Source organism: Emticicia sp. CRIBPO, assembly GCF_009905725.1.
Taxonomy (GTDB): Bacteria; Bacteroidota; Bacteroidia; order Cytophagales; family Spirosomataceae; genus Leadbetterella.
In genome coordinates, this window is record NZ_JAAAKV010000005.1 from 288,358 (window position 1) to 401,212 (window position 112,855).

General features: G+C 42.4%; 121 protein-coding genes and 4 tRNA genes (2 of these 125 running past the window's edge). 100 read left to right on the forward strand and 25 right to left on the reverse strand.

Annotation, left to right across the window (positions count from 1 at the left end):
• The 5 genes from GVN16_RS12420 to miaA all read right to left on the reverse strand — a co-directional run.
• Positions 1-2,222 carry the 5' end (the start) of an SdrD B-like domain-containing protein gene (locus GVN16_RS12420; protein WP_166564216.1) on the reverse strand. 6,385 nt of this gene lie to the left of the window's left edge, so 2,222 of the gene's 8,607 nt are visible here — the first part of the coding sequence; its start codon is at positions 2,220-2,222; the stop codon falls past the left edge of the window.
• 638 nt (positions 2,223-2,860) lie between these two features.
• Complete coding sequence (locus GVN16_RS12425) at positions 2,861-5,158, reverse strand: hypothetical protein (protein ID WP_166564217.1); 2,298 nt, start codon at positions 5,156-5,158, stop codon at positions 2,861-2,863.
• A gap of 30 nt (positions 5,159-5,188) precedes the next feature.
• A complete protein-coding gene (locus tag GVN16_RS12430) occupies positions 5,189-6,244 on the reverse strand; it encodes an FAD-binding oxidoreductase (RefSeq protein WP_166564218.1) in 1,056 nt (351 codons plus the stop codon).
• The gene (gene cmk / locus GVN16_RS12435) at positions 6,241-6,927 is read right to left on the reverse strand and encodes a (d)CMP kinase (protein ID WP_166564371.1); all 687 of its coding nucleotides are present in this window, start codon (positions 6,925-6,927) and stop codon (positions 6,241-6,243) included. Before cmk ends, GVN16_RS12430 begins: the two co-directional genes overlap by 4 nt.
• Positions 6,928-6,986: 59 nt before the next feature.
• On the reverse strand, positions 6,987-7,892 hold the full coding sequence (miaA, locus tag GVN16_RS12440; RefSeq protein ID WP_166564219.1) for a tRNA (adenosine(37)-N6)-dimethylallyltransferase MiaA: 906 nt from the start codon (positions 7,890-7,892) through the stop codon (positions 6,987-6,989).
• A gap of 102 nt (positions 7,893-7,994) precedes the next feature.
• Here miaA and GVN16_RS12445 point away from each other — a divergent pair, with 102 nt between their 5' ends.
• From GVN16_RS12445 to GVN16_RS12455, 3 genes are all read left to right on the forward strand, one after another.
• Entirely contained in the window at positions 7,995-8,639 is a 645-nt protein-coding gene (locus GVN16_RS12445) for a DUF4230 domain-containing protein (RefSeq protein WP_166564220.1), read from the forward strand.
• Positions 8,640-8,721: 82 nt separating this feature from the next.
• Positions 8,722-9,468 carry an isoprenylcysteine carboxylmethyltransferase family protein gene (locus GVN16_RS12450; protein WP_166564221.1) on the forward strand — a complete coding sequence of 249 codons (747 nt, stop codon included), beginning with the start codon at positions 8,722-8,724 and terminating at the stop codon, positions 9,466-9,468.
• A 106-nt stretch (positions 9,469-9,574) separates the two neighbouring features.
• Positions 9,575-10,750, forward strand: coding sequence for a PQQ-binding-like beta-propeller repeat protein (locus GVN16_RS12455; protein WP_166564222.1), 1,176 nt, complete (start codon positions 9,575-9,577; stop codon positions 10,748-10,750).
• Between the two features lie 103 nt (positions 10,751-10,853).
• On the opposite strand, the gene GVN16_RS12460 is transcribed toward GVN16_RS12455, so the two are convergent.
• The 3 genes from GVN16_RS12460 to GVN16_RS12470 all read right to left on the reverse strand — a co-directional run bounded on the left by GVN16_RS12460 (position 10,854) and on the right by GVN16_RS12470 (position 13,493).
• Positions 10,854-12,110 (reverse strand): ectonucleotide pyrophosphatase/phosphodiesterase, encoded by a 1,257-nt coding sequence (locus GVN16_RS12460; protein ID WP_166564223.1) that lies wholly within the window; start codon positions 12,108-12,110, stop codon positions 10,854-10,856.
• A 184-nt stretch (positions 12,111-12,294) separates the two neighbouring features.
• Positions 12,295-12,726, reverse strand: coding sequence for a secondary thiamine-phosphate synthase enzyme YjbQ (locus GVN16_RS12465; protein WP_166564224.1), 432 nt, complete (start codon positions 12,724-12,726; stop codon positions 12,295-12,297).
• Entirely contained in the window at positions 12,723-13,493 is a 771-nt protein-coding gene (locus GVN16_RS12470; RefSeq protein WP_166564225.1) for an alpha/beta fold hydrolase, read from the reverse strand. The genes GVN16_RS12465 and GVN16_RS12470 overlap by 4 nt, the downstream gene beginning before the upstream one ends.
• Before the next feature lie 298 nt (positions 13,494-13,791).
• On the opposite strand from GVN16_RS12470, the gene GVN16_RS12475 reads away from it, so the two are divergent.
• Genes GVN16_RS12475 through argB form a run of 3 tightly spaced genes read left to right on the forward strand, consistent with a single transcriptional unit; the run spans position 13,792 to position 17,094 of the window.
• Positions 13,792-14,871 (forward strand): hypothetical protein, encoded by a 1,080-nt coding sequence (locus GVN16_RS12475; protein WP_166564226.1) that lies wholly within the window; start codon positions 13,792-13,794, stop codon positions 14,869-14,871.
• Positions 14,872-14,890: 19 nt separating this feature from the next.
• Positions 14,891-16,261: a hypothetical protein gene (locus GVN16_RS12480; protein ID WP_166564227.1), complete on the forward strand. Its 1,371-nt coding sequence runs from the start codon at positions 14,891-14,893 to the stop codon at positions 16,259-16,261.
• 50 nt (positions 16,262-16,311) lie between these two features.
• Positions 16,312-17,094, forward strand: coding sequence for an acetylglutamate kinase (argB, locus tag GVN16_RS12485; RefSeq protein WP_166564228.1), 783 nt, complete (start codon positions 16,312-16,314; stop codon positions 17,092-17,094).
• On the opposite strand, the gene GVN16_RS12490 is transcribed toward argB, so the two are convergent.
• Genes GVN16_RS12490 through GVN16_RS12500 form a run of 3 tightly spaced genes read right to left on the reverse strand, consistent with a single transcriptional unit; the run spans position 17,087 to position 18,346 of the window.
• Positions 17,087-17,482, reverse strand: a complete 396-nt coding sequence (locus tag GVN16_RS12490) for a hypothetical protein (RefSeq protein ID WP_166564229.1) — start codon at positions 17,480-17,482, stop codon at positions 17,087-17,089. The genes argB and GVN16_RS12490 overlap by 8 nt on opposite strands.
• 30 nt (positions 17,483-17,512) lie before the next feature.
• Complete coding sequence (locus GVN16_RS12495; protein WP_166564230.1) at positions 17,513-17,914, reverse strand: hypothetical protein; 402 nt, start codon at positions 17,912-17,914, stop codon at positions 17,513-17,515.
• Positions 17,915-17,947: 33 nt separating this feature from the next.
• Positions 17,948-18,346, reverse strand: coding sequence for a hypothetical protein (locus GVN16_RS12500; RefSeq protein WP_166564231.1), 399 nt, complete (start codon positions 18,344-18,346; stop codon positions 17,948-17,950).
• Between the two features lie 200 nt (positions 18,347-18,546).
• Here GVN16_RS12500 and GVN16_RS12505 point away from each other — a divergent pair, with 200 nt between their 5' ends.
• From GVN16_RS12505 to GVN16_RS12545, 9 genes are all read left to right on the forward strand, one after another.
• The gene (locus GVN16_RS12505; RefSeq protein ID WP_166564232.1) at positions 18,547-19,620 is read left to right on the forward strand and encodes a M20 family metallo-hydrolase; all 1,074 of its coding nucleotides are present in this window, start codon (positions 18,547-18,549) and stop codon (positions 19,618-19,620) included.
• A gap of 37 nt (positions 19,621-19,657) precedes the next feature.
• Positions 19,658-20,104 carry a DMT family transporter gene (locus tag GVN16_RS12510; protein WP_166564233.1) on the forward strand — a complete coding sequence of 149 codons (447 nt, stop codon included), beginning with the start codon at positions 19,658-19,660 and terminating at the stop codon, positions 20,102-20,104.
• Positions 20,105-20,201: 97 nt separating this feature from the next.
• Complete coding sequence (locus GVN16_RS12515; RefSeq protein WP_166564234.1) at positions 20,202-21,446, forward strand: DUF937 domain-containing protein; 1,245 nt, start codon at positions 20,202-20,204, stop codon at positions 21,444-21,446.
• Positions 21,447-21,530: 84 nt separating this feature from the next.
• Positions 21,531-22,673, forward strand: coding sequence for a PLP-dependent aspartate aminotransferase family protein (locus tag GVN16_RS12520; protein WP_166564235.1), 1,143 nt, complete (start codon positions 21,531-21,533; stop codon positions 22,671-22,673).
• 59 nt (positions 22,674-22,732) lie between these two features.
• The gene (locus GVN16_RS12525; RefSeq protein ID WP_166564236.1) at positions 22,733-24,322 is read left to right on the forward strand and encodes a S8 family peptidase; all 1,590 of its coding nucleotides are present in this window, start codon (positions 22,733-22,735) and stop codon (positions 24,320-24,322) included.
• A 71-nt stretch (positions 24,323-24,393) separates the two neighbouring features.
• Positions 24,394-25,572, forward strand: a complete 1,179-nt coding sequence (locus GVN16_RS12530; protein ID WP_166564237.1) for a putative sugar nucleotidyl transferase — start codon at positions 24,394-24,396, stop codon at positions 25,570-25,572.
• Positions 25,572-26,672: a DNA polymerase III subunit delta' gene (holB, locus tag GVN16_RS12535; protein WP_166564238.1), complete on the forward strand. Its 1,101-nt coding sequence runs from the start codon at positions 25,572-25,574 to the stop codon at positions 26,670-26,672. The genes GVN16_RS12530 and holB overlap by 1 nt, the downstream gene beginning before the upstream one ends.
• Before the next feature lie 79 nt (positions 26,673-26,751).
• Positions 26,752-28,494, forward strand: coding sequence for a GMC family oxidoreductase (locus tag GVN16_RS12540; protein WP_166564239.1), 1,743 nt, complete (start codon positions 26,752-26,754; stop codon positions 28,492-28,494).
• A 4-nt stretch (positions 28,495-28,498) separates the two neighbouring features.
• Positions 28,499-29,146 carry a gluconate 2-dehydrogenase subunit 3 family protein gene (locus GVN16_RS12545; RefSeq protein ID WP_166564240.1) on the forward strand — a complete coding sequence of 216 codons (648 nt, stop codon included), beginning with the start codon at positions 28,499-28,501 and terminating at the stop codon, positions 29,144-29,146.
• 67 nt (positions 29,147-29,213) lie between these two features.
• Here the strand turns inward: GVN16_RS12545 and GVN16_RS12550 are convergent, their stop codons facing one another.
• Positions 29,214-29,807: a Crp/Fnr family transcriptional regulator gene (locus GVN16_RS12550; RefSeq protein WP_166564241.1), complete on the reverse strand. Its 594-nt coding sequence runs from the start codon at positions 29,805-29,807 to the stop codon at positions 29,214-29,216.
• 84 nt (positions 29,808-29,891) lie between these two features.
• Here GVN16_RS12550 and GVN16_RS12555 point away from each other — a divergent pair, with 84 nt between their 5' ends.
• The 15 genes from GVN16_RS12555 (at position 29,892) to rplL (ending at position 39,250) form a co-directional block, all read left to right on the forward strand.
• On the forward strand, positions 29,892-30,452 hold the full coding sequence (locus GVN16_RS12555; RefSeq protein WP_166564242.1) for an RNA polymerase sigma factor: 561 nt from the start codon (positions 29,892-29,894) through the stop codon (positions 30,450-30,452).
• 11 nt (positions 30,453-30,463) lie between these two features.
• Entirely contained in the window at positions 30,464-31,357 is an 894-nt protein-coding gene (locus GVN16_RS12560) for a hypothetical protein (RefSeq protein ID WP_166564243.1), read from the forward strand.
• An 82-nt stretch (positions 31,358-31,439) separates the two neighbouring features.
• Positions 31,440-32,492, forward strand: a complete 1,053-nt coding sequence (locus tag GVN16_RS12565; RefSeq protein ID WP_166564244.1) for an outer membrane beta-barrel protein — start codon at positions 31,440-31,442, stop codon at positions 32,490-32,492.
• A gap of 323 nt (positions 32,493-32,815) precedes the next feature.
• Positions 32,816-32,898 (forward strand) — tRNA-Tyr (locus GVN16_RS12570).
• A 15-nt stretch (positions 32,899-32,913) separates the two neighbouring features.
• Positions 32,914-32,986: transfer RNA gene (locus GVN16_RS12575), tRNA-Gly, on the forward strand.
• Between the two features lie 13 nt (positions 32,987-32,999).
• Positions 33,000-33,071: transfer RNA gene (locus GVN16_RS12580), tRNA-Thr, on the forward strand.
• A 107-nt stretch (positions 33,072-33,178) separates the two neighbouring features.
• Positions 33,179-34,366: an elongation factor Tu gene (gene tuf, locus GVN16_RS12585; protein ID WP_166564245.1), complete on the forward strand. Its 1,188-nt coding sequence runs from the start codon at positions 33,179-33,181 to the stop codon at positions 34,364-34,366.
• 81 nt (positions 34,367-34,447) lie between these two features.
• Positions 34,448-35,668 (forward strand): TCR/Tet family MFS transporter, encoded by a 1,221-nt coding sequence (locus GVN16_RS12590; protein WP_166564246.1) that lies wholly within the window; start codon positions 34,448-34,450, stop codon positions 35,666-35,668.
• Between the two features lie 66 nt (positions 35,669-35,734).
• A tRNA-Trp gene (locus tag GVN16_RS12595) sits at positions 35,735-35,805 on the forward strand.
• Positions 35,806-35,852: 47 nt separating this feature from the next.
• A complete protein-coding gene (gene secE, locus GVN16_RS12600; protein ID WP_166564247.1) occupies positions 35,853-36,044 on the forward strand; it encodes a preprotein translocase subunit SecE in 192 nt (63 codons plus the stop codon).
• A gap of 29 nt (positions 36,045-36,073) precedes the next feature.
• Positions 36,074-36,625, forward strand: coding sequence for a transcription termination/antitermination protein NusG (gene nusG / locus GVN16_RS12605; protein ID WP_166564248.1), 552 nt, complete (start codon positions 36,074-36,076; stop codon positions 36,623-36,625).
• Positions 36,626-37,054: 429 nt separating this feature from the next.
• Positions 37,055-37,492, forward strand: a complete 438-nt coding sequence (rplK, locus tag GVN16_RS12610; RefSeq protein ID WP_166564249.1) for a 50S ribosomal protein L11 — start codon at positions 37,055-37,057, stop codon at positions 37,490-37,492.
• Between the two features lie 64 nt (positions 37,493-37,556).
• The gene (gene rplA, locus GVN16_RS12615) at positions 37,557-38,255 is read left to right on the forward strand and encodes a 50S ribosomal protein L1 (protein ID WP_166564250.1); all 699 of its coding nucleotides are present in this window, start codon (positions 37,557-37,559) and stop codon (positions 38,253-38,255) included.
• 2 nt (positions 38,256-38,257) lie between these two features.
• Complete coding sequence (gene rplJ, locus GVN16_RS12620; protein WP_166564251.1) at positions 38,258-38,791, forward strand: 50S ribosomal protein L10; 534 nt, start codon at positions 38,258-38,260, stop codon at positions 38,789-38,791.
• A 78-nt stretch (positions 38,792-38,869) separates the two neighbouring features.
• On the forward strand, positions 38,870-39,250 hold the full coding sequence (gene rplL / locus GVN16_RS12625) for a 50S ribosomal protein L7/L12 (RefSeq protein ID WP_166564252.1): 381 nt from the start codon (positions 38,870-38,872) through the stop codon (positions 39,248-39,250).
• 45 nt (positions 39,251-39,295) lie between these two features.
• Here rplL and GVN16_RS12630 read toward each other — a convergent pair whose 3' ends face one another.
• A complete protein-coding gene (locus GVN16_RS12630; RefSeq protein ID WP_166564253.1) occupies positions 39,296-39,676 on the reverse strand; it encodes a helix-turn-helix domain-containing protein in 381 nt (126 codons plus the stop codon).
• A 196-nt stretch (positions 39,677-39,872) separates the two neighbouring features.
• Between GVN16_RS12630 and GVN16_RS12635 the strand changes: the two genes are divergently transcribed.
• The 8 genes from GVN16_RS12635 to rpoC all read left to right on the forward strand — a co-directional run bounded on the left by GVN16_RS12635 (position 39,873) and on the right by rpoC (position 55,364).
• The gene (locus GVN16_RS12635; RefSeq protein ID WP_166564254.1) at positions 39,873-40,028 is read left to right on the forward strand and encodes a hypothetical protein; all 156 of its coding nucleotides are present in this window, start codon (positions 39,873-39,875) and stop codon (positions 40,026-40,028) included.
• A gap of 228 nt (positions 40,029-40,256) precedes the next feature.
• Positions 40,257-40,988: a type II CAAX prenyl endopeptidase Rce1 family protein gene (locus GVN16_RS12640; RefSeq protein ID WP_166564255.1), complete on the forward strand. Its 732-nt coding sequence runs from the start codon at positions 40,257-40,259 to the stop codon at positions 40,986-40,988.
• A 407-nt stretch (positions 40,989-41,395) separates the two neighbouring features.
• Positions 41,396-42,217, forward strand: a complete 822-nt coding sequence (locus tag GVN16_RS12645; protein WP_166564256.1) for a M48 family metallopeptidase — start codon at positions 41,396-41,398, stop codon at positions 42,215-42,217.
• Complete coding sequence (locus tag GVN16_RS12650; RefSeq protein ID WP_166564257.1) at positions 42,217-43,356, forward strand: hypothetical protein; 1,140 nt, start codon at positions 42,217-42,219, stop codon at positions 43,354-43,356. Before GVN16_RS12645 ends, GVN16_RS12650 begins: the two co-directional genes overlap by 1 nt.
• Positions 43,357-43,390: 34 nt before the next feature.
• On the forward strand, positions 43,391-45,595 hold the full coding sequence (locus tag GVN16_RS12655; protein WP_166564258.1) for a peptidase domain-containing ABC transporter: 2,205 nt from the start codon (positions 43,391-43,393) through the stop codon (positions 45,593-45,595).
• Positions 45,595-46,893 carry an HlyD family secretion protein gene (locus GVN16_RS12660; protein ID WP_166564259.1) on the forward strand — a complete coding sequence of 433 codons (1,299 nt, stop codon included), beginning with the start codon at positions 45,595-45,597 and terminating at the stop codon, positions 46,891-46,893. The genes GVN16_RS12655 and GVN16_RS12660 overlap by 1 nt, the downstream gene beginning before the upstream one ends.
• A 274-nt stretch (positions 46,894-47,167) precedes the next feature.
• The gene (gene rpoB / locus GVN16_RS12665; RefSeq protein ID WP_166564260.1) at positions 47,168-51,025 is read left to right on the forward strand and encodes a DNA-directed RNA polymerase subunit beta; all 3,858 of its coding nucleotides are present in this window, start codon (positions 47,168-47,170) and stop codon (positions 51,023-51,025) included.
• A gap of 37 nt (positions 51,026-51,062) precedes the next feature.
• Positions 51,063-55,364 (forward strand): DNA-directed RNA polymerase subunit beta', encoded by a 4,302-nt coding sequence (rpoC, locus tag GVN16_RS12670; protein ID WP_166564261.1) that lies wholly within the window; start codon positions 51,063-51,065, stop codon positions 55,362-55,364.
• A gap of 596 nt (positions 55,365-55,960) precedes the next feature.
• On the opposite strand, the gene GVN16_RS12675 is transcribed toward rpoC, so the two are convergent.
• Both GVN16_RS12675 and GVN16_RS12680 read right to left on the reverse strand, forming a co-directional pair.
• Complete coding sequence (locus GVN16_RS12675; RefSeq protein WP_166564262.1) at positions 55,961-56,638, reverse strand: response regulator transcription factor; 678 nt, start codon at positions 56,636-56,638, stop codon at positions 55,961-55,963.
• Positions 56,639-56,645: 7 nt separating this feature from the next.
• The gene (locus GVN16_RS12680) at positions 56,646-58,529 is read right to left on the reverse strand and encodes a sensor histidine kinase KdpD (RefSeq protein ID WP_166564263.1); all 1,884 of its coding nucleotides are present in this window, start codon (positions 58,527-58,529) and stop codon (positions 56,646-56,648) included.
• Positions 58,530-58,683: 154 nt separating this feature from the next.
• Between GVN16_RS12680 and GVN16_RS12685 the strand changes: the two genes are divergently transcribed.
• The 3 genes from GVN16_RS12685 to ruvX are packed head-to-tail and all read left to right on the forward strand — an operon-like array spanning position 58,684 to position 61,208.
• Positions 58,684-59,520, forward strand: coding sequence for an SGNH/GDSL hydrolase family protein (locus GVN16_RS12685; RefSeq protein ID WP_166564264.1), 837 nt, complete (start codon positions 58,684-58,686; stop codon positions 59,518-59,520).
• Positions 59,513-60,793, forward strand: coding sequence for an NAD(P)/FAD-dependent oxidoreductase (locus GVN16_RS12690; protein ID WP_166564265.1), 1,281 nt, complete (start codon positions 59,513-59,515; stop codon positions 60,791-60,793). Before GVN16_RS12685 ends, GVN16_RS12690 begins: the two co-directional genes overlap by 8 nt.
• Before the next feature lies 1 nt (position 60,794).
• Positions 60,795-61,208 carry a Holliday junction resolvase RuvX gene (gene ruvX, locus GVN16_RS12695; RefSeq protein ID WP_166564266.1) on the forward strand — a complete coding sequence of 138 codons (414 nt, stop codon included), beginning with the start codon at positions 60,795-60,797 and terminating at the stop codon, positions 61,206-61,208.
• Positions 61,209-61,229: 21 nt separating this feature from the next.
• Here the strand turns inward: ruvX and moeB are convergent, their stop codons facing one another.
• Genes moeB through lipB form a run of 3 tightly spaced genes read right to left on the reverse strand, consistent with a single transcriptional unit; the run spans position 61,230 to position 64,079 of the window.
• The gene (gene moeB, locus GVN16_RS12700; protein WP_166564267.1) at positions 61,230-62,294 is read right to left on the reverse strand and encodes a molybdopterin-synthase adenylyltransferase MoeB; all 1,065 of its coding nucleotides are present in this window, start codon (positions 62,292-62,294) and stop codon (positions 61,230-61,232) included.
• Between the two features lie 34 nt (positions 62,295-62,328).
• Positions 62,329-63,354, reverse strand: a complete 1,026-nt coding sequence (locus GVN16_RS12705; protein WP_166564268.1) for a dipeptide epimerase — start codon at positions 63,352-63,354, stop codon at positions 62,329-62,331.
• Positions 63,355-63,374: 20 nt separating this feature from the next.
• Complete coding sequence (gene lipB, locus GVN16_RS12710) at positions 63,375-64,079, reverse strand: lipoyl(octanoyl) transferase LipB (RefSeq protein ID WP_166564269.1); 705 nt, start codon at positions 64,077-64,079, stop codon at positions 63,375-63,377.
• A 74-nt stretch (positions 64,080-64,153) separates the two neighbouring features.
• Between lipB and GVN16_RS12715 the strand changes: the two genes are divergently transcribed.
• The 21 genes from GVN16_RS12715 (at position 64,154) to GVN16_RS12815 (ending at position 81,981) form a co-directional block, all read left to right on the forward strand.
• The gene (locus tag GVN16_RS12715) at positions 64,154-64,504 is read left to right on the forward strand and encodes a YraN family protein (RefSeq protein ID WP_166564270.1); all 351 of its coding nucleotides are present in this window, start codon (positions 64,154-64,156) and stop codon (positions 64,502-64,504) included.
• 104 nt (positions 64,505-64,608) lie between these two features.
• On the forward strand, positions 64,609-65,373 hold the full coding sequence (locus GVN16_RS12720; protein WP_166564271.1) for a hypothetical protein: 765 nt from the start codon (positions 64,609-64,611) through the stop codon (positions 65,371-65,373).
• A 58-nt stretch (positions 65,374-65,431) separates the two neighbouring features.
• A complete protein-coding gene (gene mraY, locus GVN16_RS12725; protein ID WP_166564272.1) occupies positions 65,432-66,628 on the forward strand; it encodes a phospho-N-acetylmuramoyl-pentapeptide-transferase in 1,197 nt (398 codons plus the stop codon).
• 99 nt (positions 66,629-66,727) lie between these two features.
• A complete protein-coding gene (locus GVN16_RS12730) occupies positions 66,728-69,532 on the forward strand; it encodes a prolyl oligopeptidase family serine peptidase (protein WP_166564273.1) in 2,805 nt (934 codons plus the stop codon).
• 221 nt (positions 69,533-69,753) lie between these two features.
• Positions 69,754-70,206 carry a DinB family protein gene (locus tag GVN16_RS12735; RefSeq protein WP_166564274.1) on the forward strand — a complete coding sequence of 151 codons (453 nt, stop codon included), beginning with the start codon at positions 69,754-69,756 and terminating at the stop codon, positions 70,204-70,206.
• A 51-nt stretch (positions 70,207-70,257) separates the two neighbouring features.
• Positions 70,258-70,998 (forward strand): trypsin-like serine protease, encoded by a 741-nt coding sequence (locus GVN16_RS12740; RefSeq protein ID WP_166564275.1) that lies wholly within the window; start codon positions 70,258-70,260, stop codon positions 70,996-70,998.
• A 96-nt stretch (positions 70,999-71,094) separates the two neighbouring features.
• Entirely contained in the window at positions 71,095-72,108 is a 1,014-nt protein-coding gene (locus GVN16_RS12745; RefSeq protein ID WP_166564276.1) for an SDR family NAD(P)-dependent oxidoreductase, read from the forward strand.
• A gap of 122 nt (positions 72,109-72,230) precedes the next feature.
• The gene (locus tag GVN16_RS12750; protein ID WP_166564277.1) at positions 72,231-72,989 is read left to right on the forward strand and encodes an AraC family transcriptional regulator; all 759 of its coding nucleotides are present in this window, start codon (positions 72,231-72,233) and stop codon (positions 72,987-72,989) included.
• A 28-nt stretch (positions 72,990-73,017) separates the two neighbouring features.
• The gene (locus GVN16_RS12755) at positions 73,018-74,283 is read left to right on the forward strand and encodes an NAD(P)/FAD-dependent oxidoreductase (protein WP_166564278.1); all 1,266 of its coding nucleotides are present in this window, start codon (positions 73,018-73,020) and stop codon (positions 74,281-74,283) included.
• Positions 74,284-74,473: 190 nt separating this feature from the next.
• Positions 74,474-74,920, forward strand: coding sequence for an EVE domain-containing protein (locus GVN16_RS12760; RefSeq protein WP_166564279.1), 447 nt, complete (start codon positions 74,474-74,476; stop codon positions 74,918-74,920).
• Entirely contained in the window at positions 74,913-75,374 is a 462-nt protein-coding gene (locus GVN16_RS12765) for a MarR family winged helix-turn-helix transcriptional regulator (protein WP_166564280.1), read from the forward strand. The genes GVN16_RS12760 and GVN16_RS12765 overlap by 8 nt, the downstream gene beginning before the upstream one ends.
• A gap of 127 nt (positions 75,375-75,501) precedes the next feature.
• A complete protein-coding gene (locus tag GVN16_RS12770; protein ID WP_166564281.1) occupies positions 75,502-76,113 on the forward strand; it encodes a YdeI family protein in 612 nt (203 codons plus the stop codon).
• A gap of 58 nt (positions 76,114-76,171) precedes the next feature.
• On the forward strand, positions 76,172-76,744 hold the full coding sequence (locus GVN16_RS12775; protein WP_166564282.1) for a hypothetical protein: 573 nt from the start codon (positions 76,172-76,174) through the stop codon (positions 76,742-76,744).
• A gap of 121 nt (positions 76,745-76,865) precedes the next feature.
• A complete protein-coding gene (locus GVN16_RS12780; protein WP_166564283.1) occupies positions 76,866-77,285 on the forward strand; it encodes a hypothetical protein in 420 nt (139 codons plus the stop codon).
• 183 nt (positions 77,286-77,468) lie between these two features.
• Positions 77,469-78,668: an AraC family transcriptional regulator gene (locus GVN16_RS12785; RefSeq protein WP_166564284.1), complete on the forward strand. Its 1,200-nt coding sequence runs from the start codon at positions 77,469-77,471 to the stop codon at positions 78,666-78,668.
• 176 nt (positions 78,669-78,844) lie between these two features.
• Positions 78,845-79,429, forward strand: coding sequence for a hypothetical protein (locus GVN16_RS12790; RefSeq protein WP_166564285.1), 585 nt, complete (start codon positions 78,845-78,847; stop codon positions 79,427-79,429).
• 172 nt (positions 79,430-79,601) lie between these two features.
• Positions 79,602-80,060: a VOC family protein gene (locus tag GVN16_RS12795; protein WP_166564286.1), complete on the forward strand. Its 459-nt coding sequence runs from the start codon at positions 79,602-79,604 to the stop codon at positions 80,058-80,060.
• Between the two features lie 15 nt (positions 80,061-80,075).
• Positions 80,076-80,645, forward strand: a complete 570-nt coding sequence (locus GVN16_RS12800) for a Crp/Fnr family transcriptional regulator (protein WP_166564287.1) — start codon at positions 80,076-80,078, stop codon at positions 80,643-80,645.
• Positions 80,646-80,715: 70 nt separating this feature from the next.
• Entirely contained in the window at positions 80,716-81,072 is a 357-nt protein-coding gene (locus tag GVN16_RS12805; protein WP_166564288.1) for a VOC family protein, read from the forward strand.
• A gap of 141 nt (positions 81,073-81,213) precedes the next feature.
• Positions 81,214-81,771, forward strand: coding sequence for a hypothetical protein (locus GVN16_RS12810; protein WP_166564289.1), 558 nt, complete (start codon positions 81,214-81,216; stop codon positions 81,769-81,771).
• A 3-nt stretch (positions 81,772-81,774) separates the two neighbouring features.
• A complete protein-coding gene (locus tag GVN16_RS12815; RefSeq protein ID WP_166564290.1) occupies positions 81,775-81,981 on the forward strand; it encodes a helix-turn-helix transcriptional regulator in 207 nt (68 codons plus the stop codon).
• Between the two features lie 185 nt (positions 81,982-82,166).
• Here GVN16_RS12815 and GVN16_RS12820 read toward each other — a convergent pair whose 3' ends face one another.
• Complete coding sequence (locus tag GVN16_RS12820; RefSeq protein ID WP_166564291.1) at positions 82,167-82,664, reverse strand: hypothetical protein; 498 nt, start codon at positions 82,662-82,664, stop codon at positions 82,167-82,169.
• A gap of 187 nt (positions 82,665-82,851) precedes the next feature.
• On the opposite strand from GVN16_RS12820, the gene GVN16_RS12825 reads away from it, so the two are divergent.
• Positions 82,852-83,412 carry a dihydrofolate reductase family protein gene (locus GVN16_RS12825; RefSeq protein ID WP_229244144.1) on the forward strand — a complete coding sequence of 187 codons (561 nt, stop codon included), beginning with the start codon at positions 82,852-82,854 and terminating at the stop codon, positions 83,410-83,412.
• A complete protein-coding gene (locus GVN16_RS12830; protein ID WP_166564292.1) occupies positions 83,409-84,308 on the forward strand; it encodes a phosphotransferase in 900 nt (299 codons plus the stop codon). The genes GVN16_RS12825 and GVN16_RS12830 overlap by 4 nt, the downstream gene beginning before the upstream one ends.
• Before the next feature lie 17 nt (positions 84,309-84,325).
• Here GVN16_RS12830 and GVN16_RS12835 read toward each other — a convergent pair whose 3' ends face one another.
• Complete coding sequence (locus GVN16_RS12835) at positions 84,326-84,535, reverse strand: hypothetical protein (RefSeq protein ID WP_166564293.1); 210 nt, start codon at positions 84,533-84,535, stop codon at positions 84,326-84,328.
• Between the two features lie 277 nt (positions 84,536-84,812).
• Here GVN16_RS12835 and GVN16_RS12840 point away from each other — a divergent pair, with 277 nt between their 5' ends.
• From GVN16_RS12840 to GVN16_RS12860, 5 genes are all read left to right on the forward strand, one after another.
• Positions 84,813-85,529: a DUF3667 domain-containing protein gene (locus tag GVN16_RS12840; protein ID WP_166564294.1), complete on the forward strand. Its 717-nt coding sequence runs from the start codon at positions 84,813-84,815 to the stop codon at positions 85,527-85,529.
• Between the two features lie 159 nt (positions 85,530-85,688).
• Positions 85,689-86,609 (forward strand): alpha/beta fold hydrolase, encoded by a 921-nt coding sequence (locus tag GVN16_RS12845; protein WP_166564295.1) that lies wholly within the window; start codon positions 85,689-85,691, stop codon positions 86,607-86,609.
• A 61-nt stretch (positions 86,610-86,670) separates the two neighbouring features.
• Positions 86,671-87,174, forward strand: coding sequence for a hypothetical protein (locus GVN16_RS12850; RefSeq protein ID WP_166564296.1), 504 nt, complete (start codon positions 86,671-86,673; stop codon positions 87,172-87,174).
• A 15-nt stretch (positions 87,175-87,189) separates the two neighbouring features.
• Positions 87,190-87,633: a DinB family protein gene (locus GVN16_RS12855; protein ID WP_166564297.1), complete on the forward strand. Its 444-nt coding sequence runs from the start codon at positions 87,190-87,192 to the stop codon at positions 87,631-87,633.
• Between the two features lie 183 nt (positions 87,634-87,816).
• A complete protein-coding gene (locus tag GVN16_RS12860; protein WP_166564298.1) occupies positions 87,817-88,083 on the forward strand; it encodes a YciI family protein in 267 nt (88 codons plus the stop codon).
• Between the two features lie 47 nt (positions 88,084-88,130).
• Here the strand turns inward: GVN16_RS12860 and GVN16_RS12865 are convergent, their stop codons facing one another.
• On the reverse strand, positions 88,131-88,520 hold the full coding sequence (locus GVN16_RS12865) for a helix-turn-helix domain-containing protein (protein WP_205748850.1): 390 nt from the start codon (positions 88,518-88,520) through the stop codon (positions 88,131-88,133).
• 111 nt (positions 88,521-88,631) lie between these two features.
• On the opposite strand from GVN16_RS12865, the gene GVN16_RS12870 reads away from it, so the two are divergent.
• A complete protein-coding gene (locus GVN16_RS12870; protein ID WP_166564299.1) occupies positions 88,632-89,261 on the forward strand; it encodes an NAD(P)H-dependent oxidoreductase in 630 nt (209 codons plus the stop codon).
• A gap of 58 nt (positions 89,262-89,319) precedes the next feature.
• On the opposite strand, the gene GVN16_RS12875 is transcribed toward GVN16_RS12870, so the two are convergent.
• Complete coding sequence (locus GVN16_RS12875; protein WP_166564300.1) at positions 89,320-89,631, reverse strand: helix-turn-helix domain-containing protein; 312 nt, start codon at positions 89,629-89,631, stop codon at positions 89,320-89,322.
• A gap of 156 nt (positions 89,632-89,787) precedes the next feature.
• Between GVN16_RS12875 and GVN16_RS12880 the strand changes: the two genes are divergently transcribed.
• Positions 89,788-90,702: a ClpXP adapter SpxH family protein gene (locus GVN16_RS12880; protein WP_166564301.1), complete on the forward strand. Its 915-nt coding sequence runs from the start codon at positions 89,788-89,790 to the stop codon at positions 90,700-90,702.
• A gap of 122 nt (positions 90,703-90,824) precedes the next feature.
• Here the strand turns inward: GVN16_RS12880 and GVN16_RS12885 are convergent, their stop codons facing one another.
• Positions 90,825-91,163, reverse strand: coding sequence for a helix-turn-helix domain-containing protein (locus tag GVN16_RS12885; protein ID WP_166564302.1), 339 nt, complete (start codon positions 91,161-91,163; stop codon positions 90,825-90,827).
• A gap of 90 nt (positions 91,164-91,253) precedes the next feature.
• Here GVN16_RS12885 and GVN16_RS12890 point away from each other — a divergent pair, with 90 nt between their 5' ends.
• The 23 genes from GVN16_RS12890 (at position 91,254) to GVN16_RS13000 (ending at position 107,063) form a co-directional block, all read left to right on the forward strand.
• Positions 91,254-91,457, forward strand: a complete 204-nt coding sequence (locus tag GVN16_RS12890; RefSeq protein WP_166564303.1) for a hypothetical protein — start codon at positions 91,254-91,256, stop codon at positions 91,455-91,457.
• A 4-nt stretch (positions 91,458-91,461) separates the two neighbouring features.
• On the forward strand, positions 91,462-92,340 hold the full coding sequence (locus tag GVN16_RS12895) for a pirin family protein (protein WP_166564304.1): 879 nt from the start codon (positions 91,462-91,464) through the stop codon (positions 92,338-92,340).
• Between the two features lie 205 nt (positions 92,341-92,545).
• Positions 92,546-93,076, forward strand: a complete 531-nt coding sequence (locus tag GVN16_RS12900; RefSeq protein ID WP_166564305.1) for a DUF4199 domain-containing protein — start codon at positions 92,546-92,548, stop codon at positions 93,074-93,076.
• Positions 93,077-93,279: 203 nt separating this feature from the next.
• A complete protein-coding gene (locus tag GVN16_RS12905; protein WP_166564306.1) occupies positions 93,280-93,600 on the forward strand; it encodes a helix-turn-helix transcriptional regulator in 321 nt (106 codons plus the stop codon).
• Positions 93,597-94,100 (forward strand): SRPBCC domain-containing protein, encoded by a 504-nt coding sequence (locus tag GVN16_RS12910; protein WP_166564307.1) that lies wholly within the window; start codon positions 93,597-93,599, stop codon positions 94,098-94,100. The genes GVN16_RS12905 and GVN16_RS12910 overlap by 4 nt, the downstream gene beginning before the upstream one ends.
• A 135-nt stretch (positions 94,101-94,235) precedes the next feature.
• A complete protein-coding gene (locus GVN16_RS12915) occupies positions 94,236-94,997 on the forward strand; it encodes a hypothetical protein (RefSeq protein WP_166564308.1) in 762 nt (253 codons plus the stop codon).
• Positions 94,998-95,022: 25 nt separating this feature from the next.
• Complete coding sequence (locus GVN16_RS12920; protein WP_166564309.1) at positions 95,023-95,493, forward strand: DinB family protein; 471 nt, start codon at positions 95,023-95,025, stop codon at positions 95,491-95,493.
• 18 nt (positions 95,494-95,511) lie between these two features.
• Positions 95,512-95,862 carry a hypothetical protein gene (locus GVN16_RS12925; RefSeq protein ID WP_166564310.1) on the forward strand — a complete coding sequence of 117 codons (351 nt, stop codon included), beginning with the start codon at positions 95,512-95,514 and terminating at the stop codon, positions 95,860-95,862.
• Positions 95,863-95,991: 129 nt separating this feature from the next.
• Positions 95,992-96,678, forward strand: a complete 687-nt coding sequence (locus tag GVN16_RS12930) for a siderophore-interacting protein (protein ID WP_229244145.1) — start codon at positions 95,992-95,994, stop codon at positions 96,676-96,678.
• Positions 96,679-96,688: 10 nt separating this feature from the next.
• A complete protein-coding gene (locus tag GVN16_RS12935; RefSeq protein ID WP_166564312.1) occupies positions 96,689-97,552 on the forward strand; it encodes an AraC family transcriptional regulator in 864 nt (287 codons plus the stop codon).
• Positions 97,553-97,605: 53 nt separating this feature from the next.
• Positions 97,606-97,836, forward strand: a complete 231-nt coding sequence (locus GVN16_RS12940; protein ID WP_166564313.1) for an alpha/beta hydrolase — start codon at positions 97,606-97,608, stop codon at positions 97,834-97,836.
• A 130-nt stretch (positions 97,837-97,966) separates the two neighbouring features.
• On the forward strand, positions 97,967-98,809 hold the full coding sequence (locus GVN16_RS12945) for an acyl-CoA thioester hydrolase/BAAT C-terminal domain-containing protein (protein ID WP_166564314.1): 843 nt from the start codon (positions 97,967-97,969) through the stop codon (positions 98,807-98,809).
• Positions 98,810-98,905: 96 nt separating this feature from the next.
• Complete coding sequence (locus GVN16_RS12950) at positions 98,906-99,289, forward strand: VOC family protein (protein WP_166564315.1); 384 nt, start codon at positions 98,906-98,908, stop codon at positions 99,287-99,289.
• Positions 99,286-99,720 (forward strand): DUF1801 domain-containing protein, encoded by a 435-nt coding sequence (locus GVN16_RS12955; protein ID WP_166564316.1) that lies wholly within the window; start codon positions 99,286-99,288, stop codon positions 99,718-99,720. The genes GVN16_RS12950 and GVN16_RS12955 overlap by 4 nt, the downstream gene beginning before the upstream one ends.
• An 83-nt stretch (positions 99,721-99,803) precedes the next feature.
• Entirely contained in the window at positions 99,804-100,142 is a 339-nt protein-coding gene (locus GVN16_RS12960; RefSeq protein ID WP_166564317.1) for a PadR family transcriptional regulator, read from the forward strand.
• Positions 100,139-100,735: an HAAS signaling domain-containing protein gene (locus GVN16_RS12965; protein WP_166564318.1), complete on the forward strand. Its 597-nt coding sequence runs from the start codon at positions 100,139-100,141 to the stop codon at positions 100,733-100,735. Before GVN16_RS12960 ends, GVN16_RS12965 begins: the two co-directional genes overlap by 4 nt.
• A 34-nt stretch (positions 100,736-100,769) precedes the next feature.
• Positions 100,770-102,167 (forward strand): S9 family peptidase, encoded by a 1,398-nt coding sequence (locus tag GVN16_RS12970; RefSeq protein WP_166564319.1) that lies wholly within the window; start codon positions 100,770-100,772, stop codon positions 102,165-102,167.
• A 111-nt stretch (positions 102,168-102,278) separates the two neighbouring features.
• Positions 102,279-103,022 (forward strand): SDR family oxidoreductase, encoded by a 744-nt coding sequence (locus GVN16_RS12975; protein ID WP_166564320.1) that lies wholly within the window; start codon positions 102,279-102,281, stop codon positions 103,020-103,022.
• 85 nt (positions 103,023-103,107) lie between these two features.
• Positions 103,108-104,025 carry an AraC family transcriptional regulator gene (locus tag GVN16_RS12980; protein ID WP_166564321.1) on the forward strand — a complete coding sequence of 306 codons (918 nt, stop codon included), beginning with the start codon at positions 103,108-103,110 and terminating at the stop codon, positions 104,023-104,025.
• A gap of 5 nt (positions 104,026-104,030) precedes the next feature.
• The gene (locus tag GVN16_RS12985; protein WP_166564322.1) at positions 104,031-104,582 is read left to right on the forward strand and encodes a DNA-3-methyladenine glycosylase I; all 552 of its coding nucleotides are present in this window, start codon (positions 104,031-104,033) and stop codon (positions 104,580-104,582) included.
• A gap of 92 nt (positions 104,583-104,674) precedes the next feature.
• Positions 104,675-105,169 carry a hypothetical protein gene (locus tag GVN16_RS12990; protein WP_166564323.1) on the forward strand — a complete coding sequence of 165 codons (495 nt, stop codon included), beginning with the start codon at positions 104,675-104,677 and terminating at the stop codon, positions 105,167-105,169.
• 53 nt (positions 105,170-105,222) lie between these two features.
• Complete coding sequence (locus GVN16_RS12995; protein ID WP_166564324.1) at positions 105,223-105,444, forward strand: DUF4287 domain-containing protein; 222 nt, start codon at positions 105,223-105,225, stop codon at positions 105,442-105,444.
• Positions 105,445-105,572: 128 nt separating this feature from the next.
• Positions 105,573-107,063 (forward strand): agmatine deiminase family protein, encoded by a 1,491-nt coding sequence (locus tag GVN16_RS13000; RefSeq protein ID WP_166564325.1) that lies wholly within the window; start codon positions 105,573-105,575, stop codon positions 107,061-107,063.
• Between the two features lie 43 nt (positions 107,064-107,106).
• Here the strand turns inward: GVN16_RS13000 and GVN16_RS13005 are convergent, their stop codons facing one another.
• Entirely contained in the window at positions 107,107-108,063 is a 957-nt protein-coding gene (locus tag GVN16_RS13005; protein WP_166564326.1) for an NAD(P)-dependent alcohol dehydrogenase, read from the reverse strand.
• Positions 108,064-108,291: 228 nt separating this feature from the next.
• Between GVN16_RS13005 and GVN16_RS13010 the strand changes: the two genes are divergently transcribed.
• The 5 genes from GVN16_RS13010 to GVN16_RS13030 are packed head-to-tail and all read left to right on the forward strand — an operon-like array spanning position 108,292 to position 111,123.
• Positions 108,292-109,188 carry a hypothetical protein gene (locus GVN16_RS13010; protein ID WP_166564327.1) on the forward strand — a complete coding sequence of 299 codons (897 nt, stop codon included), beginning with the start codon at positions 108,292-108,294 and terminating at the stop codon, positions 109,186-109,188.
• 59 nt (positions 109,189-109,247) lie between these two features.
• Positions 109,248-109,640: a hypothetical protein gene (locus GVN16_RS13015; RefSeq protein WP_166564328.1), complete on the forward strand. Its 393-nt coding sequence runs from the start codon at positions 109,248-109,250 to the stop codon at positions 109,638-109,640.
• Between the two features lie 31 nt (positions 109,641-109,671).
• Positions 109,672-110,181: a DinB family protein gene (locus GVN16_RS13020; RefSeq protein WP_166564329.1), complete on the forward strand. Its 510-nt coding sequence runs from the start codon at positions 109,672-109,674 to the stop codon at positions 110,179-110,181.
• Between the two features lie 12 nt (positions 110,182-110,193).
• Positions 110,194-110,583: a DoxX family protein gene (locus tag GVN16_RS13025; protein ID WP_205748851.1), complete on the forward strand. Its 390-nt coding sequence runs from the start codon at positions 110,194-110,196 to the stop codon at positions 110,581-110,583.
• A 45-nt stretch (positions 110,584-110,628) separates the two neighbouring features.
• The gene (locus GVN16_RS13030) at positions 110,629-111,123 is read left to right on the forward strand and encodes a hypothetical protein (RefSeq protein ID WP_166564330.1); all 495 of its coding nucleotides are present in this window, start codon (positions 110,629-110,631) and stop codon (positions 111,121-111,123) included.
• A gap of 36 nt (positions 111,124-111,159) precedes the next feature.
• Here the strand turns inward: GVN16_RS13030 and GVN16_RS13035 are convergent, their stop codons facing one another.
• A complete protein-coding gene (locus GVN16_RS13035; protein ID WP_229244146.1) occupies positions 111,160-111,930 on the reverse strand; it encodes a ThuA domain-containing protein in 771 nt (256 codons plus the stop codon).
• A 178-nt stretch (positions 111,931-112,108) separates the two neighbouring features.
• Here GVN16_RS13035 and GVN16_RS13040 point away from each other — a divergent pair, with 178 nt between their 5' ends.
• Positions 112,109-112,855: the 5' end (the start) of a sensor histidine kinase gene (locus GVN16_RS13040; protein ID WP_166564331.1), read on the forward strand. 840 nt of this gene lie beyond the right edge of the window; only the first 747 of its 1,587 coding nucleotides appear in the window; the start codon lies at positions 112,109-112,111; its stop codon lies beyond the right edge, outside the window.

Below are 112,855 nucleotides of genomic sequence, written 5' to 3' on the forward strand. Positions count from 1 at the left end.
TTAATTGAGCTTGGATTGGAAGGCCGGGCGTTTACCGTTACTGCCAAAGGAACCCGGGCATTGGTACATCCGAAATTCACGCTGTCAGATACTGCGTAATATACTGTTGAGGTAGTCGGGAAAACAAGTTTATTTTCGCCGCTGGCTCCTGTAAAGACGGGGCTGCCTCCGTTAGGAACAAGGTAATAGCTGATTCTTCCACCCAGGGAGCTTACGGCCTTGATGTAAGTGGAGTCACCCACACATAATTGATTGTTGAGAGCAGTTACAGAAGTAATTTCGTCACATGGAAGAAGATAAATACCTGCGTCTATGTTGAGATTACTTACACCTGAAACCAGGGCAATAGAGCCGGATTTTCCGGTTACAGGGTCTACGTCACTGTCTTTAGCCGGATCGCCGACACTTTTAGGACTGCCTAAATAACCGGCAGGTTTCTGGAATGCGACTATGTAATTACCAGTCATAAGGCTATCGAAATGATAGATACCACTGGCATTGGTAACTGTTGTAAGCAAGGTATCGCCGCTTATGGCTTCCAGGCGTACGGTTACGCCAGGGATACCCGGTTCAAGCGGGTCCTGAATACCATTATAATTTTTGTCGTTCCAGACAAGGTCTCCGATCCTCGTATATTGATTAACAAAGATCGTGGTAAAGTCTGCGTCGTCTTCATCCCCGCCGGATTTGCCGTTCTGAAGAACTTCATCGTCAATAGCAACGAGGTCGTTGTTAGGATCAGAGTCCGGAGATGAATCGATGTCAATCACGTCTTCTCCCAGCGGGCCTTTGGCTTGACTGATTTCCCCTTTATTGATAATCTGCGAGCCGGTAAACGCCGGGTCTATTCTGAAGGTAATTTTAGGACAGGTAATCCGGCCGGCAACTATGTGTAACGAAGGATTGTTCAGAGTAACCAAATTGCCTGACTGGGTCCAGCTTGTATCTTCAAGGATCAGACCTGCAGGAATATAATCGACCAGTTTTATCGAAGTGGCATTCAGCGTGCCCTGGTTGATCACATAGAATTCAAAAGTTACTTTTGATCCCGGGAACAGAGGACCTTCTGTCAACAGAATTTTTCTCATGGCCAGGTCAAATACCGGGGCAGGGCTGACGGTTACGTTACAGAAATCAGAATCATCTTCATCGTCTGAAGGGTTTCTCTTGCGATTTTCTGTGATAACATCGTTTTTGGCTACACCGTCATTAGAAGGGTTGCTGTCCGGGGTGGAATCTATATCTTCCACGATGTTTCCCTGACCATCCCTGGCCGAGCTGATCTCAGCTACGTTCATCAAAGTTCCGGTGGCTGAAGGGCTTGCTTTGAATGTAATTCTTTTCTGAATGGTATGGCCCGCTTTAAGGGTGTCTACAGGTACTTTAAGGGTAGCAATGCCCGGTGTTAACTCTTCCCAGTTGCTATCGTTTAATATTAAGCCGGCAGGAATATAGTCAGCGATCTGAATGGAAGTAGCTGTTATTTCTCCCTGGTTATAGACATTAATATCAAACCTGACACTTGAGTCTGGCATGACATAAGTGGCGTAGGAGGTTTTTTGTAAGGCCAGGTCAAACGCCTGTCCCTGCGTCACAATCACCGGACAACAGCCAGTGGGGCCGCAGGTAGTTTGAGAGGTCGTAAATGTAAAACTTCCCGGAGCTTTGATGGTAAGAGACTGGTTCGGATTTACAGTGGCCTGTGTTGTCAATGCGGTAATTTCCACGCCATTGTAATACCAGGTTACGTCCAGGCTGTCGCCGTAAATGGCCGGAACAGCCACAGTGTACTGGTCTCCTGCAAACCACAATAACGGCACTGAAAAACAGGCCGTTGTCATATCATCTTCAGTCACAGAATGGTTTCCCGGACTCGAGTCGGGGTCTGTGTCCGGACTGCTTTTTACTTCCGCAACATTAAAGAAGACACCCCGCTGGGTCACGGTCCCTGATATTTCCAGGCGGAGAGAATCCCCGCTGGCAAGCGAGGGAATGGTCCAGGTGCCCGTCCCTGAGGGAGCGTCGTAAGCCCATGTTCCGCCGTTGATAGAAGAACTTATCGTATTAATACCGTTAATAGGCACTTTGTCTTCCACAACAATATTAGTAGCGGTAGCGGGACCGTTATTTTTGATATATACCGTGAACTTTATGTTTTCATTTAACTGCGGTGCAGCCTTATCCACATGTTGTTTTAAGGAAAGATCAACCTGTGCTGCCATTGATTGAAATGAAAGAAAAACTACCGAAACAGCTGTAATAAAAGCCATTTTGAGATACGGAAGATGATAAGCAGCGTGGTTGGAGATACTTTTCCGCGTGTGGAAAGCATCTTTTAAAAGCCGTTGTTTTTTTAAATAAATGGAAAGCAGGTTCATAGACTTAGGAATTAAAATTTCTTTGAAAAGCACTCGTTTATTTCAAGACATAATTAGAATTTACTTTAGTGTAACTGGCCGACACATTTTAAGTTTGTTGAAACCTAAATAAAACAAAAAAGGCTTTTCTTTCGGGAGAGTCTGCTTCCTCAACGGGTCACAGAATTTCTCTTTTTGTTTATCCTTTAATGTTAATAAAACAGATTACCCAAAAACATCGCTAAAACTATGCCAATTCTTGTTTCTGTTTTTTCACCGGATATTTTGACGTTGACATACGATTAACTTATCTGTAAATGCACTATTAAATCAATCCGGTAAAGTGAACAGCTCAGTTATTAACATGGCATACCTGAAACAACCTTGAGAACTGTATACCTCTAAAACTGTGCCAGTTTTGATAAAATGAAGGGGGCATAAAAAAACAAAGCCTCTGAGGATGTCTCAGAAGCTTCTGTAAATGAGGTAAATAAATGTGCAGATCAGAAGTCGTTTCCTACCGAAACGTAAAGTTTAGGCTTGCCGACTTCCTTGTTTTCAAGGCCATAGGCATAGTCTACTTTAACCAGGAATCCGAGAATGGTGGTTCTGGCACCAACGCCGTAACCGATCAGGAACGGGTTTTTAAAGTTGGTAACTTCAACGTAAAACGGATTGCCTGCTCCGCCGATAATTTCTGTATTCAGGCTGTTTTGCCTGCTCAGCGGCCCCTGATTTCCGTTCCAGGCCGTCCCGATATCATTGAATGCCACCAGCTGAAGGTTTCTCAGGAATGAAGAGGAGATTGAACTTCTCGGGAAATAACTGGACAGCGAGAACCTGAGTTCAAGATTTACCAGCAAATGATTGGTGCCGTATAGTTTGGCAAAATCAAAGCCCCTGAGATTACCCGCAAAATTGTAAAAATTGATCTCACTGATATTCGTAGGCACGCCGGTATTGCTTCCGTTTATTTTATGGATCCGGCGGTCTATCAACCAGTTTTCCACGCCGCCGAGGAAAGTGTATTTGGGAGAATTGCCCAAAGACCTGCCATAATTAAACCTTCCGGCAAAGTAAATACCATTTACCAGTTTCTGATATTGTCTCAGATCCAGGTTGATTCTGTTAAAATTCTGGTTTTTGTCAGTGAAAGAGATGTTTTTTTCAAGACTCAGCTTTCCCCTCGTTCCTTTTTCTATATTTCTTGAAACAGTGACGGCATTGTCAAATATAATGTTGGCCTGCAATCCGCCGTAAAAAGCATTCAGATTGGATCTTGGCAAATCGATGTAGTCGATGTCAGAAGTCATAAAAGCAGAAGGTACGCCTTCCAGTTTCAGAAACTTGCTAAACGGATAAACGATCGTTCCCGATATTCTCTGATAGAGGGTCCTCCTTGAAATGGCCAGATTATTCTGATCCGGAATTAATATTTTTAAAGGTCTGAAAAGATAGCTGTTCTGGTCATCAACCCTCTCGAAATTGGTAGATCTCCTTTCGAATTTAACTTTCCAATCCACCTTTTTTTCATAATTGCCATATTCTACATAAAGATCATGGTTTTTAAAGAAAGGGGTACTTGGTGTAACAAAACCATAGAAAGTAATGATATGGTTTTCAAGTAAATCATTCAGCACCAGTTTGGAAGACACACCGAACCGCCTGACGGGGTCATTATGAATATCAAACTTGTTGTCGTTTGAGATCAATAAATTCTGGTAAGCTTTCGGAGCACTCAGTTTAAATTCTTCAGAAGGGCGTTTTAACTTGGTGTTCAGGCTATTCTGCAAATTACTGGAAGAGTTGATGAGGTCTTTGTTTTCTTTAACCAGTACCACGTTTTTCGGATCAAACTCATAAAAATCAGTATCGATCTCACCCGGCTTCAGGTTACTGAGCTTGCTGACTTCCTGTTCCGCCACCGGTTTTGTTTTAGGCAATTCCGTCTTAGCGGGCTCTTCGTTGGTAACTTCCGTCTGGTTTTCCAGGTAAAAAGCTTTCCACTCCCGGATAAATCTATTGTAGGAAATACCAAGAGTACTGGTAATGCTCGATTGTTCGTTTCTGATGATCCTAGTCAGATTCAGGATATTCGAAATATTGTCACGGCCATATTTAACGGCAATGTAATTCCAGATAGACTGGCCGACGATGGCCGCTTCCTCGCCCTGAAGGTGCGAGAGCTTTTTATTGGAAGCTTTTTGAATGGTCGTTTTGAAAGTGTCAAACATCTGGGAATTACTGCCTTCTGCGATGTAAGACGAAATACCTGACATATACCACTCTGGCACCGTAAGCAACAGGGAGCTTTGAAGAACTTCTTTTAAACTGCCCCCGTACAACATGTCGTAGACAAACAGGCTGGTGATTTCCTTGATCAGTTGTTTTTTGAAAAGGCTGTCATTTCCTGCAAACGCAATCTGTATCCTCGCCTTGGCCAGGTTGACGGTTCCGCCATCCAGTTCACTTGGAGAGGTAAGTCCTATATTACTTTGTTCAATGTCTTTCGGAGAATTGTAGATGAAGATTTTCATCGTTGTGAAGGGCGTATAACCGAGTGTTTCAGTTATTTTTTCATATTCAGTCTCAGAAGTTTTAGCGGCCATTTGTGAAAGTAGTTCGCCGCCTCTGTAATAATTGAATTCAAAATTATTACTCTTTATGGTTTTCCATTCGAAACGCTTCAGTTGTATGCGGTTTTTTCCGAACTCCTCCTGCGTAGCCCCAAAGTACTTCTGGCCGTAAACAGAGGCAGAAATCACCAGAATATTACATAAAAAAAGCAAACTTCTTTTCATAGTCAGAAGACATAAATATGATTTGTCGTTCTAATATAACGCATAAAACCGTTCTATGGTTGTTTCGGGATGTATTTCTTTTTTAACGGTCAGGAAATCCGTCATGTTTTTTGCGAAATAAGGAGCAAGCGAAACCCCCTTCGTACCTAAGCCGTTAAAAATGTGGACGTTCGGAAAACGGGGATGCGGACCCATGATCGGCCTGCGGTCTGTGGTGGCCGGCCGCACTCCGGCCTGCTGATCTATGATCTCAAACTCACTTTTCAGAAACTTACCGACCTGGCTGAGGAGGTATTCCCGGCCGTCTTCCGTCGGTTCAAAATTCAGGTGGTGCCAGTTGTAAGTAGCCCCGATCCTGAACAGGGAATCTTTTACCGGAAGTATCCATTTGCCCTGATTGACGATCTCGGGAATATGATAGTCCGGAATTCTGGCCAGAAGGGTTTCTCCCTTGACAGGATTAAAAGGTAACCAGTTGAAAAGCGGGTTGTTTTTGACATGAAAACCTTCACAGAAAATGATGTTCCGGGCCTGAATACCTTCATAAGTAATTAATTCGTCGGAAATTTCAAGAAGATTGTGATCAAAAGGGAAGTCCCTGATGAGCTGCTGTTCTTCAAAATGCTGACGGAGCACCCGTATAAGTTCGGGTACATCAATCCAGCCGGAATTGTGAGTGATTAATCCGCCGAAAGGGTTTCGGATACTTTTTTCATACTCAGGATTTTGTTCCTGGTGAGTAACGTAGTCGTGTAAGCCGAATTTTTCAATGGCATTCAGGAAATTGGTTTTATGCTGCTCATTGGAGTAAGGCCTGAAAATCTGAGTGGCGTGAATAAGCTCACATGAAAAACGCTTTTCAATGTCACTGTAAAATTCCATCATGACCGGGAATATTTCTTCTGCAAGCCAGGTTTTAGCCAGGTATTTGCCCGTAACCGGGTTATACATCCCGCCTGCCACCATCGAAGAGGAGGGCGTATGGATATCATTGATGATCAGAACAGACTGCTGGTTTTCGGTCAGCTCGTAGGCGAGTAGTGACCCTGCAAGGCCTTGTCCGATGATCAGATAGTCATAAATCATCTTGCTTTTGAAGAAATGGCCACGTCAGCCAACAGGCAAAGCTGATCGACCTGTTCGTCCAGTGTCATATAGGAAGTGTCTATCAGAATAGCATCCTGGGCTCTTCTCAAAGGGCTTTCTGCCCTGGTCGTATCAATATGGTCGCGTTTCTGAATATTAAGGAGGATATCTTCAATGTCCATCATGTCGCCTTTTTCCATCAGTTCTATCTGGCGTCGCTGAGCCCTGATCAAAGGCTCGGCTGTCATAAACACTTTAAGTTCGGCATCAGGAAAAACGACGGTTCCGATGTCACGGCCATCCATCACCAGACCTCTTTTTTTACCCATTTTTCTTTGCTGATCCACCATGGCGTGTCTGACTTCGGCAATGGCACTGACCTCACTTACCCTGTCCGCAACATATAATTTCCTGATTTCATCTTCTACACAAAGGCCGTTAAGAAAGGTTTCATTGCGGCCTTCTTCACTTTTCCTGAATTCTATAGAGAGCTGTCCTAATGCGGTATGAACCTCTTTGGGATTTGTTACTGAAACGTGATTCTGAATAAAAAACAAAGTGACAGCACGGTACATCGCACCGGTATCAATGTATGCATATCCGAGCTTGGACGCCACGTTTTTGGCCGTAGTACTTTTTCCACAAGAGGAATATCCGTCTATGGCAATGATAATTTTTGACATCATGAATAAGTTTTCACAAAGAAAGGCTTAAAAATTTAACAAGACAAAACGGGTCTGAACTATTTCATTTTTTCAGATAGAAAAATCTCAATTTCCTTCAAATTTCCGGGGTTGAACCACTCAAAAACATCCTGATTTTTAAACCAGGTCATTTGTCTTTTGGCATATCTCCTGGAATTTCGTTTCAAAAGCTCCACCATTTCTTCATAAGAATACTCCCCGTCAAAAAAGCAGAAGACTTCCTTATAACCTACCGTTTGAAGGGCATTGTGACTTTTAAAATCCTCCAGCGATTTTACTTCTTCCAGCAGTCCGTCCTCCAGCATTTTATCCATTCGGGCATTGATCCGGGCATATAATTCTTCACGAGGCCGCTCCAGGGCTATTTTGATGATCTCGTAATCTCTTTCCGTTTTGCTGTTTTTCAGGAAACCGGAGAATGGTTTCCCGGTGTGCAAACATACTTCCAGAGCCCTGACCACCCTTTGGGAGTTCATGGTATCCATAGCACTGTAATATTCAGGGTCCAGTTCAGACAATTGTTTCTGAAGGGGCTCAAGGCCCTCTTTTTTGAGAGCCTCCATCAGCCGGTTCCTGATTTCAAGCGGAGCCTCCGGCATCTGGTCCAGTCCGTGGGTGATGGCTTTGACAAATAGGCCGGAGCCTCCGGTCATGATAACGGCGGCGTTTTCTTTGAAATATCCTTCCAGGAAAACATTAACATCCCTTTCAAAATCACCGGCACTGTAATATTCAGTAATATGATGTGAATCAATAAAATGATGCCTGACCCCGCCCATCTCTGAGGCGGAAGGTTTGGCGGTACCGATGCTGAGTTCCTTGTAAAACTGTCTCGAATCACAGGAAATGATCTCCGTTCTGAGTTTTCTCGCGAGATTTACACAAAGATCTGTCTTTCCCACAGCCGTTGGCCCTACAATCAGAATCAGATATTTTTTGTGCATCAATATAAAAACCGGTATGGTTTGATTTGGTAATTTGAGGTCAAAATTACTAAAAATAACATTTTGTTACTTACTTTTGAAAAGCACAAAACACTATTTGATATGGAATTCCTACTTTTCTTTCTGGCACTGGTTTTAGGAGGCATTGCCGCCTGGCAGGTTTTTAACTGGATGTATGGTAAAAAACTGAAAGACAACAAGGAAGAACTGAGGGTTGAGTCCAATATCCTGCTGGAGCGGATCGAGAAAGTATTTAAGGTGGTTCTGGCCGAAGGCTATTTTACAGAAATTTATGATCATAACAGCAAAAAGGATTTCTTCGGGCTGTTTAAATCCAACAAAAAAGCCCTGGTAATAGCCAAAGCCAAAGTAGCCGTAGGTTTTGATTTCGGGGCGATGAAATTCAGAAAGGAAGAAGGAACCAGGAAGCTGATCATCGAAGAGTTTCCTCCGGCACAAATCATAGCCATTGACACGGACTATAAATTTTACGACATCAACCAGGGGTTTCTGCATAAGTTTAACAATGAAGATTATACCTCTATCCTGAATGAAGCAAAAAAACTCATGCAGGAAAAAGCTTTTGAAAGTGACCTGCCCAACATAGCCAACAAGCAGATCGGGCTCATGATGAATCAGCTGGCAGCTTCCATGAACTGGGAAATCGACATGAAAAATACCCTCAGGTTATTACCCGAACCTCCCGCCTTGCCGGAGCCTCCGGAGATAAAACAGGCTGAGGATTAGCAGATATGTTGCCTCTTTAGAGCCAAAGATTTTTTATTTCACAGACCTTACTTAACTTTGCAGTTCATATAAAAATAAATTAATGGCTCTTATTGAAGAATTAGAAGATCAGGGGAATCTCCTGTTTAAACTCAGAAGTTACCTCCCTTTGGTATTCTTGTTTGGCGGACTGGCAGTTTTTTACTGGCGTATCGTACACGGAGATTATGCTAACGTCGGTTTTGAGTACTGGCTGATTTGCCTGGCCGTTGGACTGGCAGGTCTTTTTGTAAGGATATTTACGGTAGGCTTTACTCCTAAAAACACTTCCGGAAGAAACACCTCGGAAGGTCAGCTGGCTGATGAACTGAACCAGACCGGGATCTATTCAGTCGTAAGACATCCCTTATATGTAGGTAATTTCCTGATGTGGCTCGGAGTGGCCATGTTGTCTGCTGATTTCTGGTTTCTTGTGGCTTTTACCTTGTTATACTGGGTTTACTACGAAAGGATCATGTTTGCTGAGGAGGCTTTTTTACGCAGGAAATTCGGTAATCTGTACTTAGACTGGGCCGCTAAAACACCCGCTTTTGTCCCGGCGTTAAAAGTGCCGACCAAACCCAAATACCCGTTTTCGATAAAAAAGGTCCTTAAAAAGGAAAAAAACGGAGTTGCCGCTTTATTTATCCTGTTTTATATCTTTGAGTTGGTTGCCCAGTTTGCCGTGACAGGTACTGTTAAATTCGAAACCACTTTCTGGTTTTGGGGTGCAGCCATCAGTTCGGGTATTTACCTGGTGCTGAAAGTAATCAAAAAATACACGAGACTTTTCGACGAAGAAGGAAGATAAGATCAGCTTATACATATATAGATTAAAGGAGAGATTCGTCTCTCCTTTTTTTATGAAGTTTAAATCCATAATTTTGAAATCTTTACCTTTTAACAATTCAACTCTTATGAAAAAAGCTCAATTACTTTTAATTACCTTGTTCATTTTTAACCTGTCCTTTGCCCGGGAATTAAGCTGGAAATTTAAAACAGAGGGCATGATTCACACCACTCCTTTAGTATCAGGACAGTCTGCTTTTGTCAGCGGAGAAGATGGTCTTTTGTATCATCTGAACGCAGAGACCGGGGCATCGGTATGGAAATTTAAAGCGGGAGGGGCTTTGGGTAGTGACCCTGTTTTGGATCAGAATACCGTGTTTGCCAACAGCAGGGATGGTTTTTTGTATGCGGTTGATGCAAAATCAAGGCAACTGAAGTGGAAGTTTAAAACGCTCGGTGAAAAAATCTACGACGCCTGGGATTATTATCTTTCCTCACCCGCTATCGGTGGTCAGACCTTATATTTCGGAAGTGGTGACGGGTTTCTGTATGCTCTCGAAAAGAACACCGGGAAACTGCTGTGGAAATTTAAAACAGGGGATGTAGTTCATGCCTCCCCGGTACTTTTTGACGAGAAAGTTTACATCGGGAGTTATGATGGGTTTCTGTATGTCATCAACGAAAAAACGGGTAAACTGGCCTGGAAATTCGACACGATAGGGGATGCCTATTTCCCGAAAGGAGAAATTCAGAAAGCGGTCGTTGTGGCGGACAGTATCGTGTATTTCGGCAGCCGTGATTATAACATTTATGCGTTTGATCCCAGAAAAGGGACCGGCAAATGGAACATGAAAGAAAGAGGCAGCTGGGTGATAGCCACTCCGGAAGTCAAAGACAAACAGATCTACTTCGGTACTTCCGACACGCATGCTTTTTATGCTTTGGATGCCTATAACGGTGAAATAAAGTGGAGAATACCATTGAATATGCGGGTTTACGGTTCTTCTGCCATTTTAAACGGGAAAGTGTATTTCGGCTGTTTCAACGGGAAGTTGTACACAGCAGATCAGAAAACAGGAGAAGTATTAAGCACTTTTCAGACGGAGGGCAGCAGGAAAAACTATCACCTTGTTTATGACGCCAATGACAAGTTCCGTCCGGATTTTGAGATGTACGGTAATGACTATCTGAAGGCAGAGAAAAAGATCATGGACATGGGAGCCATCTTATCTTCGGTCGTCATCAATAAGAATATGATCTATTTCAGCAGTACCGACGGGTATGTATATGGATTGAGGCTGTAATGGGGGAAAGGAGAAACGGAGGATGGAAAAAGGATAATGGGAGGGCTTTGTTGGCGATTTACCCTGAAACCGGACTAAAATAGCCCGGTTTCAGGGTAATGTATTATTTCAGGATCTCGTTTAAGACCTTTGGATTTCCGTCAATTTTGTGATGGTATTCAAGGCCGAGTATTTTGGTGATCAGGGGGTAAATATTCACGTTTTCAAATCCTGCGATCTTGTAATTTTCTTTGATGGCCGGCCCCCAGGCGGCAAAACTGGCGTGCATTTCCTTGTTTACAGGGTCGTATCCATGTTTTCCCGGTGTTCCTCCGCGTCCGTTCAGACCGAATGTTTTAGGGTAATGGGCTACGAGCAGAATATCGCCTACACGGTTAAACTTGTCATCCTTTTTGCCGTAGTGCCACTGTTTGGGGATGTTCTTTTTCAGATAAACATCATAAAACTTCGCTTCTTTCTTTAAAGCTTTATAGGTCGGTTTGATGTCCTGTTTGTTTTTAGCATACAAATGAAGCTGCGAACTGCCGTAAGGAACGATAAATTTGGCGGTATCAACAGCTTCCGGTAATAAAATCGGATATTTATTATCAGACAAAACCATTCCATGATCAGACACAAAAACAAAGTTGACAGGGAGGCCTAACGAATCCACGGTGGCTACAAGTTTCGCGATGCTCTCATCTACCAGTTTGACAGATTCTCCTGTTTTCTTAGAGTCCGGTCCTGAATAGTGGGCTTCGTGATCTACTTCCGGGAAATAGAAGGTGATCAGGTGAGGACGCTTTTCTTCCGGCAGTTGCAACCATTCTTTGACCGTCTGAATACGGGTATCCATCCCGATTTTTTCATTGTAATTATAAAAATAAGTAGGTTTTATGCCCTGGATGTCACTTTCAGACGCGACCCAGTAAAAACTCGCACTGATCATTTTCTGTTGTTCGGCCAGTACCCAAAGTGGCGTTCCGCCATACCAGGTGCCATCCGCCACGGCTTTTTTATTTCCCATTCCGTACCCTTCTGCTCTAGATTTATCATGAAATGAATTGTCGACCAGACCGTGATGTCCGGGGTACATTCCTGTTACGATAGAGTAATGGTTTGGAAAAGTAAGGGAAGGATAAGAAGGCAACATATATGGAGCAGACGCCCCTTTCTGTTTAAAGCCCTGAAGGTTTTTAGCTTCATATTTATCAGCAAAGTCGTATCTGAAACCATCCGCAGAAATCAAAATGACATAAGGTTTCTTTTGCTGTTCCGGGCTGTTGACACGGCCGGGCGTAATCTGCTGGGTGAGATCCTGGGCTGAAATCCTGAAAAATCCAAGCACAAGAATAAGGAATAATAAGGTCCTTTTAGTCATTTTTTTAGTTTGTTAAAGTAAGGAAGAAGTCAGAAGGTGCGACTTTTCACATTTTTGAGGCCGTAATTTACTTTTCGATCATCATAATTACAAAAGGACCAACCCAAATAGTAGATAAAATAACAATCTCTTAAGATAAAATGCAGAAGTAAGTTATAAAACCACGGAAGATGCTGGAATTCAGTCAGATCGTTTCTCCCCAGGCTGTCAGCACCAGACTTCTGCCGCTGTCATGATTGCGGTGTTCGCAGAGATAAATGCCCTGCCAGGTGCCGAGGTTAAGCCGGCCGTTGGTAACCGGGATTTGAACTGAAGCACCCAATAGCGAGGCTTTGATATGGGCTGGCATGTCATCCGGGCCTTCGTCGTTATGCTGATAATACCGGGCGTTTTCTGGGACCATCACATTAAAATGCCTTTCAAAGTCACCTCTTACCGTCGGGTCGAAGTTTTCGTTGATAGTCAAGCCGGCAGAAGTATGTTTGATAAACACCTGCAGGATTCCGGCCTTTATTTTCTGGATTTCAGGTAAAGCTTCTTTCACCTGGTTTGTGATCAGGTGAAAACCCCTCGGATAGGGCCGCAACGTGATTTCTCTCTGAAAAACGCTGGTCATGATTGTTCAAGTCCGAATTCAACAACCGCACTCACAAATTCTGCCGGTTTGGTGGCGTGAACCCAATGGTTGGCCCCTTCGATGGTGAGTACGCGGGCGTTCACAAAAGTGCTTTTTATTTCGGCAATGTCTTCGTCTGTAATATAGCTGGAGTCACCACCCCTGATAAACAATACCGGCTTGGTGATTTTCCTTTCCAGATCAATCTCCGCCCCAACCTGGTAAATTTCTTTGGAAATGACAGGAATGTTGATCCGCCAGTCAAATTTATTCTGGTCGTTGCGGTAAAGGTTCTTGAGAATAAACTGCTTTTCCCCAAAATCAGAGACATACTCGGAAAAAATATCTTCGGCTTCTTTCCTGTTACTCAGGGTATCGGTATTGATGGCGGCCAGGCCATTCAAAATGTGATTGTGGTGAGTCGGGTAAAATCTGGGAGCAATATCCACAACGATCAGTTTCTCAAAATTATCGTACTTCATGGCATATTGCATAACGGTTTTGCCTCCCATCGAGTGTCCCAGGATAATGGGATTGACAATGTGGTTGGTCTCAAGAAAGTTGTGAAGGTCTTCAGCCATCACATCATAATTAAAGGCTTCGTCTCTGGGCGACTGACCGTGATTGCGGGCGTCAAGGGTATAAACTTCAAAACCTTTTTCTGCGATGTTTTTACTTACCGTAAACAAATTGTCTGAAGAGCCGAAAACCCCGTGTAATATAACCAAAGGTTTGCCCTCCCCTGTTTTTCTGAAAAAAAGATCCATGCCGAAATGGTTTTGTGAACCCAAATTTACGAAGCTAAATCCTGGAAGTGTGATTTTGACCTTATTTTTTAACCGGGGAACACGATTTTGAACAGATCAGTGATGAAATGTCTCAATATATAATGACAGAATGCCTTGACGGATTCAGTTCCGGCCTTACCGTCTGTCACATTTATTTTGGGAGTAACATACTATTTTACAGATTTTTGTGTTAAAACTCGTAAGACGAATAAATGAGCATCAAACCAGGCCCTTTGGCGGTGCTTAAAAATCACTGAACTTAAAAATTCTTTTCATAATGAACATTTTTCAAAGAGTCCGGTCTTTTTTTTCCTCAAAAGATAAGAACGAAGAGACCCTTCCACCCGTGGAGGTTGCCCAGGCCGTAGAAAGCAAAGCCGAAGAAATGATTGAAACAGCGGTTGAAAATTTCAAATTCGGAAGCCAGATAAGCGACGAGCAGGAAGAATCATTACCTTACTGGTTGTCAAACGAAGACGCACTCAAAGACGAAGGCGTTATTTTTGGTTTGTCCAACGCCAATCCTGATGAGAAAATCAATATTATCAATTCGTTTTTTATCCACCAGACCGCCGAGCTCGAAAAAAACAAAGAACAGCTTTATGAGAGAATCAGCGAGCTGAATCTGTCGATTGAGCAGAATCAGACCAAGATCGAAGAATTCAAGGGAAAAATGGACCAGCTGGAAAACAAAGCCATGGTTGACCACAACCTGGCCAGAACGGTTGCCGGTCTGGTACTTTCACTGGGTATGTGTATCGGAAATTACTTCCTGATATCGCGTAATATCCAGGTCGGATTCCCGGAAAATTATCAATGGATATCCGTGGGCGTTTTTCTTGCCGGGATGTTCAACTTATATAATCCTACCTCTGTATTCCATTCCAAAGATTCAGGCATGACCTGGAAAAGTGCCCTGGAAGAATTCGGAATTCCGCTGGCAGCCTCATTCTTTGTATTTGTCCAGGTTTATGAAAGCCAGCCTTTGCTTAAATCCCTGGCACTTTTCGGTTTTATATTCTTCCTTTTCCTTTTTTCAGGAAAGATCCTTCTGGGCAATATCACCGTACTGAAAGCCGACATTTCAAAATGGCTTTCCAACAGGAATACCAAAAACGATCAGAATTCAAAAGTGGAATACTGGGATTCACAAATCAAATCACTTCATGACCAGATAGATCAGCTCAGGGTTGAAAAATGGAAGATCATACCTGATCTGAACAAAACCGAAGCCAGGTTGGAAAAGTATAAAGCAAAAAGAGATTCGCTGATTCACGTTTTCCAAAGTGAATTCCTGCTGGCAAGAGGCTACAAGGCCAACCTTAACCCGGCACAGATTAAAAAGATATTAGAATAATTCAGAAAATATTAAGCAGATGAATAAGGAAAAAATAAACGAGGATTTTGACAGGGGCTTTAACAATGGCCTCGACAATGTTGAAAAAAGCATTTATGAAGGATACCTTTCCAGCGAAGTGAGCCTGGAGTGGTGGCAGGAACGCTACCAGCAGAAATCAAAAGAGCTTATTGATATCAACGCTCAGATCGCAAAGGTAACCGAAGACCAGATCGAAAACCTGAAGCAAAAACAGGAGAAAAGCCGTGTTTTTGAAGAACAGGACTACCTGGTGGAAGCAGCTGCGACAGAAATCGAAAACAACAGGAAGAAAATAGAAGACCTGCAGGAAGAAAAAAAGAAAAAGAACACGCCGTACCCTTTTCTGGCCGGACTTCTTTATTTCCTGGCAGCCGGAGCTTTTGTGGCCGGTGACCTGATCATTTCTCACGAGATTGTGGCCTATGCCCTTAACATCCGGAATAATTTTGAAGCCTGGGCTTTTGCCGTTGGTCTTGCCAGTTTGTCTATTTTGCTGAAACCAGCCTACGAACGTCTGGTGGAGATGCCTTATCTCCACAATTTTAATGAGAAGACCAAAAAGATTTACGGTTATTTCCAGACCCTTTTGCTGGTCATATCGGTAGTTACGCTGACTGTTTTGGGATGGTTCCGTTACGAAGCTTACAAAACAGATAAATTAAAGGAAAGTATCAACCGTCAGATCAAGACCATGCAGCTGGACGCTACTCCGCTGAATGCTACCGGCCAGCAGGTTGAAAACCCTGTCCTGACCCAGAAAATTGAACAGAAACTGAAAGAATACGATCAGCTTAACCTCGAACTGGTCAATAGCCCGTGGGCTTTGTTTTCTTTTGTTTTGAGTGGCGTTTTATTTGCCATTGCTGGGGCCATCTGTCTGGGTATTGCCTTCCCGATCCTCCAGAGTTATTGGGTCCGGTGGTTCCAGCTCAACCCTTCCATCCGGCGGGCTAACCGGAAAATCCGGAAGAAGACGCCTGTACTGGACGAAAATAAAAAAGTATGGTTTGAGGCGAAAACCGCTCTTGAGTTCCTGGATCAGTCTTCAGCATTGATGCCGAAACTGGATGAATTGAAGGAAGATAAAAACCAGATCACCGGTGAGCTGAACGAGATCAGGGAAAAGATAAAGCTCTCAGTAGAGTCGGCCCGTGTGAGTTCTTACAGCGAAGGTTATTTCTCAGGAAAGTCCAACAGGGGCGATATGACCGACGAGGAATTTGAGGAATACCGCAAACGCAATGCTGAAAAGATGAAGAACCAGGGAGAGTCGAACGCCGACCGTCCTCAGAAGCTATACCGAAACAACGGTTTGAGGCCTCATCAGGCATTGAGAAAAGCCATCACAGATGGATTTAATGAGAATTAATTTGATAGTGAAGGCTTAATTTTCAATTTTTGCGGCATAAAAACTATGAGATGCTGGTAAATGTAATTAAGATAGGAGGAAATGTCATTGATAACCCTCAGAAAATAGAAGAGTTTCTTTCGAAGTTTTCGGCTTTAAGCGGATACAAAATCCTCATTCACGGAGGAGGAAAAATTGCGACCAAAGTTGCAGAGCAATTAGGTGTAAAAACGGTGATGGTAGAAGGCCGCAGAATCACCGACGAACCGATGCGTGATGTGGTGACGATGGTTTACGGTGGATTAGTCAATAAGCAGATTGTAGCAAAGCTGCAATCCAAAAATTGTAATGCCATCGGGCTGACCGGAGCAGACGGTAATTCGATACTGGCTGAAAAAAGGAAGGTCGGTGCCATTGATTACGGTTATGTGGGCGATGTCAGAAAAGTCAATGCGGAGTTTATCAAAACATTGCTTGAAGCAGGGGTGACCCCGGTTTTTGCTCCGTTGACTTACGATAAAGAAGGTAACATTCTGAATACCAATGCCGATACACAGGCCTCTTCTGTAGCAGTGGCGATTTCAAAAGATTTTAAAGTAAATTTAATCTACTGTTTCGAAAAGAAAGGCGTGCTGTCAGATGCCTCGGACGATAACTCCGTCATCAGCCGCTTAAACCCGGAATTGTATGAAAAATATAAACAGGAAGGCGTAATCTATGAAGGGATGATCCCTAAACTGGATAACGCCTTTTCTGCTATTCAGAATGGTGTAAATCAGGTGATCATCTGTCATGCAGACGAGCTTTTTGATGCCGTAGAACTTGGTACGGCCGGTACGAGTATCGTTATCTGATTTTCAGGTAAATGTGCCTGTACCCATCGTAAACTTCATCGACCAGGAAAAGAGAATCTCCCTTGATATGATAGGATTGCTGCCAGTAATCGGACCGGTAGTAGATCAGAGGTACTTTGTCTGCAGAAGTGATAGAGCTGCCCTCTCTTATGACGTAACTGGTTTTTATCTTCGACTCACCGTTTTCTATCATTTCGAAGTCTCCATTGTGCGTAAATATCAGTTGACGGTTGTTGACCGCTGAAGCTTTGACCGTCATTCCTGTTTTGCCTCCCTGGCTTTCCACCCACTCCCATTTGCCTGAGAGTGTTGTCTTACTGGGGACACTTTCCTGGTTTTTACAGGCTGCAAAAGCAAAAAATAAGATTAGTATAGAGAGGGTTTTCATGAATCAGGCAGTGGTTTTAAGGACACAAATTTATTTAGTCCTTACATAAGTGTGTCCGAATCCATCATAAACCTCGTCAAAGAGAAAAAGGGAATCTCCTTTGAGCTGATAAGACTGGTGCCAGTAGGTTGAGTCCGGCAAAAAGTAAATCATAGGAACCAGCTCGGTCGAGGTAATAGACTTACCGTCCTTTATCTGGTACTTGGTTTTTATCTTTGATTTGCCGTTTTCAAACATTTCAAAATCACCGTCAGTAGTAAACAGGAGTTGTTTCCTGTTGTTTTCAGAAGCTTTGATCGTCATTCCGGCTATCCCTCCGGTGCTTAACACCCATTCCCATTTACCCACAAGGGTCTTTTCCTGTGGAGCGGCGTTTTCGCTCTCACAAGCCATTAAAGCAAAAAACAAAACAATAACTGAAAGCATTTTCATATCCTGAGAAATTAATATTAATCAACAAAAGTATTATTTAATCCTTACATAAGAGCTCTGAAACCCATCATTATGCTCATCAGACAAATATAAAGTATTCGATTCAACTTGAAAAGACAGCGGCGATGCGGTGGAATCCGGCACGAAGAAAATCATCGTGACCGGCTCTGTTGAAGAAATGGAACGTCCTTTTCTTACTTCGTATTTCCTTTTTGTGACAGATTGACCATTGATAAAAAACTCAAAGTCTCCTTTTTTGGTAAACACCATTTGCCGCTTATCATTTTCAGAAGCTTTGTAGGTCATTCCGGCTATTCCTCCTACACTTTTTACCCATTCCCACCGGCCCACTATGGCTTTTTCCGGTGCCAGGTTCCTGCCCTCGCAAGCAATAAGGGCAATAAATAGAGCAATAGCTGAAAATATTTTCATTGTTAGCTGAATCTTTCTTTCAGAGATTCTGATTTCTGCTGATTGGTTGCAATTTGCCTGTTTTAATTTGACTTTTTACAAGAAAACGATCCGGGAGTCTTTTATAAGATATGACATTGCAGATAAAAATCTCAAAATCCGGTTAGCCTATAGCTGACACCTTGCCGCTAATTCCTACCTTTGTTCAAAATTATTCAGGTATGTCATACTCTTCGCTTGAAACCATCAATACGGAAGTTGTTGAATTATTGAAAAAACTCATTGCCACGCCTTCTTTCAGCCGTGAAGAAGATAAAACGGCAGATATACTTCAGCTTTTTTTAGAAAGTAAGGATATTTCAGTCAACAGGCTTTTGAATAATATCTGGGCCAAAAACCTGCATTTTGATGAAAACCTGCCGACAATACTGCTCAATTCTCATCATGACACTGTAAAACCCAATATTTCCTGGACATACGATCCTTTTCTGCCCGTTCTTGAAGGCGATAAGCTTACGGGATTAGGAAGTAATGACGCAGGTGGCCCACTCGTATCTTTACTCGGTGTTTTTTTGTTTTTCTATGACAGGTCTGATTTAAAATACAACCTGATTTTTGCGGCTTCGGCCGAAGAGGAAATTTCCGGCAAAAACGGCATCGAATTGCTTTTGTCTGAACTGCCGGTTATTGATTTCGGAATAGTGGGGGAGCCGACACAAATGAACCTGGCTGTGGCCGAAAAAGGCCTCATGGTGTTGGATTGTGTGGCAGAAGGAAAGTCGGGGCATGCCGCCAGAAATGAAGGAGAAAATGCGATCTACAAGGCTTTACAGGATATAGAATGGTTCAGGACTTTTGAGTTTCCGGTGGTTTCGGAAAGCCTCGGACCTGTTAAAATGAGCGTGACCCAGATCAATGCAGGAACCCAGCATAATGTAGTGCCTGATGAATGCAAGTTTGTGGTAGATATCCGGGCAACGGATGCGTATAGCCTGGAACAGACACTTGAAATGATCTCATCCCACATCAGAAGTAAGGTAACACCACGTTCGGTGAGACTGAAACCTTCAGGTATTCCGCCGGACCATCCGATCGTAAAAGCGGGGGTAAATCTGGGCCGGACGACCTATGGTTCACCGACCTTATCAGATCAGGCTCTGATGGATTTTCCGACCTTGAAAATAGGCCCAGGCGACTCTGCAAGATCACATACAGCCAATGAATTTATCTATATTTCAGAGATTGAAAAAGGCATAGAAATATATAAGAGAATGCTGGAACAGGTCATTCTTTAAGCGTCAGAAAATCATTTAAATCTTTTCAAAATTTACGATGAATATTTTTTATTATATCCTAGCTATCCTTTGCGGTGTGGGCACAAGTATCCAGTCCGGTGTCAATTCTGAATTAAGAAAATCGCTGCATAACCCGGTTCTGGCCGCTATTATTTCATTTTCTTCGGGCCTGCTGGTGCTTTTGATCGTCTATCCTTTTTTTCCTAAAAGTCAGCTTCCCGCTTTCGCCACGCTGAAAAGTATTTCTATCTGGCAATATACCGGAGGGCTTCTGGGAGCGTTTTATGTTACCTCGGTCATTATGAGCATCCAGAAAATAGGCTCTGCCAATATGATCACTTTGATAGTCGGCAGTCAGTTGCTGATGGCCATGGTCCTCGATCATTTCGGATGGCTTGGTTTTCAGACGCAACCCCTCAATATCTGGAGAATTCTGGGAGCTGTATTCATTGTTTGCGGAGCGTTATTAATCTTGAGAAATTGAATCTATTTCCTGATTTTAAAAATTATTGGGCATAGTTTTTGTGTTGAGAGAGAATAATACCACAAGAAGGTTCGTAATTCTAAAATCAAAAATTTAAATGGACTTAATTTCAGAATTGAAAGGAATAATATCTCCTCAGGTTGCAGAAAACATAGGTGATTTTTTGGGAGAAGATAAAGACATGGTTTCAAACGCTATGAGTCTGGCTATTCCTTCATTTTTGGGTGGGCTGTTAAAATACTCTAAATCAGAGGCCGAGGGAAACAAAATCATGAAGGTGCTGCAGGACGGCGGGCATTCCGGCGATATCCTGGAGAATGTAAACGGGCTTCTTTCGAATTTTGATAAAACACAACTGATCATTACCATCGGTAATAATATTGTATCACATTTTTTCGGATCAAACTCCAACCTGATCATTGATAAAATAGCCTCCATTTCGGGAGCTAAGAAAACTTCAGCGTCTTCTTTATTCAGCATTTCAGCTCCTTTGATCCTTGGGTTGATAGGCCGCCGGGTAAAAGCCCGAGGGCTGGATGCGTCAGGCTTATGCGATCTTCTGAACAATCAGAGCGAGGTGGTTTTGAGGACATTGCCTCCCGCCATCAGTAATATACTTAGCCTGAAGTCTGAAATCAATGAACCGGTAGAGAAAGAGGAAAAAGTGCAGAAGGTTCAGCCTCTGAGATCTTCTTCGGGAACAAAGTGGAGGTATATCCTCCCGTGGGTTTTCCTGGCCTTACTGGGAGCGGGCAGTTTATATTATTTCTATTATGTAAAACAAAAGGAAAAGGAGTTTCTGGCTTTGAAGGAAGGAATTATGAGAGATACTGCGATAAGCGAGCCTGCTCTTAACCCTTCAGAACTTCTGGATCCGAAAACACCTGATACACTTCAGAATGCAACTGCAGAAGTAGCCAAAGAACCTGAAATTGTACCTGAAACGACTCCGCTCAAAGAAAATGTAAAGCCGGCTCAGCAGGAAATAAAACCGGCGGCGAAGCCTGCTGATAATGGAGAGGCGGAAGTTAAGACCAATGCTCCGAAAACTTTTTCAGACGGTTGGTCGGGAATAACCGGCGTCAGCTTTGAAAAAAACAGTGCTGCCGTGAGCAATGCCGGGGGTATATCTGAATTGGTAAAAAGACTGAAAGCCAATCAGAAAGACAGGATTTTCATCGCTCCGATCAGCGGGGCCAATAAAACACTGGCAGAAGACCGAAGCTACGCCATCAGGGAACTGCTGATCGAAAACGGCATTGATGAGTCTCGGATAGTGATTAATACAAGAAGAATTGAGGGCCCTGAATCAAACTCAATTGCGATCAGAATAGGCAGATAAAATAGCAGACATTGAAATAAAGCCATGTATCCGGTAAGGTTTACATGGCTTTTTTTTACATTTGTTTGTACTTAACAACAAATTATGTCTGAAAATAAAACTTCGTTATCAACCCTGCTCATCCATCAGAACGGTCCCGAAAACAGTTACGGAGCAGTTTCCCAGCCTATTATTCTTTCTACTACTTTCGAAAGGGATCAGAACGGAGGTTTTCCGGAGGGCAGGGATATTTATGCAAGAGCTTCAAATCCAAACCGGCAAGCCCTCGAGGGCAAACTGGCTGCCTTGGAAAACGGCAAGTCGGCAGCATGTTTTTCTTCCGGCCAGGCGGCTACGATGAGCATTTTTCATGCTCTGGGTCACGGGAGCCACGTTATTTTGCCTGATGATATTTATTATGGAACGAAGGTACTTATTGATAATCTCTATCAATCATGGGGTTTGACCTGTACTTCAGTAGACATGACTGACCTGGCTGAGATTGAGAAGGCAATAAAGAACGAAACAAAGCTCATATGGATGGAAACCCCGTCCAATCCTCAATTAAAAATCACAGACATAGAGGGAGTCGTTCAGATCGCCAGAAAGAAAGGCATCCTCACAGCCTGTGATAATACCTGGGCAACACCCTATTTTACATCACCTTTTGATTTCGGAGTGGATCTTATAATGCATTCCACCACCAAATACCTTTCGGGACACTCAGATATCCTGGGAGGGTGTATTATTGCTTCAGAAAACACACCGGAAGGCGTTTTTCAGAAAGTGAGGGATTTTCAAACCCTCGGTGGAGCCGTTCCTTCTTCTTTTGATACCTGGTTGCTGAACAGAAGCCTGGCTACTTTTTTTGTCAGGATGCCTGTTCATGCTTCAAATGCCGTAAAACTGGCTGAGTTTTTTGAGCACCATGCGGCGATTGAAAAAGTCTATTATCCGGGCCTTGCTACTGATCCGGGGCATGTGATTGCCAAAAAACAAATGAAAAACGGCTTTGGGGGTATGCTTTCGGTCCTGATAAAAGGAGATGAAGTCAACACCCTGAAAGTAGCGTCGAAATTGAAAATATTTAAACACGCTACCAGCCTCGGAGGAGTGGAAAGCCTGGTGGATCATCGTAGAACAGCCGAGGGAACACATTCTGTCAGCCCTCCGAATCTGCTGAGAATTTCTGTCGGGATTGAATCTATTGAAGATTTAATTGAAGATTTTAAGCAAGCATTAGTATAATATTTTCGATTTAAATCGTTTATTTCGCAATACTTTAACAAAAAGAGCTGATTATAAGCATGAAAAAAACTATTGGGATAATTCTTTTCGCCGTCATAGCGGCTAACGCACAAAACCTTAAAACCAAACCCAACTGGCATAACCTCGACTACGCCAAGGATGGCATTAGAGGAATGAGTACTGAAAAAGCTTATGCAGAGCTGTTAAAAGACAAACCTTCAAAAACAGTAATCGTCGGAGTAATTGACTCGGGTATTGATATTAATCATGAAGACCTGAAGAACGTCATCTGGGTCAATACCAGAGAAATTCCGGGCAATGGCAAAGATGATGATGAAAACGGATTCATAGATGATGTGAACGGCTGGGATTTTATCGGCGGAGCAGATGGAACAGATGTGAACCAGGAGCAGTTGGAAATGACCCGTATTTACAAGAATCTTAAACAAAAGTTTGGTGACAATCCTAAAAAGAGGCTGATCAAGAAAAACAAATCGGATTATAACCTCTACAAAAAGCTGGAGATTGATATCAAAGATAAAAGAGAAGAGGCTGAGAAATACCTTCCGATGTATACCAACATGTACAAGAAGTTTACTGAAGCTGAAGAAACCCTGAAGGCGGTTTTGAAAAAAGATGTGGTATTGACGGCGGATGTTGAACAGATAAAAGACGAAAACTTTGACAGATCTGTGCGTCAGGCCAAGCAGTTCTGGCTTCAGCTGACAGCCATGGGTGCCACACTTTCAGACCTTAAAGATGGTGTGCAGCATTTTGAAGATGAGGTTAAGTTTAATTACAATCTTGATTTCGAACCGAGAAAAGTAGTGGGCGACGATCTTTCCAAACTTCAGTATGGTAAATACGGAAACAATGAGGTAACAGGCCCTGATGCTATGCACGGTACGCACGTTGCGGGGATCATCGCTGCTCAGAGAGAGAACGGATTAGGTGTAAAGGGCGTAGCAGACAATGTGAAAATCATGGTCATCAGATGTGTGCCTAATGGTGACGAAAGAGATAAGGACGTGGCCAATGCCATCAGGTACGCTGTTGACAACGGGGCCCAGGTGATCAATATGAGTTTTGGCAAAGCCTATTCGCCTGATAAAAAATGGGTGGATGAAGCTGTCAAATACGCAGAAAGCAAAGATGTGGTACTTGTAGCGGCTTCAGGAAACGATAACCTTGATATAGACCAGGAAGTACATTACCCTGTGAGAGAATATCTTAACGGTGGTCAGGCACAAAACTGGATTTCTGTCGGTGCTCTGAATCATGAAGAAGCCCCTGACCTGGCGGCAACTTTCAGCAACTATGGAAAAAAAGGAGTTGATGTTTTTGCTCCGGGAGTGGCCATTTACTCTACTGTTCCGGGAAATAAATACGAAGAAAAACAAGGTACCAGTATGGCTTCCCCGGCTGTAGCAGGTGTAGCGGCTTTATTGAGATCTTATTTCCCTTCTTTAACAGCTCCTCAAATCAAGAATATCATTCTTGATTCTTCAGTGAAACTTCCGGATGCTACCGTGAAAATTCCCGGTGGAGAAGAAAAAGTTAAATTCGGAGATCTGTCTGTAACCGGCGGGGTAGTAAATACCTACAATGCCGTTAAGATGGCGACCCAAATGACTCAAAAACAACAGTAGTCCGAAATATTTTATCAGCGACCGTTTAAAAATTCATTTCCGGGCGTACTTTTGCAAATAAAAGTCCGGAGATGAATTTTATACTTTTTGACGATCCTGTATTCCGTAATCAACTTAAACCAGTTACCCTCACACGTCCAGTTTCTGAGATCAGAATGGGTGTAATCACCATTGCAGAAAAATGGTCGAGACGTCAGGAGGGTCAGTACAGCTACCTTACAGAAGCCTATCTTCAATCAAAATTCGCAGTCAATTATGCTGCAGATAATATATATCTGAATGCATCTGTTTTACCGGATAATCAGATTCTCGATAAAATACTGACATTAGAAAACGGCCAGGCTCTGACAAAGTCCGGGAAGATACTGGCGGTCAATACAAACCAGCATTTAGGCTTTGGTTTTGATAACCTCGGGTTTGAACAGGTAGAGTGGGAGGGCGATGTTTCTTTCCTCACAAAACTTCCTGATTTATTTCTGAAAAATGCTGCCCAGATAAGCTCTGACTTTAGATTGCTGACACACGGCAGGCAATCAGCCCCTGTAACAGATAAATATACCAGTGTTTACGGTGAAGAAAATATATTCATTGAAGAGGGTGTTTCTATCAAATCCTCTATTCTCAATGCTGAAAACGGCCCGATCTATATCGGTAAAAATGCCGTTATCCAGGAAGGCAGCCTGATCATCGGACCTGCTGCCATCGGAGAAGAATCTATGGTGGCTTTCGGAGCTAAAATAAGGCCGAATACAACCCTTGGGCCCGTTTGCAGGGTAGGAGGTGAAGTGGGGAACTCCATTTTTATGGGTTATTCGAACAAAGCCCACGATGGATTCCTGGGTAATTCCTTTATCGGCGAATGGTGTAACCTCGGGGCAAATACCAACAATTCGAATCTTAAAAACGATTATAAAGAAGTAAAACTCTATAATTATCACACCTCACAACTTGAACCCTCCGGGGAAATTTTCTGCGGCACATTCATGGGCGATTATACCAAAGCGGGCATCAGCACCATGTTCAATACCGGGACAGTTGTAGGGGTAGCTTCCAATGTGTATGGAGCAGACTTTCAGGAGAAATTTATTCCCAGTTTTACCTGGGGCGGCAAACTGTCAGGTTATGAGGATTACCGTTATGACAAAGCCATAGAGGTGATCAATACGACCATGGGCAGGCGTGCTATGAAACTTTCAGCAGACGACGAAGCCATTTTAAAATTCATCTCAGATAATAAAAAGAAAGAATAATGCTTTTTGCTAATATTCCGGGGCTTCAGGAAACCAAGGATTTACTGATCAGGTCGGTTACCAATAACCATGTGGCCCATGCACAGCTTTTTCACGGGCTGGACGGCAGTGCCAACCTGGCTATGGCCCTTGCTTTTGCTACCTATCTCAATTGCGAAGACAAACAGGAAACAGATGCCTGCGGAAAATGTTCGTCCTGTCTGAAGATAAAAAAACTGGCTCATCCTGATGTTACTTATATTTTCCCGACCGCCGGGGGTAAAAAAGTACTCTCAGAAAACTTCATGAAGGAATGGAGGGAATTTGTAGCCGAAAAACCATTCGGAGGGCTTTCGGACTGGCTTAATTTCGTAGAGATTAAACAAGGGAATATTCCTGTTGAAGAAGCCAGGCAACTCATCCAGAATCTTTCCTTAAAATCCTACGAAGGCGGATATAAGATCGTTATTATCTGGCAGGCCGAAAATCTGCATACGGCTACGGCCAACGCCCTTTTAAAAATCCTGGAAGAACCACCTGAGCAAACGCTGTTTTTGCTGGTCTGTAGTTCTATGGACCGCTTGCTGACCACCATTATCTCAAGGGCCCAGCGGGTTGCGATCAGAAACTTCAATCAGGATGAAGTCATAAAATATCTGATGAAAAAAGGTCTTGACAACGAAGAAAGGGCGGCTCAGATCGCTTTTCTTTCAGATGGGGATATGAACAAGGCCGAGGAACTGATGGAACAGAAAATCCAGAACGAGCAGGAATGGTTCGCCAACTGGATGCGGTATTGCTATGCCTTTGATGTTTCAAAACTGATTCCGCTGGCTGATGAATTCGATACTTTTACGAAAGAAACACAAAAAGGACTTTTCGAATATGGTTTGAGGATTCTGAGGGAATTATTCCTTTACACCCAGAGTGCTGAGCAACTCGTCAGGATAGAAGGAGAAGAACTTGTCTTTGTACAGAAGTTCTCAAAGGTTTTTAATATAGGAAACCTTGAACATATCATCGGTCTGATCAGCGAGGCCCATTTTCATATTGAAAGAAATGTCAGGGCCAAGATAGCCTTTCTGGACACCTCCCTGAGTATTTCAAGATTGATAAGATAAAGTACTTGAATCTTTATTTTTTCTTTTTAAAAATTAATGCTAGTTTTAACGCATTGTTCAATCCTTTTTTTAAAACCGAATGAAATCCTTTCAAATTAAAGAACAGGCACCTGTTTTTGATGTAATTATTGTAGGGTCTGGTGCCGGCGGCGGTATGGCAGCCCATCAATTGACCAAAGCAGGGGCGAAAGTCTGCCTCCTTGAAGCCGGCGGATATTTTGACCCCGCAGATCCCAAATACATTACCCAGCTTAAATGGTCGTATGAATCTCCGAGAAGAGGAGCTTCCACCGTGCGTCCCTTTGGAGACTTTGACGCAGCCTGGGGTGGCTGGGAGATTGAGGGAGAGCCTTACACCCGCAAAAACGGAACTAAGTTTGACTGGTTCAGGTCAAGGATGCTGGGTGGCAGGACCAATCACTGGGGACGTATTTCCCTGAGGTTCGGGCCAAAGGATTTCAAACGCAGAAGTATCGACGGATTGGGCGACGACTGGCCTATCAGCTACGAAGATGTAGCTCCTTACTATGATGAAGTAGACAAATTGATCGGGGTTTTCGGCTCTAAAGCTAACCTTCCGAACGACCCGGATAGTATATACTTACCTCCTCCGAAGCCTCGTTTGCACGAGTTGATGATCATGGAGGCCAACAAAAAAACGGGAGTAACGACCATTCCTTCCAGGATGTCGATGCTAACCAAGCCTATCAACGACGAAAGAGGCTCTTGCTTCTACTGCGGTCAGTGCGGCAGGGCATGCCAGGCTTATGCCGACTTTTCGTCATCTTCTGTATTGGTGAAACCAGCCCTTAAAACCGGTAATCTTACCCTGATCAACAATGCGATGGTAAGAGAGGTGCTTACCGATACCAGCGGACTGGCAACAGGCGTGTCTTACGTAAATAAACATACCTTAGAGGAAGTAACGGTTAATGGTAAAATTGTGATTCTGGCAGCAAGTGCCGGAGAATCAGCCCGTTTGCTGTTAAATTCCAAATCATCAAGATTTACAGGTGGTCTGGCCAACTCATCCGGAGTGGTTGGAAAATACCTGCATGACTCGACAGGAGCCAGCAGAAGTGCTTTTATTCCTCATCTGGTTGACCGTAAAAGATACAACGAAGATGGCGTGGGCGGTATGCACGTTTATTCTCCATGGTGGCTGGATAACTCCAAACTTGACTTCCCGAGAGGGTACCACATCGAATACGGTGGAGGTATGGGAATGCCGGGTTATGGCTTCGGCTCGGGCATGGAAAATGTCAACGGGAAATATCCGGGCAGAGACGGTGTCGTTAAAACCGGCGGTGGGTACGGAGCTTCGCTGAAAGACGACTACAGATTCTTCTATGGTGCCAATATCGGTATGGCCGGAAGGGGAGAAGCCGTGGCAAGAGAAGATAATTATTGTGAAATCGACCCTAATGTAGTGGATAAATGGGGTATCCCTGTTTTACGTTTCCATTACAAGTGGAGTGATTATGAAGTAAAACAAGCCAAACACATGCAGGATACTTTCGAGGAAATCATTCATGCTTTAGGTGGTATTGCCAGCGGATCTAAACCGGGAGCCGATACTGATTATGGTCTGGCTGCACCTGGCAGGATTATTCACGAAGTAGGTACGGTAAGGATGGGTAACGATCCTTCAAAATCTGCTTTGAATAAAAATTCCCAGGCCCATGATGTTAAAAACCTTTTTGTGGTTGACGGAGGATCTTTCGTTTCACAGGCAGATAAAAACCCAACATGGACCATCCTGGCATTATCAATGAGGGCTTCAGCTTATATCATGGATCAGGTAAAAGCTAAAAAACTTTAATCAAATGAAAAGAAGAGACATACTTAAAAATATAGGTTTGGGAACAGCCGGAGTGGTTGTTTCCGGCGATCTTATCGGGCAAACTCCCGTAAAAAAAACTGAGGTTAAACCGATACCTGATGTAGCAGGCGGAAGGCTTAAAGAAGAAATTGAGCATAATAATAAACTGAATGCCCAGAGGTTTTTTTCTGCTCATGAACTGGCCACGGTAACCATCCTGGTAGATATCATTATTCCGGCTGATAAGATTTCGGGAAGTGCCTCACAGGCAGGAGTACCCGCTTTTATCGAATTCATGGCTAAGGATATCCCAGCACAGCAGACACCTTTAAGAGGAGGTTTGATGTGGCTGGATATGGAATCAAAGAAACAATTCGGCCAGAAATTCAGGTCTTTAACTCCTGCCAACCGCCTCAAGCTGGTAGACCAGATCGCTTATCCTTCAAAGGCAAAGCCTGAAATGTCACAGGGTGTGGCATTTTTTAATCTGATGAGAAACCTGACCGCTTCAGGGTTCTTCAGCTCTGAGATGGGGATAAAGGATATCGGGTATGCCGGAAACACGCCTAATCAGTGGGATGGTGTGCCTAAAGATGTTTTAGCTAAATATAACCTTAGCTATGACGAATGGAGTAAGCATGTAAACGGATAATTTATATCTTCAGAAGACTAAGTTCTGCAAACGGATGAACCCCAGGTTTATCTTTTTGCAGAATTTTTTATTTACTCTTTTTTGACCGGACCCTGCTGAGGGTTTCGGGAGTGAGACCTAAAAACGAAGCAATATATTTTAGCGGAGCTCTTTCATAAATTTCCGGATAACTGGTCTGGAAAATCTCATGTCTTTTCTGGGCACTCATCATTCTCAGAAACCTTACCCTTTCATCATACATGATCAATGATATTTCCGTCAGGATCCGGCCCACGTAATTGGCTTCCGGAAAAGTGTTATAGAGCTCATACAGGTCTTTATGTTTGAGACAGATGAATTCTGAGTCCTCAAGTAGTTCCACCGCCTCCAGAGACGAAGTTTGTGAAATAAAACTATGGGGAATATAAATAAAGTTAAACTCATTGATGATCCACGAGGTCACTTCAATCTTCTCTTCATTTTCGTTTTCTTCCTTGAAGTAATACGATCTGACCATTCCTGACTCTATGAAATAAAGCGTGTCGTTGACTTCTCCGATTTTAACGATAAGGTCACCGGCCTTGCCCGACTTCCTTTTTAATCTTTTATCAAGCTCTTTCTGGATTTGTTTGGAGATGGGATAAATAGATTTGACTGCTTCTATGAACAGGGTATTTTTCATCTTTGATGGTTCAGGTAAATTTTTACAAATATAATGCAACCTTTAAACAATAAAATTGCATCTTTAAAATGAAACTAAATATTTATGACTAAAATTTTACCTTTGTTTAAAACCGAGTATGATCTGGCTAAAGCAATTAAGCAAGGTAATAAGGCTGCACAAAATGAATTTTACAGTAAATATTCTTCAAGGATGCTGGGTATCTGTATGAGGTATATTTCTGATAAAATGCTGGCAGAAGATGTGATGATCGATGGGTTTATGAGGGTTTTTGATAAAATCGACCAGTTTGGTTTTAACGGAAGCTTTGAGGGATGGGTTAAGAGAATTATGGTGAATGAAGCCCTGATGTATCTCAGATCGAAAAAAATGATAGAAATAGACCTGGAACTGGTTTCCGATCAGTCTTTTCATTTTTCGGTAGATACGTCGCTGGAGGCGGAAGATCTGATGAGTGTTATTAATCAGTTGCCGGTAGGTTACAAAACGGTTTTTAACCTCTACGCTATAGAAGGCTATAGTCATGCTGAAATCGCAGATAAACTGGGGATTTCAGAAGGTACGTCCAAGTCGCAGCTGAGCCGGGCAAGGACCATGTTACAGGAAAAGCTTAGCTATTTAAAAATGAACAATTTAGGGAATTAGATATGAACCAAATGAAAAAGAACCCTTTAGATGATTTTTTTGCCGAAAGGCTCTCAGATCACGAAGTGACTCCTTCGCAAAGAGCCATGGACAGGTTTCATGAAAAATTAGCGGAAAGAGAAAAGAAAGCCTCTCCATTTATGATGATCAGGCCTAAAGCCTGGTATTATTATGGTGCGGCGGCTTCTGTTGCCCTTTTGATGACGGTCGGTTATCTCCAGTTCAAGTCGGATGAAGCAGTTATTCATTCAACTCCGGGGATGGCTCAGAATCAGAAATCTGTCCCAAAAACAGACAACCATACTGCTGCCGTGGCTGAGAATGCTGTTGGTACGGAATCAAAGGAGCAGCCGGGTTCAAAGGATAAAACGGTTAATAAAGCAGTTCAGCAATCTTCTAAGCCGGTTGTTGCCCCGCAAACAGCTCCTTCGGTAGCACAGCAAAAGTCTGTTGATGAACTGATCAGGAATATAGAAATAGATGAACGTCCTAAAGACCAGCTGGCACAGGCTCTTGACAGGTCTGAAAGCATAAAAGCTACCCGGAATACCCCGGTCTCAACAGACCAGAATAAGCTGTTTAAAAGTGAAGTAGGAGAAACCATCGTGCTGATCACCACCATTCCTGAAGAAGAGGTCATTCATTTACCTAACCAGGATTCAGGCATCAACAAATCGAAGGTGGTAGCTATGGGAACCGATAAAGGAGATGAGGAAAAATCTGTCTTCTCAAGGGTTTTCGGAGAAATTAGAAATCTGAAACACGGTGAGAAGGTAAACCTTGCCAAACTCGGTTTGAAATCAAATGACGATGAGTTAGCCAGGGAAGATGGCTTTATCGCTTCAGAGACCAGGCAAATCAGGCAGGGATGGCAATGGATCAAAGGAAAGATCAATAACAATTAATAAATCACTATAAATTTAACAGACAGTCACCCGGATTGACCCGTTGGGCTGGCTTAGAGGTACATTTTAACTAATTACTCCAATGAAAAGGACCGCTTTACTTTTGTTTTTAATAGCTTTCGGGCTTTCTTTTAAGTCTTTTGCGGTGATGCCGTCCGATACCACCGTAATCGAGTTTACAGACAAGGGTATTAAGAAAAGAATAACCGTTTACACAACCCACAGCAAGAGCTTTGATGTTCCGAAAGTCCTTAACCTGGAGAACCTGCTGAAAGAAATCGGGGTGGATTCCACGGAAAGAGAGAAAGCCCTGATCCTGATCGGGAAAGATAACAGCAAACAGGACACCATTTTTGTGATATCGAGGGAGGGGAATAAAATCAAAATCCTGACCAGGGACCCTGTCTTTAAATCCTCCCAGGACACCGTTATCGTGGGCGAAGAAAAGCACATCATTATCGAAGAAAAAAAGGATTCCTACGATTTTGAACACAAGTCCGACAAGCCGGAAAAGCCTGCTCAGAAAAAGAAATTCTTTGCCAGAAGTGACTTCGGTATTTACCTGGGGATCAATAATTTTTTCAATAACGCATCCCAGGGCCCTTCTCAGCTCTACGACCTAAGGACCTGGCCGTCAAGATATGTCGCACTTTCGTTCAGAAAGAATGCGACCCTGATCAGGGGCGAAAAAATGGATCTGGCCCTGAGCTACGGTCCGGAAATCGCCTGGTATAATTTTATGTTTGAAAACAGCAACGTTGTCAAATATGAAAACAACCAGGTCAGCTTTGTGAAGAATACATTTGAGACCAAAAAATCAAAACTGGTGATGCCGTTTCTGAACCTGCCGGTGCTTTTAAACTTCGGCTTCAAGCAGGAGAAATTCAAAATCGGGATCGGGGGATATATCGGCTACAGAATAGGGGGCTACAGCAAGGTTAAATCTGAATCAGAAGGCCGGGTGATTGAGAAAGCCTCTTTCGGGATGAACAAGGTCACCTATGGGCTTACAACGGAATTCGGAAGAAAGAACGGACTGACGCTGTTTTTCAGATATGACCTGAATGACCTTTTCAAGGAAAATCAGATCAACGGGAAAGACCTGCAGGCTTTCAGTGTAGGCATCAGGTTGTAAAATTCCGGGCCGGATTAAATAACATTTCTGCTCAAAAGTTGCTTTCCTGAAAATAGGGAGCAACTTTTTTTCGTTTTAGTTTTTTGCCCTAATAAAAAGGAGAAGGTGATTAAAGAAATTGTAAGTGGCTAACAAACAGTCAGATGATTTATCAGGTTTGCGGGCGGGTCTGCGGACTTGAAGGAGACAATTTTATTTGCGATAATTTTTTTAAAAAAACTTTACATTTTTTTGGTCATAATTTTGCGAATAAGAAAAAACCTCCTACTTTTGCAACTCCTTTTGAAAAGAGGGCAGTTCTTTGTTTTAAGTTATTAATATTTGGGGGTGTACCAGAGTGGCCAAATGGGGCAGACTGTAAATCTGCTGGTGTACGCCTACGGTGGTTCGAATCCATCCGCCCCCACATCGCTTTTAATAAGCGGGCGTAGCTCAGTTGGTAGAGCGACAGCCTTCCAAGCTGTAGGTCGCGGGTTCGAACCTCGTCGCCCGCTCTTAATTCCCTAAGCCTTCGTAGCTCAGTGGTAGAGCACTTCCTTGGTAAGGAAGAGGTCGGCAGTTCAATCCTGCTCGAAGGCTCTGACTTAACTGGCAAGGTGGAATCAGAGCATTGAGCAATTATTGTATAATAATTGCTCCTTTTTTGAATTTTTAATATCGAAAAACTATAAATCGTATCTAATAAAATGGCAAAAGAAAATTTTGACCGTAGCAAACCCCATGTTAATATTGGTACTATCGGTCACGTTGACCACGGTAAAACTACATTAACAGCCGCAATTACTACAGTTCTTGCGAAAAAAGGTCTTGCAAAATTGAGAGATTTCTCTTCAATTGACAATGCACCTGAGGAAAAAGAAAGAGGTATTACTATCAATACTTCACACGTAGAGTACGAAACAGCTAATCGTCACTATGCACACGTTGACTGTCCAGGTCACGCCGATTACGTTAAGAACATGGTAACTGGTGCTGCTCAGATGGATGGTGCAATTATCGTTGTTGCTGCAACTGATGGTCCTATGCCACAAACTCGTGAGCACATCCTTCTTGCCCGTCAGGTAGGTGTTCCTCAGTTGGTAGTATTTATGAACAAAGTTGACTTAGTAGATGATCCTGAGCTTCTTGAGCTTGTTGAAATGGAGATTCGTGAGTTATTGTCATTCTACAAATTCGACGGTGATAATATCCCTGTAATTCAAGGTTCTGCACTTGGTGGCTTGAACGGCGAAGAGCAATGGGTAACTAAAATCGAAGAGCTTATGGATGCGGTTGATAGTTTCATTCCACTTCCTGCTCGTGCTACTGATAAGCCATTCCTTATGCCGGTTGAAGACGTATTCTCGATCACTGGTCGTGGTACTGTTGCTACTGGTCGTATCGAAACTGGTATCATCAACTCTGGTGAAGCAGTAGATATCCTTGGTATGGGTGCTGAAGGTCTTAAATCAGTTGTAACTGGTGTTGAGATGTTCCGTAAAATCCTTGACAGAGGTGAAGCTGGTGATAACGTAGGTCTTTTATTGAGAGGTATTGAGAAAGAAGCCATCCGTCGTGGTATGGTTATTTGTAAGCCGGGTTCAGTAAAACCTCACACTAAATTCAAAGCTGAAGTTTACGTATTGTCGAAAGAAGAGGGTGGTCGTCACACTCCGTTCTTTAACAAGTACCGTCCTCAGTTTTATTTCCGTACCACTGACGTAACTGGTGAGATCTTCTTGCCTGAGAACGTTGAAATGGTAATGCCTGGTGATAACATCACTATCACTGTAAACCTTATCAATGCAATTGCGATGGACAAAGGTCTTCGTTTCGCGATTCGTGAAGGTGGTCGTACAGTAGGTGCTGGTCAGGTTACTGAAATTCTTGAATAATATTTCTCGAAATATAGCAAAAAGCACTCCTTGTGAGTGCTTTTTGTGTTTTAGTACAAACACTGTAATACTATCTCCCTGATGAGGAATTCAAAACCGGCCGGAATTATATTTGTCCTGATTACCGTTCTGATTGATGTGATCGGAATAGGGATCATCATTCCTATTATTCCGGTGTTGATTCAGGAACTGACCGGAGGAAACATCAGTGAAGCCTCCAATTATGCCCTGTGGCTGGTTTTTGTCTATTCGCTTATGCAGTTTCTCTTTTCGCCGATCATCGGTGGGCTCAGTGACAAATACGGAAGACGCCCGGTATTGCTGTTTTCACTTTTCGGGTTCGGGATTGATTACATATTCCTCGCTATGGCCCCGTCTATCCTCTGGCTGTTTGTAGGGAGGGTTATCGCAGGTATCACAGGAGCAAGTTTCACGACTGCAAGTGCTTATATTGCCGATGTGAGTCCCCCTGAAAAGAGGGCTCAGAATTTCGGAATGATCGGTGCTGCTTTCGGGCTTGGTTTCATTATCGGCCCGTCACTGGGCGGAATACTGGGAGAATACGGCAGCCGGATTCCTTTCTGGGTTTCAGCCGCTTTAACATTGGTCAACTGGCTTTACGGATACTTTGTATTACCTGAGTCACTAAAACCCGAAAACAGGAGGCCTTTTGACTTTAAAAGAGCCAACCCGGTCGGAAGTCTTTTAAACCTCAGGAAATACCCTTTTATACTTACCTTGGTGGCATCTTTGTTCCTGGTATATGTAGCCAATTACGCTACCCAGGGGACCTGGTCGTTTTATACCATGGAAAAGTTCAAGTGGGGTGAAATGGAAGTAGGTCTGTCGCTTGGATTTGTCGGATTGATGGTCGCCATCGTACAAGGCGGTTTGATCAGGGTGATTATCCCTAAACTGGGTCAGCAGAAAGCTCTGTTTGTAGGTCTGGCGGTGAACGCCCTTGGGCTTCTGGCTTTTGCTTTCGCCTCCCAATCCTGGATGATGTATGCGATCATGATACCGTTTGCTTTCGGAGGAATAGCCAATCCGGCCTTTCAGGGGATTATCTCCAACCAGGTCAAGGCAAATGAGCAGGGAGAGCTTCAGGGGGCTTTAACGAGCCTTTTAAGTGTGGCGGCCATCATTGGTCAGCCTTTGATGCTGGGTTTGTTCGGATATTTTACTTCCGCTAAAACAGACCTGTATTTTCCGGGAGCTCCGTTTTTTGTCGGATCCTTGTTGACGGTCATCAGTCTGGTGCTGACTTACAGGACCATAAAAAAAGAAAATTTAAAGGTTTAATGCAGTAATTTTGGTGTAACAAAAAATATTGCTAAATTTGCAGCCCAATTAAGGTTCTTTATATACACGGGAATAGTTTAAAGGTAGAACTACGGTCTCCAAAACCGTCGGTCTGGGTTCGAGTCCTAGTTCCCGTGCTGTTTTTGAAAATTTTCAAATACAATCATTATTAATAAGTAGTTTAATGAATAAACTGGTATCTTTTTTTAAGGAATCATGGAATGAGGTAGCTAATGAAGTTACCTGGCCTAAATGGGGTGAGTTGCAGTCAAGTGCCACTCTTGTTTTGGTAGCATCGCTTATTTTTGCCCTTGTCGTGGGTGCCATCGACTTCCTGATAGATAATTCGTTAAGATTATTATATCAATCAATATAAACTTAAACGCCTGCAAGAGCAGTCAGCACATGAGTGAGTTCAGTTGGTATGTTGTAAGAGCCGTATCACAACAAGAAAAGAAAATTAAGAATTATATCGAAAATGAAGCAGTCAGAAGAAAGCTGACCGATTTCATTCCTGAGATATTGATTCCTTCAGAGAAAATTGTTGAAGTAAGAAACGGAAAAAAGAGAGTCCGCGAGAAAAATTATTTCCCGGGGTACATTCTTATTAATGCTGACCTGAACAACGGTGAGGTAATGCACATGATCAAAAGCTTGCCTGGTGTTATTGGCTTCCTTGGTAAAAACGGCGGAGCATCTATTGAACCTGAACCTTTGAGACAATCTGAGGTGAACCGCATCTTAGGTATCCAGGAAGAAATCAGTGAAGAAACGATCGACTCAGCTGTGAGCTTCTCAAAAGGTGCTGCAGTTAAAGTAATCGACGGACCATTCAATGGCTTCGAAGGTACTGTAGAAGAAATATTTGACGATAAGAAGAAATTGAATGTAAGTGTTAAGATCTTCGGAAGAAGCACACCGGTAGAGTTAAGCTACATTCAGGTAGAGAAGATTTAATCAACTCTCCCGAAAAATATAAAGAAGGCTGTTCCCCAAAGGAGCAGCCTTCTTCAATGAAAATAGCGGGTGTAACTTATATTCCACTCTCTATCATTCCAAACCCCTTCTCCTTTTTCCTTTTCTCCGCTTTCCATAAAATCTCATAAATCCATCATATCCAACAATTTATGTGTGAATAAATTTGGAACAAAAAATAATTTCCTCTACTTTTGCAGTCCGTTTTGTAGAAACTGACAAGGCGGCGTAGAATTTTCCTTTCTCTTGTCATAATCTGATTATGTAACGCTTCCCCGGAGAGTCTGGTTAAAACTATGGAGAATCGAAAGAACATTTAATTGAAAATCAACCAATTGTGACTAGGTTGACGGGATCTTAAAGTTGGGTTCGTATGTTCGTATTTCTCAACATTTTAAATTATTTCAAGCAATGGCGAAAGAGATCGCAGGATATGTTAAGTTACAGGCTAAGGGTGGTCAAGCCAACCCTGCACCTCCGATTGGTCCTGCCTTAGGTTCGAAGGGTATTAACATCATGGAGTTCTGTAAGCAATTCAATGCGAGAACTCAGGATAAAATGGGCCAGGTGGTTCCTGTATTGATTACTTACTATACAGACAAATCATTTGACTTCGTTATCAAAACCCCTCCTACAGCGGTGTTGTTGATAGATGCAGCTAAAGTAAAGAAAGGTTCTGATCAGCCTAACAGAAATAAGGTTGGTTCAGTAACTTGGGATCAGGTGAAAGTTATCGCCGAAACCAAAATGCCGGATCTTAACTGCTTCACTATCGAGTCGGCCATGAAAATGGTTGCCGGAACAGCAGCGAATATGGGCTTAAGGATCAAAGGAGACAGTCCTTTTTAATTTTTTTTCATTTTATTAATGGGAGTTTCGCAAAATGCGGAACGTTAATTACCAAACAAACAATATGGCAAGAATCACAAAAAAAAGAAAAGAAGCCCTTTCGAAGTATGATGCTTCAAAGGAATATTCTTTGGAAGAAGCTGCGGCTGTTTTGAAGCAGATTTCTTACACTAAGTTTGATTCATCTATTGATGTTGATGTACGTTTGGGCGTTGACCCACGTAAAGCTGACCAAATGGTAAGAGGTGTTGTAGCCCTTCCGCACGGTACCGGTAAAACAGTAAGGGTTTTGGTTCTTTGTTCTCCTGATAAGGAAGAAGAGGCTAAAGCTGCCGGAGCTGACTACGTAGGTCTTGACGACTACATCGCCAAGATAGAAAAGGGTTGGACTGATGTCGATGTAATCATCACTATGCCTACAGTAATGGCTAAACTTGGTCGTTTGGGTCGTGTGTTAGGACCAAGAGGTCTTATGCCAAACCCTAAATCAGGTACAGTTACATTAGAAGTAGGAAAAGCTGTAACAGAAGTAAAAGCTGGTAAAATTGACTTCAAAGTTGATAAAACAGGTATTATTCATGCAGCCATAGGAAAGGTATCATTCGATCCTAAGCAAATCGCAGAAAATGCTAATGAGTTAATTCAGACACTGATTAAACTCAAACCATCTTCAGCAAAAGGTACTTATGTGAAAGGCATCAGCTTTTCAAGCACCATGAGTCCGGGTATAAAGATTGACAAATCAACAATAATTGGATTGTAATCATGAGAAGAGAAGAAAAAGCAGTAATAATCCAGGAGCTTACCGAGAAGTTTGCTAACTCACCTTATTTCTATATCACAGACGCAAGTGGTTTGTCGGTTGCTACAACCAACAAATTCAGAAGATTGTGTTTTGACAGAGGTATCGAATACAGAGTGGTTAAGAATTCTTTGATCGAGAAAGCTCTTGAGACGCTCGACACAGATTACACGCCGTTCAAAGATTCAGTTCTTAAAGGTTTTTCAGGTATCTTATTTCACCCTGAATCGGGTAAAGTAGGGGCGAAACTCCTTAAAGATTTTCTTAAAGAAAATAAAAACTCAATTAAGCTTAAAGGTGCTTCAATCGACGGAGGTCTGTTCATTGGTCACGACCAACTTGAGACTCTTGAGAAATTGAAATCTAAAGCTGAGATGATTGGCGAAGTAATCGGATTGCTACAGTCGCCTGCCAAAAATGTTATTGGCGGACTTCAAAGTGGTGGTCACAAATTGGCTGGTATTCTTAAAACTCTTTCTGAGAAAGAAGCCGCCTGAATTATTCAAGGGTGATACAAGGTGTATCCATCCTACATTTAAAAACAAAAGTATTAACTTTCAAAATTTTATATTAAAATGGCAGATTTGAAGGCATTCGCTGAACAATTGGTTAATTTGACCGTTAAAGAAGTAAACGAATTAGCAACTATCCTTAAGGATGAATATGGTATTGAGCCTGCAGCTGCAGGTGCGGTTGTAGTAGCAGCAACTGGTGGCGGAGACGCTGCTGAAGCTCCTGCTGAGCAAACTGCATTCGATGTGATCCTTAAATCAGGTGGTGCTAACAAACTTCAGGTAGTTAAATTGGTTAAAGATCTTACAGGTCTTGGACTTAAAGAAGCTAAAGAACTAGTTGACGGTGCTCCAAAAGCATTGAAAGAAGGTATTGCTAAAGATGAGGCTGATGCCCTTAAGAAGCAACTTGAAGAAGCTGGTGCTGAAGTAGAGATCAAGTAATTTACTCTACCGGTATTTTGAGTGAGGTGGAATAAGTTGAAAAACTTACTCCACCTCATTTTGTTTTTCGAGCATTTCGATTTTTTCTTCCAAAAGTTCTACCATTTTTGACTTTTCCTTGATAAGGTTATCTTTCTCATTTAGTAATAAAATCAAAAAATCTTTGTCAAGTTTATTGGAAACTGAGTTTTGATTAAATGGATTTACATTATTTAATGGCCACCCAGTAAGCTCCCTGAGCACTTCTTCATATGTGATACTTAAGGCCCTGGCGATCTTTGGTATTTCTTCTACTTTCAGCTTTTGTTTTCCGTTCTCAAGTCTGTTGTAAGACGAGTGTTCCATATTCAGCATTTCTGCCATATATTCTTGTGAGAAGCTTGCCTGGATTCTTAATCTTCTTAGATTATCGTTGTTAAAATTCATAAAAAGGTATGGTTTTTTGAGTCAAATGTACACAAATATACGGAAATAGCAAATGCTATTTTAGCCTTGTAAAATTTGCATAATGTTGTGAGTTTTTTGCATAAGGTTTTTTTTGACAGAGGTGTATTATTGCAATATCAAAGGGCATTTCATACAACGGTGTCTTGAATTTTAAACCCTTTGATATATAAATATTATGAAAAGATTGTCATTAGAAGAGCTGAAAGCTCAGAAAGGAGAAAAAAAGTTAGAAGAGTTGAAAACAAGTAACTTGGAATCAATCAAGGGAGGTGATATCGATTGGTGTCATGTTTGGGATACCATTATAAAAGGTGGGCCTTATATCTTCTAATATAATCATAGACCAATTCTCATACCAAGCAATATCTAATTTGGCAGAAGTTTTGAAATTACATCAATGTCGTTTTATAAAGCGAGTGAGGAATAATCTTCACAGGAATCAGAAAATAAGTAAAGAGATTTTTTCTTGACTACATTTTAATTGAATGTAGCCCTTTATTAAAACGACATTGGTTTTAGTAAATTTAAACAGGTGTGAAATGGACTTAAACAATATTCAATGATCAAGGAAATATTTCAGGATATAAGAATAATTTTACTTAAAGGTGATATAGAAGGGAATCAAGAATCTTTCAAATTAAAGCTAAAAAAGACTATGCTTATTCTAGTGGTTTCTTTTTTAGTGGCGATGTTCTTGATGCTTTTTATACATCTATCGTTGTTAAAAATGAATATTTCTATAGAGAATCAAGTTGATAAATTTATTTCATTAAGAGGGATAGTGTTAAGTGCCTTTTTTTTTATACTAGTTGGGCCAATAATGGAAGAGTTTGTTTTTCGGGCGTCTTTGAGATATTCTTGCTCTAATATGGTTCTCATGGGGGTGGGGATTAGTTATTTTGGGGTTAGAAATCATGATTTTGCTAGTTGTTTTCCATGGATGAATAATACTATTTTTATGATAATAGTAATCTTGTCATTCAGCTTATTTATATTTCTCTTATTGAAATGCTTTAAGAATATAAGTTCTCGTTTAAGTGTATTTTGGTTAAGAAATCCCAAATTGATTTTCTATTTGTCCGTGATTGTGTTTGGATTTATCCATTTTTTGAATTTTCGTCTGGGGGTAAAGTATTTGTTTTTGATGCCTTTGTTGACGTTGCCGCAAACGATGTATGGAATAGTTTTGGGCTATTCGAGAATGAAATTTGGCATACAGTATTCAATATTTTTGCACGTGGCTACTAACTTATTGTTTTTCTCTCCCAGATTATTAACCTACGTGATATGAAATTTTATGTCCTTTTTTTGTTTTGCCTTTGCTCTCAACTGCCCAACAAAATTCTTACAAGTTATGTGATAGCGTGTTTACTAATAAATGGAAACCGCACTATTATTCTTTCAATGCAAAGTACACGCTATCGTCTGAAAAACTTACCGAGGAAGTAAATAAAACGCTCACTTATCAATCTTCTCAAGTAAATGGATTTATTACCATTCGCTTTGTAGTGAATTGCAAGGGGCAATCTGGCAATTTTGAAATTTATCAGATTGATAACAATTACCAGATTGCAAAATTTGAAGACAGATACATTGAGCAATTGTTAAATTTTGTCAAGACCTTAGAAAATTGGAAAATCGGAACTTATGAAAGCCGGAAATTTGATTATTATGCCTACTTCACTTTTAAAATTGAGCATGGAAAAGTTACTGAAATTGTGCCTTAGTCTGACATTCTTATTGGTAACCGTTTTGTCTTTTGCTCAAAATGATAGTACCATAAGGGCGAAAAAAGAAAGATTTATCACCCAAAAGTATTGGCATCAATTCAGTTACAATTCATTAGAATGGCAAATGTACTTAGATTCGGCATTAGTAATTGAGCCTGAAAACGCATACTTGTGGCAACAAAAATCCATGCCAAACTTTAAAAGTGGAAAGTATTATGATGGAATGAGATTCTTAAATAAGGCTATTCAGTATGACAGTATTGCTTATCTGGGTTATCGTGGTTTTATGAAATGTATCTTTATGAAAGACTATACAAGTGCCCTTACAGATTTGAAAGCTATTTATAAAAAACGTCCCCTTGAACACATAATGGATCATAGCTATCCTTTTTGGATAGGTATTTCTTATTTGAAACTCAATCAATTAGATTCTGCCGATTATTATTTAGGTTTATCTGTTAATAATGCTTTGTTGAAAGACAAAGACGCAGTACACTATGTAGATTGGTTTTATTGGGGATTGACAAAATATAAACAAAAAAATTATAAAGTAGCCTTAACATATTTTGAAAATGTCATTGCTCAGAACTCAAATTTCCCGGATGTCGAATATTATAAGGCAACGATATTATTACGAAATCATCAAAAAGAGCAAGCAAAAGCATTATTACTACAAGCAAAAGCGAATATAGCAAGTGGATATCGAATGAACGAAGACAACGAGGTTTATACTAATTATCCATACCAAATTACGGGTGTCGACATTGATGAACTTTTAGAAAAACTTTGATGAAAATCCTGCAATTTTACATTAGCGATCTACTATTAGCTCAAAATCAGATTTCGTTGGCCGACACAATCCGAATGGCTATTTATCAGGAAAATGAGGTACTTTTTAATTTGTTAGACTATGAAAATGATATACTATTTTTAGAGCCAAATTGTTTCTGCTATTTTCTTTCCGATATTGACCCTGAAAATAGAATGTCCTTAGAACAGACGCTGTTTGGTTATATAGCGGAAGAAAAACGTCCTTCAAAAATTGCGGTTAAAGCCGATTTGTTTGGTTTGGTGAATTTGCCAAATTTGGGCTACATTCAGACAAATCCTTTTGAAGTATTATGGCTGTCATCGCAAGAAATCGAACAAAGATTACTGTCAGGTAAATTTGTTAAAAATAGCAGTATTCGTCTCTGTTTACACCCAACCGATCATCTGAGCTGTCAAAAAGGGGTAGTGTTTGATGAATCAGTTGAACAATCTTTAGCCAAACATCAGAAACAATTAGAAAAAGCAATAGATTTTTTTCAAAATCAGGTATCTGATTTTTGGCAACTTATTACTGGTGTTAATAATCAATTTGTAGTTTTTAGTAGCCCTAATCACAATTCTTTTGCAAGTATTTCCCATCATGGCACGGCATATTTTAATGTTGAAAACAAACAAAAATCGCCTATATTCTTTATTGATGATATTGCTCACCAATGCGGACACGTCATTTTTAATGTACTTACACTTGAAGCTACCAAATTTCTGAAAGTATCGAAAGATTACCCACTTAGGGGGTTTTCGACCAATCCACAAGAAAATAGAGGAGTTTATGGGGCTTTTCATGGTTTATTTACCTACACAACTATTTTACACTCTTTGGATAAAGTATTAAAATCGGAAACTTTATTTGATGAAAAGCAATGCCACGAGGCATTAGGAAGAATGGGTTTCTATATGCACAAATTTTATTTAGATCTCCAACTGATGAGTAATTCTGAGATTTTAACACACGATGGCTTAGCCTATCATAAACAATTTTTAGATGGATATAACACAATACTATTAGAATATGGAAAAGAATTGGCCTTATTAGATTACAGCAATCAACCTTACACTTTTCAATATGACCTGTTTAATGATTTAAACCCTTTACAGTAGATTTTTTGAAAGGTTAACAAAGATTAAGTAATTAATGGCTAAAAAACATCCATTCTATCGTCAATATGATCAAAAAGACTGTGGGCCAACTTGCCTGCGGATGATTAGTAAATTTCATGGAAGAGCTTATGATTCTAACTATTTACGTGAAATAGCTAATCTGACGGGGGATGGTACTACACTTGGTGGTCTAGCTGATGCCGCCGAAAAGATTGGTTTTAGTTCCTTAGCTCTAAATGTTTCTTTTGACACTTTAGCAGAACAAATCCCCTTGCCATGTATTGCTCATTGGCGTCAGAGACACTATGTTGTAGTTTATGAAGCTAACAAAGAAGAGTTGATAGTTGGTGACCCTGGCTATGGATTAATTACTTATTCAAAACAAGATTTCATTAAGGGGTGGATACCCGAGAAAAAACCCACCAATGAATCAGAAGGGGTTTTGTTGCTGTTGGAGACCACACCTTTGTTTTACGAGCAGGAAGTAAAAACAACCGAGAAAAAGTCTTTAACAGGTTTCATTTTTCGATATTTTCGCCCTTACAAAAGGTATATTATTCAACTTTTTATTGGTCTTTTGGTGGCAAGTTTGTTGCAATTTGCTTTACCGTTTCTAACTCAACAAATAGTTGATACGGGCATAAATACACATAATCTGAGTTTCGTTTCTTTAATATTGATTGCTCAGATAGTACTTTTTATTTCCCAATCGTTCATAAGTATTATCCGGTCATGGATATTATTACACACAACAAGTCGTATTAACTTACGAATGCTTTCAGATTTTCTGATGAAGCTGATGAATTTGCCAATTAGTTTTTTTGATTCCAAAACAACCGGGGATTTATTGCAACGTATTCGTGACCACGATCGTGTACAGGCTTTTTTATCTGCCACTACATTGGACGTGCTTTTTTCATCAATAACATTGTTTGTTTTCGGGGGAATTCTATTCTATTACAATCCTTTATTGTTTTGGACGTTTTTGACAGGATCATTATTTTACATTGTCTGGGTTCTGATTTTCTTAAAAACGCGGGCAAAGATAGATTATTTATATTTCGACCAGGCTTCCGGTAATCAAAGCAGTACTATTCAATTGATCAATGGAATGCAGGAAATAAAATTGAATGGCTCAGAAAAAAGACGACGCTGGGAGTGGGAGGCCATTCAGGCACGTTTATTCAAATTGAATATCCGCAGTTTAGCCTTGTCTCAAACACAAAATGAAGGCGGGAGTTTTATTAATCAAATAAAGAATATCTTAATAAGCTTTATAGCGGCAAGATCGGTTATTAATGGAGAAATTACTTTAGGAGCTATGCTTTCGGTACAATATATCATTGGTCAGATGAATGCTCCGATCAATAATTTTTTGACATTTATCCGGAGTTATCAGGATGCCAAGTTAAGTATTGAAAGATTGGCAGAGATTCATAATAAAACCGACGAAGAAACAAAAGAAGATTTATTGATAAATGAGTTACCTGCTAATAAAACGATACAGATGCAAAATCTGGACTTTCGTTATGGAAGTAGTGCATCAGCATTAGTTTTGAAAAACATTAATCTGACAATTCCGGAAGGAAAAGTAACCGCAATTGTAGGGGCTAGTGGTAGCGGAAAAACAACGCTTTTGAAATTACTTCTCAAGTTCTATGAACCATCTAACGGCCAGATTTATTTAGGCAATACCAATCTGAAAAATTTGAGTTACAATTTCTGGCGTAGCCAATGCGGAGTTGTGATGCAGGATGGTTATATTTTTGCAGACTCTATTGCCCGTAATGTCAGTGAATCAGACATAAATGGCTCAATAAATAAGAGAAAACTTCAAAATGCTATCCATACTGCAAACATAAGTGAATTTGTTGAACAATTACCCAGCGGTTTTAACACCCGGATTGGCTCAAGCGGAATGGGAATTAGTGGTGGGCAAAAGCAAAGGATTTTAATAGCCCGTGCTGTTTACAAAAATCCTGAATTTTTATTCTTCGATGAAGCCACTTCTGCATTAGATGCTAATAATGAAGCTCAGATAATGCGGAATTTGGATGAGTTTTTCAGAGGTAGAACTGTAGTCGTAGTTGCACATCGTTTAAGTACAGTTAAGAATGCAGATCAGATTATTGTACTTAATAGGGGTGAAATAGTTGAATCAGGGACTCATGATGATTTAGTGTACAAGCAGGGCTATTACTATTCATTGGTAAAGAATCAATTAGAATTGGGAAGTTAATGGAAAATATAGACATTGAAGAAGCTGAAATCAGAAGCGAAGCGGTCAGAGATTTTTTGGAGACCATTCCAAACTGGCTGATTCGATGGGGGATCCTTAGCACATCTATTGTATTGTTAGTTGTATTTTCTGCAGGCTGGTGGATCCATTACCCTACAATTGTGGTTGCGGATTTTACATTGAGCTCTACAAGCCTCCCCAAGCCGGTAATCGCGAAAGTCGATGGTAGATTGGAAAAGATATTTGTAAAAGAAAACCAAAAGGTAAAAACAGGCGAAATGCTTGGCTATTTAGAAAGTACTGCAAATCACAATGAAATGTTAAAGCTTGAAAGCGAATTGAAAAATTTTGATACCAACTTGTTGAATGATAATATAGCGGAGGTGCATTTAGTTACTTTGGGTAAGTATTATCACTTAGGGGAGCTTCAAGATCAGTACCAGGATCTCCAGCAAAATTATGTTCAGATGAGTTTCCTGTTTAAGGATAAATACTTTCAAAAAAGGAAAGATTTTATTGAGAATGAAATAAATGAAATTCTTACTATTAACCAGCATTTGCAAGACCAGTTAAAGTTATATGACAGAGATGTAGAATTGTCAGATAAAGAATATAAAATAAACCAAAAACTGTTAAACGAAAAGGTTATCGCCAAACTGGACTTATACAGAGAAGAGAGTAAACTTTTGGCTAAAAAGATACCTATCAAAAATATTCAAAATACGATTTTAAATAACAGGGCATTGGTTAATAGCAAACAACGGGAGATCTTGGAGCTGGAAAATACTACCCTGTTACAAAAGGAGTCATTCAAACAATCATTAAATATTCTGAAAAGTAATATTGAACAATGGAAAAGCAGATATGTTTTATTTTCTCCCATTGATGGTCATGTTAATTTGGCTGGTTCGCTTCAGGAAAAGCAATATGTTAAATCAGGTTCTGAAATTCTGTTTATATCAACACAGAATAAGACTTATTTGGGAGAAATCAGGATTCCACAGGCCAATTTTGGTAAAGTTAAAAAAGGACAAAAAGTTTTAATAAAGCTTCAGGGGTATCCTTTCGAAGAGTTTGGATCAATACGAGGACAGATAGTCACAATAGCAGAACTATCGTCTCAGGACAACCAGTTCTTTTGGGCTACTGTGAGTTTGCCAAACGGTTTGCTAACAGACGCAAACAAAAAAGTGGAGTATAAAACCGGTATGAAAGCTTCAGCAGAAATCGTTACGGAAGATATGAAATTAATCGAGCGATTACTTTTTGCTTTTAAACGCTCATTACAAACCAGATAACAACATATTTTTTTAGAAAAACTTGTCTTCTTAAGAAGAAACACATACCTTTGCAAGCTTTTTGATGATTGTTTCACCGTGCTTTGGTTCTTTCATCAAGACAGATAACATTTTACCCGATACACTTCTGTTTTCGTAGGGCAGATGAAAAGGGGTAAATTCGTTTTTTCTTCACTGCGATTTTTGATAGCTAAAATTTACAGGATCGGGCATCCACGCCTTATTTTAGCATAGTCAAGTAATTTAAATTTTTAACATTTAAACATTTAAAACCTTGAATTTGACAGAAACCGGAAGGAAGACTTTTGCAAGTGTTCAACCCGTACTGGAATATCCTGACTTTTTGGATATTCAGCTGCAATCATTTACCGAATTTTTCCAGATTGATACCCCAGCCGAAAGCCGTCGTGCCGAAGGTCTGTATCAGGTATTCATGGATAACTTTCCGATTGCTGACTCACGGGAAAATTACGTACTGGAGTTCGTCGATTATACCATCGACCAACCAAAATACTCTGTGGATGAATGTATCGACAGAGGCTTAACATATTCTGTGCCGCTGAAAGCCAAACTTCGTTTGCTTTGTAATGACTCAGATAATGAAGATTTCGAAACCATCGAGCAGGAGGTATTCTTAGGTAATATCCCTTACATGACCGGAAGAGGTTCTTTCGTCATCAATGGTGCGGAAAGGGTTATCGTTTCTCAACTTCACAGATCGCCGGGTGTATTCTTCTCTATGAGCAAGCATACCAACGGTACCAAACTTTACTCTGCCCGTGTTATCCCGATGAAGGGTTCATGGATCGAGTTCTCTACTGACGTAAACAACGTCATGTATGCCTATATCGACCGTAAAAAGAAGTTTCCTGTAACCACCCTGCTTCGTTCAATCGGATTTGGTTCGGATAAGGAAATTCTTGATTTATTTGGTCTTTCTGAAGAGGTGAAAGCCACTAAAGAAAATCTTAAAAACGTTGTTGGCCGTAAACTGGCTGCAAGGGTTCTTAAAACATGGACTGAAGACTTCGTGGATGAAGACACCGGTGAGGTGGTTTCAATCGACAGGAATGAAGTTATCCTTGAAAGGGACTCTATCATCTCTGAAAGTGATGTGGCTACGATCCTTGATACGGAGCAGAAATCGGTTATCCTTCATAAAGAAGATGCCAACGTTGCCGAGTTCAACATCATTTACAATACACTACAGAAAGATAGCTCGAACTCTGAAAAAGAGGCTGTTGAGCAAATATACCGTCAGCTGAGAAACACTGAAGCACCTGATGAGGCTACTGCCCGTGAGATTATTCAGGGTCTGTTCTTCTCTGACAAGAGATATGACCTGGGTGAAGTAGGCCGTTACAGGGTTAACACCAAACTTAACCTGACTACAGATCTTGAAACAAGGGTATTAACTACTGAAGATATTATCTCTATCGTGAAATATCTGATCGGTTTGATCAACTCTAAAGCCGTTGTCGATGATATCGATCACCTTTCCAATCGTCGTGTTCGTACGGTAGGAGAGCAGTTGTCAGGACAATTCGGCGTTGGTCTTGCCCGTATGGCCCGTACCATCAAAGAAAGGATGAACGTAAGGGATAATGAAGACTTCAAGCCTGTTGACCTGATCAACGCGAGAACGCTTTCTTCTGTTATCAACTCGTTCTTCGGTACCAACCAGCTTTCTCAGTTTATGGACCAGACCAACCCTCTTGCTGAAATTACGCACAAACGTCGTATGTCAGCACTTGGACCAGGAGGTCTTTCAAGAGAAAGAGCAGGTTTCGAGGTTCGTGACGTTCACTATACTCACTATGGCCGTCTTTGTACCATTGAAACTCCGGAAGGACCAAACATCGGTCTGATTTCCTCACTTTGTACTTTCGCTAAGGTCAATTCAATGGGATTCATTGAAACGCCTTATATGAAAATCGAAGAAGGTAAAATCACCGGAACCATCGAATACCTGACAGCTGAAGAAGAAGACGGTAAAAACATCGCCATGGCAACAGCCGACGTGGATGAAGCCGGTAACTTTACCGTAGGTAGCCTGAAATGTAGATATGAAGGGGATTTCCCATTGAAAAACCCTAATGATATTGAGTTCATGGATATTGCTCCTAACCAGATCGTATCTGTGGCCGCTTCGCTGATTCCTTTCCTTGAGCATGATGATGCCAACCGTGCCCTGATGGGTTCGAACATGCAACGTCAGGCTGTTCCTTTGTTCAGACCTGAGGCTCCTATCGTAGGAACAGGTTTGGAAGGAAGACTGGCGAGAGATTCACGTACGCTGATTGTAGCGGAAGGCGAAGGATTTATTGAATACGTGGATGCTGAGAAAATTGTGGTAAACTATGACTGGAACAGCGATCAGACACTTGTAAACTTTGACACCAATGTTAAAACTTACAACCTGATTAAATTCCGCAGAACCAACCAGGATACCTGTATCAACCTTCACCCGATTGTTCTTAAAGGACAAAAAGTGAAAAAAGGTCAGATCCTGGTAGAAGGATACGCAACTCAGGGTGGTGAATTAGCCCTTGGACGTAACCTTCAGGTAGCCTTCATGCCTTGGCAGGGATATAACTTTGAGGATGCGATCGTGATTTCGGAGAGAGTGGTTCGTGAGGATATCTTTACCTCTATCCACATCGAAGAGTTCGACCTTGAAGTAAGAGATACCAAAAGAGGAGAAGAAGAGCTTACTGCTGAAATCCCGAACGTTTCGGAAGAAACCGTTAAAAATCTTGATGAAAACGGTATCGTAAGAGTAGGTACCCACATCAAAGAAGGAGATATCCTGATCGGTAAGATCACTCCGAAAGGAGAGTCTGATCCGACTCCGGAGGAAAAACTACTTCGTGCCATCTTTGGTGACAAAGCCGGTGATGTGAAAGATGCTTCGAAAAAGGCTCCGCCATCGTTAAGAGGTGTGGTTATCGATACCAAACTTTTCTCAAGACCATCTAAAGAAGAAAGAGTTAAACATAAAGAAGAATTGAAAGTGTTGATGAAACAACACAGCAAATCTTTGATGGCTCTTAAATCTGTGATGATTGATAAAATGACCGAATTGCTTGACGGTCAAACCGGTAACGGTGTTAAGCACAAATTCGGAGAAGAACTGATTTCTAAAGGAATGAAGTTCAATAAATCAAACATTTCTAATAACCTGTTCCCTGAAAAGAACCCGTTTGTGGATGAAAGCTCATACAATGTGCCGGAAGAAGCAAACCTTTTGGGTGATATCATTCTTGAAGGATGGACTGGTGACGATCACCTGAACTCGCAACTGGTTAAGCTGGTGAAAAACTATCTTGCCAAACGCAGTGAGCTGATCGGGGTTTACAAAAGAGAAAGATTCGTACTTGAAGTAGGTGATGAGCTTCCTGCAGGTATCGTGAAACTGGCCAAAGTTTACATCGCTAAGAAACGTAAGTTGAAAGTGGGTGATAAAATGGCGGGTCGCCACGGTAACAAAGGGGTTGTGGCAAGGATCGTCCGTGACGAAGACATGCCGTTCCTTGAAGACGGAAGCCCGATGGATATCGTTCTTAACCCGCTTGGTGTACCTTCAAGGATGAACATCGGACAGCTTTATGAAGTTGTTTTAGGATGGGCCGGAAGGAAACTGGGTCGCAGATATGCAACGCCTATTTTTGACGGAGCTTCAACTGAAGAGGTAGCTAACGAATTGAAAGAAGCTGGTTTAGCTGAATTTGGACGTACGCAATTATATAACGGTCTTACAGGAGAGCCGTTTGACCAGAAAGTAACAGTAGGTATCATGTACATGCTGAAACTGGGTCACCTGGTAGATGATAAGATGCACGCCCGTTCAATCGGACCATACTCATTGATTACGCAACAGCCATTGGGTGGTAAAGCTCAGTTTGGTGGTCAGCGTTTTGGTGAGATGGAGGTGTGGGCTCTTGAGGCCTTCGGTGCTTCTCATATTCTTCGTGAGATTCTGACCCTTAAGTCAGATGACGTAATCGGACGTGCAAAAGCTTATGAAGCGATTGTGAAAGGTGAAAACCTTCCTAAAGCGAACATTCCTGAATCATTCAACGTATTGGTTCATGAATTGAGAGGTTTGGCTCTGGAAATCACCTTGAAGTAATTTAAACAGAATCATTTTCATATAAAAAATTTAGAAAATGTCATTAAAGAAAAACAAAAAGCTAAACAGCGATTTTAATAGCATCACCATTAGTTTGGCCTCTCCGGAATCAATCCTGGAGGGATCATTCGGTGAGGTTACCCAACCGGAAACGATCAACTACAGAACCTACAAACCAGAAATGGGAGGTCTTTTCTGTGAGCGTATTTTCGGACCTGTAAAGGACTGGGAATGTCACTGTGGTAAATACAAAAGAATTCGTTACAAAGGCATCATCTGCGACCGTTGTGGTGTTGAAGTAACCGAGAAAAAAGTCCGTCGTGAAAGAATGGGACACATCGAATTGGTTGTGCCTGTTGCTCACATCTGGTACTTCAGAAGTTTACCGAACAAAATCGGTTACCTTCTGGGATTATCTTCCAAGAAACTGGATCAGGTTATCTACTACGAAAGATACGTGGTAGTGCAGGCTGGTATCAAAGAGGAAGACGGTGTTTCTTACATGGATTTCTTAACAGAAGAGGAGTATCTTGATCATCTTGACAAATTGCCGAGAGAAAATCAGCTGCTTCCTGACGAAGATCCTAATAAGTTCATCGCTAAAATGGGAGCAGATGCTTTGCAGATGCTTCTTTCAAGATTGAAACTGGACGAGCTTTCATACGAATTGCGTCACCAGGCAGCTACTGATACTTCTCAGCAGCGTAAAGCCGAAGCTCTTAAGAGATTGAGAGTGGTTGAAGCTTTCCGTGATGCCAATTCCCGTATCGAAAACAGACCTGAATGGATGATCATCCGTATGGTGCCTGTTATTCCACCTGAATTGCGTCCGTTAGTGCCTCTTGATGGTGGCCGTTTTGCAACATCTGACCTGAACGATCTTTACAGAAGGGTGATTATCCGTAACAACCGTTTGAAAAGACTGTTGGAAATCAAAGCTCCGGAGGTAATCCTTCGTAACGAGAAACGTATGCTTCAGGAGGCTGTTGATTCACTTTTTGATAACTCAAGAAAAGTCAACGCCGTAAGATCTGATGGTAACCGTGCCCTGAAATCACTTTCAGACATGCTGAAAGGTAAGCAAGGCCGTTTCCGTCAAAACCTTTTGGGTAAAAGGGTCGATTATTCAGGACGTTCGGTAATCGTGGTAGGACCAGAGCTTAAACTACATGAGTGTGGTCTTCCTAAAGATATGGCGGCTGAATTATTCAAACCGTTTATCATCAGAAAACTGATCGAAAGAGGTATCGTTAAAACGGTAAAATCTGCGAAGAAAATAGTAGATCGCAAAGACGCTGTAATCTGGGATATCCTTGAAAATGTATTGAAAGGACACCCTGTATTGCTAAACCGTGCTCCTACACTTCACCGTCTGGGTATCCAGGCGTTCCAGCCGAAACTGGTAGAAGGTAAGGCGATCCAGTTACACCCGTTGGTTTGTACAGCCTTTAACGCTGACTTTGACGGTGACCAGATGGCTGTTCACGTTCCGCTTGGACAGGAAGCCATTATGGAAGCCTCAGTGTTGATGTTGTCATCACATAACATTCTTAACCCTGCCAACGGTGCACCGATCACGGTACCATCACAAGACATGGTGTTAGGTCTGTATTATGTAACCAAAGGCAAGAGAACAACTCCAGAAGAGAAAATCCTGGGAGAAGGCATGACTTTCTACTCAGCTGAGGAAGTAATCATCGCCCTTAACGAAGGACAGATCTCGAAACATGCTTATATCAAGGTAAAAGTTAAAGTTAAAAATGAGAATGGTGAATTAGTTGACCAGATCATCGAAACTGTTGCCGGTAGAGTATTGTTCAACCAGTTTGTTCCTGAGAAAGTCGGATACATCAATGAACTGTTGACGAAGAAAAAACTTCAGAAAATCATTGGTCAGGTATTCAAAGAAGTAAGCTTTGCCCGTACGGCCCAGTTCCTTGACGAAATCAAAGAACTAGGATTCCAGTCGGCATTTAAAGGTGGTTTGTCTATCGGTCTGGGTGATATCATGATCCCTGAAGAAAAACAATCACTGATTGAAAATGCCCGTGGCGAAGTAGAAGAAGTACAGAATAACTACATGTTTGGTATCATTACCGAGCGTGAAAGATATAACCAGATCATCGATATCTGGACCCGTGTCAATACAAGATTGCGTGAGACTTTGTTGCACCAACTTGAAAATGACCGTCAGGGCTTTAACCCGGTTTACATGATGATGCACTCCGGAGCCCGTGGTTCTCAGGAGCAGATTCGTCAGCTGGGTGGTATGAGGGGTCTTATGGCCAAGCCTCAGAAGAACATTGCAGGTTCGGTAGGAGAGATCATTGAGAACCCGATTCTTTCTAACTTTAAGGAAGGTCTTGACGTTCTTGAGTACTTTATCTCTACCCACGGTGCCCGTAAAGGTCTTGCCGATACAGCCCTTAAAACTGCCGATGCCGGTTACCTGACCAGACGTTTGCATGACGTTGCTCAGGACGTGGTAGTCAATGAAGAAGATTGCGGTACTTTGAGAGGTATCAATGTTTCTGCCCTGAAAGAAAATGAAGATGTGATCGAGCCATTATCTGAAAGGATTCTTGGACGTACGTCTGTTCATGACATTATCGATCCTTTAACCAAGGAGCTTATTGTATTGGCAGGTGACGAAATCACTGAAGAAATTGCTGACAGAATTGATCAGACAGCCATTGAAACCATCGAGATCCGTTCTCCTTTGACTTGCGAAACCCGTACAGGTATCTGTGGTAAATGTTACGGACGTAACCTAGCCTCAGGCAGAATGGCGGATGTCGGAGAAGCTGTGGGTGTAATTGCCTCTCAGTCTATCGGTGAGCCGGGTACACAGTTGACGCTCCGTACTTTCCACACAGGGGGTACTGCGATGAACGTTTCTGTTGAAGCGAACATTAAAGCGAAGTTTGCCGGTAAACTGGATTTCGAAGATATCAGAACAGTTGATTCAATTGATAAAGAAGGAAATCCTGCAGTGATCGTTATCGGTCGTCGTGGTGAAGTAAGAATTATCGATCCTGAATCTAAACAAATCCTTATTTCCAACATTGTTCCTTACGGTTCAACATTGGTTGTTAAGGAAGGTCAGACCGTTAAAAAAGGTGAGCAGATCTGTCACTGGGATCAGTTTAACGCCGTTATCCTTTCTGAAATGGACGGGGTAGTTGCTTATGATTCCATCGAAGAAGGTATTACTTATCGTGAAGAAGCCGATGAACAAACCGGTTTCCGTGATAAAGTAATCACAGACTCTAAAGACAGAGCTAAAAACCCGAGTGTGATCGTTAAAGGCGGAGAAGAAAAAGAATATAACCTTCCGGTAAGTGCACGTCTGATGGTTGAAGACGGACAGGTGATCAAAGCAGGTCAGATCCTTGCCAAGATCCCTAGAGCGATCAACATGAACCGCGATATCACCGGTGGTCTTCCGAGGGTAACAGAGCTTTTCGAAGCACGTAACCCTTCCAACCCTGCGGTTGTTTCTGAAATCGACGGTGTGGTATCTTATGGTACTATCAAACGTGGTAACAGAGAGATTTACGTAGAGGCTAAGGATGGTACCAAAATGAAATACATGGTATCTCTTTCTAAACTGATCCTTGTTCAGGAAGGTGACTTTATCCGTGCGGGTGAGCCGTTATCAGATGGAGCCATTACTCCGGCAGACATTTTGAGAATTAAAGGACCTACTGCTGTTCAGGAATACCTGGTTGATGAAACTCAGGCAGTATACCGTCAGCAAGGGGTAAAAATCTCGGACAAACACATTGAGGTGATCGTGCGTCAGATGATGCAGAAAGTCGATATGATTGATGCCGGTGATACTTCATTCCTTGAAATGCAGGCTATCGACAAATGGACATTCCGTGAAGAAAACGACAGAATCATCGATAAAAAGGTGGTTGTAGATGCTGGTGCATCTGAAGTTTTCAAACCGGGTCAGATCATCACCAACCGTGAATTCAGAGATGAAAACGGAAGGCTGAAACGTGAAGACAAAAAACAAATGACTGTAAGAGATGCTCAGGCGGCAGTTTCTCAGGTAATGCTTCAGGGTATTACGACTGCTTCATTGGGTACTGAATCGTTCATTTCTGCGGCATCGTTCCAGGAAACTACCAAGGTACTTTCTGAAGCAGCCGTGAAAGGAAAACGTGATGATCTTGAAGGTCTGAAAGAAAACGTTATCGTTGGTCACCTGATTCCTGCCGGAACAGGTAGAAGAACTTACCAGTCTATCATAATTGGTTCAAAAGAAGAACTTGAAGCAGCTAAAGAAAGAAGGGTAATCGAACCGAGAAAACGTGAGTACGTAGATTAATAAATGAAACAAATGACGGAAACGTCATCCGTTTCAGGATTAGTATGAATTTAAAAGAGGGTTGACCATTTGCTGGTCAGCCCTCTTTTTTGTCGTATAGTCCAACATTCAGCTTGCTTATAATGCTCCTGAATCGTGTAAAGATACTTTTAAAGAATTTAACGATTCTTTTTTAATATTTTTAAGACTTACTTTTGAATTTGGGGATAAAAATTAATAAATTTGTTAGTTGTATGTGCCGGAAGGCATATCATTGAAAGAGAATTAAGACATCATCCCTTAAAAGGTGATTTATCATAGGTTAAAGTATTTTCGTCTCAGAAAGGCATTTGGGTTTCCTAAATGTCTTTTTATTTTTTGTAGACGCAAGCCATAAGCTTTCAATCCCGGAAATGCTTGATTAATGATATTAAGCTTAAAAGAAAATATTGGTTTCCAAGCCTCTGAACGCTTGTACGATAATGTTAACAGATAACTTTTCAGTCTCCACATTCAATCATTGAGGCATTCAGTCATTGGTTATCAGCCATGACTTGGCAATTAAGTTATTCATTACCTTTATACAATCACTGAGGCATTCAATCATTCAAAACTAATCAGCAGATCAGCTTAAACCCTTCCCCATGAAGGTTAAGAATCTGAATGGAGGTGTCGTTTTTGAGGTGTTTTCTCAGCTTTGTGATGTAGACATCCATACTTCTGGCATTGAAATAGGAATCGTCTCCCCATATCAGCTTAAGGGCGTAGCTCCGGCTGATGGGTTTGTTTTTGTTTTGGCAGAACAGGTTGAGAAGCCCCGATTCTTTGGTTGTAAGCTTTTGTTTTGATCCATCCCATGACAACTCATGGTTCTCCGGATTAAACTCGTAGGTGCCGATGTTAAACGGCTGCGAAAGGTCCTTGGCTTCAGACTTGCCGGCACGTTTCATGATGGCTTTGATACGCATCAGAAGTTCTTCCATGCTGAAGGGTTTGGTGATGTAATCGTCTGCACCGGCATTAAAACCGCGAAGAGTATCTTCCTGCATTGATTTGGCCGTAAGAAAAATGAGCGGCACTTCTTCGTTATTTAGGCGGATTTCCTTTGCTAATGCGAAGCCGTCTTTCTTAGGCATCATGACGTCCAGGATACAGAAGTCAAAACTGTATTTCAGAAACAGGTCCATGCCTTCGTTCCCGTCTCTTGCCAACTCTACCTCATAGCCTTTGGCTATTAAATATTCTTGTAGTAATAATCCTAAATTAGGGTCGTCTTCGGCTAATAATATTTTCATTGATCTGTTAGTTTATGGTGGGTGCCTTAATCGGGTTCTCCAGGGGTAAAAATATCTCAAAAGTGCTTCCTTCGGTGGGTTTGCTGGTCACTTTAACATGACCGTTGTGCAACTCAACCATCTTTTTGACATAACTCAACCCCAGGCCAAAGCCTTTTACATCGTGAACATTTCCTGTCGGAACCCTGTAGAATTTCTCAAATATGCGGCTCAGTTGTTCTTTGTTCATACCTATACCCTTGTCTTCCACTTTTAACATCAGCCCCTGGTTTGAATCAGCAGTGGTGATGGTAATTTCGGGTGTTTCTTTAGAATATTTGATGGCATTGTCCAGAATGTTGTAAACAATATTGGTAATGTGTACTTCGTCCCCGAGAAGAACCGGCTGACCGGCGTTCAGGTCCATGTGCAGTCTACCACCTTTCTGTTCAATCTGTACACTCAGATTCTGAGAGACGTGTTCGATGATCTCATGAAGATTGACTTCATCCAGGTGCAGCTTCACATCACCTTTTTCCAGCAGGGCAATCTGCAATACTTTTTCCACTTGGTTACCGAGTCTTTTGTTTTCATCGTGTATGATGTTCAGATACCGCGTTGTTTTGCTTTTATCCATTCTTACCTGTTCATCTTTCATGACCTCCACAGCCAGTGATATAGTGGATATCGGCGTTTTCAGCTCATGGGTCATGTTATTGATGAAGTCGTTCTTGATGTTCGACAGTTTTTTCTGATTCAACATGGTGCTTACTGAGGAGAAAAAGATGCCGCCAATCATGAGGATCAGAAGGGCAGAAGTACCAAATACTGACCACATGTTTCCTAAAATAAAGCTCTCTTTCTCCGGAAAATAAACATACAGAAACTGGTCCTGCACCATGGCATCGTTAGGAAACAGCCGGACATTGTAAGATTTGGAAGCCAGCTGAGGATTAAAGTTGAGGGCATAAGACGTGAAAATCATGTTCCCGTTATTCTTGACACCATACTCAAACGGGATGGTAATGCCATTGTTATGAAGCTCATGACGCAGCAATGTGTCCAGCATTTGCTGATTCAGCCTTTCATAAATATTACGGTTGCCTTTGATAAAATCCTTGAATACATCACGTACCAGTTCTGCCTTATTTTGTTTTTTCTCCAGGGCCACCTTGATGTTTTCCGTCGAAACCGGGGCCGGTTTGGAGACTTGTTTTTTTGAAAGCGAATCTCCTTTGGTATTAAACCTGAAGGTAAAACCTGAAGCAGAATTACCTAAGGGACCCAAAGTGCCATCCTGATTAAGGCTGTATTTTATGGTTTCGGAGGGGAGTTTCGGGAATCCAACCTGCTCATTCAGTGTATTGATTATCTCGTCAAGGCTTTCCTCACGATCAAAAATTTCATGGGCATTTTTATTGAACCTCTCCCACATCAGATTTTGCTCACTGAGCATATTTTTGATGAAATGAAGCCTGTTTTCAGGGAAAACGATAAGGTTCGGCCCGCCTATATCTGAAGGTAAAATGGTTTTGCTTTCGTAGTAAATCTGATTATAATTCATCGGATTATGCTCTCCGTCATAGACATTAAGATCACCTGACGCCAGGTGATTCAGGCTATCCTGTGCAGAAGGTTTTCTATGCTGAGTTTTCCGTTTTGACGGTTTGGGCTCGGCATGGAGAATGGCCTGCAGACGCTTGTTTTCGTCAGCCTTTATTTTTTGATTAGCCAGAAATATGACTTCCTGTTTCTCCACTTTCCGGATGGTTTCATAAAGAGATTCCATCACTTTCCGGTCAAACTGCTCTTTTTTAACCGCAAAAGCATTCTCTACCCAATACCATTGAAACCCGATGAGGCACAGCATGGCGAGAAACATCAACCCGATTAATACTTTAAAATTCTTCAAAACTTAATACACCTGTTTATTGACTATCAAATTTAACGATTCTTCTGCTTAGAAAATGCGGGTTTAACACTTTTTAACTTCTGTCAAAACTTTATTTTTACTCAGAATTTACATTCACATTCAGTAACTTACGTTCTTAAATCTATCCTTATCAATGCTTCTTGTTTTAATCATTTTTATAGTTCTTCTATTGGGCGGTTTATTTGTTTTCAGGCTGATGCTCACCCATCTCAAACCATCAGGGTATCCTGATCCGCGGAATATTTCTGTTTCAGATAAAAATAAACCCGTGCTGGTGTGTTTTGGCGACAGCAATACCCATGGCAATGTAAGTTACAACTGGGTAAACCAGGTCAGAAAAGAATTTCCGGAAATGACTGTTTTCAACGCCGGAATAAACTCTGATCTGACTTTTTCATTGCTCAGAAGGGTGGATGATGTAGTACTGGCCGATCCTGATTATATCACAATCCTGATCGGAACCAACGATGTCAATGCGGTGGCCTACGAAGTTTCAGAAAAAAGATACCGTTCCATGAACCGTCTTTTGAAAGATGAGAATACAGGTCCTGAGGGTTTCGAAGAAAACCTTAAGACGATCATTCAAATCTTAAAAAGCAGGACCAAAGCCGGGATTGCCTTACTCTCGTTGCCTTTGATGGGAGAAGATCTTACAAACAAAACGAACACTTTGGCAGATGAATATTCAGCAGTCATCCTGAAAATCGCTACCTTTGAAAACCTTAGTTATATTCCGGTAAGGGAAGAGCAGAAGGCCTATCTGCTGGAAAATCCTCCGAGAAGTAAATATGCCTTTGAAAAATACCCGTTCCTTTTAACCAGGTCTGTGGTTTTGCACTATTTTTTCGGACAGTCCTGGAATAAAATAAGTGAAGGTATCGGGAATGTATTAAGTCCGGATTTTATGCATCAGAATGATACGGCCGGGAAAAAGATCGCTGACCAGGTAATAAAATGGATAAATGATTAAAGTTTGTATCATCGGAGCCGGACCTTCAGGCATTACCGCCGCTAAAACCCTGAAGGAAGCAGGGATAGATTTTGTCTGTTACGAAAAAGGATCAGACATAGGGGGGGTGTGGCGATACAACAATGATAACGGGCTTTCATCCGCCTATAAATCACTTCATATCAATACCAACAGGAACCTCATGGCTTATTCTGATTTCCCGATGCCTGAACATTACGCTATGTTTCCGCATCACGAAGAAATCATCCGGTATTTTGAAGATTATGTAAGGCATTTTGATATCAGGAAATTCATCAGGTTTAAATCGGCTGTTGCCCGGGTAAGCCCTGAAAAAGACGGCCGGTTTGAAGTAAAACTGGAAGATGGTTCCTCAGAGTTGTTCACCCATGTGATTGTAGCCAACGGACATCACTGGAACCCGAGATATCCTGAATTTGAAGGCAAATTTGAGGGAGAAGTGATGCACTCACATTATTACAGGGAGCCTGATCAGATTAAAAATAAAGATGTGCTGGTGGTGGGTATCGGTAATTCGGCCGTTGACATTGCCTGTGAAGCCGCCAGGCAGTATTCCGGCAAAGTAGTGATTTCAACCAGAAGCGGAGCCTACATTACACCTAACTGGATCTGGAGCATCCCTTTTGACAGCCTTGCCAATCCTGCTACGGCCAGGCTACCCTTATGGATTCAGAGAAAACTTCTGGGTCTTACCTTATGGCTGGCCCGGGGCAAACAGGAAGACTACGGAGTACCCAAACCGAAACGACCATTGCTCAGCGAGCACCCGACATTATCTCAGGATTTGCTGAACCTCTCAGGAAGAGGAGCCGTTAAGTTTAAACCCAATATTAAAAAGTTGGAAGGCAGGACCGTTTACTTTGAGGACGGCACTTCACAGGATTTTGATATCCTGGTATATTCCACCGGGTATAAAATTACTTTCCCATTCCTGAAACACATTCCGCAGTTTGACGTGGAAGAAACGAATGACATCAGGCTTTACAAGAAAGTAATTGACCCCGGGTTTCCCGGTCTCTTTTTCATTGGGCTCATGCAGCCTTTGGGAGCCATTATGCCTTTGTCGGAAGTTCAGTCGAAATGGATCGTTTCTGTATTAAAAGGAACGACCGTTTTACCCACGGTCGCAAAAATGAAGGAAGAAATCATGAGGGACAAACAAAAGATGTCGGAGCGATACAAGTCATCCGCACGCCACACCCTGCAGGTTGATTTTCATGTCTATAAAAATGAACTTGAAAAAATGATGAAATAAGATGCCAAGAATACTCGCGATAGATTACGGAATGAAAAGAACAGGGATGGCCGTTACGGATCCTTTAAAGATCATAGCCACAGCTCTGGAAACAGTGCCTACAGAAACTGCCATCGGTTTTTTAAAGAAATATACAGAGAAGGAACCGGTAGAACGGTTTGTGTTAGGTATGCCTCTTGGTCTTGACAGCAGGGATACGGATGCTACTCAGGCTGTCCGGAATTTTGCAGAAGTCCTAAAAACAGAATTTCCGCTTATTCCTGTCAGTTTTCATGACGAGCGGTTTACTTCTAAATTGGCCGGAAGGGCGATGATAGCAGGAGGGATGAAGAAAAAAGACAGGCAGGTCAAAGGAAATCTCGACAAGATCAGTGCAGTGATCATCCTTCAGAGTTTTATGGAGTCTCAGTTTTAAAGGCTAGTTAACAGGAATAAATTATCCTGAAATTCCACCTTTAAGGTTGATCAGATTGTCAAAACCGAACTTTTCTTTTAGTATACTAATAGCCCTGCTGCTTCTTAATCCTGTCTGACAATGGATTACGACAGGAATGTCTTTTCTGATTTCGTTCCGGCGATCTTCAATTTCATCCAGGGGAATTAACTCTCCCTCCAGGTTGTTAGCTTCGTACTCATTTGGCTCCCTCACATCAACCAGTTGGAAATCTTTATCTTCAGCCTGCCATCTTTCCAGTTCTTCCAATGTGATTTCATTGACCTGACTGACCTGGCAGAATACTTCATAGTCTATCAACTCAATGACCTTTGGGCGGTCAGCTATTTTAGGGATTCTGAATTTCCTGCTGAAAAGTGTAAGGGCATCAATGATAAATAATTCACCTGCCAGCGGCTGACCAAAACCGCCCAGGATTTTAAGGGCTTCGTTGGCCTGCATTGAGCCGATCAAACCTGCAATGACACCCAAAACCCCCGCTTCTGCACAGTTCGGAGCCATTTCCGGTGGCGGAGGCTCAGGGAATAGGTCACGGTAAGTAGAAGAGTCCTGATGATTGAAAACGCCTACCTGACCTTCGAAACGGTGAATAGCACCATAAACGTAGGGCTTTCCGAGTATCTCACAGGCGTCATTAACCAGGTACCTTGTCGGGAAATTGTCAGAACCATCCACGATCAGGTCATAAGAGCGGAAAATGTCAAGAACATTATAGCGATCAAGCCTTACAGCATGTTGCGTAACCCTGATGCCGGGATTGATCTCAGCAACAGACCGGGCTGCCAGTTCAATTTTTGATTGTCCTACAGCATCATTTTTATATAATATCTGGCGATGAAGGTTGCTTTTTTCGACCTTATCATATTCAACCAGGCCGATATTACCCACACCCGCAGCAGCCAGGTAAAGGATCACAGGACTTCCCAATCCACCACAGCCGATGATCAGTACTTTGGCTTCCTTCAGCCGTTTCTGACCAGCCTCACCCAGTTCCGGGAGGATGATCTGACGTTGATATCTCTGAAAATCGTCTGTTGATAAGTCCATTTTTCTGTTTTGAAAAATTATGTTCAGGTGTTTTTTATCCTGAAATAATACTTTTAAATGCGGCCCCTATACCGTTTCTTTCAGGATATACAGCTACTCCTTTGTCCAGGTAAACCCCTTCCGCCGGATCGTTGGCAATGAGGATAGAGCCATCCATATCCACATAATCAATCAAAGGCAAAAGCTGACCTATGGCCGAGATACCGATGCTGGTTTCTGTCATGCAGCCCACCATCACTTTCATGTTCAGCTCCCTGGCCTTTTTGATCATCCTTCTGGCAGGTGTTAATCCCCCACACTTGGCCAGTTTGATGTTGATGGCATTGAAATAACCATGACAACGTTCCACGTCTTCTTCTACAATGCAACTTTCATCAGCAACAAGCGGTAATGCAGATGATTTGATGACTTCCTTCATCCCTTCAAGATTATCGGCGAGTAAGGGCTGTTCTATGAATTCTACATTGTACTTTACCAGTTCCCGGGAGTTTCTGATGGTTTCGTCCACACCCCATCCACAATTGGCGTCTACCCTGAATACTGCATCGGTATGCTGCCTGAGGGCTTTTACAATTTCCAGGTCGTTTTCCGTTCCAAGCTTGATTTTATAAACCGGGAAATCAAACTCTTTCATTTTTTGGACCATGATATCGATCTCATCAATACCTATAGTATAGTTGGACACCGGATTATGGTCAAGTGTGAGGCCCCAGAGTTTATAAAGTGGCTGGTGTTGTTTTTTTGCCCAGAGATCATAAGCTGCAATATCCAGGGCACATTGAGCAAAATGATTGCCTTTAAAATTCGGCCTCAGGTATGCCCAGAAATCTTCCGGGCTTTGGAGGTCGTAATTTTCTATGAATTCCTTTTTGTCTTCGATGAGTTGCTGCATGCTTTCGGGGGTGATACCGTAATAAGGCACAGGAGTTGCTTCTCCGTAGCCGGTGTATTCCCCGTCCTGCAATTCAACCACAAATGTTTTGGTTTCTGTCCTGGCTCCGTGAGCAATCCTGAAAATGTAGCGGCTTTTTAGCGTTAAGATATGTGTTTTTACCTTCATAAAGTGATGTATGTTGATTGTTATGCTGTTTCAAAGATTTCCATTTCAAACAGGTCAGAGATGTGCTTTCTGAGTTTGCCCGATACTTCAGACAGGTCTAAAGTACGTCCCAGCTCACTTTCGAGCGAACAAACAGCCTTGTCGTCAATGCCGCATGGGATAATATTGTTGAAGTAATTGAGGTCTGTGTTGACATTAAATGCAAAACCATGCATGGTTACCCATCGGCTGGCTTTGACGCCCAGGGCACATATTTTCCTGGGATTATCATCCTTGCCTATCCATACTCCGGTCAGGCCTTCAATCCTGCCGGCTTCAATGCCATAATCTGCACAGGTCATGATTACGGCTTCCTCCAGCAACCTCATGTATTTGTGGATGTCGGTAAAGAAATTGTCAAGATCGATGATGGGATACCCCACCAGTTGTCCCGGACCGTGATAGGTGATGTCTCCTCCTCTGTTAATCTTAAAAAACGTTGCTTTTTTGTCAGCCAGGCCTTGTTCGTCAAGCAGAAGGTTTTCCTGCTTCCCGCTTTTGCCGAGGGTATAAACATGCGGATGCTGGCAGAAAATGAGATAATTAGGCGTGGCCTGCTTTTCAGTCAGGTCACGGTTCGTAATTTTGTAGCTGACTATTTTCTGAAACTGTTCTTCCTGGAAATCCCAGGCTTCCTGGTATTCAACCAAACCAAGGTCAATAAATTCTACTCTTTTATTTTGCATTATTTCAGATCAATCATCTTACATTTGACAAGCATTTAATCTTATCTTAATCATACAACAAAATAAATAAAAAAATGAGTCAAAATCAGGATTCAGGAAAAGAAGGCGAAGACCTGGCTGTTGCCCACCTCATTAAAAACGGATACCATATCATCCGGCGGAATGTAAAAATAGGCTATTCAGAACTGGATATTATTGCAAAACGGGATAATATCCTCGTGTTTGTAGAGGTTAGACTCCGTGAAAATCACTGGCATGGTTATCCTGAACAAACGATGACTAAAGCCAAAATAAACGCCGTTAAAAGAGGAGCGGAGAGATATCTGGATACTTATACCTGGGAAGGTGAGATCAGATTTGATTTTATTTCTATCCTGATGAAGCCTGAATTTGAACTTTTGCATTTTGAAGATGCTTATTTTTGAAAATACTTATCCGTTACAACACTTTTTTTCTCTGATAAACGTATTTATTTTTGCATTTTAAATTTACTTTTACACATATCAGGTTCCAAAATCACTTTCATCGAATGAAATTCCCCTTTTTAGTTTTAGCTATAGCTTTTTTTATGTCGGGCTGCGGCTCTTCTGAAAAAGATGAGAAGGCATTGCCTGATCAAAAGCCCATTCACTCTATTCTGTTTATTGACAAAACAGAAAGTGTAAGTGTGTCTAATCCGTTTATTCTTAATAAATATAAGAACATTATACAATCACTGGTAGATCTTAATATCAATAAGGCCGGAGATCAGCTGGAGATTTATTACATCCATGAAAATACCTCAAAGGCAAGGTGCCTTAACCTGGTGGCCAGAACGACCAAGGACTCTGAGGAGGGCATGAATGCAACGGATATTGAAGCCAATAAAAACAACTATGAGCTGAGCATAGCCAAAGAAAGAAAACTGATCTTTAATATGGCCATGGAAAAGCTGATGTCCGAAAATACCGGAGCGTCTAACAGGGAAACCAACATATCTGTGAGTGTGCCGCTGGTATCTGATGCTTTAAAAGGGAATGAGGACGTTCGTGTGTATTATTTCTCTGACATGATTGAGAGCGTAAAAGCTGGCCGCGATTTTCATATAGCACCCCCTTCGAGCACAGAAGTAGCACAGGAATGGGCTAAAACAGATGCTGCCAAATATAAAGACCTTAATCTTTCGTCAGCTGTGATTACGGTGATTCTGCCTTTTGAAGCCACAAGTTCATCGAAAGAAAACAACCCGCACGTGACGGATTACTGGAAGGCTTATTTTGGAGAACTGGGCGTAAACCAAATCAGCGAATTATAAATTTTGAGCAGATTAATGTTTATATTTGCCTGAATTTCCCTAAAAACCCCCATTTTTTATGTTATATTATCTTTTTACCTATTTAGATCAGGTATTTGATATTCCCGGAGCCGGTGTTTTCAAATACATATCTTTCAGGGCGTCTGCCGCTACCATTCTGTCATTACTTATTGCGGCCATTTATGGCCAGCGTATCATTAAAATGCTTCGTAACCTTCAGATCGGTGAGAGTATCCGCGATTTGGGTTTACAGGGTCAAATGGAGAAAAAAGGAACGCCTACCATGGGTGGTTTTATTATTCTGGCCTCACTGATGATCCCCGTTCTTTTGTTTGCAAGACTGGATAATGTCTATATTGTTCTGCTGATCATTACCACCATCTGGACCTGTATGATCGGATTTGTAGACGATTATATCAAAGTATTCAAGAAAGACAAAGAAGGTCTGAAGGGAAGATTCAAGATCATCGGTCAGATTGGTTTAGGGCTGATTGTCGGTTTTACCTTATACTTCAATGATCATGTTAAAGTAAGGGAATTTACAGGGCCGAATGCGAGTTTTGTGGATAAACATATCCTTACGACTACTGTTCCTTTTCTTAAGAACAACGAGATTGATTACAATATTTTAGGAAGTTTTCTTCCCGAAAGCCTTGCCTGGGTGCCTTACGTTTTCATTTGTATCTTCATCATCACGGCTGTCTCCAACGGAGCCAACATCACGGACGGTATTGACGGGTTGGCGGCCGGATCATCTGCCATTATCGGTTTGACGCTGGCGATTTTTGCTTATCTGTCGGGAAATAAGATTTTTGCAGAATACCTTAATATCATGCTGATTCCCAACTCGGGAGAAGTGGTGATTTTTTGTGCGGCCTTTCTCGGGGCTTGTATAGGTTTCCTCTGGTATAATGCCTATCCTGCCCAGGTTTTTATGGGCGACACCGGCAGTCTTATGTTAGGAAGTGTGATTGCTACCCTGGCTTTGGTTTTGAGAAAAGAATTGCTGATTCCGATCCTTTGCGGCATATTCCTGGTAGAAAGCCTTTCGGTCATCCTCCAGGTAAGTTATTTTAAGTATCAGAAACGGAAGCACGGGCTTGAATATGCCCAGCAGCACCGCCTGTTCCTGATGTCTCCGCTTCACCACCACTATCAGAAAAAAGGATTTAATGAATCGAAAATAGTTACCCGTTTCTGGATCATCGGGGTTGTACTCGCTGTAGTATGCCTTGTAACCCTCAAACTGCGATAATATACCTATTTTATTAAGTGTTTTCAGGCTATCTCAACGGGTAGCCTGAATTGTTTTTTAGTTTCTTCAAGCCAAACTATAACCTATAATATTCGAGCCATGAAACATTCATTTTTGCTTTTGTTGTTACTTACTCTTTTTGGGCAGTCAGTCAGTGCTCAGAAAAGACCGATGACCCATAAAGACTACGACCAATGGAAAGCGATCAATGAAACTCAAATCACACATGACGGCATGTGGACGGTGTTTACGCTCAACCCTCAGGATGGAGATGGTAAACTGGTTTTTTACCCGATGCGGGGAAACCTGATTGACACAGTCAACCGGGCCAATAATGTGAAAATCTCCCCGAATTCAGAACTGGCCGTTTTTAAGATCAACGTTCCGGAAGACTCTCTGACGGCCGCCAAGAAAGCCAAAAAGAAGAAAGAGAATTTTCCAAAAGACAGCCTGGGGATTTATCAGCTCAGAAGCCAGAGCCTGGAGAAAATTCCTGCTGTAAAGAGTTTCATTTTTCCGGAGCTCACCAACGAATGGCTGGCCTATCTTCATTATCCTGGTTTCCCTGAAAAAAAAGATACAGTAAAAGTAGTAAAGGGTGCTCCTAAGAAGAAGAAAGAAACGGAAGATAACGGCAGTAAGCTGGTGCTTCGTCACCTGACTTCAAAAGCCGACCAGGTATTTAATTTTGTTTACCAGTATAAATTTGATAAAAACGCAAAGCATCTCGCATTTGCGACCACCGGAAATGATTCTACCATCGCTTCAGGATTATATGTTTACCACACAGATAAAAAAAGCCTGAGCCCCGTTCTTAAAACCAAGGCAAAAGTGCTTACTGTGTCTTTTTCAGAGGACGGTAGCCATATGGCATTTGTGACAGATCCCGATACCACCAAAAAGGCCCTGAAAAAGAACTATCAGTTGTATTACTGGAAAGCTGACCAGGAAACCGCCGAACTGGTGGCTGACTCATTGAAAAACCCTGCTCCGGCCAAATGGACGGTTAGTCAGTATTACGAACCGCTTTTCTCTAAAGACGGCTCGAAATTGTTTTTCGGAACTGTACCGCCTGCATTGGTCAAAGACACGACGATACTGGAAGAAGACATTGTGAAAGTGGATGTGTGGAACTGGAAAGACCCGAAACTGATGACCCAGCAACTGGCCACCCTGAGTGCCGATTTAAAGAAGAGTTATCTAGCTGTGTTTAATACCGGTAACAAGAAAATGAACCAGTTGGCTACGCTGGAAATACCGACGGTGAAGCTGACCAAAGAGGCTAACGAAGAGGTCTTATTGGGGATTTCTGACCTGAAATATTCAGGACAACACTGGGACTGGAACGGAACGGCTGATCTTTATGCTATATCGGTGAAAGACGGGCGGCCTTCTAAAGTGACTGAGGGGGTGAAACCTGAAGCCAGAGACCTGTCTGTTTCTCCAGCCGGAAAATATATTTACTGGTATTCAAAAGCCGATACGGCCTGGTTTGCCTATAATGTGCGGTCCGAGAAGGTGATCAGGCTGACCAATTCTTCTGCTTTTTCTGATAAGGAAGACGATGACCATCCTGACTATCCGGGTGCGTATGGAGCGGCAGGCTGGACGGAAGATGACAATGAATTGCTGATTTATGATAAGTTTGACATCTGGAGTGTGGATCCTTCCAAAGCCGGAGACCTGAAGCGTTGGACCAAGGGCCGTGAGGATAAGCTCATTCACCGGTATGTCAGACTGGACAAGGATGAGAAATTCATAGATTCAAAAAAGACTTTGTTGCTGCATATCTTTAATGAAAGATCGAAGCAATCGGGATATGCCCAGATGACCAACCTGGCAGAAAGAAAGGTGTCGATCCTGGTGCTGGAGGATTACTGGTATTCAAACAGTGTATTCAAGGCCAAAGAAGCTTCTGATGTCGTATTTACAAGAGAACGTTTTGATTCATTTCCTGATTTATATACTTCTGCGGATATGGGTTTTAAAGAGATCAGGAAGATTTCGGAAGCCAATCCACAGCAGAAAAACATCAGCTGGGGCAGTGTGGAGATGGTAAGCTGGAAGAGCCTGGAAGGGATAGAATTGAAAGGGTTGCTGTACAAGCCTGAGGACTTTGATCCGTCAAAAAAATACCCGATGATTACTTATTTCTACGAAAAACTGTCGGATGAATTGTACAGGTACCAGGTGCCGCAGCCGATCAGGGCCAGTGTCAACTATTCTTATTATGTAAGCAACGGTTATGTCTTGTTCGTGCCCGATATTGTTTACAAAGACGGATATCCCGGTCAGAGTGCCTACAACTGTATTATGCCGGGAGTGATGAAAGTGCTGGATATGGGCTTTGTGGATAAAACAAAACTAGGTATACAAGGACACAGCTGGGGAGGATACCAGACGGCTTACCTGATCACCAGGACGGACTTGTTTACCGCTGCTGAAGCAGGAGCCCCGGTGGCTAATATGACAAGTGCTTATGGGGGAATCCGCTGGGATACGGGGTTGTCGAGGATGGCACAATATGAAAATACCCAGAGCCGTATCGGAGCTACTTTGTGGGAGAAACAGAACAACTATATTGAGAATTCGCCTTTGTTTTATCTGCCTCAAGTCAAAACACCACTGCTGATGATGCATAACGACGACGACGGTGCTGTGCCGTGGTATCAAGGTATCGAAATGTTTATGGGACTTAAAAGACTCAATAAGCCTGTCTGGATGGTCAACTACAACGGTGAGAAACATGGGCTGATTCAAAGAAAAAACAGGAAAGACTGGTCTGTGCGAATGTCACAATTCTTTGACCATTACTTGAAAGGAGCACCTGCCCCGGTTTGGATGAGTAAGGGTGTGCCAGCTGTGGAAAAGACTTTGAATTATGGGTTTAAGGTAGGGGAGTAGGGAGGATGGGAAAAGGGAACGGATGGCAGATATGGATTAGAGATGTTTCTGAATATATTATCCGCTATTTTTAATTTGACTGGCGTTTTGTACTACTACGACAATTCTGGTAGTCAGGATGCCCTTTGTTATCTTATCTTCAAGGAAAATAAATTCAACCCTTCAAAATTGCAATTCAAGCCGGACTTTTGTATCATTAATCTCTGAAAAACGAGAAAGCTATGAAAACAATCTTCGACGAAACCCTCAGAGCTGAAATAATTCAGCGGATCAACAGCATCGCGGAAGATAAAACCGCTGAGTGGGGCAAAATGAACCTTTACCAGATGGTGAAACATTGCTCGAACTGGGATGAGTGGATTCAGGGCAAAAATAATCCGGTGTACAAACAGGCGTTTATCGGTTTTTTGTTTGGGAAACTGGCTCTTAGAGGCATGGTGAAAGACGATCGTCCGCTGAAGAAGGGTATGCCTTCGGGTGCGGCTTTTGAGGTCAGGGAAAAGGAAGGGGATATTGAACTGACCAGACAGAAATGGGCCGGTCTGATTGCTGATTATGCACATTATTCGAATCCGGGCTTTATTCATGATTTCTTCGGGAAAATGACCGTGGAGCAAATCGGGATCCTGGCGTATAAGCACAACGATCATCATCTGAGGCAGTTCGGATGTTGAGATACTTATCTCTGACCTGACTTACATTTACTAATTTATTGTAAAACTCATATGAAACTGATTTTCCTGTTCGCCTTTCTTATTTTACTGACAACACATGGCTTAAGCCAGGAAAATGTATCAAGCAAAAAATTTGAGGAGATTACTTTAGTTAATAAGATTGATTTCTATAATCCGAAATTCGACCAGACCAGATTTAGCTGCGGCTTTCTTTTAAAGTATAAGAATGACACTTTTGCCGTAACAGCGAAGCATCTTCTGAAGATCATCAGGTCAGATGAAATGAAGGCCGTGACTTTTGAAAACAGTATCAGGAACTGGACGCTATACCCCCTGACTAAAAAAGAGGAGGTCGTTATAACGGATAAGCTACTCAACGAAAACAACTCGGAATCCCTGGATGCGAAATCTACGTATGATGATGACTGGCTGGTGTTTTCTATTAAAGAAAACCGCTCAAAAGTTAGGCCTTTGGAAATAAGAACAGCCCCTCTTGTGGACGGAGAAAAACTTTATGTAGCAGGCTGGACGCGGAAAATGGAAACCGGCGGGCAGAGGGTTTATGAATTTGAATATTATAAGACAATAGATAACAGGATTTTATTAAAAGATCTTATTGTGCCTGAGCAGTTCGGTGGCTTAAGCGGTGCTCCTTTATTAGATGAACATGGGCTGGTAGCGGGGATTGTATCTAATGCCACTGTGGATAAGCAAACTAACAAAAGGTACTTCTCCCCCTGTAATCTGGTAAGCCTGATGTCTTTCTTAGATAAACTTCCGCCTGGTAAATAAGAGACTGAGGGCCCTCTGAACAAAGCAAATCCGCCTTTTAAACAAAATGGCCAGGATATTTAACTTCTAATTTTGCTCCCATAAAATTAATTAAACATGGGACAAGACAATCAAAAGACAGAACAAAAACCAATAGGGTCGGGGTTTGGTGAGAAAAGCACGACCAGTGAAGTGATCAAAGGCATTGATCTTTCAGGAAAGACAGTTATTGTAACTGGTGGCTATGCAGGCATCGGGCTTGAAACCACCAGGATACTGGCGGAAGCCGGGGCTGATCTTGTGGTACCTGCCAGAGATAGGGAAAAGGCTCTTAAGAACCTGGAAGGTATCGCCCGGATAGAAGTGGAAACCATGGACTTAATGGATCCTCATTCTATTGACGCTTTTGCTGCGAAATTTATCTCATCGGGAAGGCCGCTTCACTTGCTGATCAATAACGCGGGTATCATGTGGGTGCCCCTGCAACGCGATAGCCGCGGCTACGAATCACAGCTATCGACCAATCACCTGGGACATTTCCAGTTAACGGCCAGGCTGTGGCCTGCTCTCAAACAAGCCAATGGGGCCAGGGTGGTGCATGTGTCGTCATACGGACACCAGATGTCTCCGTTTCATTTTGAAGACCCTAATTTTCTCCACCGGGAATATGAAACGCTGGCAGGGTACGGACAATCTAAAACGGCCTCCAATTTATTTAATGTTGAACTTGACAGACAGGGAAAGGATTTCCGTATCCGTTCTTTTGCTTTACATCCAGGCTCGGTGATCGGAACAGATCTTGGGCGTGTGGCACCTATGGCCTTGTTTCAGCAAATGGGTACACATGATGCTGACGGGAACATTTTTGAAAGTGTGGCAGCGAAGCTAAAGACCATTGAACAGGGGGCGGCAACTACCATCTGGTGTGCTACAAGTGCCTCTTTAGAGGGTAAAGGTGGGGTGTATTGTGAAAACTGTGACATTGCTGAATTGGACCAGGGGCAGATCGAACAACGCTATGACGAGCCATTCTCACTTCGCGGGGTACAGCCTTATTCTGTAGATGAAGCTGATGCAAAAAGATTGTGGGCTTTAAGTGAAGAGATGACGGGCGTGAATTTTAATGTGTAATGAAAACTTATCGTTTAGACAGATCAGCCGGAAGCTTCTTCCCGGCTGATCTGTTGTTTTCAATAGCAAATAGAATTTGCAAAAAATGTGTACTTTTATCCGCCTAATACAATCGAAGAGGAATGACAAATGCCGAGATTCAATACAGGATCGTTCAACCTGACCCGTTGCTTTCAGACTTTGTGGAAAGATACTGGATGCTGGCAAACCTTTCGGATAGTGAAAGGGAAATTGTAATTATTCCTGATGGCAGAATCGACATTTTCTTTTCTTATTCTGCCAGTGAACCCTATCATATTACACTGATGGGTCTGGAAAGTGAACCCACGCAGACGATGCTTCCGGCTCATACCTTGATATTTGCCATTAATCTCAAACTTCTTGCGGCCGAATACCTACTGGGGATGTCGTTGTCGGATTTGCTGGATGAAGCCTTTATTTTGCCGGATGGTTTCTGGGGCATTACCAGGGAGGATCTAAGTGATTTTGACGGGTTTTGCGATAAGGTTTCCGCAAAGATAAAAACGCTCCTTCCGAAAGAGACAGACAAAAGGAAACGAAAACTTTTTGAACTTATTTATGCATCGGACGGCTCAATGACGGTGAAAGCGTTATCTGAAGAGGTATATTGGACGAGCCGGCAGATCAACCGTTATTTCAACCAGCGATTCGGGCTTTCATTAAAGGCTTATTGTAATATTTTGCGTTTCAGGGCGTCGTTTCAGCACATCAAGGAAGGGAAGCTCTTTCCTGAACAGAATTTTACAGACCAGGCTCACTTTATAAAAGAAGTAAAAAAGCTGTCCGGAGTAACCCCGAAAGAATTGTTCAAAAACAAAAACGACCGATTTCTACAATTTTCAGCTCTGCCCGGAAAGTAGTTTTGCATCATCATTAACATTTAAAATTATGATGATCAAAAACAAAAAAATTGCGATAGTAGGCGGAGGCCCCGGAGGCCTGACATTGGCAAGACTTTTACAACTCAAAGGAGCAAATGTAAAAGTCTATGAAAGGGACATTGATAAAGACGTAAGGATACAAGGCGGGGCCCTCGACCTGCACACAGAATCGGGTCTGGCGGCACTGACCAGGGCTGGTCTGATGGATGAATTCAGGGCCAGGTACAGGCCGGGAGCTGAGAAAATGCGGGTGATGGATAACCAGGCGAAAATTTACATCGACCAGCATGCTGAAAAAGACACCGAAACATTCGGGGACAAGCATCACAGACCCGAGATTGACCGCGGTCCTTTGCGTGATATTCTGCTTGGCTCGTTAGATCCCGGTACGGTGGTTTGGGACAGTCATATTTTATCGGTTGAGCCTGTTCAGGACAGCTGGAAACTGACGTTTCAAAACGGGAATACCGACACAGCAGATATAGTCATCGGGGCGGACGGAGCCAATTCCAAAATCAGGGCCGTTGTCACAGATATTAAACCTTTCTGGACGGGCATAACGATGGTCGAAGGCTCTATAAAAGACGCTGAAAAAACGGCTCCGACAATTCATAAACTACTGAAAGGCGGTAAGATCTTTGCCTTCGGCAATGAAAAGACCCTGATAGTGAGTTCAAAAGGTGATGGAAGCTTTGGTTTTACCACGGCTTGTAAAACGGATGAATACTGGCATAAAGAAAGCGGAATAGATTTTAAGGATAATAAACAGGTATTGGCCTGGTTTAAAGCAGAGTTTTCGGAATGGGGCAGTGTCTGGCACGAGCTGTTTGCGGGTGAAAACACGCTGTTTATCCCCCGGCCACAGTATTGCATGCCTTTAGACCAGAAATGGGAGACTAGATCTAATATAACGCTACTGGGCGATGCTGCCCACTGGATGCCGCCATTTGCCGGAGAAGGTGTAAATATGGCCATGCTGGATGCTTTGGAATTGAGCGAAGCCCTTACCGATCCAGCATTTGCTGATATACAAACAGCCATTGCGTCCTATGAAAAAGGGATGCTGAAAAGGTTTTCTAAAATAGGGCAGGGAACACTGTTTAACACAGAATGGATGCATCAGCCGGATGCCCTGGATGATATGCTGACGATGTTCAGCACGAATATAGTAAAACAGGCCAGGTTTGTCAGTAAGATGTTCATCCATGTAACATTGGTGCCTTTTGTGCGGAAAGTTGCCGGACTTTCACCGAAGCAGACTGTTCTGACATAAGTTTAATGCTCCTGATATGCTCTCTTTAACATCATTTTGTCAGCAGGTATAAAGGAATTTTTCTAAATGCCTGCTTATTGTTGTCAAACATACTATATTTATGACAACTATTAAAATATGTAAAATTGTATTGACCATCAAAATGCCTGTAAAAGGATACAAAGGTCATAAAAGTTAACCAGGACCATTTATGATACAAGAAAAGCGTAATACCAGATACTGGGTCATCGTTGCCTCGAAAGACCATGTTAAAACGGGCATTGCAGAAGGCATTGCCCAGGCTTGTCACGGAAAATCCTCTCCTTTGAAAAGGATGAGAAAAGGGGATTTTATCATTTACTATTCAGGAAAACTGGTGATGGGTAAACCCGAAAAATGCCAGGAATTTACAGCCATATGCGAAGTAGTGAATGACGAAGTGTACCAGGTGCAGGTGTCGGAAGATTTTTGTCCTTCGAGACGTGTCATTGAATTTTTGCCGGGGAAAGATGTTCCTATTTTACCATTGCTAAACGATCTGGATTTTATTCAGAATAAAAAAAATTGGGGTTATTCATTTCGTTTTGGTTTCTTTGAAATAAATCAACGTGATTTTGATATTATCTACTCGCAAATGATTCAAGAGAGTTATGCCTGAAAAAATTGAATTTCATTTTAAAAGTCCTGAAGAAAGCCCTGGTTACCTGCTCGGGCAGCTTACCATGCTATGGCAGCGTAGGCAAAAGAAGGTCCTTGATCCATTGGACCTGACACACACACAGTTTGTTTTGCTGGCAGCACTGGCATGGCTTTCAAAAGAAAACAATGCCGTAACACAGGTGGATATTGCCAGGCAGAGCAATGCCGACAGGATGATGGTGTCCAAGGTATTGCGGACGCTGGAAGAAAAAAAATTCATAACCCGGCAGGAACACGAAAAGGACACCAGGGCAAAAACCATTAGGCTAACCGCTTCTGGGGGAACTGTCTTGCAAAAAGCCCTTAAAGATGTTGAAAATACCGACCTTGATTTCTTCTCTATTTTAGAAACAAAACTCCCGTCTTTCAATGCTGTGATGTTAAAACTCATCGAGGAAAATAAAAGTGAATAGAAGCATTTTTTGATATTTTAATGAACTTTTGTACATTAGTCAGGCTGAAATTTGTCAACCCAGGGATTTGATATTTCTGTTTTTCAGCAAAGAAGATTTACGATCGGAATCATTAAAAAATAAAAAAATGCCGCAATTCAATCCGGAAGTTGATGAATACATTGCAAAATCAGCAGAGTTTGCTAAACCGATACTGGAACATCTGCGTAAAATAATCCATGACACCTGTCCCGATGTGCAGGAAGTAGTGAAATGGGGTTATCCGCATTTTGATTATAAAGGCGACATGATGTGTATACTTGGATCTTTCAAAAGCCATTGTTCATTCAGCCTTTATAAAGCGGAATTAATGAGCGATCCGAAAATCATTGAAAGTGTAAAAGCAGGAAAGAAGATGGGTTACTTGGATAAGGTTAAATCCCTGTCGGATTTGCCCTCTGAGGAGGTATTGGTTGCATATATTCAGGAGGCGATGGATTTGAATGAGAAAGGAATAAAAAAGGAAAGGCCTAAGTCGGATAAGCCGAAAGTATTGGAAATGCCTGACGCTTTCAGAGAACAGCTTGAAGCCAACCCAAAGGCCAGAGAAGTATTTGAAAGCAAATCCGATTCTTTCCGCAAGGAATATTTAGTGTGGATCATTGACGCGAAAACAGACGCTACAAGACAAAAACGGATAGACCAGTCATTGGAATGGATCGCCGAAGGAAAAAGCCGGTTCTGGCAATATGCAAAGTAAAAGGTACCGCTGAGTGAAACTGCATGCTATTCATAGTGCCCAATCAAATCTTGTAGCAATGAAAAATCATTTGATACTCCTTTTTTTCTTATCAATACAGATTTCAAATGCACAGCGGTTTGACAAAAAAGCCTTTGATAAAAAGTATGAACTGAAAAGTGATGTGGCTTATGTCATCAACGGTGTGCTTTATCAACCCAGAGAAAGGGTCAGGATAGACTCAGCCCTGGGGTCTTATCCTATTGAACACTTGGTGGAGGTCAGTAAGGTAAGCGGGATGAACGGGTATAAGAACAACGAGCTCGTGATCATTTCATTTGCCTATAAACAATCAGCCAGGCAAATTTCTAAAGCACTGGAAGACATCAAAGGCAAGTTTTCTGATCGGTACGCAGGCTCTGAATTGCCCGCTTCTGCTTATCTTAAAAACCCTGTTTTGTGGATTGACAATGAAAATATACCCCAGGTTAAAGCCCGGCAGGCCATAGAAAAACTAAAGCCCGATGAGATTTATTTTATCGATTATAAGAAAGACCAGATCAGTGCAGCCCGTTACGGACAAAACGCGAAGAATGGCCTGGTGAGGGTATGGACAAGTAAAAGCGGAAACAAAGAGTTGTTAAACGAATAAACACTTCCGGTTTATTTACATTAACCGGAGGCTTTTAATCGATATTTATTCATCTGTTGTCATTTTTGTTTTAACTTTCGAATATATCGGAGCCGGGTCCGGTTACTTTCTCTGCAAAAGTATGAAAGCCAAAACGTCATTCGCCATTGATCAGATCATTTCAAATCCTCAGAAAGTCTTCTTAACAGACAGTTTGGGGGCAGCACTGACTTCGTTTCTTTTAAGCATGATTCTTTCCAGGTTTGAAAATGAGTTCGGGATGCCGAAGGCAGTCCTTTTTAATTTATCCCTGGTGGCCGGTATTTATGCTGTTTATTCTATCTGTTGCTGTTTTTTTGTGCAGGGCAATTGGCGTCTTTTCCTGAGGATAATCGTGATTGCCAACCTCTTATACGCATGCTCCACCGTGGGGCTGGTCATTTACTTTTACAAGAGCCTGACGGTTTTGGGTATAACTTATTTTCTGCTTGAACTCCTGGTGATAGGGATTCTGATCTCTGTGGAAATGAAAGCTCTTTCTTATGGTCAGGATAAGGGGTAAAGTTCTCCACGGAAGCACATTTTTTCTGGCTTCCATTCCGGCAAATAAGTTTTGTAATTCTGAGACAATTACTGTATTTTTAGTTTCTATAAAAACGGAATTGTTTATGAGATGAGTGAGCTCGTTCAGCAATTCCCGGCCCAGAGTAAAAATTTGTCAAGTACATAGGTTTTCCTTTGTAAAATGCAATTCCCTGACATTCTTATTTTATCCGGAATCATCTGTGGTTTCGTTACCAGTATTATTTTAATTATCACGGCAAAAAATGTCAATAACCGTTTAATCGGGCTATCATTTTTTACGCTTTGGTGGCAGGCTTTGTTTTATTTGCTTACAGCTACATTTCTTATCTACAAGGTTCCTTATCTCTATCGTGTGGGTGCCCCTTTTTATTATCTGATCCCTGCGTTAAACTATCTGTATGTCAGGAATATCTTACACAAACAAAAGACCCTTTCCGGCTATGACTACTGGCATTTTCTCCCGTTCATGCTCTCTGTCGTTGATCTGATGCCTTACTATTTATCAGATACCTCCGTTAAGCTGGCGTTTGTCGATGCCGTCATGAAAGATGTCAACAACTGCTATCTAATGAAAACCGGTTTTTTGCCCAGTTATCTGCATTTCCTGATAAGGCCGGTACAGGGGATTATCTACTCTGTTTTTCAGATCCTTCTGATTTATAAAGCCATTAAAGCCGGTGGTATAAGAATAATCTGGCCGGGCTATACCTGGTTAATTTTACTGACCCTGTTTTTTATGATCCTTCACTCAGGGATGCTGGTCAGTGCGGTCACGATCTATTATAACCAGGGGATCGGGAAGCCATTCTTTGAATTGCTGGCATTACCCAAAATCTACATCAGCGTCACATTTTTATGTGTTTGCCTGTGTTTATTCTTTTTTCCTAAGATTTTGTACAATTTGGCTCCTGTAGAAACCTCAGAGCCCGGCGATGCTAAGGTGATCAGCGATGCGACTCTGTCTTCAGATCTTCCTAACCGGGCAAAGCTTAAAGTCCCGCTATCTGATGACAAAGTAGATGAATATATCGAACGCATAGAGACGCTGATGGAAGAATCACAATGTTTTACCCGAGACCTCACCCTGAACGGTATGGCTGATTTACTGGATATCAACCACCGTTATCTGTCTTATATCCTGAATAATCATTATGAGTCGAGCTTTCCTGACTTTATTAACGGGTACCGGATACGGTACATTCTTAAGCGTATTAATGCCGGAGATTTCAAAACACTTAAATTAGAGGCCATTGCCAATGATGCCGGTTTTACTTCACGCACGACCTTTCATAATGCTTTCAAAAAACACATCGGCTCCAATCCTTCGCAATATATCAGGAAGCATGTGCCAGCTAACTGAACACTTCCTTATTCAATGCCCGTCGGGTATGTTCCGTTTTCAGTAAACGGAACATGAACTATTATTTTTTTTACGCCCGTCTTGATTCCTTTGCCATCGCAAATACGAAGCGGATAGTTTAAAACCGGATAACTACCAACGCTGTATTTTGCAGTAACCCTTAAACCCAAATTATTATGGCAATTGGTAAATTATCAAAATCGCTCTACCTGAGCTCTCTTCCAGAAAACTGTACTTTTAACGTTACCCGTTTTGAAATTGAACGCCGGGACGACTGGTACTCCTATCTAGAAGGGGCCTCGTCAAGGAAAGCTCCTTATGAAGTTACACCCCGCACACAGGACGGCAGAGGGGGTGTTGTTGGTCATTCTATCCTGTCAACGACCTCTGTAACCGACAGAGGAACAGGAGCTTCGTGCACCCTGCATTTTGCTGTGACGTGTAAGATTGAAGGAAAAACAATTGAGAAGAGCGGCTATTTTAAATTCTCTTCAACCAACTGGCCCTTTTTCGGTCGACCTGATTATTGTCTGGGCTTGTTCGGGTTTGACGGAGAGCCCGTCAGAGAGTTAACAAGTCAGACACCGACTCTGGTCAGTCCTGACCCGTACTACATGAGTATTGCCATAAAAGACAATAAACTCTATTTGATAGCCAGTATTGAAGATAACTTATCTACTACTGTGATATCTAATGTTGTCGGTGGAATACTTTATGCACATACCAAGGCCCTTACCTGGGCAGTAGGTCTGATTTTTTAACATCTTTAAAAACATGCTGGAGCCGGGAGGAGATGTTCTTCCCGGCTTCAGCATTTAACAAGCAAACTCACCGCGTCTGATCTGCATCTTATAATAAGCCTCCAGGTTACTTTTAATCTCTTTTTGTTTTAGCTATATTTGAACAGGTGGTAGTTTTAAAAACAGCGAGACAATGGATAACCCGGCAGAAAACCCGAATGTAAAGCAGGCCGTTCCGTTTTTTATGGTGACCGATATGGCGAGGTCTCTTCACTTTTATCTGAGCGGCCTCGGTTTTGAACTCAAAATCAAATGGGAACCTGAGGGTACTATTGAGTGGTGCTGGCTTCAGCTCGGAGAAGCCTCGCTGATGTTGCAGGAATACAGGAATAATGTCCCGGCAGAAAAACGTGGTGTGGGCGTCAGTATTGTCTTTATGTGTAATGACGCCCTAAAAATCTACCGGGATATTTTGGAAAGAGGTTTGGTTCCGAAAGAACCCTTTGTCGGCAACAACCTCTGGGTAACGGAAATAAGCGATCCTGACGGTTATCATCTCTTTTTCGAAAGTCCTGCTAATGTTCCGGAAGAAACGAGGTATTCTGAGTGGATCAAAACCAATGGTCCGGAAGCACCAGGAACAGCTCCATAGTAATCAACAGCTAAAATGACAGACTTTTCAGAAATAAAGAAATCGTTATTAAAACTATATCCTTTTTCGGAGGAGCAGCTTGGGCAGTTTACAGGCCGGCTCATTTATAAAAAACTTAAAAAAAAGGACTTTCTTTTGACTCCGACGCAGGTTTCTTCCGGAATGGCCTTTGTTTTGAGCGGCAGTTTCCGGATGTGCACCGAAACCGAAAACAGTGTACTGACCATCAAGTTTTTTACTGAAAACCAATGGGTGGCTGACCTGGAAAGCCTGCTGATACAACAGCCTTCTAAAAATTACATTGAAGCTCTTGAGCATTCAGAAATTGCTTTTATGGCACTCAAAGACCTCCATTTTCTGATGGACTTGCACCCCTCTTTCCGGATGTTGAATGCTCTGATGGCTAATCTGACAATTTCGGCTACCCACATCGCCACGATTAATACAAAAAGCCCTGACGAAAGATATACAGAACTTCTCCGGAAACATCCTGAATGGATCAACCGCTTTCCACAAATGCAGATTGCCTCTTACCTGGGAATGACCCCTGAAACGCTCAGCAGGGTACGGGCCAGGCTCATCTGATTTCTTGATTGCAATCAATTTTATTTCTCAGGATTACCACCAACTTTGTGCAAATAAAATTTAAATGCAAATGCTGACAGACATTCATCCGAAATTACCCATGCGTAACAAGGCCGTTACAAGGGACTATTATTTAAACAAGCTGGGTTTCAGCGAATTTGGAAGTGCAGATTACGAAGGCTACCTGATGATACAGAAAGACCACATCCAGATCCACTTTTTTGAATTTAAAGACCTTGATCCCAAAGAGAATTACGGACAGGTGTATATCAGAACTGACGATATCGAAAAATATTACCGCTTGTTGCAGGAAACCGGAACCCAGATACATCCCAACGGACATCTTAAGCTGAAAGCCTGGGGACAAATGGAGTTTGCCCTGCTTGACCCTGATAATAACCTGCTGACTTTCGGGCAGAGTATATAATGTTGATATTTAAACACTGTTTCCGTGATGTCGGACAGTCTGTTTTGAAAATTGAAATATTTTTGAAAAAAGATTATTATTTATTGTTTTTCGATAAATAATTATTATGTTTGCATCATCAATTTAAAAAAATAAACAATCATGGAGATTAAAATCACCACAAAACACATACTACTGGTATTGTATATCCTTTCCTGGATCATCTTCGTAGGGGTAAGCATCCAGGCCGGCGGCTCTATCGTCGCAGCTGTTTTTGCCCTCGCAAAACCTGAGTTTGTTAAAAACCTCTGGCTTTGGAGTCAGGTCGATCTTTCCGCCCTTTATGCTTTCGACCAGACCCAGTTCTTTGTCATTCTTGTGATGATGAGCATCGTTTCCGTGCTGAAAGCCATCATGTTCTATCTCATCATCAAAGTCCTGCATGACAGGAAAATCAGCATAGCCCAGCCTTTCAGCAACACCCTCCGCAGCTTTATCCTTAATCTGTCGTTTCTTTCCTTTTTAATAGGTATATTTTGTGCCTGGGCAGTCAGCTATGCAGACGGGATCGTTAAGCAAGGCGTTGAGATGCCCATGATACAATATTTACACCTCGAAGGAGCCGACGTGTGGCTGTTTATGTCCGTCATACTTTTTGCCATAGCCCACATCATTAAAAGAGGGATTGAAATTCAAAATGAAAACGAATTAACCATATAACTTATGCCGATAATAGTCAACCTTGATGTGATGATGGCCAAACGGAAGATGTCGCTCAACGAACTCTCCGAGAAAGTCGATCTGACGTTGTCCAACCTCTCCATCTTAAAAACCGGGAAAGCCAAAGCCGTTCGTTTCAGTACACTGGAGGCTATATGCAAGGTGCTGGACTGTCAGCCCGGAGATATCCTCGAGTTCAGGGACGAATAAGTCAGCTGTCCAACGTCTTGGACGTACGGACGGGAACGCCCAGTTGGCGACTGCTGGTCTTTGACCGGTGAGGAGGACATTTCCTTCAGATTCATCCATAGAAAAAATCCTGCATTCTTTCGATCCTAAAAACAAAACAGTGCCCCGGACTAACCGGAGACACTGTTTGAGCGGCTGAATAATGATCAGTATAAAGGCAGTACCGACTGTTCTGTCAGGTTAAGACCTTTCATCACACTGTCAAGATTGTTTTTGTCAAGGCCTTTGGCAAACTTACCCGGTACAATCACGACCCTGAAAGTCTTGCCTACTCTCCACGTGCTGTTCAGTTTCAGACGGTCGAAGTTCGCGTCCATAAAAATGCTGAAGTCAGATCTTGTGAAGTCGAAATTGTATTGCATCACCCCTTCGTTGAAAGTGTATATCTGTGGAAGAGGTTTCCAGATATCCGCCCCGTTTTTGTCTGTTCCTGAGAACTCATACACCAGCAATACATCAGATTCAAAAATGACCGGCTTCAGATCATAGAAACTACGGAAATTATTGGCTGTCGTAAAATCAGCCTTTACTTCAAAAACCTCGGCAAGAAGTTCGTTGGTAACAGGGGCAGGGGTATCATTTATAGTACATGATTGAAATAAACCTGTAGTAATTAATAATCCGAGGAGCATTAGCTTTTTCATAACTGTAAGTATTTATTATTTTAATGTGATTTACCAATTAGATGCACTTCCCGGCGTTTTGGTTTGCTCATGAAAGCAATATAAAATCAAAAAAAATGTAACAGGCTGGTTTTCAATGTTAAGGAAAATGTTAACGGAGTTTTTATATATTTGTGCACAATGATCAACCTTTTGAAAAGTAGCAAAAATGAGCTTTAAACTGACCATACACATGGTTTCGAGTCTAGACGGCCTCATCGCCAAAAAAGACAACAGCGTTTCGTGGTTTGAAACGCCCGATCACTATGAAAACGGCATCACGGAAGAAAATGCCGAGGCTTTTATGAAGACCATCGATTGCTTTGTGATGGGGTCAAAAACTTATGAACACGCCCTGGAACTGTCAAAGGACTACGGCTGGGCTTACGGCGATACGCCGACCGTTGTGGTGAGTCATCGTAACCTGCCCGTTGAAAGGAATAATATCGAATTATATGCGGGCGAGCTGCATAAACTGGTGGAGGAACACCTGAAACCTCGCTATAAGAATGTATGGTTGGTGGGTGGGGCTGAGCTTGCCGGAGATTTTATGCGTCTGAAACTCGCTGATGAAATAAGGTTGTCTGTCATACCTATTATACTGGGAGAGGGCATTCCTTTTTTCAAAGATACCGTGCCGGAGCAAACCCTTCACCTGAGAAACGTATCGGGCTACAAGACGGGGATCGTCGAGATGTGGTATGAAATTAAGAAAGGGGAAGCATCATGACACCCCCGCAATACCTGCTCGATCTTATTGAAGAGACTTTCAACACCAAAACAAAGGATTGGAGACAACCCGATTGCGGATTGTCTGCGGCACATCGTTACTCGGTGCAGCTGAAAGGCGGCGATAAAGTTTTTGTCAAAGCAGCCACTGATGCGGCTACAGAATTCTGGCTGCGAAATGAGCACCTGGCATTATCGTCTATCCGCGGAAAATTTATGCCGGAAGTTATTTCCTGGATAGACCAACCCGGCATTTACCCGGTCCTGATCACTCAGGACTTAAGTGATGCTTACTGGCCGGCAAGCCATGCAGGTGTAAGCTGGAGAACCGGTGATTTCGGGCGGCTGATGGAGGGCCTTGAGGAACTCCGGGATATTGAAGACGTTCACTTACTCCCAGCGATGACCAACGAAGAACATGCCGCCTGGCCTGCTATTGCTGAAAACCCTGAGACTTTGTTACAACTGAATTTTTGTACAGAGAAATGGTTTAATCACGCCATCACACACCTGATCGAAGCTGAAAAGAAATATGACAGAACGGGCAACAGTCTGGTACATGGCGATGTAAGAAGCGATAATATTTGCTTTGCCGGTTCACAGATGATATTGGTAGACTGGAGTCATACCGCCCGAGGTCATGCTCAATACGACGTCGCGAATCTTCTGCCAACACTTCACCTGGAGGGCGGGCCGGAACCATTTGAGCTGATGCCTGATGGAGCTGGTGCCGCTTCATTTTTATGTGGCGGCTTGATTCAACGTTTGAATGATGATAATGAAATGCCGGAGTGGCTGAAGAAAGTCTTCAGGAGACTCATCACCATTGAACTGGAGTGGGCCGCAAAAAGCCTGCATATCGATAAACCTGACGGGGCTCACTGGCGATCGATCTGACCAGGAGCATCCGTTCTTCAGTTTACCGCTTTCTTCATAAAATAGCTCTGAACGCGGGAGCCGATAAAGCCACAAAGGACACCGTTTAGTACAGACGCAATGACGACAATACCCGGAGCAAGCTCATCAGACGGAGCAGTGTTGTCAAGAATGATTAATTTGAACATCAGAAGAAAGCCTGCCACGCCTGCGACAAAACCACCGATTTTACCTGTCTTGTTTTTCATAATTGATAATGATTTAAAGATTGAGACACAAACATATTAAAAGTACTTTGAAACACAAAGTTAATTATAAATTTATTTTCATTGAGAAACATCACTGTCGGAGAGAGGGTTAGCATGATTTGTTAATAACTAAGGATGCTGAAGAACAGGAAGTGATTGTTGATCTTTATAGACATGAAAAGAATAGCTTTATTGCCCCGAATTCTATTTCTTAACTTTTGTATTTCTGCCAACTTTTGTACTTTCGCATGCCAAATGATGATAAAAAACCAGTTCAATGAATACTTGCAGAAACTGTGCCGCCGAATTTGAAACAAAGTATTGCCCCGAGTGCGGAACGTCCGCCCAGATAAAGAGGATCGACAGGCATTATGTAGTGCACGAACTTCAGCACGGCATCCTGCATTTTGAGAAAGGGTTTCTTTTTACCGTCAAAGAACTCCTGACCAGACCGGGTCATTCTATCCGGAAGTTCATAGAGGGCGACAGGGCTAAGCATTACAAACCCATCGGATTTCTGATCATTTGTTCTATTATCTATTCTTTTGTTAGTCATTACATCGGGAAATACAATACGGTGGTGACCGTTGATAAAGGCTATGTTGACAAACTGTCGCAATGGATAATTGATCACTATAATTACTCAAATATCATTGAAATGTTCTTTCTGGCCCTGACCGTAAAATGGTTTTTCAGGAAGAAAGGGTATAATTATTTTGAAAACTTTGTCCTGCTGTCTTATCTGACGGGCCTGGGTATGCTGATCGGCGTTATCTTTCTTGTGATAGATTACCTGGCAAAAACAGATACATTACAAACGGTATATCTTCCGCTTACCATTGTTTATACCGTCTGGGCTATCGGGCAATTCTTTAATGAGCGAAAGTGGATGGTTTATCTGAAGGCTTTATTGGCTTATCTGTTAGGGTTTTTTATGTTCATGCTGTCTGTTAACCTGTTGGGTATCTTTCTGAATGTGATCCTTAAAAAATAAGATCTGCTCCATTTCATAATAAAAAAAGCTGTCTCAGGGTAAATTGAGACAGCTATTTTTTAATTTTAGGAAGATATTGCTTATAAATGACTCACCAGACTGTAACGATCGCCTTACTCCGTTGCGACTGCCGTCTTACCAACACCCCTTGTCTGTCAAATGAGAATAAGATGCCTACTGATTTTGTTGACGCTTTCTGTTGCTACTTACGCCCAGGAAAAGCTGGTCAAAGCGAACGGAATCCATTTTAATGTGTACACAAAAGGAATGGAAAGCAGGGTTCCGGGAACACCCGTGATTGTTTTCGAAAACGGCATGGGTTCAAGACTCGACAACTGGGACAAAGTCATTGGTCAGATTTCCGGTTTTGCTCCTGTGCTGGCTTATGACCGGGCAGGGATCGGTAAGTCGGAGAAGGTTTACCAGATGCCCGGGATAAAGTTTGTCAATGAAAACCTGCGTGCCATTTTAAAGACTTTGAATATTCCGCCACCCTATATATTGGTCGGTCATTCGTTCGGGGGTGTTTACATCCGGACTTATGCCGGCTTTTATCCGGATGAGGTAGCGGGCCTGGTGTTTGTTGACCCCGCTGATTTTACAGAGACGAAAAACGATTGGAACAATATTTTCAGGACCCTGGGCCTGCCGGAAGAAAAAATTGAAGCGATGCTCCGGAGGCGTCTTTACCAGGTTTCCAAAACAGATTCGTTGAACTACGGCCCCTGGAGCGAATTACAGGTACTGACCGAACTGAGGCGAAACGATTTTGCGGAAGTGAGTAAATTACCACTTCCCAGCGTCCCGGTTTATTTTTTTGTCGGGGGTAAATTTGAGGTACCAGTGGAAATGAGAAGCAAGGAGTATGATCATGAGAAGTTTTTTCATGTGAAAAACAATTCAAATATGGACAGGTGGAAACACCTCATTTATGCTTCAAAAAAGCCGGGAGCGTTGATTTATCTCACCAATGCCGGGCATTATATCCAAAGGGACGAGCCCGAGTCTGTGATCGCCAATATAAAAATATTGACGGATGCTGTTAATAAAGATTTATCCGGCAAGTCTTCTGGTCATTAACACGTTTTGGAAAGAAAAGAGACTGGACAGATTTAAGGGAATACAACCATAAAAGTAAATAATGCTTAAGCTATTTAAAACCATTGAAGGCCAGCTTCATTATTGGGAAACTTGGGATACGGATGATCAGACGGTCATTGTTCACTGGGGAGTGGTGGGCGAGACCGGCTATCGCAGCGAAGTAAAGTCGGCTCCGTTTTCAAATTTCAGGAAGACGGTCAGGAAAGAAATTAATCAGAAAAAAAGGGAAGGCTATGAAGAGTTTGACGAAGATAATCTCGCGTTTCTGGAAATAGAATATAAAACAGAGGGTTTCGGGACTGAAGAAGACCTTAGAAAAAGATACCGCCTGGAGGAACACCTGGACGAGCTGTTGGGTTGGACCGGACTCGGGCAGGTCGACGGCAGCATCATCGGAAGCGGCAGCATGGAGGTTGGCTGTGTGGTGGTCGACTTCGACATTGCTAAAAGGGTGATTGAAGAAGAACTGAAAGGCACGGAGTTTGGTGATTATACACGGATCTATCGCATGGACGAAGATGAGTTAAGAGATCATCTGGAATAATTTAACAGAACACCTATGAAAGATTTTTTTAAAGGCCTCTTTGAATATAGTTACCATTATAATCAAAAGCTGGCAACAGAGATCATAGAAAACAGCGGGAAGGTGTCGGAAAGATATCAAGGAGTTTTCAGTCATATCCTGAACGCCCACCAGATATGGAACCATCGCATTGACCTGAAAGGGAAGCCGTTTGGGGTCTGGCAAAATCAGCCTTTGGAAACCTGGCTAGGCATCAATGAAGACAACTACTTGAACAGTCTCGACATATTGGAGCACTTTGACCTGGAGGCAGAGATCAACTACACCAACTCAAAAGGATTCACGTTCAATAACAAAATTAAAGACGTTCTTTTTCATGTGATCAATCACTCTACCTATCACAGGGGACAGATTGCAACGGAATTCAGGGTGCAGGGATTGCAGCCGCTTACTACAGATTATATCATGTATAAAAGATGAGTCTTGGATTAATGGTGAGAAAAGGGCATAAAAATCTGACTGAATTGAGCGTTTCAAGGAACCCACCGTAAGCTTTGCAGCTCATTTGCTACATGTAAATATTTCTTTTAAAAGCAGAAGAAAGGACTCTGCCAGACTATATTGCAACCTGAAAATAATTTAACACATTTAACTTAAAAAATAATGAAGACAGTAGTGATCGGAGAGCGTGCCGAGGTAAGCATGGAAACCATCATGTCGGTGTATCCCCGGCACAAAGCCGTTGTGGATCAGTTTATCGAAAGAGGTGAGGTAATTGGCATCGGACCTTTTTCTGACTCCGGAAACATGGCGATTTTTAAAACCCGCCAGGCCGCGGAACAGTTCGTGAAAGAAGATCCCTTTATCCTGGAAGGTCTGGTGAAATCAGTCACTGTCCGTGATTGGAATGATACGCTTATTCCCGGGTAACAGGTAAGAAAGTCCTGGTAAGGGCTTCCTGCATTATTTGCCGGTTGTTACAATGAAACCAGCTCTGATGAAGACTCTCTTACCAGGTCCTTATTCCCCATAATTTCTTTGCGGTGTTCCAGGCCCCAAGTTGCCAGGTCGTTTATGACTTCCCTTAATTTCAGCCCATATTCAGTAAGCTCGTAGGTGACTGTGATTGGTTGGGTACCTAACACCGTCCGTTTGACGAGTTTGTTGAGCTCCATGTCTTTTAACTCCCTGCTCAGCATTTTTCCGGATATCCCCTTGACATCCTTCAGGAGGTCGGAATACCTCTTTTTATTAAAGCACAGAGCGGCTACAATAGAAATGGTCCATTTGCCATTCAGCACATCCATCGCATCGTGAACTGCCATGATGGTCTTTTTACATTCGTAGTTATCGGTTGGTCTTTCCATGAGAAGTTACTTGGTTACCTGGATGTTACTATTACTTTTTGACATCTGGTGACAAAAGTAAACAAAGTTTCAGGAAATTTGTACCCGTAACATTTTAAAAATTAAAAAAACATGGATTTAATAGAAGCATTAAACTGGCGATATGCCACCAAAAAATTCGCAGATAAGAAACTATCTGACGAAAAACTGCAAAAAATACTGGATGCGATTGCACTGTCAGCCTCGTCCGCCGGTATGCAGACTTACCGGGTCTTCGTCATTGAAAACCCTGATATCAGGAAGGAGTTGGCTTCTGATTCCTTCAACCCACAGATTGTGGATTCTTCGCATCTTTTGCTGTTTGCGGCGTATGATTCCATCGACCAGGAAATCATTGATGACTACATACATTTTGTAGCCAGGGAGAGAGGGCTCGCAGTGGAGAATTTAGCAGATTTTAAAAAATCACTTGAAAGCCACCTGCTGATCAGGACAGATGAAGAGAATTTTATCTGGTCTTCAAAGCAAGCTTATATTGCCCTGGGAACAGGTTTGATTGCTGCGGCAGAACTGCAGGTAGATGCCACACCGATGGAAGGCTTTAATTCAGAAAAGCTGGACAAAATATTGGGATTGAAGGAAAAGGGCTTGAAAAGTGTGGTGTTGTTGTCGCTTGGATACCGCGACGAAGAAAATGATTATTTTGCTAAACTGAAAAAAGTAAGACTGCCCAAAGAAGAGTTTGTGATTGAGGTGGTCTGATTGCTTTTAGCCATGAAAAACACGATAATGAGGCTGACCGTGTCAGCCTTTTTTTGTTTCATACCAGGCCTTCCAGCTGTTTGAATACAGGAATAAGCGACTTGCCCTTTTCGGTGAGGTTGTGCTCGATGTGCAGGGGTTTTTGCCTGATGATCACTTTTTCAAGTAAACCTGCCTCTTCCAGTTCTTTCAATGCTACCGCCAGCGATTGCTTGTTGGAGCCATCTATTTGCCGCAACAGACTGCTGAAACGCAAAGGAGCCTCAGTAGCCAGCCGGAATATCTCGGGTTTCCATTTCCCTGCCAGCATCTTTAAAAGGCCTTGTGCAGGACAGGTTTCTGTTTGATCGGTTAAATTTTCAGTAGTCATGTTTTTCTGACTTATTGCAGGAGAGTGATATACTCCTGAACTTTGCACAAAAATAAACATTAATAACGGCTCTGGAAACTCAATATCGCCAACCATTTGATTCAGAATAAAATATCAACGGTTTTTTTAAGTAGATAAGCCATAAAAAACGAACCCATGGAGAATAGTAATCCTCTTTTGTGTGATCCGGAGACAGGTGTATGTGAAATTCCTGTACAAAAGAACACCGGTGATGTCATGAAAATATCTGCAGATGTAAAACCCGTGAAAGTTATTTATTTCACTGATCCTATCTGTTCTTCCTGCTGGGGGATAGAACCCCAGCTGCGAAAGCTGAAACTGGAGTATGGCCATATCATGGATATAGAATACCGCATGGGCGGGCTATTGCCGGATTGGAGTTATAACAGCGGCGGCATCAGCAAACCTTCTGATGTAGCTCATCACTGGGATGAGGTAAGCCTGCATTATGACATGCCGATTGACGGCGATGTATGGCTGGAAGATCCTCTCGATTCTTCATATCCGCCTTCTGTGGCTTTCAAAGCTGCCGAGATCCAGGACAAAGATAAAGCCATCAGGTTCTTAAGGATAATAAGGGAAATGGTTTTCCTGCAGAAAAAGAACATTACCAAATGGGAGCACCTGGCAGTAGCCGCACAAAAATCAGGATTGAATGCTGAACAGTTTAAATCGGATTATGAAGGCAAAGCAAAGGCTCTTTTTAAGGAAGACCTGGCCTTAGGGCAAAAGCTCGGAGTCAGAGGGTTTCCGACCATGTTTTTCCTGGATGAAAAGGGTAATCAGGAGATGGTTAAAGGAACAAAGCCTTATGCTTTGTATGAAGCCCCGCTGCTGAATCTGCACCCATCAGTTGTAAAATACGACTATGAAACCAGCTGGGAGTACCTGTTTGCCAAATATCCATCCCTTACAGCCAGGGAGTTTTCCGAATTGTCAGGAATATCCCGCGATATAAGCGAAGGGTATTTACAGCAACTTTCAGAAAAAGGCCTTCTGGAAAAACTGACCACTAAAAACGGAATGCTCTGGTTGCGTACTGGTAAATAAAAACCGTAAGAAATTGGCCGGAAACAGAACTTTTCCGGCCAATTCTTTCATATTATTTGCCGTGAAACGGTATTCAGAGCTTTTACTTTAAGTCTTCTTTCTCCATAATCACTGAGCGGAGATCACCCTTCCATAATGATTTTTCTGCGATGTTCTTCACCCCACCGCTGCATGGCATCCAGCACCTCAGAGAGAGTTTCGCTGTAAGGAGTGAGGGCGTATTCCACTGTAATGGGTTTGGTATCACACACATTTCTTGTGACCAGCCCGTTCATTTCCATTTCCTGCAACTCCTTTGAGAGGATACGCGGTGAAATACCCGCTTCTCTTGATAATTCACGGAATCTTCTTTTTCCATCTCTCAGGGTGGAAAGAAGAACTAATTTCCATTTGCCGCCGACCACATCCAGCGTGTCTCTTATGGCTAATCTTGCTTTTTTACAGGCTTCTTCAGTAAGCATAGTATCCTTTTTGTAATCGGTATTCTTTATGTAACAGGTTACAAAAGTATAACATATAGTCTTAATTTTGTGTTATCAATAAAAAAAAATATGAAGTCGCAAAAAATAATCGGAATTTCAGGCTGGGTCCTGGCCCTTATTGTCGCCTTATTTTTGGGTTTAAGTGCCTTTCTAAAACTTTCACTGCATGAAACCGCCCTGACACAGACATTGATCTGGACCACCGCTGTACTACGTTTTCCGGAAGTACATCAGCGATTGTTAATTTCTCCGGATAAAAAATTAAACAATTAAAAAGATGAAACAAAGAACCATAGCCCGTATCGTTTCAACACACGCTCACCAGGGTTTTCTGGGCGAGGGGCACACTGCAGCGGCCGTTATTGACGGCAGCAACTTTTCTACGACAGACCCGTTCATACTTTTGATGGACGACCGCCTGGATCTGCCTGGTGGCCCGCCCGTGGGCAGCCCTCACCCGCATGCGGGGTTTGAAACCGTGACCCTGGTGCTGCAAGGCAATGAAAAAGACTGGAAAACCGGTAGTCTTGAAGTGATGACAGCCGGGAAGGGAATCATACATACCGAAGAAATCACGGCTGAAACCAAAATGAGGATTCTGCAATTGTGGCTGGTGCTGCCTCCTGATAAAAGGTGGGCACAGCCTTTTCTGCAGCAACTTCCGTCTGAAGAGGTGCCTGTGATCAGAACCCGGGCGGGTGAAATCAGGATATATAGCGGAAGCAGCAATGGAGTAAGTTCTCCTTTGCACCATCAGACACCCTTTACCCTTGTGGACTTCAACCTGGAAAGTGGCCGGGAAGTGAACCAGGAAATCCCTGCTTCCTACAATGGTTTTGTCTATGTTCTGGAAGGAAACCTTAAGATTGGGGAAACAAACCTGGAGGAAGGCCAGGTGGGCTGGTTTGACAGGCCCGAGGGGACTGAATCCAGCCAGATTTCGTTCGGATCAGGTGAAAAAGGGGCGAGGTTTGTATTATATGCCGGTGAACCCCAGGAGGCAGAGGTGATCAGCCATGGTCCTTTTATCGGAGATTCACAAGACGATATCAGGAGGCTCTACAGGGAGTTTCGTCACGGCGAAATGCCTCATCTTAATGATTTGCCTGAAAATCAAAAGATAAAACACCGCAGAGCCGTAGCGGGTACTTATTAAATACCGGCCTGAATATTTTGAACAGACAGCGTTCCGCAAGTCGAACCGGCTTGATGGATGCTGTCTGTTTTGTATTGATGAATTCAGAGTTTTTCGGTCCGACTTAAGTATGAATTGCCTTGAAAATGATAAATTTGATACTAAAGTATGAGTCTTCCTGAATGCTGGGGGTTTATGTTTGCAGCGAATCAAAAACAAAAGAAAAATGAAAAAGAACGTTTTAATTTTCGGGCTGGTGATGGGTACTATCATGTGTATTCATATGTTTTATATGGTCAACCTGTGTTATACCCAGCCGGATTTCAATGCCAACGATGTCCTGGGATATGCTGCTATGGTGGTTGTTTTTTCGCTGATTTTCTTTGGCGTTAAAAATTACCGTGACAAGGAACTGGGCGGAATCATTTCATTCGGAAAAGCTTTTAAAACAGGCCTTCTGATCGCTTTGACGGCTTCAACCTTCTACGTCATTGTGTGGTTGTTCTATTATTATCTTTTTGTGCCTGATTATCTGGATAAATTTATTCCCCATATGCTGAAACGGGCTTCGAAAGAAGGAGCTGCTGAACTGGCTGCTGTAACAAAAGAAATGGATGAGTTCAGAGAAATGTATAAAAACCCCGTTTTTGTTGTTCTGATCACTTATTTCGAAGTGTTGCCGGTGGCTTTGCTGGTGACCCTGTTGAGTTCCTTTATACTCAAAAGAAAAGTCGCGGAGGGTCATGGGAATTCATAATCCATCCATCTGGACTTTAATCTTATTATTCTCATACGGAATCCGGAGGCCTCTGAGCTCCCGGATTTTTGTGTTTATCAGGCTTTCTGCGAAATAATGTAAAAAATATTTGCGAAACCAATCAGTTGCATATATATTTGCAACTGATTGGTTTCTTAATTAAATATGGCATCGTTATGCTTACTTATATTCCATTATAAAAAATGAGAAGAGACGTTTTTCAGGCGATTGCGGACCCTACGAGACGGGCAATTATCTTATTGATTGCCTTCCGGGCGATGACACCCAATGCCATTGCCGAGCACTTTGACACTACGCGGCAGGCCGTTTCCAAACATCTGAGGATATTGACGGAATGCCGGCTGGTGAAACAGGAACATAACGGACGTGAAATTTATTATCAACTGGAAGCAGACAAAATGAAAGAAATTGACGCTTGGATCGAACAGTTCAGGAAGATTTGGGAAAGCCGCTTCAGCGAACTTGACAAAGTATTATTAACCCTCAAAAACAATAAAAAATGAGTCATAACTTAGCATTTGATTTTTCTGTGGATAAGGAAAATCATACCATTACCGTAAAAAGAGAATTTGCAGCGGAGCTGCCTTTAGTATGGGACGCCTACACCAAAAGTGAGATACTGGATCAATGGTGGGCACCAAAACCATGGAAAGCCAGGACCAAATCAATGGATTTCAGGGAAGGCGGACGCTGGATCTACGCCATGGTGGGGCCTGAAGGCGAAGAACACTGGGCAATTGCCGAATACAAAAAAATCATTGTCCACAAAGAATTTACGGGGCTGGATGCCTTTGCAGATGCAGATGGCAACGTTAACATAGACATGCCGCAGTCGACCTGGGAAGTGACTTTTACGGACAAGGGTGACACTACCCAGGTGCAATCTCACATCATGTATGATGATCTGGCCCAATTGGAAGTCACGATTCAGATGGGCTTCAAAGAAGGTTTGACCATGGCCATGGAAGGATTGGACGAGTTGCTGGAGATATTGAAAAAATAACATAGAAAAACTTGTGCAAAGGGCCGGTGTTCATCGTGAACACCGGCCCTTTTTGTTTGTAATAGCATTTAATGCCTCAATACAATTATGTTTTCCTGAACCTTTCGTACTTTAGTCACAAAACCCGTTAAGTGAATGAAACGAAGAGCAATGCTTTTAGTAATATGCCTGTTGGTGGCCCGCTTAAGCTCCGGTCAGGAGCTGAATGAGGAGTATCGCACAGGAATTACCAACCTGATCAATCATCTTAAAAAAGGCAACAGGAAGCAGGTGGCCGAAATGGTATCTTATCCTTTTTCAAGAGAATACCCTATTCCTCCCGTCCGGAATGAGCAGGCGTTTGTAGCCAGATTTGATGAGATTTTTGACAATACCCTGAAACAGAGAATCATTAACTCGAAGCCTTCCAAAGACTGGTCAGAGATGGGTTGGAGAGGAGTTATGCTTTATGATGGTGAGGTCTGGATAGATTCCAACGTCAAGCTGGCTGCCGTCAATTATCAGTCGGAAACCGAAAGGAAAATGAAGCTAAGGCTGATTGAAGCAGACAGGGTCAGGGTACATCCTTCGCTGACAAAGTTCAAAAGGCCTGTTTATATACTGGAAACATCAAAATACAGGATCAGGATAGATGAAACGGAAGAGGGAATTTACAGGTATGCATCCTGGCCCATTGCTAAATCCATGCGAGAAAAACCCGACCTGGTTATCAGTGATGGTGAAATGAATGATGAGGGTACAGGTGGAAATCATACGGCGGTGTTCAAAAACAAGGGGTTTGTTTATGAATGTGCCATCATTGTGTTGGGTGCGGAAGATTCTCCCCCGGCGATGCTGACCATTTATGAAGGCGAAAAAAAGGTTTTGTCGCAGAAGGCGAAAATTATCGGGAGATGAATGACAACATCAAAAATACAATAATATGACACCCATAGAACTGATCATTCTGAACTTTGAAGAAATCAGGAGAAGAAGCCTTATACTCTGGGGTGGGATAAGCCCGGAGATGTATTTCTGGAAACCGGATATGGAGGCCAAACATACGCTGGAACTGGTCAGGCATGTGTTGGAAAGCGACCATATTTATCATAAAATAGTGGAAAACAGGGGCAATATCGGCGATTATGAATCGCCATGGACAGACCGGCCTTATACTGATTTAAAAGACGAGCTTGAATTTGCTGAATCCTACAGGCTGCAGTTTTTTGAAGCTATCAGGTCCTTTAGCCCTGAAGATTTAAGTACTGTTGTGATTGACAGGAGTGAATTGGGTCAAAGAAGGTTTCTGGGAGATTATTTACAAAGAATTGCCTATCATGAAGCCGTGCATACGGGTCAGATGCTCAGTTATCTGAGAACTTTCGGACTGGAACGGCCAGACATCTGGGATTAATACAAAACAATTAAAAATATGATAAGACAGGTACTTGGTGTATTGGCAGGTTATTTCATTTTTGTAGCGAGTTCGCTTGCTCTTTTTAAATTTTCGGGCATTGAACCGCATTCAGATGCTTCTTTGCTGATAATACTCCTGACAGCGGTTTATGGAGCCTTGTTTTCCGCCATCAGCGGATTTGCTGCTCAATTTATTGCAAAAGCAAAAAGTCTGACGGTCAGTTATGTCCTGGCTTTTATCATGGCTGGCTTTGCTGCATTTTCTTATTTTAAGGCCGGAGGAAGCCAATGGTCGCAACTGCTGGCCATCTTTATTTTTGCTCCTTTGTCTGTTTTGGGTGGTTGGTTTTATCTGAAGAGGAAATAGGCTGAATTTTTTGCTACGGAGCATTTTAAATTCCTGCCATTCGTCCACCTATTTCTGCCATTTGTAGGACAAATGCCGTTTTTTCTGTCGATACCTTTGTCTGAAAAAATAAACGGAAAAATGGCAAATATGATAAAAAAAGCAATGGCGGGCTTGTTTGACAAAATGCTGACTACGGCATTGGTGACAGATGTCCGTACCTGGCAGCCTGCAACGATGTTTGAAGTGGATATACACCTCCCGACGATCGACATGGAAAAATGGGATACCATCAAACGCCTGAAATGCCGGGTTGGAGAACTGGAATACAGGGACTATACCCCCGCTTTGTGGAATCCTGTAAAAAAAGTGTGCACTCTGTTTATCGAAGCCGGGCATAATGGAGCCGGAAGCCGGTGGATTCAGCAATTGAAAAAGGGAGATGAGATTGCCCTGGGAGCGGCCCACGCAGCACAGCTTCCTTCAAAAGAAGGTAAAATCTTGTGTCTGGGCGATGGCAGTGCCCTGGGCCATTTTTTAGGACTGAAACAACTGACGGACCGGGCTAAATTTCCGATGGAGGGGGCGGTTTTTCTGCATGATCAGTACGAGGTTCCCCGTTCTATAAGAGAAAATCACCCGGAGTTTGAGTTTATTATTCAGCCACATAGTGATAGCTTTGAGACTTTGCTGCAGTGGTGCGGGCAAAAAGACATAAGTCAGTATTCTTCTGTTTATATTGCAGGAAATATACCAATGGTGAGCGGTTTACGCAAAAAGCTGAAGTCGATGCCGGAGGTTAAGGCCAAAGTAGCCGGCCACGGATTCTGGTCATAAAAACAGGAAAATGGGGAAAGAAGAGATTCAGATATATCAATTGGAAGGCAGCCGGTTCGGAATTGAGATTTTCGGAATGAAGGATGTTGCCGAATGGGTATCTCTGAACCGCGATATACTGACGCCTCACCGCCACGACCACTACTGCTGCTTTTTTATGGAAAGCGGTCAGATGAACTTCAAAGTTGATTTTCAGAACATAGATATGGAAGGGCCATCACTATTGGTTACCTGTCCGGGACAGGTGCATGAACCGGGTCTGGTCAAAGACATTGGGGGCTGGATGATCGCTTTTGATGCCAGGTTCATAGATCAGAATGCCCGGATGGCTATCGAACAGTCGTTTTCAAAAATCATTTTGCTGCGTCTCGGGCATGCAGAAAAAGAATGGTTCACTCATATTTGCCAGTTGATCCGTTCAACTGTCCACGGTGAAGCGTCTGCCGGGTTTACCCAGCCCCTTATCCAGGCCCTCGTCAATGCTTTTTTCTATAAAACCGTCGGCATCTTCCAGTCACAGGAAAACGAGCGGATTCAGGAATATTCTTTACGGAGTGTTGAGATTGTGAAAAAGTTTAATCAAATGGTGCAGGAGCAATTCATTATCCTTAAAAAACCGGCTGATTATGCTTCAGCGATGAACATCACCGTAAGCCATCTGAACGATACGGTAAAGTCTGTGACAGGTTTTTCAACCACCTGGTTTATCCAGCAGGAAATTTTCAGGGAAGCCCAACGCCTGTTATTTTACACAGATAAGAGTGTGAAGGAAATTGCTTTTCAGTTAGGCTACGAAGACTACAAGTACTTCATCAGGCTGTTCAGTAAAACCACGGGGACGTCGCCTGTGACTTTCAGGAAAAAGAGTAAATAATGGTTTGAATCAGGCAGTGACTTCAACGGAGGCAGCTCCTGAAGGTAAAACCTATGAGTGCAGGGATTGATTTGATGAGGGACAATTCAGTATTTAAAATACCAGTCCATCTGATACAGGGCAGCGAAGATATTCTGACACCGGAAGAGGTCTTCAAAGCTTATTTCGACCACCTGAAAGCTCCTGAAAAGAAGTACTACCTGTTGCCGGAAACCGCTCATGGTTTCAATCAGGCTGTTTTAGAAAAGTACAAAATAATCGAAGGATTTGTCGTAATAGGTTAAGTAGTGCCGAAGATATCGTTTTGAGATAAAACAAAATTATTTTACTCAAAAAACGGGGGAAAAGTGCTTTTTTGACTTAAGTCAAAGGTGGGGCGATTCAGAATCATCAATTTTGTAAAAAAAAGATGATATGAGATATTTAAAACTATTCTTCCTGTTTGCCTGCGGCCTTTTTACTTTTTCTGCCTATGCTCAGGATACATTGAAAGTTAATAATGTAGAGGCCATATTGTATACCGGTGAGGGTAAGAATCAGCCTTTGGTGGTCGGACTCGGTGGTTCGGAAGGCGGTAATGCCTGGGCCAGCAGACGCTGGAAAAAAACAAGACAGGAATTTGTAGACAAAGGCTATGCTTTCCTGGCGATAGGCTATTTCGGATGTAAAGGCACCCCTAAAATATTAGACAAGATAGCTATTGACGAAGTTCATAAGGCCATAGAAGAAGCCAGAAAGAACCCGCGGATCAACAAAAAGAAGATTGCGGTCATCGGCGGTTCAAGAGGGGCGGACCTGGCTTTGTTGCTGGGGAGCTATTACAAAGATATCACCTGCGTCGTCGGCATGTCGGCGAGCCACGCTGTTTTCCCTGGCCATACCCAGGAGTTTACAACCTCCTGCTGGACTTTTGCCGGTAAAGAACTTCCATTTGTGCCTGTTAATGAAGAAGCTGTTCCTTTTATGATGAAAGGTAACCTGAGGGGGACTTTTGAAGCCATGTTAAAGGATACGCTGGCCGAACAAAAATCCCTGATAAAAGTCGAAAACATCCATGGTCCTGTTTTGTTACTTTCCGGAACAAGAGACGAGATGATCCCGGCCGTTGAAATGGGAGAAAAAATGATAAACAGGCTGAAAAACCATAAGTTTAAGTATTTTTATGAACATGTTGTTTATGAAGGAACACATGCTGAACCGACCAACCATTTTGACAAGATATTCGATTTCCTTGAAACTAATTTTGTGAAGAAGTAAGTGACTTACCAATTGGTAACTACGACAGTGCGGAGTATTTCCTATTTTCGTTACGGATTAAAGGCAGACAGTTAACAAAACCTGAAATTTGATATTATGAAAAACAAGCTGACGCATTTTGCTATTCACATTGATGATGTTGACCGGGCAAAGGACTTTTACGGTGGGGTGTTTGAATGGGGCTTCAGTTCCTACGGCCCAACCGACTTTTTACAGATCAAAGCAGACCAGTCTGAAAACGGTGAACTGATCGGAGCTTTGCAGTCCAGGCACTATTCGCCGGTCAAAGAAAAACTGATAGGTCTGGAGTGTACGATCTCCGTGGAGAATGTCGAAGAAATCATCAGGAGGGTAGAAAGCAAAGGCGGCGAGATACTTATGCCGAAAACGGCCATTCCTTACGTAGGCTGGATCACTAAATTTCTTGATACAGAGGGTAATCTTATCTGTGCCATGCAATATGACCATGCTGCCAGATGACCAGACCCATTCATCCCGACTTTCTTTCGCTGCTTCAACTGAAAGAATTGGGTTTAGTCGAACTTTTTTGTGATCTGAGGGAGTTTATCCTGGATTTGCACCCGGACAGCAATGAGTTGATTTATCATACCCATGCCCTGACAGCTGTTTTTTCGATCTCAGACAAGCTGGGGGATGCTTACTGCATGATACCGATTTATACCAATCATCTCAATTTAGGATTTAACAAAGGTACCTTACTGAAGGACCCTGATCACTTGCTGACTGGCACGGGTAACCTGATCCGGCACATTCCCATAAGCCGGAAGGGCGATTACCGGAATGAAAAAGTAAAAACCTTATTAAAAGAAGCGATCAGTTTTGCCATCAAAGACATGGAAAAGCCGGCCAAATCTGTCGGTAAGACCATTTCTAAAATTATAAAGAAGTAATTATACACCTCATTGAAAAGTGAGACGTATATTTTTTTGACATATACATTGTAATACTATGTATTTTGTTATACATTTGCACTATGAATGAAGAATTTGTAAATAAATGGATTTCGCAGGTTAAAAAAGGGACCCTGACTTTTATCGTTTTGAATATTCTGAAAGACGGTAAAGAGTTTTACGGCTATGACCTGATCACTGAAATAAAGAAGGCAACCGCCATAGAAATAGCTGAGGGGACCCTGTACCCGCTCATGAACCGTCTGAAAACCGACGGATTGATCGACTCGAAATGGGTAGAGCAGACATCCGGAATACCGCGGAAGTATTATCACATAACGGAGGAAGGAAAAAAGACACTTAAAATAATGTCTGACTACTGGGTAAATCTCAATAATTCAATATCAAACCTGTCAAAATGAAATTCAAAGCCATAGCATTTAAAGAAAAGTCGTCGGAACGAATATACAGGGATTATATCAGCCGGATTCAGAAGGTAACCAAAGCCCTGCCTGAAAAAGATCAGAATGAGATTCTGATGGAGCTCAACAGCCATATTTATGAAGACCTTCAGCAACACGGAGGGGGTAATGAAATCGAAAGTTTATTGAATGTGCTGGAAAAACTCGGCAGGCCGGAGGAGATTCTTCAACCCCTGGTGGCCGATAAAAAGATGGAGCAGGCTACACGGACTTTTAACCCCGTGCATGTCATCAAAGCGTTGGTATACAACGTTACGAATGGGATTTCTTACTTTATCTTTTTAATTTTATATGTGCTTTTGCTGGGTTTCGTGATCCTCATCGGAGCAAAATTCATTTATCCTGATCACGTTGGCCTTTTTTATAACCCGGGCCATGTGTTTATATATGGTGTAAGCAGTGCGGACTATCATCAATTTGAGGTTCTGGGCAATTGGTTTGTTCCCGTTACCATGTTGCTGACAGTAGTTGTATATTTTATCCTGACATTCCTTTTAAAATTAAAACAAACACTAAAAAGAAGTAGAAACTAAAATCCGGTTATTCAAAAACATTAAAAAAACAATTATGAGAACATTACCTTTTGTATTATTCCTGTTTCTAAGTTCATTCATTGGTCGTGCACAAGACATCACCGGTCAGTGGAACGGTGTTCTGAAATTCCAGGGTACGCAATTACGGCTGGTATTCAATATTTCGAAATCTGAAAAAGGATATAGTTCAACGATGGACAGCCCGGATCAGGGGGCCAAAGGAATTCCGGTAACAGCCACCACATTTGAAAATTCAAAGCTGAAGATTGAAATTGCCAATGCCGGAATAACCTATGGCGGAGAATTAAAGGAAAATGAGGTTCAGGGCACATTTAAGCAAGGGGGTATGGAATTTCCATTAAACCTGTCGAGAAAAGCTATCGAGAAAGAAGCTCTTAAACGACCACAGGAACCCGTCAAACCTTATCCGTATGTCACCGAAGACGTAGTTATTCAAAATCCACAGGCCAGCATAAGCCTGGCCGGAACACTTTCATTGCCTGAAAAAGGGAGCAATTTCCCGGTGGCAGTCCTGATTTCAGGAAGCGGCCCGCAAAACAGGGACGAAGAGCTATTGGGGCACAAACCATTCCTGATCATAGCCGATTACCTGACCCGTCACGGCATTGCAGTGTTGCGATTCGACGACAGGGGTGTGGGTCAGTCAAAAGGTGAATTTAAAACGGCCACTTCTGCGGATTTTGCCACTGATGTGGAAAGTGCGGTAGCTTATCTGAAAACCAGGAAGGAGATAGATCCGAAAAAGATCGGGCTGATAGGCCACAGTGAGGGAGGAATCATCGCACCGATGGTGGCTTCAAGGTCTAAAGACGTCAATTTTATTGTGTTGCTGGCAGGAACAGGCATCCGTGGCGATAAATTATTGCTTATACAGCAGGAACTGATTGCAAGGGCCAACGGTGTTTCAGAAGCAGAAATCAAAAAATCACTTGAATCGGGCAGTATAGCATTTGACATGGTACTGAAATCAAAAGATATACCCTCTTTAACCACAGACCTGACCCGGTATATTAAGGATGTTCTGTCCAAAGATAAAACAGCGGAGTTGCCAAAAGGGATGACCGAGGAGCAATTTATCAGTTCACAAATAAATCAGCTGACAAGCCCCTGGATGGTATACTTCATTAAATACGATCCGGCAATAGCCTTAGAAAAAGTAAAATGCTCAGTGCTGGCTGTCAATGGCGAAAAAGACCTGCAGGTACCGCCCAAAGAGAACTTGACGGCTATTGAAAATGCCCTCAAAAAAGGTAAGAATAAGAATGTGACCATCAAAGAGTTTCCCAATCTGAATCACCTGTTCCAGGAGGCGAAAACAGGATCACCGTCAGAATATGCGGCTATTGAGCAGACTTTTGCTCCTGTGGCTCTGGAGGAGGTAACACAATGGATACTTAGCAAAACCAAATAATTTTAAACAGAATTTATCTGACAGTTTCATTTTGGCTTCAACAATCCCCGTTTTGGCTACCGGTGAAATATTGTGAGCACTCCATCTTTGCATTGTAAAAACAAAACAAAAATGGATCATAACATCACAGGAAAAGTAGTCATCATTACAGGAGCCAGCAGTGGCATAGGATTAGCCACCGCCAGGCACCTGGCTTCATTGGGAGCCAGTGTAAGTTTAGCCGCAAGACGCAAGGAAAAACTAACCCAACTGGTTGAAGAAATTGAAAAGGCGGGCGGGAAAGCCAAAGCTTTTGTGACAGATGTAAGCAAACGTGAGGATGTGGACGCTCTCGTTGCAGGCACCATCGCTGAATTCGGTAAGATAGATGTGCTGTTCAATAATGCAGGCATCATGCCCGTTTCTATGCTCGAAAACCTTCATTATGAAGAGTGGGAGAACATGATCGACATCAACATTAAAGGGGTGTTGTATGGTATCGGGGCTGTTTTGCCTCATTTCAAAACGCAGAAGGGCGGGCATGTTATCAATGTCTCTTCTGTGGCCGGGCACCAGGTTTCGCCTTCCAGTTCTGTATATTCGGCTACGAAATTTGCAGTAAGGGCCATCAGCGAGGGCCTTCGCCAGGAAGTAAAACCTTATAACATTCGTACAACGATTATTTCTCCGGGTATGACCGAAAGTGAGCTGACGGATGCCATTACAGACGAAATGATCAAGCCCATGATAGGGGCCATCAAACAACTGGCCATCCCGGCGGAGAGCATTGCCCGGGCGGTCGCCTATGTGATCAGTCAGCCGGTGGAGGTAGATGTGAACGAGATCATCATCAGGCCTACAGCACAGCCTTCGTAAGTTTTCCCTGCGGCCGGGTGCTGCAGGGAAATTTTGTTTTGATCAGGATGAACTATGTGACATGAATTTGTATTTTACTTAATGAATGAAAAAGAACAATCATCAACCGTATATTTTTCACTCTATCGCTGAGATGAACAAGGCCCTGGGGATGCCGCCCCCTGCTCATCCGCTGATAGCTCTGAATGATTATAAAGATATCTCAGGCGATATTTCAGATATAGCCAAAGGCATGCTGATGGATTTTTATAAGATTTCCTATAAAAAGCATCTGAGCGGAAAAATCAGGTACGGGCAACATCATTATGATTTTAATGAAGGAGGTTTGTCATTCATTTCTCCCAATCAACTGATCGCAGAAGACGAAAGCAACGGGGAGTGTGAAGGTTTTACCCTGCTCATTCATCCTGATTTTTTTCGTGGCTATGCTTTAGCCGCGAACATTAAGAACTACGGGTTCTTTTCCTATGCTGCCAATGAGGCCCTGCAACTTTCTGAAAAAGAAAAAGAGACACTCCTGGGGGTATTTAAGAACATCGGCGATGAACTGCAGCAGCGGCTTGACAAGTTTAGCCAGGACGTGATCATCAGTCAGATAGAGCTGCTTCTGAACTACAGTAACCGTTTTTATAACCGGCAGTTTATAACCCGCAGTGCGGTCAATCATGATATACTGACGCAGATGGAAACCCTGCTGGAAGATTATTTCAATGCCCGGAACGGGATGGAGAAAGGCTTGCCTACGGTTCAGTATCTTGCTGATGCGATGCATGTTTCACCCGGGTATCTGAGTGATTTGCTGAGAAATCTCACAGGACTCAATGCCCAGCAGCACATTCATCAGAAAATGATAGAAAAGGCAAAGATCATCTTATCAGGCAGCAATTTATCAGTAGCTGAGATCGCCTACCAGTTAGGGTTTGAACACCCGCAGTCGTTCAGCAAAATATTTAAGCGGAAAACCAACCAGACCCCGGTCGAATTTAAACAATCTCTAAATTAATCAACATGTCCTATTGCAGCGTAATTGAATACATGTCGGAAGACAGGAAAGCATTGCACAAAGCCTATCACGATAAACTTTACGGCTTCCCGATCCATGACGACAATGAGTTGTTTTGCCGCCTCGTGCTGGAAATAAACCAGGCGGGTCTCAGCTGGGAGACCATCCTGAAAAAAGAAGAAACTTTCAGAAAAGCCTACGATAATTTCAATATCGAAGTGGTGGCGGCTTATACCGAAGCCGACAGGGAAAGGCTTCTGGCTGATCCGGGTATCATCAGGAACCGCCTTAAAGTGAATGCAGCCATAGAAAATGCCAAAACCATTCTGCAGCTGCAAAAAACACACGGATCGTTTGAAAAATGGCTGGAGAGTCATCACCCGAAAACAAAGGAAGAATGGGTAAAGCTGTTTAAGAAGACCTTTAAGTTTACCGGTGGAGAAATTGTGAATGAGTTCCTGATGAGCATCGGTTATCTGCCGGGAGCACACGTTGCCGATTGCCAGGTTTACCATGAAATTTTAAAGACCGGGCCGATGTGGGCAGGGGCGAAGTAAGGCTTTCAGCCTGTTGAGCAACAGATAATTTTGAATAAGAATTATCTCTTTTATCTTTGGTATGATTTTAAAATTCATCATCAGATTATCATATGACCAGACAAATTTTGATCCTCACCCTTTTTTCGGGATTAATTCTTACTTCCTGCCAAAGCGGTAAGAAAAAGGAGTCAGCGGAAACGCAAAACGCTGACGGAGCAACTAACGCGGTAACAACAGGCGATATACCTTTCAGAAAAGCAGAACGGTATTTTGTAAAAAATACGGTGAGTACCATTGACAATCCTAAAATAGAGACACAGGAAGCGTTTGAAGCCATTTTTGGAGCTGCCACTACGATGGGTAAGGATGGAAAACCGACGGAAATTGATTTTGGAAAACAGTATGTCATAGCGGTTACACTACCGGAAACCGATTTTTCGGTCACTATTGAGCCGCTGAGTTTGACTAAGAATGAGCGAAAAGAAGTAGTTTTGAGTTATAAGCTGATCATTGGCGACAAACAAACCTATCTCACAAAACCAGTCCTGGCTGTCATTGTGGACAAACACAATGACGGGCAGGTGGTGTTAAAGAGGGAGAATTGAATCAGGAACAATGGAGAAAGAGCATAAAATCTTAAAGTAAATAATCAAATACGATGTCGTTTCAGGCTTATATTGATAATATCAAAACCAAAACCGGCAGGACTCCTGTAGAATTTAAAGATCAGCTGGAAAAAGCCGGTTTGCTGACCCCTGAGTTTAAAGCCGCAGACCTGATCAAATGGCTCAAAGAAAACTACGACTTGGGACATGGCCACTCCATGGCGATCTGGGCTGTTTTCAAGAACGAGGGCTGGGTGACGGATAAGAAGAAGTAGGAAGAATTGAGTTTTATTTCTATTCCTTCCCTATTGCTACATTTTCTATACCCTTTCCCAAACAGGGGTAGATTGAAGACATTTTCAAAATGAAGATTGAATAAGAAGAAAATAACAAATAATTAGTTATGAATAAATTCGTTGTTCTCCTGTCTGTTTTTATTGTGTTTTCCTGCTCCAGGGATCATAAAGAGTCTTCAGAAGTTAATTTTTACACCCAGGGAAATACCAACCGTGTGGCCGCTGAATGGGAACCCGCCCTGGGAACCATGGTGGCCTGGCCGCTGAGTGTTCCTTACAAACTGGTCGTTGAGCTTGCAAGGGACAATCATTTGTACACACTGGTAGAAAACGAAGCTTCAAAAAAAGAGGCAGGGGAATGGTACACAAAATGGGGTATAAATCCAGAAAGCAATACTTTTGTTATAGCTCCGCAGGGCATTGACTCCTGGTGGGTAAGAGACTGGGGCCCCAGTGCTGTCTTCAGTTCGGACGGGAAAATGAAACTGGCTGATGGTAAGTATATTTTCTCCACCCCGGTTACAGATATGGCCTGTGATGATTCTCTGACCTTTATCTATCAGACCCCGGACAAAAAGACGATAAAAACAGAAACAGATGACAACGCCACGGCTTTTCTGGCCAAAGGGCTAAACATGGATTTGTTGGACTTGCCCTATGTAAATACAGGCGGAAATGTGCTGACGGATGGACTGGGCACCGCTTTTTCAAGCTGTATTCTGCTGAATGAGAATAAGTTTTATGGTGTTCCGAAAGAAAAATTCATGCAGCTGAACAAAGACCTGCTCGGATTTGAACGGTACAATGTCCTTTCTAACTTTGAAAAAAGAGGCATTCAGCATATCGATTGTTTTATGAAATTACTCGACGAAGAGCGAATCCTGGTTATAGAACCTCCGAAAGACCATGAGCTACACCAGGTATATGAGAATATTGTAAAGAATGAACTGTCGGGGTTGAAGTCTGCTTATGGACGGCCTTATGAGATACTCAGAATAAAAAGCGACACCTATGTGGAAAACAGGCTGGCGGCTTATACCAATTCAATCATTATCAATAAAACCATCTATGTGCCTTTGTTTCAGATCAGGGAAGATCACCTGGCTTTGAAAAGATGGCAGGAGGTAATGCCCGGCTATACCGTCAAAGGATTCACTTATGACCTGGGTAAAGAGCCTTTTCTGCCTCAGAAGGTAAAGGAACATTACATGACTTATGGCTGGGACAACGGTGACGCTTTGCATTGCAGAACAAGGGCGGTCTGGGACCCCGAAATGCTTTTTATCAGTATGAAGAGAGTCGATCGTGTCATAGATTCAAAAGATAAAAGCAAAGTATACGCCACCATTATCGATTATAGCGGCAAAGGCCTTGTCAAAAATGAATGCAAACTGATGTGGAGGCTTGCGGGAGAAAAGAACTGGCATGGTATTTTATTGGATCAGGCGAATGATGCACAGCATTTTTCAGCAGAGATTCCCTTTGGTAAACCGGGAAATAAAGTGGAATACTATATTTCAGCGGCTTCTCATTCCGGGAAAACAGAAAACCGGCCGGCAACAGCACCTTCCGGTTTCTACTCATTTTCTATTAAATAGTATTCAAATATAGCAGGATAAGCTTTTGCTCCCGTGTTAGGCATTATGCCACCTCTATCGCCACATTCCCCTTTTTGTGTCCTTTTTCTACATAGGCATGAGCCTCCGGTATTTTTTCGATGGGATAAATCTTATCAATGACCGGTTTTATTTTCCCCGTTTCAACAAGCCCTTTCAGAAAAACAATATCTTCCGCATTTTCACTGATCACCCCCGTCATTACTTTCCTTGAGCTGGTTAAGGAAGTCCAGAAACCCCGGATCATAAATGACATCCCGGTGGCACTCAGGATCAGTAGGCCGTTTCTTGAAAGCGATTTTAAACTGTTTGAAAAGGAAATTTTGTCGACCGTATCAAAAATGACATCATACTTTTCATGATTTAATGTAAAATCTTCTTTAATGTAATCGATGACGTGCTCTGCACCCAGAGACTTTACCATAGCGAGGTTTGAAGTGCTGCAAACACCCGTAACGCTCGCTCCGAAATATTTCGCCAGCTGAACCGCTGTGGTGCCTACCGCACCGGAAGCACCGTAAATCAGGACTTTCTGCCCGGGTTTAATATTCGCTTTTTTAATAAAATGCAGGGCGGTAGTGCCGCCGAAAGGAATCACGGCTGCTTCCGTGTGGGTGATATTACCGGGTTTAAGGGCTATGGTTGCACTTTCGGGAAGGCATTTGTATTCTGCATAAGCTCCGAAACTCATCCCCGTACTGCCAAAAACCTGGTCTCCGGTTTTAAAAAGCCTGACCTTTTTACCTACGCTTTCAACCTCTCCTGAAAAAACACCGCCAAGGACGTTCTTTTTAGGTTTGAAGAGGCCAAAGAATAGCCTGACACCAAAGGGGTCGGCTTTTCTCAGCCGCCAGTCTGCGGAATTGACCGTGGTTGCCCTTATTTTAATAAGGATTTCATGGTCTTTGGGTACAGGTTTTTCGATTTCCTTAAGATGCAATACTTCGGGCGGACCGTAATGGGTATAGGCGATAGCTTTCATTTCATTATTTGTTTGATATGACAAAATTAGGTGCCCCGGTTTTTAATCTCATTGACTTTGGTTAAGAAATGAAAAATGGCTTTCTTGAGGTTCACATTTGCCTTATGATATGGTTCTCGAAAGACACGTTTCAATTTTTGAGGCAGGGGTTGTTAATAGTTTAATTTTCTTTGCATCACAGATTTTGCATATATTTAAGAGGTACTAAGTCTCATGAATATTCAGTTTATGAATACATACTTTAAAAAAGTAAAACATATACTTCCAACTTTTCTGATGGTCGCTTTGGGTACTGTCGGAGGCCTTTTACTGTTCAGGTGGTTTTTTTGTCTGAAATACCCTGTCATCGCCATCAAGGAAGAATACTGGACAAGAATAGCCATATTTTTTACTGTCATTCCGGTTTTAATCTGGCTGAGACCGAAGTTCAGGGTCCTGATTTTTCCACATTCTGCCAATGGAATATTCGGAGCTGTGATACTTTCCTGGATAGTTCTCGCAGCTATGGTTTACACCACGCAGGATTATCTCACAACTGCCGCAGGTACACTTCAGAGGCTGTCAGACATCAAAGAAATCGACAAGGTTAAATACGCCAGGTTCTATACAATAGAAAGATTTTCAGTGGTGCCGGCTTACGGAGGGTCATACCTTGATTTTGTTTCAGGTAGAAGAGGAAAGATTAAAATAGAAGCGTATTTTGTCGTCCCTGTTTTACCTCACGGGGCGGGAGGGATCGATATGATACAGAAGTACTGGTTGGGTTTAAAGTTCCAAAGTAAAACATACAAAAGGTTCAGGGGTGAAGAAATAGAAAAAGAAAGTAAAAAGTTCTATCAGGAGTGCGTCAGGAAGATGAATGTTTATGATTTTTATACACAGGAGTATTTTGAAAGAAAACCTTATTCAAGAGAAAGAGAGAATTTCCTGAAAGCCGTTGAAGCCAGGACGAGAGAAAAAACGGATGAAAGTTTTATTATTTTAGAGCCGGTAAAGACCAGATATGAAAATAGGAACGGCAAAAGGTTGCTTTGGGCTTTGGAGTCCGTAGGGATAGGAATATCAGTGTTCCTGTTATTTCTCACGATCCCCGGATTCGATATCAGCAGCACAGATAAATCGTAAACAAACAATAATTTCTGTAAATTAGCCTTCACAAATTCAGAACCTGACGCCCAGACCTCATGAAACAATCTTTTATTCTCCTGTTTTTGATAAGCAGACTTATCTCATGTACTACTACAAAGAAATTAACAGAGAAGAACCTGATAGGAGCCTGGGACAACAAAAACGGGCAGATATTGGTATTTAATCCGGGTAAGCAGGCCCTTTGGATCTTTTATTCTGAAACGAAGAGAGATACCTTTAATATCACATACAGAACGGATTTTTTTAAAGAGCCAAAATATCTCGATCTGACGGACTTTAAGACCGGCCCCTTAAAAGGCCGGACGCTGTACGGGATCATAGAGTTTGAGAAAGATCATTCTTTCAGATTTGACTGTGAGCCTTCTCTGAAAAACCGCCCGATGACTTTCGGTAGCAGGCAAACGCAAAAATATTACCGCTTAGAATGAAAAAAGACTTCAGGATAATCATAATTCAGAAATGCTGATTACGAGATTTAATCAAACCCTTGACATCTGGCTCAGGGCGTTGGAGGAATATACTTTTGAGCAGCTTTGCTCCCAACCTTCTGCTGTCAGCTGGTCTGCAGGGCAGATGTACAGACACCTGATTGATGACACCGGTTTTTTTATAGAACAGATTAAAATCTGTGTTGCAGACCATGAGCATGCTGAGAAGAAACCCACATCATTCGGAATGAAAATCCTGGCTGAAAATGATTTTCCTGATGAGGCTATCGTGGGTGCCCCGGGCAATGCTTTTATCCCTCAGCCGCTTAGCAAAGAGCAGCTGGTAAAAGATATGGAAGTTTTGAAAATAAACATGAATGCTGCCGCCCTCCTCGTAGATGAAAGTCCGTTTAAAGGCAGGTCAAAACACCCCGGACTCGGTTATTTTAATGCGGAAGAATGGCTGCAGTTTGCAGAAATACACCTTCGCCATCATTTTAGGCAAAAGAAAAGGATAGATGAGTTTTTGAAAACCTTATAAACCCTGATCAGATTGAAAAACATAATCAGCAACACCCTCCTGGTGCGTCTCGCTGTAGCGGTTATTTTCGGGATGCACTGTATTCCTACTATTCTTGACGGCTCTGTCAATGATTTCGGTAACCTGTACCTGAACAAGGTCGGCTTTGCCCCGTTCGGTTTGTACATTGCCTGGGCCGTTAAGCTGACGCACCTTGTATCCATCCCCTTCCTGATCCTGAACAAATATCTGAAACCTGTCGGCATCGCTAACATCTTTATACTGGTCGTTGGCATCATCATGGTGCATTATCCAGAAGGCTGGTTTGTGGTGGGCGGGGGACGAAATGGCGTAGAGTTTAATTTCCTGCTTATTTTTGTCTTAATCACGATCATGTTTCCTGACGGATTGAAGTTTAAATAGAGTAGCTGTCCAGGCTACCTTCATAAATTTTTGTATATTCGTTGTATGAGAATAGTAATAATCATCCTGGTTTTGACCGGAACTTTTCTTTCCTGTAAGAAAGAAAAAGAACTGGTGTCTTCAAAAGACATGGTGGAGGTTTACTTATTGAAAAGCGTGCAGCTGGTCAGTGGTAAATGTGAGGTGGAAAAAGGAGAAACTGAATCAAGCCCACTGATAGCTAATGAAGACATCCTTGGTTATTCGCCTGGGGAGCACCGGTTCAGGATAAAGGATACGGCCGCAGGCAAAGTGAAGGCTTTGAAGGATGGTGCACCGTTTGCCGTAAGTGTCAACGGCCGAGTTATTTACTATGGTTTTTTTAAGCCGGGGTATTCAAGTTCATCCTGTTTTCATTCCATTACGATGGAATTGCCCTTTGAAGGTAAGGTATTCCTGAGGTTGGGTTATCCCGGTACGATAGAAGGCGTGACGGTTGCCGACCTGCGTAATCATCCGGAATTGATTGCTGCCCTTTCTGCCCAGGGAAAACTTGATTAAATCCCGTCCCTGCCAAAACAGGAACGGGACAATAATTTATAGTCCTTTACCTGTAGCCGCCCAGTAAATGCCGCCATACAGGTGATCAAGGAAAGTCTGGTCGGAAAATACCAGCGGAACGTGGCCCAGGGCCGTGTAAAATGCTCTTCCGCCATCAAACGGGTGATACCACGAAATAGGGTGAAAACCCATACCTTTGCCTTCGTTGGTTCCCCATTTCACGACTGGGTTATATGATTTCTCATCAAGAGATACAAGGATTTTAAGGTCGTCCGACTTGCGTTCGCCGAATTGGTACCATTCGTCTGTCCAGAGCAATTTAGGCGGGAAACGCTCCATTCCCGGGAAGTTTTTATCTTCCACTTTCAGATAGGCCGTTTGTTGTGCCGGGTGTATCTTAAACATCATACCCACCATTTTGACATACCATGGCCAGTCGTATTCTGTATCCGAAGCACTGTGAATCCCTACCCAGCCTTTGCCGGATTGGATAAACTTTTCCATGGCTTTTTGCTGCTCATCATTCAGGACATTGGACGTCGTGTTCAGAAAAATGATCGCATGGTATTTTTCCAGGCCTTTGTCGTTAAAAACGGCGGCGTTTTCCTGCCAGTCGACACTGAAAACGTGTCTTTCTGCCAGTTTCTTGATGGCGGTTACACCTTCATTGATCGATTCGTGATGGAAGCCGTCTGTTTTTGAAAACAAAAGGACTCTGAACTGTGCCCCTCCCTGCGAGTAGCCAGAGAAGGTAATAAAAGAAAGTACAAAAATGAGCATGACCATGCCCCAGGTCTGATTTTTCATAATGTTAAGGTTGAATATTTGAAAAAATAAAATTGTCAAAAATAATGGTCATTAACTAATAAAATAGATGAAAAGAGAGAAAGAAAGGATGATCCGCACCATTTTTCAGGGTATTCGTCACATTTCCCGCTTCGGTATGTGAGGAGGAGGTAATTTTGGAGAAAATTATGAAAAAGCTATGCTCACATTAGAAAAAATCAGAAAGTATGAAGCCTGGATCATCGCCGGGGCAGTCGTTATTTATGTCGTCAAGAGATTGTTCTGGTATGCCGGGGAATTTGACCTCGACGTTTTCATTGCCAGGAGGGCAGGAGTGCCTGAAAGTACCATCTGGGAAGATATCGGAGTCTACAGTCATTTCTGGGACACGATTTTCCCGACCGTCTTTTCAGGTATTCTTTTTCTTTCAGGCTGGTACCTGTTTCACTACTATGTTTATCCGGCCATATCTGAAAAGAAGTTTGACCGGAAAACACTTATCCTTTTCGGCCTGTTTGTTGTATCTGTTATCGGGAGTATTTATGCCTATGATGCACACAAACTACACTGGAGGTTCAGATACGATGAACACGCGGAAATTATCGGTTTTAAAGTTTATTCCCTTTACCGCCACCTCTATGTTTTTACGGATACCATCGCCTTGTTTGTGATCCTGGCCGTTTACGAGGTGCTTGCCCGATCGTATTATTATCTTATTCTGAAGATGAGAGAAGAAGGCAAGTCATTCGGATTCCTTGAAAAGGCACTGACTGCCGCCATTATCCTGGCCATTCTGGGCTATGCGGTTTTCGGAAAGGTACCCCAGCTTTTCTGGAACGGCGTTTTTGCCAGCTTCTTTTATTTCCCGCTCATCGGCCTCAGTGTTGCGGCTGTTCAGCAAATCTATTTTAAACAAATCCTGCCTTTTATCGGCCGGAAAAGGCCG

What these genes read in the sequence shown, in the direction of transcription:
- GVN16_RS12655 (WP_166564258.1), top strand. Translation starts at nt 43,391, where the DNA reads ATGGCTAAAAAACATCCATTCTATCGTCAATATGATCAAAAAGACTGT.
- GVN16_RS12430 (WP_166564218.1), bottom strand. Translation starts at nt 6,244, where the DNA reads ATGATTTATGACTATCTGATCATCGGACAAGGCCTTGCAGGGTCACTA.
- GVN16_RS12590 (WP_166564246.1), top strand. Translation starts at nt 34,448, where the DNA reads ATGAGGAATTCAAAACCGGCCGGAATTATATTTGTCCTGATTACCGTT.
- GVN16_RS12815 (WP_166564290.1), top strand. Translation starts at nt 81,775, where the DNA reads ATGCCGATAATAGTCAACCTTGATGTGATGATGGCCAAACGGAAGATG.
- cmk (WP_166564371.1), bottom strand. Translation starts at nt 6,927, where the DNA reads ATGTCAAAAATTATCATTGCCATAGACGGATATTCCTCTTGTGGAAAA.
- lipB (WP_166564269.1), bottom strand. Translation starts at nt 64,079, where the DNA reads ATGCAAAATAAAAGAGTAGAATTTATTGACCTTGGTTTGGTTGAATAC.
- GVN16_RS12975 (WP_166564320.1), top strand. Translation starts at nt 102,279, where the DNA reads ATGGATCATAACATCACAGGAAAAGTAGTCATCATTACAGGAGCCAGC.
- GVN16_RS12790 (WP_166564285.1), top strand. Translation starts at nt 78,845, where the DNA reads ATGGCAATTGGTAAATTATCAAAATCGCTCTACCTGAGCTCTCTTCCA.
- rplA (WP_166564250.1), top strand. Translation starts at nt 37,557, where the DNA reads ATGGCAAGAATCACAAAAAAAAGAAAAGAAGCCCTTTCGAAGTATGAT.
- GVN16_RS12520 (WP_166564235.1), top strand. Translation starts at nt 21,531, where the DNA reads ATGTCTGAAAATAAAACTTCGTTATCAACCCTGCTCATCCATCAGAAC.
- GVN16_RS12970 (WP_166564319.1), top strand. Translation starts at nt 100,770, where the DNA reads ATGAGAACATTACCTTTTGTATTATTCCTGTTTCTAAGTTCATTCATT.
- GVN16_RS12850 (WP_166564296.1), top strand. Translation starts at nt 86,671, where the DNA reads ATGCTTAAGCTATTTAAAACCATTGAAGGCCAGCTTCATTATTGGGAA.
- GVN16_RS12450 (WP_166564221.1), top strand. Translation starts at nt 8,722, where the DNA reads ATGGCTCTTATTGAAGAATTAGAAGATCAGGGGAATCTCCTGTTTAAA.
- GVN16_RS12900 (WP_166564305.1), top strand. Translation starts at nt 92,546, where the DNA reads ATGAAAAAGAACGTTTTAATTTTCGGGCTGGTGATGGGTACTATCATG.
- GVN16_RS12500 (WP_166564231.1), bottom strand. Translation starts at nt 18,346, where the DNA reads ATGAAAATATTTTCAGCTATTGCTCTATTTATTGCCCTTATTGCTTGC.
- GVN16_RS12730 (WP_166564273.1), top strand. Translation starts at nt 66,728, where the DNA reads ATGAAACATTCATTTTTGCTTTTGTTGTTACTTACTCTTTTTGGGCAG.
- GVN16_RS12475 (WP_166564226.1), top strand. Translation starts at nt 13,792, where the DNA reads ATGAACATTTTTCAAAGAGTCCGGTCTTTTTTTTCCTCAAAAGATAAG.
- GVN16_RS12905 (WP_166564306.1), top strand. Translation starts at nt 93,280, where the DNA reads ATGAGAAGAGACGTTTTTCAGGCGATTGCGGACCCTACGAGACGGGCA.
- GVN16_RS12545 (WP_166564240.1), top strand. Translation starts at nt 28,499, where the DNA reads ATGAAAAGAAGAGACATACTTAAAAATATAGGTTTGGGAACAGCCGGA.
- GVN16_RS13020 (WP_166564329.1), top strand. Translation starts at nt 109,672, where the DNA reads ATGCTGATTACGAGATTTAATCAAACCCTTGACATCTGGCTCAGGGCG.
- rplL (WP_166564252.1), top strand. Translation starts at nt 38,870, where the DNA reads ATGGCAGATTTGAAGGCATTCGCTGAACAATTGGTTAATTTGACCGTT.
- GVN16_RS12465 (WP_166564224.1), bottom strand. Translation starts at nt 12,726, where the DNA reads ATGACCAGCGTTTTTCAGAGAGAAATCACGTTGCGGCCCTATCCGAGG.
- GVN16_RS12880 (WP_166564301.1), top strand. Translation starts at nt 89,788, where the DNA reads ATGGAGAATAGTAATCCTCTTTTGTGTGATCCGGAGACAGGTGTATGT.
- GVN16_RS12915 (WP_166564308.1), top strand. Translation starts at nt 94,236, where the DNA reads ATGAAACGAAGAGCAATGCTTTTAGTAATATGCCTGTTGGTGGCCCGC.
- GVN16_RS12745 (WP_166564276.1), top strand. Translation starts at nt 71,095, where the DNA reads ATGGGACAAGACAATCAAAAGACAGAACAAAAACCAATAGGGTCGGGG.
- GVN16_RS12810 (WP_166564289.1), top strand. Translation starts at nt 81,214, where the DNA reads ATGGAGATTAAAATCACCACAAAACACATACTACTGGTATTGTATATC.
- GVN16_RS12910 (WP_166564307.1), top strand. Translation starts at nt 93,597, where the DNA reads ATGAGTCATAACTTAGCATTTGATTTTTCTGTGGATAAGGAAAATCAT.
- GVN16_RS13015 (WP_166564328.1), top strand. Translation starts at nt 109,248, where the DNA reads ATGAAACAATCTTTTATTCTCCTGTTTTTGATAAGCAGACTTATCTCA.
- secE (WP_166564247.1), top strand. Translation starts at nt 35,853, where the DNA reads ATGAATAAACTGGTATCTTTTTTTAAGGAATCATGGAATGAGGTAGCT.
- GVN16_RS12495 (WP_166564230.1), bottom strand. Translation starts at nt 17,914, where the DNA reads ATGAAAATGCTTTCAGTTATTGTTTTGTTTTTTGCTTTAATGGCTTGT.
- GVN16_RS12835 (WP_166564293.1), bottom strand. Translation starts at nt 84,535, where the DNA reads ATGAAAAACAAGACAGGTAAAATCGGTGGTTTTGTCGCAGGCGTGGCA.
- GVN16_RS12920 (WP_166564309.1), top strand. Translation starts at nt 95,023, where the DNA reads ATGACACCCATAGAACTGATCATTCTGAACTTTGAAGAAATCAGGAGA.
- GVN16_RS12705 (WP_166564268.1), bottom strand. Translation starts at nt 63,354, where the DNA reads ATGAAGGTAAAAACACATATCTTAACGCTAAAAAGCCGCTACATTTTC.
- GVN16_RS13010 (WP_166564327.1), top strand. Translation starts at nt 108,292, where the DNA reads ATGAATACATACTTTAAAAAAGTAAAACATATACTTCCAACTTTTCTG.
- GVN16_RS12940 (WP_166564313.1), top strand. Translation starts at nt 97,606, where the DNA reads ATGAGTGCAGGGATTGATTTGATGAGGGACAATTCAGTATTTAAAATA.
- GVN16_RS12825 (WP_229244144.1), top strand. Translation starts at nt 82,852, where the DNA reads ATGAGCTTTAAACTGACCATACACATGGTTTCGAGTCTAGACGGCCTC.
- GVN16_RS12875 (WP_166564300.1), bottom strand. Translation starts at nt 89,631, where the DNA reads ATGACTACTGAAAATTTAACCGATCAAACAGAAACCTGTCCTGCACAA.
- GVN16_RS12795 (WP_166564286.1), top strand. Translation starts at nt 79,602, where the DNA reads ATGGATAACCCGGCAGAAAACCCGAATGTAAAGCAGGCCGTTCCGTTT.
- GVN16_RS12455 (WP_166564222.1), top strand. Translation starts at nt 9,575, where the DNA reads ATGAAAAAAGCTCAATTACTTTTAATTACCTTGTTCATTTTTAACCTG.
- GVN16_RS12885 (WP_166564302.1), bottom strand. Translation starts at nt 91,163, where the DNA reads ATGCTTACTGAAGAAGCCTGTAAAAAAGCAAGATTAGCCATAAGAGAC.
- GVN16_RS12510 (WP_166564233.1), top strand. Translation starts at nt 19,658, where the DNA reads ATGAATATTTTTTATTATATCCTAGCTATCCTTTGCGGTGTGGGCACA.
- GVN16_RS12865 (WP_205748850.1), bottom strand. Translation starts at nt 88,520, where the DNA reads ATGGAAAGACCAACCGATAACTACGAATGTAAAAAGACCATCATGGCA.
- GVN16_RS12980 (WP_166564321.1), top strand. Translation starts at nt 103,108, where the DNA reads ATGAAAAAGAACAATCATCAACCGTATATTTTTCACTCTATCGCTGAG.
- GVN16_RS12645 (WP_166564256.1), top strand. Translation starts at nt 41,396, where the DNA reads ATGGAAAAGTTACTGAAATTGTGCCTTAGTCTGACATTCTTATTGGTA.
- GVN16_RS12840 (WP_166564294.1), top strand. Translation starts at nt 84,813, where the DNA reads ATGAATACTTGCAGAAACTGTGCCGCCGAATTTGAAACAAAGTATTGC.
- GVN16_RS12540 (WP_166564239.1), top strand. Translation starts at nt 26,752, where the DNA reads ATGAAATCCTTTCAAATTAAAGAACAGGCACCTGTTTTTGATGTAATT.
- GVN16_RS12955 (WP_166564316.1), top strand. Translation starts at nt 99,286, where the DNA reads ATGACCAGACCCATTCATCCCGACTTTCTTTCGCTGCTTCAACTGAAA.
- GVN16_RS12800 (WP_166564287.1), top strand. Translation starts at nt 80,076, where the DNA reads ATGACAGACTTTTCAGAAATAAAGAAATCGTTATTAAAACTATATCCT.
- GVN16_RS12470 (WP_166564225.1), bottom strand. Translation starts at nt 13,493, where the DNA reads ATGGATCTTTTTTTCAGAAAAACAGGGGAGGGCAAACCTTTGGTTATA.
- GVN16_RS12890 (WP_166564303.1), top strand. Translation starts at nt 91,254, where the DNA reads ATGAAGTCGCAAAAAATAATCGGAATTTCAGGCTGGGTCCTGGCCCTT.
- GVN16_RS12525 (WP_166564236.1), top strand. Translation starts at nt 22,733, where the DNA reads ATGAAAAAAACTATTGGGATAATTCTTTTCGCCGTCATAGCGGCTAAC.
- GVN16_RS12925 (WP_166564310.1), top strand. Translation starts at nt 95,512, where the DNA reads ATGATAAGACAGGTACTTGGTGTATTGGCAGGTTATTTCATTTTTGTA.
- GVN16_RS12720 (WP_166564271.1), top strand. Translation starts at nt 64,609, where the DNA reads ATGAAATTCCCCTTTTTAGTTTTAGCTATAGCTTTTTTTATGTCGGGC.
- GVN16_RS12515 (WP_166564234.1), top strand. Translation starts at nt 20,202, where the DNA reads ATGGACTTAATTTCAGAATTGAAAGGAATAATATCTCCTCAGGTTGCA.
- GVN16_RS12995 (WP_166564324.1), top strand. Translation starts at nt 105,223, where the DNA reads ATGTCGTTTCAGGCTTATATTGATAATATCAAAACCAAAACCGGCAGG.
- GVN16_RS12780 (WP_166564283.1), top strand. Translation starts at nt 76,866, where the DNA reads ATGAAAGCCAAAACGTCATTCGCCATTGATCAGATCATTTCAAATCCT.
- GVN16_RS12425 (WP_166564217.1), bottom strand. Translation starts at nt 5,158, where the DNA reads ATGAAAAGAAGTTTGCTTTTTTTATGTAATATTCTGGTGATTTCTGCC.
- GVN16_RS12735 (WP_166564274.1), top strand. Translation starts at nt 69,754, where the DNA reads ATGAAAACAATCTTCGACGAAACCCTCAGAGCTGAAATAATTCAGCGG.
- ruvX (WP_166564266.1), top strand. Translation starts at nt 60,795, where the DNA reads ATGCCAAGAATACTCGCGATAGATTACGGAATGAAAAGAACAGGGATG.
- GVN16_RS12480 (WP_166564227.1), top strand. Translation starts at nt 14,891, where the DNA reads ATGAATAAGGAAAAAATAAACGAGGATTTTGACAGGGGCTTTAACAAT.
- GVN16_RS12765 (WP_166564280.1), top strand. Translation starts at nt 74,913, where the DNA reads ATGCCTGAAAAAATTGAATTTCATTTTAAAAGTCCTGAAGAAAGCCCT.
- GVN16_RS12830 (WP_166564292.1), top strand. Translation starts at nt 83,409, where the DNA reads ATGACACCCCCGCAATACCTGCTCGATCTTATTGAAGAGACTTTCAAC.
- GVN16_RS12630 (WP_166564253.1), bottom strand. Translation starts at nt 39,676, where the DNA reads ATGAATTTTAACAACGATAATCTAAGAAGATTAAGAATCCAGGCAAGC.
- GVN16_RS13035 (WP_229244146.1), bottom strand. Translation starts at nt 111,930, where the DNA reads ATGAAAAATCAGACCTGGGGCATGGTCATGCTCATTTTTGTACTTTCT.
- GVN16_RS12870 (WP_166564299.1), top strand. Translation starts at nt 88,632, where the DNA reads ATGGATTTAATAGAAGCATTAAACTGGCGATATGCCACCAAAAAATTC.
- holB (WP_166564238.1), top strand. Translation starts at nt 25,572, where the DNA reads ATGCTTTTTGCTAATATTCCGGGGCTTCAGGAAACCAAGGATTTACTG.
- GVN16_RS12990 (WP_166564323.1), top strand. Translation starts at nt 104,675, where the DNA reads ATGACCAGACAAATTTTGATCCTCACCCTTTTTTCGGGATTAATTCTT.
- GVN16_RS12690 (WP_166564265.1), top strand. Translation starts at nt 59,513, where the DNA reads ATGATTAAAGTTTGTATCATCGGAGCCGGACCTTCAGGCATTACCGCC.
- GVN16_RS12555 (WP_166564242.1), top strand. Translation starts at nt 29,892, where the DNA reads ATGACTAAAATTTTACCTTTGTTTAAAACCGAGTATGATCTGGCTAAA.
- GVN16_RS12775 (WP_166564282.1), top strand. Translation starts at nt 76,172, where the DNA reads ATGAAAAATCATTTGATACTCCTTTTTTTCTTATCAATACAGATTTCA.
- GVN16_RS12860 (WP_166564298.1), top strand. Translation starts at nt 87,817, where the DNA reads ATGAAGACAGTAGTGATCGGAGAGCGTGCCGAGGTAAGCATGGAAACC.
- GVN16_RS12550 (WP_166564241.1), bottom strand. Translation starts at nt 29,807, where the DNA reads ATGAAAAATACCCTGTTCATAGAAGCAGTCAAATCTATTTATCCCATC.
- GVN16_RS12490 (WP_166564229.1), bottom strand. Translation starts at nt 17,482, where the DNA reads ATGAAAACCCTCTCTATACTAATCTTATTTTTTGCTTTTGCAGCCTGT.
- GVN16_RS12785 (WP_166564284.1), top strand. Translation starts at nt 77,469, where the DNA reads ATGCAATTCCCTGACATTCTTATTTTATCCGGAATCATCTGTGGTTTC.
- GVN16_RS12820 (WP_166564291.1), bottom strand. Translation starts at nt 82,664, where the DNA reads ATGAAAAAGCTAATGCTCCTCGGATTATTAATTACTACAGGTTTATTT.
- GVN16_RS12750 (WP_166564277.1), top strand. Translation starts at nt 72,231, where the DNA reads ATGACAAATGCCGAGATTCAATACAGGATCGTTCAACCTGACCCGTTG.
- GVN16_RS12565 (WP_166564244.1), top strand. Translation starts at nt 31,440, where the DNA reads ATGAAAAGGACCGCTTTACTTTTGTTTTTAATAGCTTTCGGGCTTTCT.
- GVN16_RS12675 (WP_166564262.1), bottom strand. Translation starts at nt 56,638, where the DNA reads ATGAAAATATTATTAGCCGAAGACGACCCTAATTTAGGATTATTACTA.
- GVN16_RS12855 (WP_166564297.1), top strand. Translation starts at nt 87,190, where the DNA reads ATGAAAGATTTTTTTAAAGGCCTCTTTGAATATAGTTACCATTATAAT.
- GVN16_RS12715 (WP_166564270.1), top strand. Translation starts at nt 64,154, where the DNA reads ATGAGTCAAAATCAGGATTCAGGAAAAGAAGGCGAAGACCTGGCTGTT.
- GVN16_RS13005 (WP_166564326.1), bottom strand. Translation starts at nt 108,063, where the DNA reads ATGAAAGCTATCGCCTATACCCATTACGGTCCGCCCGAAGTATTGCAT.
- nusG (WP_166564248.1), top strand. Translation starts at nt 36,074, where the DNA reads ATGAGTGAGTTCAGTTGGTATGTTGTAAGAGCCGTATCACAACAAGAA.
- GVN16_RS12530 (WP_166564237.1), top strand. Translation starts at nt 24,394, where the DNA reads ATGAATTTTATACTTTTTGACGATCCTGTATTCCGTAATCAACTTAAA.
- argB (WP_166564228.1), top strand. Translation starts at nt 16,312, where the DNA reads ATGCTGGTAAATGTAATTAAGATAGGAGGAAATGTCATTGATAACCCT.
- GVN16_RS12950 (WP_166564315.1), top strand. Translation starts at nt 98,906, where the DNA reads ATGAAAAACAAGCTGACGCATTTTGCTATTCACATTGATGATGTTGAC.
- GVN16_RS12755 (WP_166564278.1), top strand. Translation starts at nt 73,018, where the DNA reads ATGATGATCAAAAACAAAAAAATTGCGATAGTAGGCGGAGGCCCCGGA.
- mraY (WP_166564272.1), top strand. Translation starts at nt 65,432, where the DNA reads ATGTTATATTATCTTTTTACCTATTTAGATCAGGTATTTGATATTCCC.
- GVN16_RS12685 (WP_166564264.1), top strand. Translation starts at nt 58,684, where the DNA reads ATGCTTCTTGTTTTAATCATTTTTATAGTTCTTCTATTGGGCGGTTTA.
- miaA (WP_166564219.1), bottom strand. Translation starts at nt 7,892, where the DNA reads ATGCACAAAAAATATCTGATTCTGATTGTAGGGCCAACGGCTGTGGGA.
- GVN16_RS12660 (WP_166564259.1), top strand. Translation starts at nt 45,595, where the DNA reads ATGGAAAATATAGACATTGAAGAAGCTGAAATCAGAAGCGAAGCGGTC.
- rplK (WP_166564249.1), top strand. Translation starts at nt 37,055, where the DNA reads ATGGCGAAAGAGATCGCAGGATATGTTAAGTTACAGGCTAAGGGTGGT.
- GVN16_RS12945 (WP_166564314.1), top strand. Translation starts at nt 97,967, where the DNA reads ATGAGATATTTAAAACTATTCTTCCTGTTTGCCTGCGGCCTTTTTACT.
- GVN16_RS12985 (WP_166564322.1), top strand. Translation starts at nt 104,031, where the DNA reads ATGTCCTATTGCAGCGTAATTGAATACATGTCGGAAGACAGGAAAGCA.
- GVN16_RS12805 (WP_166564288.1), top strand. Translation starts at nt 80,716, where the DNA reads ATGCTGACAGACATTCATCCGAAATTACCCATGCGTAACAAGGCCGTT.
- GVN16_RS12760 (WP_166564279.1), top strand. Translation starts at nt 74,474, where the DNA reads ATGATACAAGAAAAGCGTAATACCAGATACTGGGTCATCGTTGCCTCG.
- GVN16_RS12960 (WP_166564317.1), top strand. Translation starts at nt 99,804, where the DNA reads ATGAATGAAGAATTTGTAAATAAATGGATTTCGCAGGTTAAAAAAGGG.
- GVN16_RS12930 (WP_229244145.1), top strand. Translation starts at nt 95,992, where the DNA reads ATGATAAAAAAAGCAATGGCGGGCTTGTTTGACAAAATGCTGACTACG.
- GVN16_RS12770 (WP_166564281.1), top strand. Translation starts at nt 75,502, where the DNA reads ATGCCGCAATTCAATCCGGAAGTTGATGAATACATTGCAAAATCAGCA.
- GVN16_RS12635 (WP_166564254.1), top strand. Translation starts at nt 39,873, where the DNA reads ATGAAAAGATTGTCATTAGAAGAGCTGAAAGCTCAGAAAGGAGAAAAA.
- GVN16_RS12505 (WP_166564232.1), top strand. Translation starts at nt 18,547, where the DNA reads ATGTCATACTCTTCGCTTGAAACCATCAATACGGAAGTTGTTGAATTA.
- GVN16_RS12935 (WP_166564312.1), top strand. Translation starts at nt 96,689, where the DNA reads ATGGGGAAAGAAGAGATTCAGATATATCAATTGGAAGGCAGCCGGTTC.
- moeB (WP_166564267.1), bottom strand. Translation starts at nt 62,294, where the DNA reads ATGGACTTATCAACAGACGATTTTCAGAGATATCAACGTCAGATCATC.
- GVN16_RS12560 (WP_166564243.1), top strand. Translation starts at nt 30,464, where the DNA reads ATGAAAAAGAACCCTTTAGATGATTTTTTTGCCGAAAGGCTCTCAGAT.
- GVN16_RS12650 (WP_166564257.1), top strand. Translation starts at nt 42,217, where the DNA reads ATGAAAATCCTGCAATTTTACATTAGCGATCTACTATTAGCTCAAAAT.
- rpoC (WP_166564261.1), top strand. Translation starts at nt 51,063, where the DNA reads ATGTCATTAAAGAAAAACAAAAAGCTAAACAGCGATTTTAATAGCATC.
- GVN16_RS12640 (WP_166564255.1), top strand. Translation starts at nt 40,257, where the DNA reads ATGATCAAGGAAATATTTCAGGATATAAGAATAATTTTACTTAAAGGT.
- GVN16_RS12895 (WP_166564304.1), top strand. Translation starts at nt 91,462, where the DNA reads ATGAAACAAAGAACCATAGCCCGTATCGTTTCAACACACGCTCACCAG.
- rplJ (WP_166564251.1), top strand. Translation starts at nt 38,258, where the DNA reads ATGAGAAGAGAAGAAAAAGCAGTAATAATCCAGGAGCTTACCGAGAAG.
- GVN16_RS12445 (WP_166564220.1), top strand. Translation starts at nt 7,995, where the DNA reads ATGGAATTCCTACTTTTCTTTCTGGCACTGGTTTTAGGAGGCATTGCC.
- GVN16_RS13000 (WP_166564325.1), top strand. Translation starts at nt 105,573, where the DNA reads ATGAATAAATTCGTTGTTCTCCTGTCTGTTTTTATTGTGTTTTCCTGC.
- GVN16_RS12965 (WP_166564318.1), top strand. Translation starts at nt 100,139, where the DNA reads ATGAAATTCAAAGCCATAGCATTTAAAGAAAAGTCGTCGGAACGAATA.
- tuf (WP_166564245.1), top strand. Translation starts at nt 33,179, where the DNA reads ATGGCAAAAGAAAATTTTGACCGTAGCAAACCCCATGTTAATATTGGT.
- GVN16_RS12460 (WP_166564223.1), bottom strand. Translation starts at nt 12,110, where the DNA reads ATGACTAAAAGGACCTTATTATTCCTTATTCTTGTGCTTGGATTTTTC.
- GVN16_RS13030 (WP_166564330.1), top strand. Translation starts at nt 110,629, where the DNA reads ATGAGAATAGTAATAATCATCCTGGTTTTGACCGGAACTTTTCTTTCC.
- GVN16_RS12740 (WP_166564275.1), top strand. Translation starts at nt 70,258, where the DNA reads ATGAAACTGATTTTCCTGTTCGCCTTTCTTATTTTACTGACAACACAT.
- GVN16_RS12845 (WP_166564295.1), top strand. Translation starts at nt 85,689, where the DNA reads ATGAGAATAAGATGCCTACTGATTTTGTTGACGCTTTCTGTTGCTACT.